This is a genomic window from Cupriavidus oxalaticus, from assembly GCF_016894385.1.
GTDB classification, from domain to species: domain Bacteria; phylum Pseudomonadota; class Gammaproteobacteria; order Burkholderiales; family Burkholderiaceae; genus Cupriavidus; species Cupriavidus oxalaticus.
The window spans coordinates 3,277,143-3,389,526 of the sequence record NZ_CP069812.1; the positions used below are offsets into that span (position 1 = coordinate 3,277,143).

At 64.8% G+C, this 112,384-nt stretch carries 100 protein-coding genes, 3 tRNA genes and 3 rRNA genes (2 of these 106 only partly in view); 38 read left to right on the plus strand and 68 right to left on the minus strand.

Annotated features, from left to right (window positions below):
- Positions 1 to 13: the 3' end of a Bug family tripartite tricarboxylate transporter substrate binding protein gene (locus JTE92_RS27525; protein WP_063241729.1), read on the plus strand. 989 nt of this gene lie to the left of the window's left edge; 13 of the gene's 1,002 nt are visible here — the last part of the coding sequence; its start codon lies beyond the left edge, outside the window; the stop codon is at positions 11 to 13.
- A 62-nt stretch (positions 14 to 75) separates the two neighbouring features.
- A complete protein-coding gene (locus JTE92_RS27530) occupies positions 76 to 1,248 on the plus strand; it encodes an acyl-CoA dehydrogenase family protein (protein ID WP_063241730.1) in 1,173 nt (390 codons plus the stop codon).
- A 61-nt stretch (positions 1,249 to 1,309) separates the two neighbouring features.
- Here JTE92_RS27530 and JTE92_RS27535 read toward each other — a convergent pair whose 3' ends face one another.
- Positions 1,310 to 1,804, minus strand: a complete 495-nt coding sequence (locus JTE92_RS27535) for a GNAT family N-acetyltransferase (protein WP_063241731.1) — start codon at positions 1,802 to 1,804, stop codon at positions 1,310 to 1,312.
- A gap of 215 nt (positions 1,805 to 2,019) precedes the next feature.
- On the opposite strand from JTE92_RS27535, the gene JTE92_RS27540 reads away from it, so the two are divergent.
- Positions 2,020 to 2,523, plus strand: coding sequence for a GNAT family N-acetyltransferase (locus JTE92_RS27540; RefSeq protein WP_063241732.1), 504 nt, complete (start codon positions 2,020 to 2,022; stop codon positions 2,521 to 2,523).
- Between the two features lie 104 nt (positions 2,524 to 2,627).
- Here the strand turns inward: JTE92_RS27540 and JTE92_RS27545 are convergent, their stop codons facing one another.
- The 4 genes from JTE92_RS27545 to JTE92_RS27560 form a co-directional block, all read right to left on the minus strand.
- Positions 2,628 to 3,473 carry an enoyl-CoA hydratase/isomerase family protein gene (locus JTE92_RS27545; protein ID WP_063241733.1) on the minus strand — a complete coding sequence of 282 codons (846 nt, stop codon included), beginning with the start codon at positions 3,471 to 3,473 and terminating at the stop codon, positions 2,628 to 2,630.
- A complete protein-coding gene (locus JTE92_RS27550) occupies positions 3,470 to 4,705 on the minus strand; it encodes a CaiB/BaiF CoA transferase family protein (protein WP_063241734.1) in 1,236 nt (411 codons plus the stop codon). The genes JTE92_RS27545 and JTE92_RS27550 overlap by 4 nt, the downstream gene beginning before the upstream one ends.
- Before the next feature lie 71 nt (positions 4,706 to 4,776).
- A complete protein-coding gene (locus JTE92_RS27555) occupies positions 4,777 to 5,745 on the minus strand; it encodes a Bug family tripartite tricarboxylate transporter substrate binding protein (protein WP_063241735.1) in 969 nt (322 codons plus the stop codon).
- 66 nt (positions 5,746 to 5,811) lie between these two features.
- Positions 5,812 to 6,747 carry a LysR family transcriptional regulator gene (locus JTE92_RS27560; RefSeq protein WP_063241736.1) on the minus strand — a complete coding sequence of 312 codons (936 nt, stop codon included), beginning with the start codon at positions 6,745 to 6,747 and terminating at the stop codon, positions 5,812 to 5,814.
- Between the two features lie 206 nt (positions 6,748 to 6,953).
- Between JTE92_RS27560 and JTE92_RS27565 the strand changes: the two genes are divergently transcribed.
- The 3 genes from JTE92_RS27565 (at position 6,954) to JTE92_RS27575 (ending at position 11,508) form a co-directional block, all read left to right on the plus strand.
- Complete coding sequence (locus tag JTE92_RS27565; protein ID WP_063241737.1) at positions 6,954 to 7,718, plus strand: NYN domain-containing protein; 765 nt, start codon at positions 6,954 to 6,956, stop codon at positions 7,716 to 7,718.
- Positions 7,719 to 8,810: 1,092 nt separating this feature from the next.
- Positions 8,811 to 10,142 (plus strand): IS4 family transposase, encoded by a 1,332-nt coding sequence (locus JTE92_RS27570; RefSeq protein ID WP_063242164.1) that lies wholly within the window; start codon positions 8,811 to 8,813, stop codon positions 10,140 to 10,142.
- A gap of 250 nt (positions 10,143 to 10,392) precedes the next feature.
- Positions 10,393 to 11,508: an MlrC C-terminal domain-containing protein gene (locus JTE92_RS27575; RefSeq protein WP_232353325.1), complete on the plus strand. Its 1,116-nt coding sequence runs from the start codon at positions 10,393 to 10,395 to the stop codon at positions 11,506 to 11,508.
- Positions 11,509 to 11,542: 34 nt separating this feature from the next.
- Here the strand turns inward: JTE92_RS27575 and JTE92_RS27580 are convergent, their stop codons facing one another.
- Positions 11,543 to 12,166, minus strand: a complete 624-nt coding sequence (locus tag JTE92_RS27580) for a hypothetical protein (RefSeq protein ID WP_063241588.1) — start codon at positions 12,164 to 12,166, stop codon at positions 11,543 to 11,545.
- Between the two features lie 263 nt (positions 12,167 to 12,429).
- On the opposite strand from JTE92_RS27580, the gene JTE92_RS27585 reads away from it, so the two are divergent.
- The 5 genes from JTE92_RS27585 (at position 12,430) to JTE92_RS27600 (ending at position 15,098) form a co-directional block, all read left to right on the plus strand.
- Positions 12,430 to 13,275, plus strand: a complete 846-nt coding sequence (locus tag JTE92_RS27585; RefSeq protein ID WP_232353326.1) for a hypothetical protein — start codon at positions 12,430 to 12,432, stop codon at positions 13,273 to 13,275.
- Positions 13,276 to 13,530: 255 nt separating this feature from the next.
- On the plus strand, positions 13,531 to 14,085 hold the full coding sequence (locus JTE92_RS27590) for a PAAR domain-containing protein (protein WP_063241587.1): 555 nt from the start codon (positions 13,531 to 13,533) through the stop codon (positions 14,083 to 14,085).
- A gap of 2 nt (positions 14,086 to 14,087) precedes the next feature.
- Positions 14,088 to 14,492, plus strand: a complete 405-nt coding sequence (locus tag JTE92_RS30580; protein WP_232353327.1) for a hypothetical protein — start codon at positions 14,088 to 14,090, stop codon at positions 14,490 to 14,492.
- A gap of 7 nt (positions 14,493 to 14,499) precedes the next feature.
- On the plus strand, positions 14,500 to 14,775 hold the full coding sequence (locus tag JTE92_RS30585; protein WP_232353328.1) for a hypothetical protein: 276 nt from the start codon (positions 14,500 to 14,502) through the stop codon (positions 14,773 to 14,775).
- Positions 14,775 to 15,098 carry a hypothetical protein gene (locus JTE92_RS27600; protein WP_063241586.1) on the plus strand — a complete coding sequence of 108 codons (324 nt, stop codon included), beginning with the start codon at positions 14,775 to 14,777 and terminating at the stop codon, positions 15,096 to 15,098. Before JTE92_RS30585 ends, JTE92_RS27600 begins: the two co-directional genes overlap by 1 nt.
- A 180-nt stretch (positions 15,099 to 15,278) precedes the next feature.
- Here the strand turns inward: JTE92_RS27600 and JTE92_RS27605 are convergent, their stop codons facing one another.
- Entirely contained in the window at positions 15,279 to 16,496 is a 1,218-nt protein-coding gene (locus JTE92_RS27605; RefSeq protein WP_063241585.1) for an oxygenase MpaB family protein, read from the minus strand.
- A gap of 336 nt (positions 16,497 to 16,832) precedes the next feature.
- Between JTE92_RS27605 and JTE92_RS27610 the strand changes: the two genes are divergently transcribed.
- The gene (locus JTE92_RS27610) at positions 16,833 to 17,408 is read left to right on the plus strand and encodes a TetR/AcrR family transcriptional regulator (RefSeq protein WP_063241584.1); all 576 of its coding nucleotides are present in this window, start codon (positions 16,833 to 16,835) and stop codon (positions 17,406 to 17,408) included.
- Between the two features lie 3 nt (positions 17,409 to 17,411).
- Here JTE92_RS27610 and JTE92_RS27615 read toward each other — a convergent pair whose 3' ends face one another.
- Both JTE92_RS27615 and JTE92_RS27620 read right to left on the minus strand, forming a co-directional pair.
- Positions 17,412 to 18,065 carry an NrsF family protein gene (locus JTE92_RS27615; RefSeq protein ID WP_063241583.1) on the minus strand — a complete coding sequence of 218 codons (654 nt, stop codon included), beginning with the start codon at positions 18,063 to 18,065 and terminating at the stop codon, positions 17,412 to 17,414.
- On the minus strand, positions 18,062 to 18,736 hold the full coding sequence (locus JTE92_RS27620) for a sigma-70 family RNA polymerase sigma factor (protein ID WP_084254793.1): 675 nt from the start codon (positions 18,734 to 18,736) through the stop codon (positions 18,062 to 18,064). Before JTE92_RS27620 ends, JTE92_RS27615 begins: the two co-directional genes overlap by 4 nt.
- A 117-nt stretch (positions 18,737 to 18,853) precedes the next feature.
- Here JTE92_RS27620 and JTE92_RS27625 point away from each other — a divergent pair, with 117 nt between their 5' ends.
- The 5 genes from JTE92_RS27625 to JTE92_RS30830 all read left to right on the plus strand — a co-directional run bounded on the left by JTE92_RS27625 (position 18,854) and on the right by JTE92_RS30830 (position 22,086).
- Complete coding sequence (locus JTE92_RS27625; protein ID WP_063241582.1) at positions 18,854 to 19,174, plus strand: BufA1 family periplasmic bufferin-type metallophore; 321 nt, start codon at positions 18,854 to 18,856, stop codon at positions 19,172 to 19,174.
- 20 nt (positions 19,175 to 19,194) lie between these two features.
- Positions 19,195 to 20,085 carry an MNIO family bufferin maturase gene (gene bufB, locus JTE92_RS27630; protein WP_063241581.1) on the plus strand — a complete coding sequence of 297 codons (891 nt, stop codon included), beginning with the start codon at positions 19,195 to 19,197 and terminating at the stop codon, positions 20,083 to 20,085.
- Positions 20,057 to 20,878: an HvfC/BufC N-terminal domain-containing protein gene (locus JTE92_RS27635; protein ID WP_063241580.1), complete on the plus strand. Its 822-nt coding sequence runs from the start codon at positions 20,057 to 20,059 to the stop codon at positions 20,876 to 20,878. The genes bufB and JTE92_RS27635 overlap by 29 nt, the downstream gene beginning before the upstream one ends.
- Entirely contained in the window at positions 20,875 to 21,351 is a 477-nt protein-coding gene (locus JTE92_RS27640; RefSeq protein ID WP_063241579.1) for a DoxX family protein, read from the plus strand. Before JTE92_RS27635 ends, JTE92_RS27640 begins: the two co-directional genes overlap by 4 nt.
- Before the next feature lie 615 nt (positions 21,352 to 21,966).
- Complete coding sequence (locus JTE92_RS30830) at positions 21,967 to 22,086, plus strand: SymE family type I addiction module toxin (RefSeq protein ID WP_106062105.1); 120 nt, start codon at positions 21,967 to 21,969, stop codon at positions 22,084 to 22,086.
- 238 nt (positions 22,087 to 22,324) lie between these two features.
- Here the strand turns inward: JTE92_RS30830 and JTE92_RS27650 are convergent, their stop codons facing one another.
- From JTE92_RS27650 to JTE92_RS27690, 9 genes are all read right to left on the minus strand, one after another.
- Positions 22,325 to 24,988, minus strand: coding sequence for a tyrosine-protein kinase family protein (locus tag JTE92_RS27650; RefSeq protein ID WP_084254791.1), 2,664 nt, complete (start codon positions 24,986 to 24,988; stop codon positions 22,325 to 22,327).
- Positions 24,988 to 25,440 carry a hypothetical protein gene (locus JTE92_RS27655; protein WP_147318586.1) on the minus strand — a complete coding sequence of 151 codons (453 nt, stop codon included), beginning with the start codon at positions 25,438 to 25,440 and terminating at the stop codon, positions 24,988 to 24,990. Before JTE92_RS27655 ends, JTE92_RS27650 begins: the two co-directional genes overlap by 1 nt.
- Positions 25,441 to 25,705: 265 nt before the next feature.
- The gene (locus JTE92_RS27660) at positions 25,706 to 26,893 is read right to left on the minus strand and encodes a ribonucleotide-diphosphate reductase subunit beta (protein WP_063241577.1); all 1,188 of its coding nucleotides are present in this window, start codon (positions 26,891 to 26,893) and stop codon (positions 25,706 to 25,708) included.
- A 143-nt stretch (positions 26,894 to 27,036) separates the two neighbouring features.
- Positions 27,037 to 29,973 (minus strand): ribonucleoside-diphosphate reductase subunit alpha, encoded by a 2,937-nt coding sequence (locus JTE92_RS27665; protein WP_063241576.1) that lies wholly within the window; start codon positions 29,971 to 29,973, stop codon positions 27,037 to 27,039.
- A gap of 509 nt (positions 29,974 to 30,482) precedes the next feature.
- Positions 30,483 to 31,088 carry a 1,6-anhydro-N-acetylmuramyl-L-alanine amidase AmpD gene (gene ampD, locus JTE92_RS27670; RefSeq protein WP_063241575.1) on the minus strand — a complete coding sequence of 202 codons (606 nt, stop codon included), beginning with the start codon at positions 31,086 to 31,088 and terminating at the stop codon, positions 30,483 to 30,485.
- On the minus strand, positions 31,085 to 32,776 hold the full coding sequence (locus JTE92_RS27675; protein WP_063241574.1) for a sigma-54-dependent transcriptional regulator: 1,692 nt from the start codon (positions 32,774 to 32,776) through the stop codon (positions 31,085 to 31,087). Before JTE92_RS27675 ends, ampD begins: the two co-directional genes overlap by 4 nt.
- A gap of 31 nt (positions 32,777 to 32,807) precedes the next feature.
- The gene (locus JTE92_RS27680; protein ID WP_063241573.1) at positions 32,808 to 34,940 is read right to left on the minus strand and encodes a sensor histidine kinase; all 2,133 of its coding nucleotides are present in this window, start codon (positions 34,938 to 34,940) and stop codon (positions 32,808 to 32,810) included.
- A complete protein-coding gene (locus JTE92_RS27685; protein WP_063241572.1) occupies positions 34,937 to 35,239 on the minus strand; it encodes a PP0621 family protein in 303 nt (100 codons plus the stop codon). The genes JTE92_RS27680 and JTE92_RS27685 overlap by 4 nt, the downstream gene beginning before the upstream one ends.
- Before the next feature lie 6 nt (positions 35,240 to 35,245).
- Positions 35,246 to 36,208: a cytochrome C assembly family protein gene (locus JTE92_RS27690; RefSeq protein ID WP_063241571.1), complete on the minus strand. Its 963-nt coding sequence runs from the start codon at positions 36,206 to 36,208 to the stop codon at positions 35,246 to 35,248.
- A 129-nt stretch (positions 36,209 to 36,337) separates the two neighbouring features.
- Between JTE92_RS27690 and ffh the strand changes: the two genes are divergently transcribed.
- Positions 36,338 to 37,732, plus strand: a complete 1,395-nt coding sequence (ffh, locus tag JTE92_RS27695) for a signal recognition particle protein (RefSeq protein ID WP_063241570.1) — start codon at positions 36,338 to 36,340, stop codon at positions 37,730 to 37,732.
- Between the two features lie 28 nt (positions 37,733 to 37,760).
- Positions 37,761 to 38,303: a hypoxanthine-guanine phosphoribosyltransferase gene (locus JTE92_RS27700; protein WP_063241569.1), complete on the plus strand. Its 543-nt coding sequence runs from the start codon at positions 37,761 to 37,763 to the stop codon at positions 38,301 to 38,303.
- Positions 38,304 to 38,387: 84 nt separating this feature from the next.
- Here JTE92_RS27700 and JTE92_RS27705 read toward each other — a convergent pair whose 3' ends face one another.
- The 4 genes from JTE92_RS27705 to JTE92_RS27720 all read right to left on the minus strand — a co-directional run bounded on the left by JTE92_RS27705 (position 38,388) and on the right by JTE92_RS27720 (position 42,504).
- A complete protein-coding gene (locus JTE92_RS27705) occupies positions 38,388 to 39,011 on the minus strand; it encodes a LysE family translocator (RefSeq protein WP_063241568.1) in 624 nt (207 codons plus the stop codon).
- A 99-nt stretch (positions 39,012 to 39,110) separates the two neighbouring features.
- Positions 39,111 to 40,040 carry a 2OG-Fe(II) oxygenase gene (locus JTE92_RS27710; RefSeq protein WP_063241567.1) on the minus strand — a complete coding sequence of 310 codons (930 nt, stop codon included), beginning with the start codon at positions 40,038 to 40,040 and terminating at the stop codon, positions 39,111 to 39,113.
- Positions 40,037 to 40,777, minus strand: a complete 741-nt coding sequence (locus JTE92_RS27715; RefSeq protein ID WP_063241566.1) for a lytic transglycosylase domain-containing protein — start codon at positions 40,775 to 40,777, stop codon at positions 40,037 to 40,039. Before JTE92_RS27715 ends, JTE92_RS27710 begins: the two co-directional genes overlap by 4 nt.
- A 5-nt stretch (positions 40,778 to 40,782) precedes the next feature.
- Positions 40,783 to 42,504 (minus strand): proline--tRNA ligase, encoded by a 1,722-nt coding sequence (locus tag JTE92_RS27720; protein WP_063241565.1) that lies wholly within the window; start codon positions 42,502 to 42,504, stop codon positions 40,783 to 40,785.
- A gap of 181 nt (positions 42,505 to 42,685) precedes the next feature.
- Between JTE92_RS27720 and JTE92_RS27725 the strand changes: the two genes are divergently transcribed.
- Positions 42,686 to 43,360 (plus strand): RNA pyrophosphohydrolase, encoded by a 675-nt coding sequence (locus JTE92_RS27725; protein WP_063241564.1) that lies wholly within the window; start codon positions 42,686 to 42,688, stop codon positions 43,358 to 43,360.
- Complete coding sequence (locus tag JTE92_RS27730; RefSeq protein ID WP_063241563.1) at positions 43,353 to 43,934, plus strand: CNP1-like family protein; 582 nt, start codon at positions 43,353 to 43,355, stop codon at positions 43,932 to 43,934. Before JTE92_RS27725 ends, JTE92_RS27730 begins: the two co-directional genes overlap by 8 nt.
- An 80-nt stretch (positions 43,935 to 44,014) precedes the next feature.
- Here the strand turns inward: JTE92_RS27730 and proB are convergent, their stop codons facing one another.
- The 5 genes from proB to JTE92_RS27755 all read right to left on the minus strand — a co-directional run bounded on the left by proB (position 44,015) and on the right by JTE92_RS27755 (position 47,504).
- Complete coding sequence (gene proB / locus JTE92_RS27735) at positions 44,015 to 45,133, minus strand: glutamate 5-kinase (protein WP_063241562.1); 1,119 nt, start codon at positions 45,131 to 45,133, stop codon at positions 44,015 to 44,017.
- Positions 45,134 to 45,182: 49 nt separating this feature from the next.
- Positions 45,183 to 46,280, minus strand: a complete 1,098-nt coding sequence (gene obgE, locus JTE92_RS27740; protein ID WP_063241561.1) for a GTPase ObgE — start codon at positions 46,278 to 46,280, stop codon at positions 45,183 to 45,185.
- Between the two features lie 123 nt (positions 46,281 to 46,403).
- Positions 46,404 to 46,664, minus strand: a complete 261-nt coding sequence (rpmA, locus tag JTE92_RS27745) for a 50S ribosomal protein L27 (RefSeq protein ID WP_010814747.1) — start codon at positions 46,662 to 46,664, stop codon at positions 46,404 to 46,406.
- A 39-nt stretch (positions 46,665 to 46,703) separates the two neighbouring features.
- Positions 46,704 to 47,015, minus strand: coding sequence for a 50S ribosomal protein L21 (gene rplU / locus JTE92_RS27750; protein WP_006576525.1), 312 nt, complete (start codon positions 47,013 to 47,015; stop codon positions 46,704 to 46,706).
- A 195-nt stretch (positions 47,016 to 47,210) separates the two neighbouring features.
- Positions 47,211 to 47,504 (minus strand): hypothetical protein, encoded by a 294-nt coding sequence (locus tag JTE92_RS27755; RefSeq protein WP_063241560.1) that lies wholly within the window; start codon positions 47,502 to 47,504, stop codon positions 47,211 to 47,213.
- Here JTE92_RS27755 and ispB point away from each other — a divergent pair.
- The 8 genes from ispB (at position 47,503) to JTE92_RS27795 (ending at position 54,759) form a co-directional block, all read left to right on the plus strand.
- Positions 47,503 to 48,432 carry an octaprenyl diphosphate synthase gene (gene ispB, locus JTE92_RS27760; RefSeq protein ID WP_063241559.1) on the plus strand — a complete coding sequence of 310 codons (930 nt, stop codon included), beginning with the start codon at positions 47,503 to 47,505 and terminating at the stop codon, positions 48,430 to 48,432. The genes JTE92_RS27755 and ispB overlap by 2 nt on opposite strands.
- A gap of 91 nt (positions 48,433 to 48,523) precedes the next feature.
- A tRNA-Pro gene (locus JTE92_RS27765) sits at positions 48,524 to 48,600 on the plus strand.
- A 241-nt stretch (positions 48,601 to 48,841) separates the two neighbouring features.
- Entirely contained in the window at positions 48,842 to 50,620 is a 1,779-nt protein-coding gene (locus tag JTE92_RS27770; RefSeq protein WP_063241558.1) for an ATPase, T2SS/T4P/T4SS family, read from the plus strand.
- A gap of 79 nt (positions 50,621 to 50,699) precedes the next feature.
- Positions 50,700 to 51,971, plus strand: coding sequence for a type II secretion system F family protein (locus JTE92_RS27775; RefSeq protein ID WP_063241557.1), 1,272 nt, complete (start codon positions 50,700 to 50,702; stop codon positions 51,969 to 51,971).
- A 3-nt stretch (positions 51,972 to 51,974) separates the two neighbouring features.
- Positions 51,975 to 52,877 (plus strand): prepilin peptidase, encoded by a 903-nt coding sequence (locus JTE92_RS27780; RefSeq protein WP_063241556.1) that lies wholly within the window; start codon positions 51,975 to 51,977, stop codon positions 52,875 to 52,877.
- Between the two features lie 51 nt (positions 52,878 to 52,928).
- Positions 52,929 to 53,567 (plus strand): dephospho-CoA kinase, encoded by a 639-nt coding sequence (gene coaE / locus JTE92_RS27785; protein WP_063241555.1) that lies wholly within the window; start codon positions 52,929 to 52,931, stop codon positions 53,565 to 53,567.
- 237 nt (positions 53,568 to 53,804) lie between these two features.
- Positions 53,805 to 54,563 (plus strand): cell division protein ZapD, encoded by a 759-nt coding sequence (gene zapD / locus JTE92_RS27790; RefSeq protein ID WP_063241554.1) that lies wholly within the window; start codon positions 53,805 to 53,807, stop codon positions 54,561 to 54,563.
- 4 nt (positions 54,564 to 54,567) lie between these two features.
- On the plus strand, positions 54,568 to 54,759 hold the full coding sequence (locus tag JTE92_RS27795; RefSeq protein WP_029048086.1) for a DNA gyrase inhibitor YacG: 192 nt from the start codon (positions 54,568 to 54,570) through the stop codon (positions 54,757 to 54,759).
- Positions 54,760 to 54,812: 53 nt separating this feature from the next.
- On the opposite strand, the gene JTE92_RS27800 is transcribed toward JTE92_RS27795, so the two are convergent.
- The 4 genes from JTE92_RS27800 to secA form a co-directional block, all read right to left on the minus strand.
- Positions 54,813 to 55,250: an NUDIX domain-containing protein gene (locus JTE92_RS27800; protein ID WP_063241553.1), complete on the minus strand. Its 438-nt coding sequence runs from the start codon at positions 55,248 to 55,250 to the stop codon at positions 54,813 to 54,815.
- On the minus strand, positions 55,247 to 56,164 hold the full coding sequence (locus JTE92_RS27805; RefSeq protein ID WP_063241552.1) for an ATP-binding protein: 918 nt from the start codon (positions 56,162 to 56,164) through the stop codon (positions 55,247 to 55,249). Before JTE92_RS27805 ends, JTE92_RS27800 begins: the two co-directional genes overlap by 4 nt.
- Positions 56,165 to 56,224: 60 nt before the next feature.
- A complete protein-coding gene (gene argJ / locus JTE92_RS27810; protein WP_063241551.1) occupies positions 56,225 to 57,463 on the minus strand; it encodes a bifunctional glutamate N-acetyltransferase/amino-acid acetyltransferase ArgJ in 1,239 nt (412 codons plus the stop codon).
- A 141-nt stretch (positions 57,464 to 57,604) separates the two neighbouring features.
- Positions 57,605 to 60,382 carry a preprotein translocase subunit SecA gene (gene secA / locus JTE92_RS27815; RefSeq protein WP_063241550.1) on the minus strand — a complete coding sequence of 926 codons (2,778 nt, stop codon included), beginning with the start codon at positions 60,380 to 60,382 and terminating at the stop codon, positions 57,605 to 57,607.
- A gap of 281 nt (positions 60,383 to 60,663) precedes the next feature.
- On the opposite strand from secA, the gene JTE92_RS27820 reads away from it, so the two are divergent.
- Positions 60,664 to 61,167 (plus strand): DciA family protein, encoded by a 504-nt coding sequence (locus JTE92_RS27820; protein ID WP_063241549.1) that lies wholly within the window; start codon positions 60,664 to 60,666, stop codon positions 61,165 to 61,167.
- Positions 61,168 to 61,249: 82 nt separating this feature from the next.
- Here the strand turns inward: JTE92_RS27820 and lpxC are convergent, their stop codons facing one another.
- From lpxC to coq7, 18 genes are all read right to left on the minus strand, one after another.
- Entirely contained in the window at positions 61,250 to 62,167 is a 918-nt protein-coding gene (gene lpxC / locus JTE92_RS27825; protein WP_029048080.1) for a UDP-3-O-acyl-N-acetylglucosamine deacetylase, read from the minus strand.
- A 154-nt stretch (positions 62,168 to 62,321) separates the two neighbouring features.
- Positions 62,322 to 62,828 (minus strand): peroxiredoxin, encoded by a 507-nt coding sequence (locus JTE92_RS27830; RefSeq protein ID WP_063241548.1) that lies wholly within the window; start codon positions 62,826 to 62,828, stop codon positions 62,322 to 62,324.
- A 461-nt stretch (positions 62,829 to 63,289) separates the two neighbouring features.
- Entirely contained in the window at positions 63,290 to 64,483 is a 1,194-nt protein-coding gene (gene ftsZ / locus JTE92_RS27835) for a cell division protein FtsZ (protein WP_063241547.1), read from the minus strand.
- A gap of 180 nt (positions 64,484 to 64,663) precedes the next feature.
- Positions 64,664 to 65,896 (minus strand): cell division protein FtsA, encoded by a 1,233-nt coding sequence (ftsA, locus tag JTE92_RS27840; protein ID WP_012353950.1) that lies wholly within the window; start codon positions 65,894 to 65,896, stop codon positions 64,664 to 64,666.
- Positions 65,893 to 66,807, minus strand: coding sequence for a cell division protein FtsQ/DivIB (locus JTE92_RS27845; protein WP_063241546.1), 915 nt, complete (start codon positions 66,805 to 66,807; stop codon positions 65,893 to 65,895). Before JTE92_RS27845 ends, ftsA begins: the two co-directional genes overlap by 4 nt.
- 19 nt (positions 66,808 to 66,826) lie before the next feature.
- Complete coding sequence (locus tag JTE92_RS27850) at positions 66,827 to 67,810, minus strand: D-alanine--D-alanine ligase (protein ID WP_063241545.1); 984 nt, start codon at positions 67,808 to 67,810, stop codon at positions 66,827 to 66,829.
- On the minus strand, positions 67,807 to 69,234 hold the full coding sequence (murC, locus tag JTE92_RS27855; protein ID WP_063241544.1) for a UDP-N-acetylmuramate--L-alanine ligase: 1,428 nt from the start codon (positions 69,232 to 69,234) through the stop codon (positions 67,807 to 67,809). Before murC ends, JTE92_RS27850 begins: the two co-directional genes overlap by 4 nt.
- Positions 69,235 to 69,255: 21 nt before the next feature.
- Positions 69,256 to 70,326, minus strand: coding sequence for an undecaprenyldiphospho-muramoylpentapeptide beta-N-acetylglucosaminyltransferase (gene murG, locus JTE92_RS27860; RefSeq protein ID WP_063241543.1), 1,071 nt, complete (start codon positions 70,324 to 70,326; stop codon positions 69,256 to 69,258).
- Complete coding sequence (gene ftsW / locus JTE92_RS27865; protein WP_063241542.1) at positions 70,323 to 71,576, minus strand: putative lipid II flippase FtsW; 1,254 nt, start codon at positions 71,574 to 71,576, stop codon at positions 70,323 to 70,325. Before ftsW ends, murG begins: the two co-directional genes overlap by 4 nt.
- Positions 71,573 to 73,084: a UDP-N-acetylmuramoyl-L-alanine--D-glutamate ligase gene (murD, locus tag JTE92_RS27870; protein ID WP_063241541.1), complete on the minus strand. Its 1,512-nt coding sequence runs from the start codon at positions 73,082 to 73,084 to the stop codon at positions 71,573 to 71,575. The genes ftsW and murD overlap by 4 nt, the downstream gene beginning before the upstream one ends.
- Positions 73,085 to 73,163: 79 nt before the next feature.
- On the minus strand, positions 73,164 to 74,333 hold the full coding sequence (gene mraY, locus JTE92_RS27875; protein ID WP_063241540.1) for a phospho-N-acetylmuramoyl-pentapeptide-transferase: 1,170 nt from the start codon (positions 74,331 to 74,333) through the stop codon (positions 73,164 to 73,166).
- A gap of 13 nt (positions 74,334 to 74,346) precedes the next feature.
- Positions 74,347 to 75,759 carry a UDP-N-acetylmuramoyl-tripeptide--D-alanyl-D-alanine ligase gene (locus tag JTE92_RS27880; protein ID WP_063241539.1) on the minus strand — a complete coding sequence of 471 codons (1,413 nt, stop codon included), beginning with the start codon at positions 75,757 to 75,759 and terminating at the stop codon, positions 74,347 to 74,349.
- Entirely contained in the window at positions 75,756 to 77,324 is a 1,569-nt protein-coding gene (locus JTE92_RS27885; RefSeq protein WP_063241538.1) for a UDP-N-acetylmuramoyl-L-alanyl-D-glutamate--2,6-diaminopimelate ligase, read from the minus strand. Before JTE92_RS27885 ends, JTE92_RS27880 begins: the two co-directional genes overlap by 4 nt.
- Positions 77,321 to 79,126, minus strand: a complete 1,806-nt coding sequence (locus JTE92_RS27890; RefSeq protein WP_063241537.1) for a peptidoglycan D,D-transpeptidase FtsI family protein — start codon at positions 79,124 to 79,126, stop codon at positions 77,321 to 77,323. Before JTE92_RS27890 ends, JTE92_RS27885 begins: the two co-directional genes overlap by 4 nt.
- Positions 79,123 to 79,437: a cell division protein FtsL gene (ftsL, locus tag JTE92_RS27895; protein ID WP_063241536.1), complete on the minus strand. Its 315-nt coding sequence runs from the start codon at positions 79,435 to 79,437 to the stop codon at positions 79,123 to 79,125. Before ftsL ends, JTE92_RS27890 begins: the two co-directional genes overlap by 4 nt.
- Positions 79,434 to 80,426 carry a 16S rRNA (cytosine(1402)-N(4))-methyltransferase RsmH gene (rsmH, locus tag JTE92_RS27900; RefSeq protein ID WP_063241535.1) on the minus strand — a complete coding sequence of 331 codons (993 nt, stop codon included), beginning with the start codon at positions 80,424 to 80,426 and terminating at the stop codon, positions 79,434 to 79,436. Before rsmH ends, ftsL begins: the two co-directional genes overlap by 4 nt.
- A gap of 7 nt (positions 80,427 to 80,433) precedes the next feature.
- Positions 80,434 to 80,862 (minus strand): division/cell wall cluster transcriptional repressor MraZ, encoded by a 429-nt coding sequence (gene mraZ, locus JTE92_RS27905; protein ID WP_010814778.1) that lies wholly within the window; start codon positions 80,860 to 80,862, stop codon positions 80,434 to 80,436.
- A gap of 456 nt (positions 80,863 to 81,318) precedes the next feature.
- Positions 81,319 to 81,942 carry a 2-polyprenyl-3-methyl-6-methoxy-1,4-benzoquinone monooxygenase gene (gene coq7, locus JTE92_RS27910; RefSeq protein WP_063241590.1) on the minus strand — a complete coding sequence of 208 codons (624 nt, stop codon included), beginning with the start codon at positions 81,940 to 81,942 and terminating at the stop codon, positions 81,319 to 81,321.
- A gap of 337 nt (positions 81,943 to 82,279) precedes the next feature.
- Between coq7 and JTE92_RS27915 the strand changes: the two genes are divergently transcribed.
- The 4 genes from JTE92_RS27915 (at position 82,280) to JTE92_RS27930 (ending at position 85,651) form a co-directional block, all read left to right on the plus strand.
- Positions 82,280 to 83,398 carry a porin gene (locus JTE92_RS27915; RefSeq protein ID WP_063241534.1) on the plus strand — a complete coding sequence of 373 codons (1,119 nt, stop codon included), beginning with the start codon at positions 82,280 to 82,282 and terminating at the stop codon, positions 83,396 to 83,398.
- Between the two features lie 177 nt (positions 83,399 to 83,575).
- Positions 83,576 to 84,577 carry a tripartite tricarboxylate transporter substrate binding protein gene (locus JTE92_RS27920; protein WP_063241533.1) on the plus strand — a complete coding sequence of 334 codons (1,002 nt, stop codon included), beginning with the start codon at positions 83,576 to 83,578 and terminating at the stop codon, positions 84,575 to 84,577.
- A gap of 130 nt (positions 84,578 to 84,707) precedes the next feature.
- Entirely contained in the window at positions 84,708 to 85,211 is a 504-nt protein-coding gene (locus tag JTE92_RS27925) for a MarR family winged helix-turn-helix transcriptional regulator (RefSeq protein ID WP_063241589.1), read from the plus strand.
- Positions 85,208 to 85,651 carry a hypothetical protein gene (locus JTE92_RS27930; RefSeq protein ID WP_063241532.1) on the plus strand — a complete coding sequence of 148 codons (444 nt, stop codon included), beginning with the start codon at positions 85,208 to 85,210 and terminating at the stop codon, positions 85,649 to 85,651. The genes JTE92_RS27925 and JTE92_RS27930 overlap by 4 nt, the downstream gene beginning before the upstream one ends.
- 63 nt (positions 85,652 to 85,714) lie before the next feature.
- Here JTE92_RS27930 and JTE92_RS27935 read toward each other — a convergent pair whose 3' ends face one another.
- The 4 genes from JTE92_RS27935 to JTE92_RS27950 form a co-directional block, all read right to left on the minus strand.
- Positions 85,715 to 87,397: a long-chain fatty acid--CoA ligase gene (locus JTE92_RS27935; RefSeq protein WP_063241531.1), complete on the minus strand. Its 1,683-nt coding sequence runs from the start codon at positions 87,395 to 87,397 to the stop codon at positions 85,715 to 85,717.
- 192 nt (positions 87,398 to 87,589) lie between these two features.
- Entirely contained in the window at positions 87,590 to 88,240 is a 651-nt protein-coding gene (locus JTE92_RS27940) for a TetR/AcrR family transcriptional regulator (protein WP_063241530.1), read from the minus strand.
- Between the two features lie 100 nt (positions 88,241 to 88,340).
- Positions 88,341 to 89,423, minus strand: coding sequence for an aminopeptidase (locus JTE92_RS27945; protein WP_232353329.1), 1,083 nt, complete (start codon positions 89,421 to 89,423; stop codon positions 88,341 to 88,343).
- 62 nt (positions 89,424 to 89,485) lie between these two features.
- Positions 89,486 to 91,594: a molybdopterin-containing oxidoreductase family protein gene (locus JTE92_RS27950; RefSeq protein ID WP_063241528.1), complete on the minus strand. Its 2,109-nt coding sequence runs from the start codon at positions 91,592 to 91,594 to the stop codon at positions 89,486 to 89,488.
- Between the two features lie 283 nt (positions 91,595 to 91,877).
- Between JTE92_RS27950 and JTE92_RS27955 the strand changes: the two genes are divergently transcribed.
- Entirely contained in the window at positions 91,878 to 93,074 is a 1,197-nt protein-coding gene (locus JTE92_RS27955; protein WP_063241527.1) for an ABC transporter substrate-binding protein, read from the plus strand.
- Positions 93,075 to 93,153: 79 nt separating this feature from the next.
- On the opposite strand, the gene JTE92_RS27960 is transcribed toward JTE92_RS27955, so the two are convergent.
- The 5 genes from JTE92_RS27960 to JTE92_RS27980 all read right to left on the minus strand — a co-directional run bounded on the left by JTE92_RS27960 (position 93,154) and on the right by JTE92_RS27980 (position 98,876).
- Complete coding sequence (locus tag JTE92_RS27960) at positions 93,154 to 94,215, minus strand: ABC transporter ATP-binding protein (protein WP_063241526.1); 1,062 nt, start codon at positions 94,213 to 94,215, stop codon at positions 93,154 to 93,156.
- Positions 94,212 to 95,210 (minus strand): ABC transporter ATP-binding protein, encoded by a 999-nt coding sequence (locus tag JTE92_RS27965; protein WP_063241525.1) that lies wholly within the window; start codon positions 95,208 to 95,210, stop codon positions 94,212 to 94,214. The genes JTE92_RS27960 and JTE92_RS27965 overlap by 4 nt, the downstream gene beginning before the upstream one ends.
- A gap of 16 nt (positions 95,211 to 95,226) precedes the next feature.
- Positions 95,227 to 96,177, minus strand: coding sequence for an ABC transporter permease (locus JTE92_RS27970; RefSeq protein WP_063241524.1), 951 nt, complete (start codon positions 96,175 to 96,177; stop codon positions 95,227 to 95,229).
- Between the two features lie 3 nt (positions 96,178 to 96,180).
- A complete protein-coding gene (locus JTE92_RS27975) occupies positions 96,181 to 97,158 on the minus strand; it encodes an ABC transporter permease (RefSeq protein ID WP_063241523.1) in 978 nt (325 codons plus the stop codon).
- Positions 97,159 to 97,289: 131 nt separating this feature from the next.
- Complete coding sequence (locus JTE92_RS27980; protein ID WP_063241522.1) at positions 97,290 to 98,876, minus strand: ABC transporter substrate-binding protein; 1,587 nt, start codon at positions 98,874 to 98,876, stop codon at positions 97,290 to 97,292.
- Between the two features lie 347 nt (positions 98,877 to 99,223).
- Here JTE92_RS27980 and JTE92_RS27985 point away from each other — a divergent pair, with 347 nt between their 5' ends.
- Together JTE92_RS27985 and JTE92_RS27990 are read left to right on the plus strand one after the other, a co-directional pair.
- Entirely contained in the window at positions 99,224 to 100,417 is a 1,194-nt protein-coding gene (locus JTE92_RS27985) for a M20 aminoacylase family protein (protein WP_063241521.1), read from the plus strand.
- Between the two features lie 75 nt (positions 100,418 to 100,492).
- Positions 100,493 to 101,518: a DUF2891 domain-containing protein gene (locus tag JTE92_RS27990; protein WP_063241520.1), complete on the plus strand. Its 1,026-nt coding sequence runs from the start codon at positions 100,493 to 100,495 to the stop codon at positions 101,516 to 101,518.
- Between the two features lie 16 nt (positions 101,519 to 101,534).
- On the opposite strand, the gene JTE92_RS27995 is transcribed toward JTE92_RS27990, so the two are convergent.
- The 10 genes from JTE92_RS27995 to JTE92_RS28040 all read right to left on the minus strand — a co-directional run bounded on the left by JTE92_RS27995 (position 101,535) and on the right by JTE92_RS28040 (position 111,843).
- Entirely contained in the window at positions 101,535 to 102,506 is a 972-nt protein-coding gene (locus tag JTE92_RS27995) for a DUF3047 domain-containing protein (RefSeq protein WP_063241519.1), read from the minus strand.
- Between the two features lie 273 nt (positions 102,507 to 102,779).
- Positions 102,780 to 102,892, minus strand: a 5S ribosomal RNA gene (gene rrf, locus JTE92_RS28000).
- Positions 102,893 to 103,005: 113 nt separating this feature from the next.
- A 23S ribosomal RNA gene (locus JTE92_RS28005) occupies positions 103,006 to 105,980 on the minus strand.
- Positions 105,981 to 106,280: 300 nt separating this feature from the next.
- Positions 106,281 to 106,356, minus strand: a tRNA-Ala gene (locus JTE92_RS28010).
- Between the two features lie 10 nt (positions 106,357 to 106,366).
- Positions 106,367 to 106,443 (minus strand) — tRNA-Ile (locus JTE92_RS28015).
- A gap of 62 nt (positions 106,444 to 106,505) precedes the next feature.
- Positions 106,506 to 108,039 (minus strand): 16S ribosomal RNA (locus JTE92_RS28020).
- The 16S, 23S and 5S rRNA genes sit together here with 2 tRNA genes alongside, the layout of an rRNA operon.
- A gap of 575 nt (positions 108,040 to 108,614) precedes the next feature.
- A complete protein-coding gene (locus tag JTE92_RS28025) occupies positions 108,615 to 109,391 on the minus strand; it encodes an enoyl-CoA hydratase (protein WP_063241660.1) in 777 nt (258 codons plus the stop codon).
- 93 nt (positions 109,392 to 109,484) lie between these two features.
- Positions 109,485 to 110,237 carry an amino acid ABC transporter ATP-binding protein gene (locus JTE92_RS28030; protein ID WP_063241659.1) on the minus strand — a complete coding sequence of 251 codons (753 nt, stop codon included), beginning with the start codon at positions 110,235 to 110,237 and terminating at the stop codon, positions 109,485 to 109,487.
- A 37-nt stretch (positions 110,238 to 110,274) separates the two neighbouring features.
- Entirely contained in the window at positions 110,275 to 110,928 is a 654-nt protein-coding gene (locus tag JTE92_RS28035; RefSeq protein ID WP_063241658.1) for an amino acid ABC transporter permease, read from the minus strand.
- A gap of 120 nt (positions 110,929 to 111,048) precedes the next feature.
- On the minus strand, positions 111,049 to 111,843 hold the full coding sequence (locus JTE92_RS28040) for an amino acid ABC transporter substrate-binding protein (RefSeq protein WP_063241657.1): 795 nt from the start codon (positions 111,841 to 111,843) through the stop codon (positions 111,049 to 111,051).
- Positions 111,844 to 112,182: 339 nt separating this feature from the next.
- Here JTE92_RS28040 and paaG point away from each other — a divergent pair, with 339 nt between their 5' ends.
- Positions 112,183 to 112,384: the 5' portion of a 2-(1,2-epoxy-1,2-dihydrophenyl)acetyl-CoA isomerase PaaG gene (paaG, locus tag JTE92_RS28045; protein ID WP_063241656.1), read on the plus strand. 623 nt of this gene lie beyond the right edge of the window; the window shows 202 of its 825 coding nt (coding positions 1-202); the start codon lies at positions 112,183 to 112,185; its stop codon lies off the right edge, out of view.

The window sequence follows — 112,384 nt, forward strand, 5'->3', positions numbered from 1 at the left end:
CACCGCCCAGTAGCACGTGCCGTCCACAAGGCCAGACACATCCCGCTCCTTCCCAGACATCTACCAGACCCTCCCATGATCCGCGACGCCGCCCGCATGCAAGCCCTGCTTGCCGACCTCCGCCAGTTCGTCCTCAACACCTGCATTCCGCTCGAAGCCGACATCGACCGCAACGACGTCATCCCCGAACCGGTGGTCGACGCCATGCGACAACTCGGATTGTTCGGACACAGCATCCCCGAAGCCTACGGCGGCGCGGGGCTGACGTCCGAAGAACTGACGCTCGTCAACATCGAAGTCTCGCAGGCCGCCACCGTCTTCCGCGCGCGCTTCGGCGGCAACACCGGCATCGCCTCCGAGTCGCTGGTCGTCGACGGCACCGAAGCGCAGAAGACGCGCTACCTGCCGCGGCTTGCCTCGGGCGAGCTGACCGGCTGCTTCGCGCTGACCGAGCCCGAAGCCGGATCCGACGCCACTTCTCTGCTGACATCGGCCCGGCGCGACGGTGACCATTACGTGCTGAACGGCAGCAAATGCTTCATCACCAACGCGCCGGTCGCCGACCTGTTCACCGTGTTCGCCCGTACCGACTCCGATACCCCCGGCGCGCACGGCATCAGCGCCTTCCTGGTCGAACGCGGCACGCCCGGCATCAGCACCGGCGAACCGGAACGCAAGATGGGCCAGCACGGCTCCCCGGTGGGCGATGTCTACCTGCAGGACTGTCGCGTGTCCGCGACTGCCATCGTCGGCGGCCAGCCCGGCGTGGGCTTCAAGACGGCGATGAAGGCGCTCAACAAGCAACGCATCAACCTGGCCGGCCTGTGCATCGGCCCCGCCATCCGCCTGGTGGACGAGATGGTGCGCTACGCCAGCCAGCGGCGCCAGTTCGGCAAGCCCATCGCCGATTACCAGCTGGTTCAGCAAATGATTGCCGACAGCAACACCGACATCCACGCCGCGCGCGCGCTGGTACTGGAAACCGCCCGCCGCCGCGACAACGGCGAGGACGTGACCATGGAGGCATCGATGTGCAAGCTGTTCGCCTCTGAAATGTGCGGACGCGTGGCGGATCGCGCGGTGCAGATCTTTGGCGGCAGCGGCTATATGGCGCGTACGGTGGCGGAGCGGTTTTATCGCGATGTGCGGCTGTTCCGCTTGTATGAGGGGACCACGCAGATCCACCAGCTGAACATTGCAAAAAGGACGATGCAGGCGCGGGAGGGGGTGCTGGGACAGGTGGGGTAACGTTTGGCGCCTGGGGCGGCGGAGGGGGCCGCCTCCCGTAGGCTACCGATGCATCCAATACCTATTCACGGCTGAAGTCCGGCGACAGCGCAATCATGATTGCCTCGTCTGCCGAATACAGATCGGGAATCACCGCCTTCGTTACCGCGCCCAGCGTCGACGTATAGATCCGCTGCGCCACATTGTCCGTCCGCGTCGTGATCATCACGCCTTTGATCCTTGCCCCGCGCTTCTCAAGCTCACAAGCGACCTGTGGCAATGACTGCCCGATAAGCGCGCGCGCAATGCCCCTGCCCCGGTTCTCGGGAAGCACCGCCATCTGCTCCAACTCGAGGACGACTTCCTCACGGAAGCCGCTTTTCTCGGTCCACTGGATGTAGCCGACGAGCCTCCCGTCCTCAACTGCGACAAAGTAACGGATACGTGGATAGGCGGCAGCGTTGCAGGATATCCAGAGCAGTGATTCCAGCTGACGCGGAAATGCGACTTGATGAATCGCTGCGACATGCTCTATGTCGTTGGCGACCAAAGGACGGACGGAAGTGACTTGACTCATAAGGTTTGCAGGTTACGCGCAGAATCAAGCTGCCTGCAGGCCATAGCGAGACCGAAAACGTCTGTCAGATTCAGCACGATTTGCGCGCACCGCACCATCTATGCGTGCGGTCAACGAACCGACAGCCGCTTGATTCCTGCAAAGCGAAGCGTACACCGACGGAACGGATCCTAGTGCGCAATAATGATCGTGCCTGACTCCCCACCGAAGCCGCCATGTCCACACCATTGATCCACTCGGCACGCCTCGCCCTGATCCCCTTCTCCGGCGCCGATGCCGACGAGGTTTGGCCTTGCATCACGCCAACCCTAGCCCGCTACATGGAATGGGAACCCGCCCCATCCCCTGCGGCATTCCGCGACGTCTCGCAAGACTGGCTGCCGGCCATGGACGACGGATCGGATTTCGTCTTTACTATCCGCCGGGCCAGCGATGGCCATTTCCTGGGACTGGCCGGGCTGCATCGTGCCGATACGCCGGCACCGGAATTCGGCATCTGGATCCGGGAAGACGCCCACGGCCACGGCTATGGAATGGAGGCCGTGCTGGCGGTGAAGGACTGGGCGATGGCGGCCCTGCAGCCGTTGCGGTTTATCTACCCGGTGGCGGAAGAGAACTGGGCCAGCCGGCGGATTCCGGAGGCGATGGGCGGCGTGCTGGTGGACAGCCAGCCTGCGCCGAAGTATGTGCGGCTGATTTATGAAGTGCCAGCGCGGTGATGCCGGGCACACGGCCGGATGCCGCTAAGGCGACGGAAGCCGAGCCACGGTAAACGATAATGGCCCGGCGCGGACCATCATTCGCGCCGGGCCATTCAGAACATCTAACGCCCCTTCCACTCGGGCGGCCGCCGCCCCACAAACGCTTCCACCCCTTCCCGGAAGTCTTCGCTCCCGTAGCACAAGCGCACCAGATCATCGGTATCGGCCACCGCCTCCACCGTCTGCCGCCGCAATGCCTCCTTGACGACCGTCTGCGTAACCGGCGCCAGCGCGGCGAGCCGGCTGCATAGCGCAGCGACCTCGCTCTCCAGCGACTCGGCAGCATGGATGCCTTCCAGGAATCCGCACGCCAACGCCGCATCGGCATCCAGGATCTGCGCCAGCAGCAGCATGCGCCGCACCGGCTGCAAGCCCCACGCCGCGCGCAGCTTGGCGAGGTTCTGCGCCGACAGCGTGTTGCCGAGTGTCTTGGCGATCGGCACGCCGAAGCGGGCCTTGGGCGTCGCCACGCGGAAGTCGCAGGCAGTCGCGATGGCCAGCCCGCCGCCCACCGCCCAGCCCTCGATGACGGCCACGGTCGGCATCGGCAGTTGTTCGACCAGGCGGATGCCCTCGTCAATGCGCGCTTCGTACGCGACCCCGTCATCGCCGTTCGAGAATTGCCGGAACTGCGCGATGTCAGTGCCCGCGACAAAGGCCTCCCCGCCCTCCCCGCGCAGCACCACCACGCGCACGCCCGCGCTGCCATCCGCCGCGAGCGCGCGGCAGTGCGTGGCGAGTTGCTCGTACATCGCCCACGTCATCGCGTTGCGCGCGGCCGGGCGGTCGAAGGTCAGCGTCGCGACCTGCCCCTGCACCGTCAGCCGGACTTGCCCGTCGTTGCCAGCACCGCCTTCGCGCTGGCTCGACCCGGATTGACCGCCTCCCGGCGGCACCGCGGCGTTCATGCGCCGAAGGCGCCGGCCGCGGCCAGCGACTGCTGTTCGTCCTTCGACAGTCCCAGCTCGGCCAGGATCTCTTCCGTATGCTGGCCCAGCAGCGGCGGCGGACGGCGGACCTGCTGCGGCGTGCCGCCCATCTTCACCGCGAAGCCGATATTGGGCACCTTGCCCTCGATCGGGTGATCGATCTCGATGCGCATCTGGCGGTGGCGGCCGTGCTCGCTGTCGAAGGCCTGCGGGTAGGTCAGGATCGGGCCGGCCGGGATGCCGACTTCGAGCAGCTGTTCGATCCAGTAATCGCTGGTCTGCGTGGCGAAGCTCTCCTCCAGCGCGGCGATCAGTGCCTGCCGGTTGGCGAGCCGCAGCGACACGGTGGCAAAGCGCTCGTCCTTGAGCAGGTCTTGCCGGTCCAGCGTGTTGCACAGCAGCTGCCACAGCTTCTGGTTGGTGGCGCCCATCACAAAGTAGCCGTCGGCCGCCTTCATCGCCTGGTACGGCGCGCTCATGCGGTTGGCCGTGCCCAGCGGCTCGGGCTCGCGGCCCGTGCCCCAGTACTCGCAGGTGTCCCACACCGAGAACGCCAGCGCGGAGTCGAACAGCGACGCGTCGACATACTGTCCCTTCCCCGTCTCCCTGGCGCCGATATAGGCCGACAGCATGCCGTAGGTCGCGAACAGCGCGCAGCCGATATCGGCCACCGGCACGCCCGCCTTCACCGGCGCGCCGCCCGGGTAGCCGGTCACGCTCATCACGCCCGACATGGCCTGCGCCATCAAGTCGAAGCCGGGCCGCGTGGCCCACGGCCCGCTCTGGCCGAAGCCCGAGATGCTGCAGTAGACCAGCTTCGGATTGATCTTGCTGAGCGTCTCGTAGTCGATCCCCAGGCGCTTCATCACGCCGGGGCGGTAGTTCTCCACCAGGATATCGGCCGATTCCGCCAGGCGATAGAGCACCTGCCGGCCGGACTCGGTCTTCAGGTCCAACGTGACGCTGCGCTTGTTGCGGTTCATATTGAGGAAGCCCATGCTGTCCGGGCCCTTCATCTTGAACCCCATCGACCCGCGCGTCTGGTCGCCGCCGTCGGGCGGTTCGATCTTGATCACGTCGGCGCCGAGGTCAGCCAGCAGCATGCAGGCGTAGGGGCCGGCCATGACCTGGCTGACGTCGAGCACGCGCACGCCGGACAGCGGCAGTTTGGCCTCAGGCGCTTGCGCGCGGGAATCGGTGAAATCGGTCATCGGGTGCTTCCTGGGGAATTCGATAAGTCGGTCGATAAGTCGGCGTGCGTGGGTGCGACGGTTCCTCGCCATCAGCTCTCGGCCTTCACGCCGGCGTCCTTCACGACCTTGGCCCACTTGTTGGACTCGGACGCGATAAAGGCGCCGAACTGCTGGTTCGTGCCGCCGGAATCCTCGGCGCCAAAGCTCTTGAGCCGCTCGGCCACGTCGGGCATCGCCAGCACGCGGTTGACGTCCGCATTCATGCGCTGCACCAGCGCCGGCGACATGCCCTTCGGCCCCACCAGGCCGTACCACGACGCCGCATCCAGGCCGGGGAAGCCCGACTCCGCCAGCGTCGGCACATTGGGATGGCTGGCCGCGCGCTTGAGCCGCGTCTGCGCGATCGCGATCACCTTGCCCTGCTGGATAAAGGGCGTGGCGGCAGTCATGGTGTCGAACGCATAGTCGATCTGGCCGCCCATCAGGTCCGCCACCAGCGGGCCCGAGCCCTTGTACGGGACGTGCACCACGTCGATCCTGGCCTGCATCCGGAACATCTCCAGCGCCAGGTGCTGCGCCGAGCCGATGCCGGACGAACCGAAGGAGATCTTGCCCGGGTTCTTGCGGCACAACGCCACGATGTCCGAAACGGTCCGCACCTTCTGTTCCGGACGGCAGGTCAGCATATTGGGCGTAACGCCCACCATCGAAATCGGCGTGAAGTCGGCGCGGGGGTCGTACTTGACGTCCAGCAGCGCCGGGGCAATCGCATGGCTGTTGACATGCGCCATCAGCAGCGTGGTGCCGTCAGGAGGCTGCTTGGCCACATAGGCGGCGGCGATCGCGCCGGTCGCGCCGGGCTTGTTTTCCACAAGCACGCTGGTATTCCACATGACCCCGAGCTTCTGCCCGATCACGCGCGCCAGCACGTCAGTGCCGCCACCGGGGGCAAAACCCACCACGATGCGCACCGGCCCTTGCACGTCAGCGGCGGCGCGCGCCAGGCCGGGCATCGCCAGTCCGGCCGCCGCGGCCAGGATGAATTGTCTGCGCTGCATTGTGTGTCTCCGTAGTACTAATCGTTATGGAGCCATCTTGCGCAATGCGGGCGCCGCGGGCTATCGCTATTTTGGGGATTCTGGTTTCGCGTTTTGCGCAAGCACTTCCAGGACGCTGAGCGCGGCGGAGGAAAGTGCGCCATGGGGCCGGTGGCACAGCACGAATTGCCGCTGCGCCCAGGTTTCGGCGATCGGTAGCCGCACGAAGCGGCTGCCACCGGCCACCTCGCGCGCAATGGCCTCCGGCATCACGCCGCCGCCCAGGTTCTGGGCCACCAGCGCGGCAATGCTGTCGAAGCCGCCGACGCGCATGCGCATATGCAGCACGCGGCCCGCCTCCTCCGCCAGCCGCTCCAGGCCGATCGAGATCGCCGAGCTCTCGCCGAGCACGATCAGGTCGCAGTCCAGCACGTCTTCCGTCGTGACCTGCTTGCGCTTCGCCAGCGCATGGCCGCGCGCCACCACCAGCACCAGCCGGTCGCTGCGATAGGGCGCGGTCGGCAGGTCGATCATGCCCAGGCTGCCCTCGTAGATGCCGATGTCCACGGTACCGCGGCGCAGCGACTGCTGGACTTCCTCGCTGTTCATTTCCTGCAGGTCGATGCGGACGCCGGGGCAGGCGGTGGCGCAGCGCTGGATGTCGAAGGGAAGGAACTGGATGACCGCGGACTTTGGCGCCGCCACCCGCACCACGCCCAGGTCGCCGCCGACGAAGGAGGCGGCGTCGTCCTGCATGCGCTGGACGGTGTGGGTGATGCCGCGGGCATGGGCCAGCAGGGCGCGGCCGGCCTCGGTCAGGGCCATGCCGTGGGGGAGGCGTTCGAACAGGGAGACGCCTAGTTGGGATTCGAGTTCGAGGATGCGGCGGGAGGCGGCTGCCGCGGCCAGATGCAGGCGTTCGGCGCCGCGGGTGATGCTGCCCTGGTCGGAGACGGCGATGAAGAGTTGGATGGTGGTGAGGTCGAAGTGGAGGCGGGAGGTGCGTGGGGCCGAGGATGTCACGATGGACCGTGCTTAGGTAGGCGGGCTACCGATGAGGGAAGTGGAAACCGTTTCGAGCGCCTTGGAATGCGGTGCACCGGGCCGTTTGATTTTCGCCTCATCGAGCGGGGTAGGCAACTGCGGATTTCCCGCGCTCCCTGCGTTCCAGCCGGACTCGCCTTTGCCATTATCATCACGACACCCTTGGTCACTTGATGAGCAAATCGATGAGCGTACCAGTCCCTGCTGCCGAATCCCGTATTGCCGTACTTGTCGACTGCGATAACACGACACCGGAAATTCTGGAGTACGCCCTCCGAGTCGTTGCCCAGTTTGGACGCGTTGTTCTCCGCCGTGGCTATGGCAATCAGAACGCGCTTGGCAAAACGTGGCAGGAGGCGCTGGTTCGCCAGGCTTTTACGCCGTGCCTACAGTATCAATACGCGGCCGGCAAGAACACCGCCGACATTGCATTGGCGCTGGACGCACTGGAAGCCATGTTTGACCACCGGGCCGACAAGTTTGGCCTCGTCACCAGCGATTCAGACTTTGCCTATCTCTGCCGAAAGCTCCGAGAGCGTGGAGCGACGGTTTGCATCGTTGGCGAGTCCAAGACGCCGGAAGCGCTTCGCAATGCCAGCGACCAGTTTTTCGAATGGAAGCCGGCCCCAGCGGCGGAAGCTGAGACGCCTGCCGGTGCGCCGATCCAGCTGAAGCCTGAGCAGCCAAAACAGCCAGTAGTCAAACGGCGACCAAGGTTTGTGGTGGAAGCCATCGCCTTGCTTGCGAGCAACACGTCTGAGGGCCGCGTGCATCTGAGCGCGTTGGGACAGTATCTCAAGCGGACCGACCCCAGCTTTTCGCCCGCCACCTACGGACATTCAGGACTGGTCGATATGCTTCAGACGTACGACCTCCTGGCGCTGAGAAGAGAGACCGGTGGTCACTACACGGTTGGACTGGCTGAAATGGCATTGAGCGATGCAAGCTGATCGGTCGCGGCAGCGTTACGGCGGCGGCGGATTGGTTCGCTAATGATACTGAGTCCAGAGCCCAAAGTTAACAGCAACGCTACTCCGCCCGTGGGGGTGTACTTCACAGCGTCACCCTGATTTGTGTACCAACGCCGTTACAGTTACATAATGAATATAGAGCGTCAATCACCCAACCTCACCAAGCATTCACATGCAACTTGAAAAACTAAGAAGAAATGATGTAGGCGATTTTTTGGCATGGATTCCGTCACTAGGCGAGGATGCCACATCTCATCTCACATATATTCAATTTTCGCAACTCGCCTTTTACTATAGCGCCGAACAAATCGAACAACTAGAATTCTCAACCAATCACATTAGGCAAGGTAACGCCCCTCAATCGGCGATTGGAATGTGGTTCATATCGATCGAAGCTTATATAAACTCCATTATTAGAATTTGCTGTCTAACCAAAAGATTGTCCTTCGATGAAATAAAAACAAAAGATTTCGGACATAGAATTAAATCACTTCTAGAAATTCTGGAAATAGATCGCAGAAAATTTTACAGAAACACCTTCCAAAAGCTAGAAGAGTTCAAGCAATATAGAAATGAACTATTTCACGACCGAACAAATGACAAATCTTTAACATTTCAAAAAACTGCTTTTAGCGGGAACCCGATGCGCGCAAATCAAGTGGACGTCATGCAGGCAGCAAATATTGCGATCGACGTATTCCATTCACTCAGGCACGTTATACCGAGACTAGACCTGATGCCGCAGATTATGGCGACCAAGGAGGATTCCTTTTTTTATGCAAAACTTGACCTTCTTTATCACGAGGTACTTAGACCACATTTCTTATTCGCCCTCAAAAAACACTCATTGACTTCAGGAATTGAGCTAGACACTAACGCTTCCATTCTTCAAGAGAGCTCAATATTCTCCGCCACCCCCGTCGAAATTATTGTGAAGGCAATCCCCATCTCGTTATACATAAGTCGAGGCGCGCGATCGCCGCCCTGGCCGCCAGAAGTTGACGGAACTGGACGATATGACTGTTGTAAACCTGCTCGGAATGGCGTTTACTCTTGGATTTTCCAGAGCAAATGGGCAACGAGTCGGGGGCATGGGTGGACGAGGAATTTGAAACGCTGGATCTGGGCGATCCGAGACGGGATCGGCGAGCGAAGGCGCTGCTCAAGCGGTTTGCAGCCATGCCAACGGCAAGCATTCCGAGCGCCTGCGACGGCTGGGGCGAGACCATGGCGGCTTACCGCTTTCTCGGCAACGAAGAGATCGAATGGCGAGACCTGATGCAGCCGCATTGGGAGCGTACGGCTGAGCGCATGGGGCAATTTCCGGTGGTGCTGTGTATTGCCGATACGACCGAACTGGACTTCAACGGTCAGGAGATGGAAGGCGCGGGACCGTTGAGCTACGAAGCGCAGCGAGGGATCTATCTGCATCCGACCTACGCGGTGACGCCGGATCGGGAGCCATTGGGGGTTGTGGACGCCTGGATGTGGGCACGCGAGCTGCGGGATGCGAACGGAGAGCGCGGCGGCATCAAGGAGAGCGTGCGGTGGATTGAAAGCTATGAACGCGTGGCTGAGCAGGCGGGCACGCTGCCAGAGACCCGCCTGGTCTACGTAACGGATCGTGAAGGCGACATCGCTGCGCTGATGCAGCGAGCCGAGGAGTTGGGTCATCCTGCAGACTGGTTGATTCGTTCGCAACACAACCGCAGCCTTGGGGCCGAGGGCAAGCTGTGGGAGGCGGTGGAAGCAAGTGAAGCGCTCGGGGAGATTACCTTCATCCTGCCCGGACGTGCCGGCCAGAAGGCACGTGAAGTCAAACAGGAGTTGCGCGCCCAGCGCGTGAGGTTGCCGGGCAAGAACGGTCTGGCGCTCACTTGCCTGGTGGCCCAGGAATGCGGCGCCCCGGCCGGCGTGAAGCCGGTGGTGTGGCGCTTGCTGACTAACCGAGAAGCGCAAGACTTGGATGCGGTGATTGAGCTCATCGACTGGTATCGGGCCAGATGGGAGATCGAGCTGTTCTTCCATGTGTTGAAGAACGCCTGCAAGGTGGAGGCCTTGCAGCTATCGCAGATGGATCGCGTCGAACGGGCGCTGGTGCTGTACATGGTGATCTCATGGCGCATTGCGCGGCTGATGCGCCTGGGCAGGACGTGTCCTGATCTTGATGCGTCGCTGTTCTTCGACGCCGATGAGATACGAGGGACCTATCTGCTGTCGAAGAAGCCGCGGCCCCAGACGCCACCTACGCTCAATCAAATGATTCGCCTGATTGCATCGCTCGGTGGTTTCCTGGGCCGCAGGGGCGATGGTGAACCAGGCGTCAAAACCATCTGGCTTGGCTTGCAGCAGGTCATGGTCGCCGCTCAAACTTTGCAGGCTTTACGCGCCGAACAGCTGTGAGATCTGTATAACGAGATGGGCAATCCCAGATCAAGAATATGGTACATCCACATCGGCGGACAAAACCTTCGCCGGAAGGGAGCTTCTTAATCGGTTTCGTCAAAAGGTCGACTTTGACACCAAGAAGTTGTTCAAGCTTGGCGACTACTATCGTCAAGTGCCAACCAAGTGAAAGTGAACAGACCTATTTCTGGACGACACTGAAGACGCCGAAGACGATCTGGCGCTTGCCGTTCGTGCGTTGGTCGGGTTGGGTGTCCCGTTTGCCGTGGTCTACGATTTGCACGGCAACATGACGGACGCGATGCGCGACGCTTGCGACCTGACGTTGCCGTGCAAGCTGTATCCGCATACCGACTTCCATGACCGGGGCGTCGAAGCCGTCGAGCTGCTGCTTGAGATGATCCGGGGCGGGCTCACACCGGTCACCGCAACGCGACGCCTGCCAATGCTGCCGTACATCGTGACGACACAAGACGGGTTCATCCCGGCGGAAGTCAACGACGTTTGCCGGAAGCTGGCCGCACAGCCCGGCGTCATCGACTGCTCGTGGTTCCACGGTTTCCCCTACGCGGATATCGCGGCCCCCTGCCCGGCGGTCGTGTGCACCACAACCGGAGACGCCGCGCTTGCGCAGCGTTGCGTCGACGAAGTCGCGCAATGGATCTGGTCGCATCGCGAGGCGTTCCGTCCGACGTTTCCGACCCCCGCACAGGGCGTCGCCCTTGCCCTGTCCGCGGCAGAGGGGCCTGTCGTGGTCAACGAGTACGCAGACAACCCGGGCGGCGGCACACCCGGAGACGGCACGCATCTGCTTCGCGCGTTACTGGACGCCAATCCGCCCGCCGGCACGTGCTGTTTCGCGTCGATCAACGATGCTGCCGTTGTTGCACAAGCACAGCGCGCGGGTGTTGGCGCGACGATGAGGGTCTCGCTGGGCGGCAAGCAAGGCCGCTTCCAGGGCGCGCCGATCGAGGCCGATGCCTATGTGAAATGCATCACGGATGGTCGGTTCGTGAATCGCCCTGGTTCGATGTTTGAAGGGGTTCACTTCGACTTGGGGGCGATGTGTCGCCTCATCATCAACGGTGTCGATATCATCGTGGCTTCGCGTGCCGAGCAGATCTATGATGTCGAGCCGTTTGCGATGCACGGGCTGGATGTTACTGGGTACAAGGTCGTTGCGATCAAGGGGGCCAACCATTTCCGTGCCGGTTATCGGACGGTGGCTAAGCACATCATTTCCGTCGACAGTGAAGGTTTGAGTACGGCTGCGATTGCGTCGTTTCCGCGTGAAAGGCTCGTCGGAGAGTTTTGGCCCTTGTGGGATGAGGTGCGGTTCGACGGCGGTGCCGATGTCGCATGACGACGGGAGCCAACGGCTGGGGCGACGTGGGGCGCTAGGCTCCCGATCTCGGACAGTAGTAAGGATGAGTCGTCGATTGGGCACGGCGGCCATTGCCCAGTGTGGCGCCGAATATCTCCGGGCTGCGCTTATGAAAGGCGAATATTGCGCGGTCCAATTCGCGGAGAGTCCACCTGTTCAGCACCACTTGCGTCGAGATGAGGTACTCGCGAAATCGATAGTAGTTGTTCACACTGAAGGATTTCCCGAGGTCGGCGCCAAGATAGCGGAGCGCTTCCAGGGTTCGAATGTCGAAAATCGGGTAGGTGTCCGGATAGATGAAATGCAGAATTGTTGATCCAACGCGCTCTCGAACCCCCGGCAATTTGCAGATGGCGTCCAGTCGATCATCCCCGTGCATTGAGAGACAGTCCCTCACGGTCTCGATGTAGAGACCGTAGTTCCACCAGTGCACATAACCTTTGGTGCGGGCGGATTTCCAATTAAGTATCCGCTTGAGGGTCCCTTCCCTTATGGCATCAATGGAATCGACGTCCTTGCGTACTGCTTGGATGAGGGACTGGTATTCCGCTTCATCGTGCGCGATCGCGTCATACTGAGGCTCCCACAACTGGACAAAAACGTCATCGAAAAGCAGCGCATCAATCAGGTCGAACATGGAAGCTCGCAGGTGGTTCGGCTGCACAATCCTTTCCTGGACTCAGGCATATGTCTGTGCGTTGGCGAACGCCTGCTGAGCCTTGATGACCTTACGACCACGGCATGGATTGAGCGGGGGTCAGCTAGGTCATCAGGCCTGGCTCAATCCCCGTTCCGTCATATGGAGGATTCCCTCCCCTGCCCAAGCAATCGTCAACCGTAACCACGACCCCTCGCAAGACCACCGGTCGGCTGGGGGAACGCGCTCGACGGAGGCCATTCATGTCTGTAGCAGCCATTTGCAGAGAACAACAGGAGTGGGCAGCGAACCGGGGCATCGCCTTTGATGCACGCGGTTATGTCCCCAATCTGGACCTCAATCTGATGCGGCCACTCTCGCCAGCAACACTTGCGGCGTTTGCAAACGGCGACGGTGGCGAACTGATGGAGCGTGGTGACAAGCCAGCAAAGATGCGAGCCCTGCATTCGTCCTCTGCGCTGGCCGCGAACATTTTCGATTTCTGGACCGATTGCGCCGATGCCACGCCATTGATGAATGCGCTGGCGCTGCCCTCCTGCCCCACCGCAGCGCTATTCGAATCCAAACTGTCCACGGGAGTCGACAGTCACGCCAATCTGAATGTGTGCCTACCACTTGCGAACGGCATCATGGCCGGCTTGGAGAGCAAGTTCACGGAGTGGCTGCGCGGCAAGGCAACGCTGGCGGGCGAGGCGTTCAGGCCGCCATACCTTGCGCAGGGGCGCAGCCGCTGGGAAGAGGTCGGGTTGCCGAGGGCACAGGCGCTAGCGGAAGCCCTGCAAGCGGGCCGGGAGGCCTTCCGGCACATTGGCGCGCCGCAGCTACTCAAGCATGCCCTTGCGCTGGCCCGTCAGTACGAAAGCCGTTGGCTACTCCGGTATGTGTATTTCGATTGGCCAGGACCACACGGGGAACGTCATCGGGATGAGATCCGGAGGTTCCATGAGCTGGTTGGCGATGAACTGAAGTTCAAAGCCATCAGTTACCAAGCGATCTTCGGGGAGCTTTGTTCGGCTAGGCGGCCACGATGGCCTGGCACACGAGCGCGACGTCGTTGGAGGAAGGAGTTTCGCTGTCCGATGTCATAGCTTATGCGGTCAGTCTCATGAATCGTTCAATGGAGCCGGATGAGTATATGGACGCAATTTCAACGGCCACTTTAGGATTTGACTGATTGTTTCCATACCGCACGGCTAGTTCCATGTCTTGGTGGCGACCTGCCATACTCATGGAACACGGAAAATGGCCTCAATCAGAAACGATAACCTTCATCTTGAGAGGTCGAAGGACCTCTACCCTGCGCCGATCTTGGCATACGTTCGTTCCGACGCTGAGGGCGCGCCATGGTGACCCGAACCTATCTGGTTAGGGGCGACAAAGCCGACAACGGTGCTGTCATCGTTGGCGGCAGCAGTTCCTACTCCTGGCACAGCAAGCCAGTTGCCCGTGAAGGCGACGCCGTCTACTGCCCTGTATGCAAGCGCCCGGGCGTGATTGTCTGTGTCGGTCCGCGCATCCCCTCTACAGATAGGCGCAAGGAAGTGGCCCTCAGCGGAGACATCTGTGCATGCGGTTGCCGACCAGCGCCTGTCTTTCATGCCTCGCGTCCGTTCACGATGACTATCACCGCGGACCACATTGCGAAGCTGCGCGTCGCTGCGCCCAGCGGCTTTGCTGCGACCACGCAGGCGTTGCACTCAGGCGAGACCCCCAGCTACGACCAGCGCATCCAGTTGCTGGATGAAGCCAGCGGGCAGCCCTTGGTGAATTGGCGGTATCGCCTGACCGGCGAGACCGGCACCCATGAAGGCCGCACCGACAGCGACGGCTTCACTACTCCTGTAGTCGCGGATCGCGCAGCGACGGTGAGGCTTGAGGTCTTTGGGGAGGATGCGTAACCATGCAACCGATCAAGACTGTCAACGTCCGGCTGACGCCGGTTTCGGATAGGGAACCAGTCAAGGTGTACCTGTTGCGGCCGCGGGGTACCTTGTATTGGGGTGGCGCTGGGCTGGATGGCAGCTATATCCCGCCGACGGCCAAGGCGTTTCAGGGTGCCGGCATAAAGTCGTTTAGTCTCGGCCTGACCAACTCGGCAACACGGACAGTTCTCGGCGAGCGTGGAATGTTGGTCGATGCTATTCGTGCCGGACTCACTATCCGCTATGAGGACGATGCGGAATGGGTTATTGCCTCTGGCATGTCAGCGGAGGCGCCGCAGTTCAACCTGATCGGATTATTCCTACGGTTCATTGCTTGCAGCACAGACCGCCAACTACTACGCCAACCAAGGGCATACTGTTGACCATCTGGTGCTGATCGGCTCGCCGATCGATGCGACATTCCTGGACAAACTGCGAAAGCATCGCCACATCGGCAAAGTTGTCGTTATTGACCTGACGGTACATGGGGACCCGATCTACGCGGGTATATCGCAATTGGCTCTTGCGGCAGCAACGCCACAGCTCGCGCATCAGATGTCGGCTGGGAATGGTGAGGGCCATTTCTATTATGCACACATGGTTCCGGACTTGCCGCGCAGGCTGCAGGCGCTGGCCGCTCGGGTCGTGGCTGAGGGGGTGAGGTAATGGTTCTGCGCTGGTTATTCCTGCTGCCTTCCGTCTTGCTGCCTGCTTCGCTTATCGGGCTAAGCCTCTTTCACATAGTTGCTGCGCCAACACGGGACGATATGTTCGTTGGCTATGCGGGGGTTGTGTCAGCTGCGGTGCTTCTGGCTGACCTGATCCTTGTGCTGGTATGGCTTGGGGCGTTGGGATACTTGCTGTGGATCAGTCCCGACCAGCGTCGCTCATTACTGATGATGGCCGGGATGACCGTTTTGGCCTCCATTGCATGTTATGCCCTGGACACCAGGGTGATTCGAGCCATGTTCTCAGCGGCCGCGGCGTGACGCACGCATTGCGGTAGCACCATGACGGAGGGATGTTCCTCCAATGCGGCGAACTCTCAGGATTCTGGAGCCGGCGATATCAGCCACCTTGGCGGAGCAGTCCGCGATCTCCTGGGACGGGATGAAAGGGTCCCCTTTCTCCCGTCGGCCTGCCGTGCCAGTCAGTATCGCCCGCCCCTATCACGCACCCGCAAGCGTCCTGGGCATCCCCGCTCCCGAGTACGCACTCAGGTTGTGCTGATAAGTCGTCTCCCCCTTGAGCGCCGCGATCTGCTGATCGAACGCCGCCAGCGTGGCGGCGATCTTGCCCTGCCGGACCTCGGGGTCGCTCCGCTCAAGCAGGCGCTGGTAGCGGTTCGAATTGGCGAAGACCGGCATCAGCCCGCTCCACCAGTTGCGTTGCACTCCCAGCTTGTCGGCAAAGTCATCGCCATGGAACAGCCGGCAGAAAGCGTGCATCAGACCCACCGCCGCGTCTGCGGGCATGCCCAGGGCAGGCCCCAGGCGTTGGGCGGCCGCATCCAGCATCTTGGCCGTCAGCGTGGCGGCGGCCTGATCGGGCTCGCCGGCGGCGGCATCGATCAGCGCCAGCATTTCCGCGCCGGACGCCTGGTCGGTCACCCGGCGGTAGTAGCGGTCTTCAATCCCCAGCAAGTGGGCCACCAGTTGCCACACGTGGTAGAGGTCGCGAAACTCGTCGGCATCAAATTCAATGCCAATCTTCTCCAACGCGTTGAAGGGCACGTAGGTGAAATCCAGCCATGTGCGCAACATATCGAGCTGGCTGATGGGCATGCCGCGTTGCGTGGTGTCCCATCCGCGCGCCAGCAAGCCGGCCCGGACGCGGGCGTGCAGAATGCGAACCTGCAAGGTATGGATATAGCCCTGCGCGCCGGCTGCCAGGCCGCCCGGGCGCAGCGTCTGCTGCTGCCAGACGGCCGTTTCCAGCAGGCGCCGCGGAGATTGCGCATCCAGGTTGCCGGTGGCCATCAATACGCTGGCAATGGCCGGAGAACTATAGGTATGCGCCAGCGACCCCGGGCCAAGCGAGATACTCGTCCACAGCGCGCCAATGCTCAGATAGGCTTCGCCCCCGCGCCGTATGCGTTCGGGATCCACCCACGGCGGCATCGACTCGGCCTGCCAGAGAAAGGTGTCGATGGCCTCGGGCGGGCTCGACAGGCTTGCGCGCCCTTCCCGCAGGCCCGCTTGCAAGATCGCCGGATGGCCGGCCTGTCCGCTGTTCAGTGCGGCGATGGCCGCATCGGCCAGCGGATCGGCGCTGGCGGCCATTTCCATCACCAGCGCCGTGGCTTCGGCGCCGAAACGCGCCGCAAGCGCGGCCTGGTCAATTGCACGGCCCGGCAACGCGGGGGACAGCCTGCCATCATGCGACATTCGGGTCTCCTGGATCGGCGGGAGAGCTGCATGCAGCCCTCTTATAATTCTTGGCCAAATGGACGGGTCGTTCTATAACGAGAGCGATAAAGGAAACGACATCGTTTCCTTTATAGGGCGCCCGATGCCGATGCGCAAGTCCATGCTTTCCCTATGCGCAGATGCGGGCCCGCATCTGCCGTGGCACTCACCCAACCAGGCCCGACAGCGGAGAACAGTATTGCAATGCGCAAGGGCAGAGACACCGCAATGACGGCGGCACCATCCAGACAACCATCCGTGCGGCCATCCGGACGCCCCTCGCTGGAACGAGCCGGGCAGCTTGCCGACACCATCGTGGATCACGCCACCCGGCTCTTCCTCGAGCACGGCTATGGCGCCACCAGCGTGGAGGCCATTGCCGCCGCCGCCGGCATTTCCAAGAAGACCTACTACACCCGCTTTGCCGGCAAGGCAGAAGTCTTCGAGGCGGCCGTGCTGCGCTACGTGGCGCAGAACCTGCGAACCGGACAGCCGGTGCAAGCCGACAGCGAGCCGCTGGAGGAACGCCTGGTCCGCATGGCCTGCGAGCTGCTCGAATGGATCCTGCGACCCGAGGTCCTGGGCCTGTATCGCGTGACGATTGCCGAAGCACCACGGTTTCCACAACTGGCCCGAACCGTGGTCGACTTCGCCATCCTCGGCGCGGCACGCTCATTCGAGCCGGTATTCCGCACATGGGCTGCCGGCAATCCGAGCGATGACGAGATCGCCTTCGTGGCCTCGCAGTTCCTGCAGAGCGTGGCGGCCGAGCCGTTCCATCGGGCGGTTCAGGGATTGGATGCGGCGGGGTTGGATGCGCCGCGGCGTGAGAAGGTGCGGCGTGCTGTTCGGTTGTTTTTGCTGGGGTTTTCGCAGCGGGGTGAGGGCTGACCGTCAGTATCGCGCCACCCAGCCGAACATTTGACGTCCAAACAACCTGCCGGCGCCGACGAACAGCAGCGCGACACCAAGGTTCCACAACAAGATCATGGCGCTGGCATCCAGCGGATGAAAGAGGGACAAGCCCGTCGCCGTCATGGCGGCAACGGCGAGGCTCGCACACATCGCCACCGGTGCCGGCGAGAGGCGGGCCACGTAGCGCAGCATGATCAGCAAGGCAACCGACAGCGGTGTGCTGACAACCACCAGCGTCGCAAAGCAGCGGGCCGTCTCGCCAGGCGAAATCCCCTCCGGCCCGATCTCGACCCAGTTCGTCAGGCAGCCATACCCGATCGTCGTCATCCAGACGGCCAGGGCCGGCAATGGCAACCACAGCCACCGGCGCGAGCGGCCCGGCACACTGGCGATGAACGCAGCCACCACAGCCATAGCGCCGGTCACGATGGCTGCCGCAACGCTGGCAATGAAGACAGGCTGCTGCAACTTCAGCATCAGGTCTGGCCGCACGCCATGCACAATCGCGACCAGCGCCAGCAACAGGGCCGCTGCCAGCAGCCAGCACGCGGCCCGCACCACCGGCCGGCGCAAGCGCTGCACCGGTGGTGCATCGGCCACCAGCGAGTCGATCAGGTCAGGGGTGTTTCTCACTTGCCACCTTGCGATTCGAACATTTTGCGCAGCGTTTTCAGGGCACGATGCGTGGCCACCTTCAGCGCGCTGACAGACATCCCGCTGACAGCAGCGGCCTCCTTTAACGACATCTCCTCCAGTTTCAGCATGCGCAGCGCCTCGCGCTGCCCGAGCGGGAGGCGCTCGACGGCGTCGCGCACCGCGCGCGCGTCCATTGCGCTTTCCTGGAAGTTCGCCCCGGGAGCCGAAATGGTTTCCTGTTCCGTCCCGAGTGGTGCTTCGTGCGAACTGGTACGCCCTCGTCGGCGCAGACCGTCGATGATGCGCCGGTGGGCAATGGCAACCAGCCAGGGCCCGAACGGGCGCGCCGGGTCGTAGGTGTGGCGCACCGCGTGTACCGTGAGCAGTACATCCTGCACGGTGTCTTCGATGTCGCCACGGTTCTGGACCTGGCGTGCCGCAAGCGCCCGAATATACGGGGTGATGCCTTCAAGCAAACGCCGGTACACCTCGCGGTCGCCGCCCTGTGCGCGGGCCATCATGGCCGACCAGTCCGGCGAACCGTCTGCCCGGCGCGCTGGCCCGGAGACATGGCCAGCGTCGGCCGCGTCCTGTGTGGCGCTCACAAGGTTCAGGTTACCGCCGGCACGACGGTCTGTTCGGGGAGACATGCCTGAATTCTGCTTCATGAGGAGCCGCCTGTCGCGCGTAATTAATTTTTCGGAGATGCGTAACCTTTGGTCGCGTTGGGCCGAATTTCCTGACACGGCTCCGGATCCGGGCCGCAATCGTCAGGAGACAGCAAGATGAACAAACACGTATTGGCCGCCTCGACCTTGTCGTCCGCCCTCGGGCTCGCGCTGGCCATGGTCGCCGTGCCGGCACAGGCGCAAGCCATGAAGGACATGAGCGGCATGCCGCAGATCGTCAAGGACAACATGGCGCGGATGGAGAAGAACAAGCTTGAGAAGTGCTACGGCATTAATGCGGCGGCAAAGAACGACTGCGCGGAAGGCACGCACTCCTGCGCCGGACAAGCCACGCAGGCCCGCGACACCAAATCGTTCGTGCTGCTGCCCGCCGGCGACTGCAGCAAGATTCAGGGCGGCAAGCTGAAGGCCACCTGAAACAGGCAAGGGAGCGAACCATGCCTGCTGCGGCGCTTGCCAATCCACACGGGCCGGGCCCGATCCCGCCGCGAGCCGGGGTCGGGCTGCGCTTTCGGCACCATCAGGCGGTGCTCGAAGAACGCCCGGCTGTCGCATGGTTTGAAGTGCATACCGAGAACTACATGGGCGGTGGCCGCACGCCAGGCTATCTGGACGCCATTCGCCGCGACTACGCCATCTCGCTGCACGGGGTGGGCCTGTCCCTTGGCAGTGCCGAGGGACTTGACCAGAGCCATCTGGCGCGCGTGCGCGAGGTTGTCGACTGGGTGGAACCCGGGCTGGTCTCGGAACATCTCTCGTGGAGCATCACCGGCGGCACCTATTTTGCCGATCTGCTGCCGCTGCCGATGACCGAGGAAGCGCTGGCCGTCGTGTGCCGGCATGTGGACCAGGTACAGGGCGCATTGCGGCGCCGCATGCTGATTGAGAACCCTTCCACTTACCTGCAGTTTCGCCACTCGACCATCCCGGAGTGGGAGTTCATCGCCGAAGTCGCGCGGCGCACCGGTTGCGGCATCCTGTGTGACGTCAACAATATCTACGTCAGCGCCAGCAACCACGGATGGGATGCCATGACGTACCTGCGCGCGCTGGAGCCGGCGGCAATCGGCGAGATCCATCTGGCCGGTCACAGCGTCCGGCAACTGGAGCACGGGCAGGTATTGCGTATCGACGATCACGGCTCGCGTGTTGCGCCAGCGGTGTGGGCGCTCTATGACGCGGCGCTTCGGTTGTTCGGGCCGGTGCCGACGCTGATCGAATGGGATACAGACGTGCCCCCGCTCGATGTGCTGATGGACGAAGCGGGTATTGCAGAGGCCGCACTGGAAAGAGAGCAGCATGCCATCCGATCTCCCCTCGTTGCTTGACTTGCAGCACGCGATCGCCCGGGAGCTGTGGGGCGGCACCGGCAGTGGTGACGGCGGCGGCTCTGCACACGTGAGCGCAGACGGGCTGGCGCCGCAGGCGCGGCTCGGCATCTACCGGAACACGGCCGCCACGACGCTGGTGGCTGCGCTACGCCTGTCCTACCCGGCCATCCAGGCCCTGACTGGCGTTGAGTTTTTCGAAGGCGCTGCCCGGCTGTTCATCGAGAAGTCCCCCCCGCAGCGCGCATGGCTGGATGGGTACGGCGAAGCGTTTCCGGACTTCCTGGCACGCCTGCCGGAAGCTGCCGCGCTCGATTACCTGCCGGACGTCGCCCGGCTCGAATGGGCCGTGAACTCGGTGTTGCATGCGCCGGACGCAGAGCCGCTGGATCTGCGCCGCCTTGCGGAGCTGGACGCATCCACGCTCGGCGACATGCATTTTGTGCCGAACCCTGCCGTGCGTCTGGTGCGTTCCGAATTCCCCGTTGATGCTATCTGGCGCGCGGTGCTGAACCACGACGAAGATGCCCTGCGGCATATCGACCTGACTGCGGGCCCGGTCTGGCTGCTCGTGCAACGCGCGCCAGATGGGATCGACGTCGACCGGCTGGGCGAGTGGCAATGGCAATTCACCGCCGCGTTACTGGCCGGGCTTCCCTTGCACACCGCGCTTGGCGCAACGCCGCCGTCCGACGCGCACGCGTGGCTCGCCACGCTGTTGTCGGCCGGTTGCTTTACCGGCTTCGGCCAGGCCCAGGCTTCCGACTTACCGTTCCCGGATCTATCGCCATGACACACGCCACGCACTCCCCCCATGCCTCCATCACGCTTGTCGAGCGCGCACAGCGCGTCGTGGCATGGCTCGATCGGATTCCCTACTCCGCCCTCGCGATTCCATTGCGACTTGCGGTCGCCACCATCTTCTGGAATTCAGCCATGACCAAGCTGGCAAACTGGGAGACGGCCGTCGAACTCTTCCGGGAGGAATACCGGGTTCCGCTGCTGCCGCCCGAACTGGCCGCCTACCTGTCAGTGTCCATCGAGCTGGCGGCGCCCGTCCTGCTGGTGCTGGGCCTGGCAACCCGGCCCGTGGCGCTGATACTGCTCGGCATGACCGCGGTCATCGAGGTATTCGTCTATCCGCAGGCATGGCCTACGCATATCCAGTGGGCGGCAATGCTGCTGGTGCTGCTGGCGCGCGGCGCGGGCATGTTCTCGATTGACTGGCTGATTCGCCGACGTGTCATGAGCGCATCGGATCGTTGATCAGCGCGGGCCACACTCTCGGGTGTCCATGCCGAGAAACCGGGGGTGAGCTGCATCCGGCCTATCAACGGTCTGGCGACACGCTCCGCGTCCATTGATTTCCTTCCCGCTTGCCCTAATCCATGTTGCAGCTTGCAGACCCGCAAGGAGAAGGACCGGGGAGTGCCAATGCCGGGGCGATAAGGCGGCCCTTCGGTGTTCGTATCCCACTAGCCTGCCGGCAGAGAATCAAGTCTCAGGACGGCCATGACTGCATCGCTGCAGCAGAACTTAGAGTCGTCTCATTCTCCGACCTGGAAGTAACGCGTAGGCTTGCCCATGGTGCTGAACACACCCCCCGCAGCGTTGCCACGTCCGACAGCCGTGGCGCGTCTTCCATAGCTTTCTGCTAAGGCCGGGCAGCGCGCATCGATACAAGACCCGAAAGGGGAAATATGCGGGCCGATCTGCGGGCGGTGTTCAAGTGCCCGGCCGCCCAGCTTGCACGGGCGAATCCAAGTTTCGAATCAGGAGTTCGCTATGCGGAAGACATCTTCCACTGCGCACGTGCGCACATTCACGACCAGTTACAGGCATTTCCGCGTCAAGGCAACTGAAGGTAACCGCTATAGTGGGATGCGATGCGTTCCATGGATTCGGTTAGGTGGGGTATGGTTGGAACGAGCAGGCTTCAAGGTCGGGCAAGCGCTCAAAGTGGAGGTACGGAATAAGGTTGTCGTAATTTCCTCGGAGTAGCCACAGTGGGAAGGGGTTCGTAGATGCTTTGCTGCGGATCCTCGAAACTACCAGCCACAACGAAGGGGCGTCAGAGGATCAACGAAGTGCTGATCTTCCAACGCTGTGCATACGCAGAGGTGCCTTCCATCGAGTTGTTTTCAGCCTCCTGAGATGGCGGCGCCAGCGCTTCTCCCCCAAAAAAAGCAGATCTATTTCTGAATCTTGAAACAAATCTGTCCTTTTTTTGGTCGATGCGTTACTTCTTCTCGCCCTGCACGCGGGTCACGCCCAATCCATCAATATATAGACTCGCGATGCCGAAATGGTAAGCCCCTCCGGCTTTCTTCTTGACAAGCATTCCTGAGGAATCAAGCTGCGTAGCAAAAGACTCAAATGAGCTAAAGGTTTGACCACATCGCTCCCAGGCACTTCTCAATTCATCAGAAGTGAATTGAGAGCGAAGGGTCTTGTTATTCTCAATGTCCTCCAGGAATGGACGGAGCGATGGATATTCGTTCTTTAGAGCATTAACGCGCTCGGACGAGGCGGCCTTAAGACCAACCTGCATCGACCGCTGACTCAGTAACCGGTCGCTTGGCGCCAGCTTATCATTCCGAACGCGCAATTCCTCTTCCTTGGCGGCATGAAGCAGTACCGTTAGCGAGCGAGGGTAGGTGTTGTCCTGCGCATCAGTCATCCGGTTGTATACCCATTTGGCCACCGTCGCGCTTCTCCCCTTATCTTGTCTCAACCCCCAAAGTGGTGCGAGTGCCTGACGAAGCTCTTCTTCTCCAGCAGTATCAACTTCAGCATCGGTTAGCGGAAACTCGCGATGTGCTAGCGCTCGAAACTCCGGCGATCCACCAGTAACCAAGCGATAGGCAAGGCGCAAGAAGTCGTCAATCTTCCATTGCAGCAATAACGTTCGAGGTTCACTGAAGTGGCTTTTGTTGGTAAACACCAACTTGCTCCAAATATCTTCGCGGAGGAAAATTTTAAAGCGTATGTGATGCAAATCTTGATTATTTGAATCGTAAGCAAGCCTGAGTAGTCCGCTTAGAGCGTCCTCTTGCCATACACTTTCTTCTTTGATGTCCTGATCTAGGTCATCGTAGAGAAGCCACAGCTTTCTGTTTTCCTTGGCCAGCGAGCTGTTCAAGTCGATCATGAGGTCTCTACAAAGCCCCTTGTATGGATCAGTGACAAGCGACAGAAGGGCCGTTGTGTGGGTTGAGCGCCACTGAGCGCGAGTAGTCGCCGTAGAAAAAGCAGAAGCGAGCTTTTCCTTCAGCAATTTCATCCCGGGGGATTTAAGTGCCACCTCGATTAACGGGTATTCCGAGACAAAGACTCGCACGATTGCATACGCTCTCCACAAGGAGAGCCAATCCTGTCTTGCGGCTTCTAGCCCCTTTTGGACATCACCAAATACGTCTGTGGTTGGTCTAAAAATTGCGCCGACTGCTGGGCCGTGACCTGGCAAAATATCAATGCCTTCCAGTCTTCCACGTGCGCGCTTTGCCGCGTTCTCGCGGTGCTCAGTAAAAAGGTGAAAAAGCGTAGATTTACCAGTTCCCTTGCGTCCCCGGACAACCCATCGCGCATCATCCAAAAACTTGTCAAAATCTGCAGTTTTTTGAAAAAAAAGCTCGAAATCGTTCGCAGCAATGGTTTTGGCTTCGCGTTCCGGAAAATTGAGCGACTCAATAACCTTCCACCTATCAGAACGCATTATAGAATCTTGAGCCTTCCCTTCCGCCTCAGAGTCAAGCAATATATTCGCGAGGCTCGCGTATCCTGACATTGCAGTCTCCACGGGATAGACGGAGGCAGCCGCAATTCCGGGGTTATAGGAGATCTCAGTCGGGGTTTCGTCCTCGTCCAGAGCAAGCTTTGGCAAAAACTGAGCCACAATCTCCTTGCCGACAGGGCCTTCCGGAACTGGCGACAGGACAAGATGCGTATTGACTTCGCTAATTTGTTTTAGAGTTTGCCGTACGAAGCTAATTCCTTCTTCGTTTTGGTCGCTCGGAAACATTACAAGAAAGACTTCGTGAGCGAGTCTAAGAAGCGACAGGCCGCCCCAGTCTCCAAGTCCAGTCCGAGCGTCAATCAGCAGTATGTCTGGATCGATTTGCTCAACCAGTTCCTTCTCAAATAGAGTCCAAGCATCATCAGCTCGCGTAAGCACGTCATGAGAGGACAAAGTGCTGAGGCGGCGCACATACTCGCCTCCAATGGCTCCGGCGGGAATTACGTGAACTTGAGCGCGTGTTGCAGGGTCCTCCACCACATAGGAGATTCCCTCTCGCTGCCCACTCCCCATCCCTACAAGGCAAGTTGTAAGGCCTTCCCCGGTATCAACATCGAAGGGGCGCACTTGGCGCTCCCAAAGAAAGTCGATGATGCCTGCAGAGACAGGACGTCCATCCGGCCGCGGCAGAACTTTGTGGAGACCTGGCGCTTCTACGTCAAGATCCACGATCGCTACACGCTCCCCACCTCGCGCCAAGTGGAAAGCCATATGCACCATTGCCGTGGTTCGACCGACTCCACCCTTATATGAGTAGAACACAACTCGGCGCGGCTTTCTGATTGTCGGGTCAGGTTCGGCACGCTGGCCAGACGCAATCATTGAGACAGCTACGTCCCAACTACTGGGCGCGAGGCGGACCGGCGGCGCCAACAGAATCCCGCGCTCCAGTGCCTCCGACGGTGTATACAGTTCTGCGATGCTGAGCCTAAGGCCGGAGGCTTCGACCAACGGACGGATTCGATTGAGCCGGGTTTCACGGCTCTCTCCCGCAAAAGAATCATCAACAACGGTAAGAATGGCGGAGTTGTTCGATCCGACGTCGAGTTCGTACTTCTGCGGAAACAGAGTATCTAGTTGTTCGCGCAACGCGATTACGGTATCCATCAACTCCCCTTGTTCTTAATCAACCAGTTCACCACATAGCGAAAACTTTGCTGCCAACTACTTAACGCATTTCGATCCAATTCGCTAGCGACATACCGTAGCTCAATAAAATCCAGTGATGTGGCGCCGGCAGGATGCATAACTCGATCCAGATGGCTTAGAAACATTGGATCTGCCTTCGCTTTTCGATAGACGGTATCCATCAATTTGATTGCAGCAAAGAGGCCGTGCCCTGGGCGTGGAATCGGCTGCCCCAATCTGGGATCTTTTTTTCGACGGCTGCATTCCTCCCACGCGTCAATCTCATGATACTCGGCGATGAGGGCCTTAAGTTTGCACTCTACGGCAACGCCACCTAAGTGGACGGCCGCTGTAGTTCGCGGATTCCCCCCTGAAAGTAGCATCTCGACATCGGCGCGCCTGGAGGCGGAGGCTAACTCATATTCTTCCATTTGCATTGCTTATTGTGATGTTCTTGATTTGATACCGCTCATTCCATCATCGCTGCGTATCGCAGCGACCGCACGAACAGTGCATCGGTTGCAAGCCCCAGGTTATGAAATCGATGAGAAAGCACTCATTCTAGCTGCGCTTCCTGATCGAACGCTGCCCATCAATTCGAGCCAGGAAGGTAAGGCATCACCAGGGGGTAGAAAAAATGGGAGCCAGTTGGCTCCCATTTTTCTATCACAATGCGGATGTAGAGAAAGAGATCTCTCAATCCCAGCTCAACGCCCCACCCGTCTGATACTCAATGACGCGCGTCTCGAAGAAGTTGCGTTCCTTCTTCAGATCGATCATCTCGCTCATCCACGGGAACGGATTCTCTTCATTCGCAAACAGCTGCTCCAACCCAATCTGCTGGCAACGACGATTGCAAATGAACCGCAGGTACCCCTTAAACATCGGCGCATTCAACCCCAGCACCCCACGCGGCATCGTGTCCTCCGCATAGCGATACTCCAGGTCAACCGCCTTCTTGAACAGCTCAGTAATCTCAGCCTTGAACTCCGCCGTCCACAGATGCGGGTTCTCCAGCTTGATCTGGTTGATCAGATCGATACCAAAATTGCAGTGCAGCGACTCATCCCGCAGGATGTACTGATACTGCTCCGCAGCCCCAGTCATCTTGTTCTGCCGCCCCATCGCCAGGATCTGCGTAAAGCCCACATAGAAGAACAGCCCTTCCATGATGCAGGCGAACACGATCAGGCTCTTCAGCAGCTTCTGGTCGTTTTCCGGCGTGCCGGTCTTGAACGACGGGTCGGTCAGCGTGTCGATGAACGGAATCAGGAACTCGTCCTTGTCGCGGATCGACTGCACTTCGTGGTACGCGTTGAAGATCTCGGCTTCGTTCAGGCCCAGCGATTCAACGATGTACTGGTAGGCGTGCGTGTGGATGGCCTCTTCAAAGGCCTGGCGCAGCAGGTACTGGCGGCATTCCGGCGCGGTGATCTGGCGGTAGGTGCCCAGCACGATGTTGTTGGCGGCCAGCGAGTCGGCCGTGACGAAGAAGCCGAGGTTGCGCTTGATGATGCGGCGCTCGTCTTCGGTCAGGCCGTTGGGGTCTTTCCACAGGGCGATGTCGCGGGACATATTGATTTCCTGCGGCATCCAGTGGTTGGCGCAGCCGGCCAGGTATTTTTCCCACGCCCACTTGTACTTGAACGGGACGAGCTGGTTGACGTCGGTCGAGCCGTTGATCACGCGCTTGTCGGCGGCGTTGACGCGGCGGTTGCTCTGCGCGGCGGCGGCGTTGGGGTTGTCGCCCAGGATGCCGGCTTGCGTGGCGCTCGGCGGCAGGACGCCTTGCTGGTCAGCGGTGGCAGCCGATGCAGCGGGTTGCAGGGCAGGCTGCGGTGCGGCCTGCGGGGTGGCTTGAACGTCGTCGTCCCAGCTCAGCATGATGTGGTTCTCCGTGATTCGGTTTGGGGGCGGCGGTGGTCAGTGTTTTTTGACTTGTGCAACTTCGTGGTTGCGCCGGCCCTCTCCCCCGGCCCCTCTCCCGCGGGCGGGAGAGGGGAGCAAACCGGGGGGTTAGGTAAGACTTATTGGCAGGCTTCGCACTCTTCGAAGCCGGGGTCGCCCGGGCGCATCGTGCAGACCGCGCCTTCGGCTTCCGGCATGGCCGGGGCCGATGCGGCGGCTGCGTCCAGGGCGGAGCCGCTGTCGCTGCCCGACGACACCGCGTTCAGCGACCCGCGCGACACGGTGGACTTCTCCACGTGCGTCGCAGCCATCGTGCGCAGGTAGTAGGTGGTCTTCAGGCCGCGCAGCCAGGCCAGCTTGTAGGTGTCGTCCAGCTTCTTGCCCGAGGCGCCGGCCATGTAGATGTTCAGGGACTGGGCCTGGTCGATCCACTTCTGGCGGCGGCTGGCGGCTTCCACCAGCCAGGTCGGCTCGACTTCGAACGCGGTGGCGTAGATGTCGCGCAGGTCTTGCGGAATGCGGTCGATGCGCGACAGCGAGCCGTCGAAGTACTTCAGGTCAGCAACCATCACTTCGTCCCACAGGCCGCGTTCCTTCAGGTCGCGCACCAGGTAGTCATTGACCACGGTGAACTCGCCCGACAGGTTGGACTTGACGTACAGGTTCTGGAAGGTCGGCTCGATGCAGGCGGACACGCCGATGATGTTCGAAATGGTCGCGGTCGGGGCGATCGCGATGCAGTTCGAGTTGCGCATGCCGTGCTGCTTGATGCGGGCGCGCAGGCTGTCCCAGTCCATGGTGCTGGACAGGTCCACTTCCAGGTAGCCGCCGCGCTCTTCGGCCAGCAGCTTGAGCGAGTCTTGCGGCAGGATGCCACGGTCCCACAGCGAGCCTTCGTAGGTGCTGTAGCGGCCGCGCTCTTCAGCCAGCTCGGTCGAAGCCTGGTAGGCGTAGTAGCACACGGCTTCCATCGAGGTGTCGGCGAACTGCACCGCGGCCTTGCTGGCGTACGGCGTGCGCAGCACGTGCAGGCAGTCCTGGAAGCCCATGATGCCCATGCCGACCGGACGGTGGCGCAGGTTGGAATTGCGCGCCTTGTCGACAGCGTAGTAGTTGATGTCGATCACGTTGTCGAGCATGCGCATCGCGGTGCGCACGGTCTTCTGCAGCTTGGCGTGATCCAGCGCGTAGGTGCCGTCAGCCTGCTTGGCCAGGTGGGCGACCAGGTTGACCGAGCCCAGGTTGCAGACGGCAATCTCGCTCTCGTTGGTGTTGAGCGTGATTTCCGTGCACAGGTTGGAGCTGTGGACGACGCCGACGTGCTGCTGCGGGCTGCGGATGTTGCACGGATCCTTGAAGGTGATCCACGGGTGGCCGGTCTCGAACAGCATGCCCAGCATCTTGCGCCACAGTTGCAGCGCCGGCAGCTTCTTGAACAGCTTCAGTTCGCCGCTGGCGGCCTTGGCTTCATAGCCCAGGTAGGCGCGCTCGAATTCCTTGCCGACCTTGTCGTGCAGGTCCGGGCAGGTGGCGGGCGAGAACAGCGTCCACTCGCCGCCTTCCATCACGCGCTTCATGAACAGGTCCGGGATCCAGTTGGCCGTGTTCATGTCGTGGGTGCGGCGGCGGTCGTCGCCGGTGTTCTTGCGCAGTTCCAGGAATTCTTCGATGTCCAGGTGCCACGTTTCCAGGTAGGCGCAGACGGCGCCCTTGCGCTTGCCGCCCTGGTTGACGGCGACGGCGGTGTCGTTCACCACCTTCAGGAACGGGACCACGCCCTGCGACTTGCCGTTGGTGCCCTTGATGTGCGAACCCAGCGCGCGCACGTTGGTCCAGTCATTGCCCAGGCCGCCGGCGAACTTGGACAGCAGCGCGTTTTCCTTCAGCGCTTCATAGATGCCTTCCAGGTCGTCGGAGACGGTGGTCAGGTAGCACGACGACAGCTGCGAGCGGCGGGTGCCGGAGTTGAACAGGGTCGGCGTGGACGACATGAAGTCGAACGACGACAGCAGCTGGTAGAACTCGATGGCGCGCGCTTCGCGGTCGGCCTCGTTCAGCGCCAGGCCCATGGCCACGCGCATGAAGAAGGCCTGCGGCATTTCGATGCGGGTTTCATCGATATGCAGGAAGTAGCGGTCGTACAGGGTCTGCAGGCCCAGGTAGTTGAACTGGAAGTCGCGGCCGGCGTCGAGCGCGGCGCCCAGGCGGGCCAGGTCGTAGGTGGCCAGCTTTTCGTCCAGCAGCTCGGCTTCGATGCCGCGCGCGATGAACTTCGGGAAGTATTCGGCGTAGCGGGCCGACATCTCCGTCTGGGTCACTTCGGCGCCCAGGATTTCCTTGCGGATAGTGTGCAGCAGGATACGGGCGGTGACCTGGCTGTAGGCCGGGTCCTTTTCGATCAGGGTACGCGCGGCCAGGATGGCCGAGTCGTAGACCTGCGTCATCGGCACGCCTTCATACAGGTTCTTCAGCGTTTCCTTCAGGATCGGCTCGGCGCTGACGGCATCGCCGAGGCCCGAGCAGGCGTTGTCGATCAGGGCGTGCAGCGCGACGATGTCCAGCGGCTTGGTCACGCCGGCGTCGGTCACGTTGATCTGGATGCCGGACTGCTGCACGCGGGCCACGGCCTGGGCGCTGGCGCTGGCGCGCTCCTGGGCGCGCTTCTCGCGGTACAGCACGTAGGCGCGGGCCACTTCATGCTCGCCCGAGCGCATCAGGGCCAGCTCGACGTGGTCCTGCACGTCTTCGATATGGATGGCACCACCGCTCGGGCGGCTGCGCACCAGCGCGCGCACCACGTTGTCGGTCAGCTGCTCGACGATCTCGCGCACGCGCGCGGAAGCTGCGCCCTGCCCGCCGTTGACGGCGAGGAAGGCCTTGGTCATGGCGACGTTGATCTTGGACGGCTCGAACGCCACCACGGCGCCATTACGACGGATGATCTTGTGATCCGGGTAGCTGGTGGAAGCGGCGCTGGAGGTCTGTGCGTTCGGTGCCTGGCTGGCAACGCCGGCGGCGGCGCCACCCGTGGTGAGTTCGTTCTGGGCCGTTTGCATGTGGTTTTTACCCTGGATAAAAGAGACAAAAGAGTCCCTGGCGAAATGCGGCGGAAAAGAAGGATCCGTTTCGGTGTGACCGCGCACGGACAAACTGCCTTTGCGTGAACATTTCGCCAGGGACTCTTTGTGATTCGCCAGCCTTGCGGAGGTTTCCGGATGGGTTGCACACACTGTGCAACCGCCACCTCACACTTGGGCCAGCCCCCGGTTTGACTACTAGATATAGTGGGTGCTGCTGAAAACTTGGCTAAGTATAGTGAAACGAATCCGAATGACCAGTCTTGACAACCGCTATTTGAGGGTCGTTTCACGGTCGGGCTGGCGGGTGCGGCAGCGCCACATGCCCGGGAGCCTAGTACTCACAAGGGTTTCGGCGAAACCGTTCGCAACTGCACATTTCACAAAAATTTTTTTGATTGTTGCGAGCATGCGATAGCCCCTCACCTGCATGGGGCATGTGTGCCTGAAAGGGGCGCACGACCATTGGGAATGACGTTACGAATTCATCACCCCGTGGTATGGCGATAGGGCAACATGCCCGGCGGCACGGCTGCATCGGCGGCAAGGCGGTCCCAGTCGAAATGCGGGCCGGGATCGGTCTTGCGTCCCGGCGCGATGTCGCTGTGGCCGGCAATCGCGCGCACCGGGTAGACCGCCATCAGGGCCGGCACCAGCGCGGCCACGGTGTCGTACTGGGCGGAGGTGAACGGCAGATCATCGCAGCCCTCGATCTCGATGCCGATCGAGAAGTCGTTGCAGCGCGTGCGGCCGAAGAAGTCGGACTGGCCGGCATGCCAGGCGCGCTGCGTGCACGGCACGAACTGCACCAGCTCGCCCTGCCGCGTCACCAGGAAGTGCGCGGACACCTGGACCTGGTGGATGGTGGCGAAGAACGAGTGCTTGTCCGGGTCGAGCCGGTTCTGGAAGAACGCCTCGATGTCGCCGCTGCCGAACTGGCCGGGCGGCAGGCTGATGTTGTGCAGCACCACCAGGTCCACCGGCATGCCGGGCGGGCGCTGGTCGAAATTGGGCGACGGCACGCGGCGGGCGGCGGGCACCCAGCCGTCGGCGTCGGGCAGGAAAGCCTGCGCGGGCTGGCTGGGCCCCGTCATGGCGTGCCCTCGCCCGCGCCGTCGCCGGCGTTCTCGGCCACGCCGCGGTCGGCGGCGTCCATGGCTTCGCGAATGCCCAGCTGCTGGATGCGGTAGCGCAGCTGGCGCAGGTTCAGGCCCAGCAGCGGCGCAGCGGCGGTACGGTTGAAATTGGTCTGCGCCAGCGCCTGCAGGATCAGCTCGCGCTCCACGACTTCGAGCCGGGCCGGCAGGTCGATCGGGAAGACGATGCCGCGGCAGGCGCGCTCGGTGGCATCGTCAGCGGGTTCGGGCTGGGCGGTGGACGGTGCGGCGGGCTGCGAGGCGGGCTGTGAGGCGGCCTGTGAGAGGCGCTGTGACGCGGCAGCGGGTTCGGCCACTATCACTGGCGCGGGCCTCGCCGCGGGCGGCATCGGCGCCCACATGCCCGGCGCGCCCCAGGGGGCGTACTGCGTCGCAGGCAACGGTGACGCCATCGTGGGCGCGGGCGCCATCAGCCCGGCGCCGGGCGCGCCGGCATCCAAGGGGCCGAGGTCGGCCACCTCGATCTGATCGCTCTCGGCAAAGGCGTAGGCGCGCTCGAGCAGGTTCTCCAGTTCGCGAACGTTGCCCGGGAAGCGGTAGGCGGCCAGCTGTTCCAGCGCGGCCGGCGCCAGGCGCTTGGGATGCGGGTCGCCGTAGCGCACCGCCAGGTGGTCCAGGATGGCGCGCGCCAGCACCGGGATGTCTTCGCCGCGCTCGCGCAGCGTGGGCATGCGCAGCGCCAGCACGTTCAGGCGGTAATACAAGTCCTGGCGGAACTGGCCGGCGGCGACCATCGCGGCCAGGTCCTTGTGGCTGGCGCACATCACGCGCACGTCGACGGCGTCTTCGCGGCTGGCGCCGATCTTGCGCACGCGCCGCTCCTGCAGCGCGCGCAGCAGCTTGACCTGCATCGCCAGCGGCAGGTCGGCCACCTCATCGAGCAGCAGCGTGCCGCCGTTGGCGGCGTGGAAGAAGCCGCCGCGCTCGCCGTCGGCCCCCGTGAAGGCGCCTTTGACGTGGCCGAAGAATTCCGACTCCATCAGCGTCTCGGGGATGGCGCCGCAGTTGACCGCGATAAACGGATGCGAGGCGCGCGCGCTGATCGCATGGATGGCGCGCGCGGCGCGCTCCTTGCCGCTGCCGGATTCGCCGCTGATGACCACCGGGGCCATGCTGCGCGCCAGCCGCGACAGCGAGCGGCGCACCTCCTGCATGGCAACGGAATGGCCCGGCAGCAACGCCGCGGCGCGGTCGGCGGCGGCGTCCGCGCCGGCGCTGCCGCCGGCATCGGCCTCGGTGCTGTCGCGCTGCTGGCGGCCGAGCGCGTTGAGCACCAGGCTGCGCAGCTGCTCCAGCGAGACCGGCTTGGCGATGTAGTCGAAGGCGCCGGCCTTGAGCGCCTCGACGGCGTTGTCGGCGCTGCCGTAGGCGGTGATGACCGCCACCGGGATGCGCTCGGGCGCGGCCGACAGCTGCCGCACGATTTCGATGCCCAGGCCATCGCCCAGCCGCATGTCGGTCAGCACCAGGCTGTAGCGGCCCTGCGCCAGCTTCTGCCGCGCCTCGGCCAGCGAGCCGGCCAGCACCACGTCATGGCCCATGCGCCGGATGGAGATGTCGAGCAGCTCGCGCAGGTCGGCCTCGTCGTCGATGACGAGGATGGGATCGGGCGTACGGGGTGGCATGGCGGTGGGTGTGGGGGTGGGCGGACGCCGTTCATGCGACGGCCGCGTCGGCGGTCTCGATGCGCAGCGTCAGCACGAAGGCCTTGGCCGGCAGTGTATCGCGCGCGGCCGCGGCCAGCACGCCGGTGCGCTCGACCAGCGCCGGCACCGAGACCGCACCGTAGCGCACCTGCGCATCATTGGCGCCGCACAGCTCGCGCGCCATGAACAGGCCGAGGCCGGTGCCCTGGGCGTTGCTGGTGAAGAAAGGCTCGAACAGGCTGCGCTGGTGCTCGCGCGAGACCTCGGCGCCGTCGTTCCAGACGATCAGCTCGGCGTGATGCTGGTCCAGCGCGTGCGCCAGCAGCCGGATCGAGCCGGGCAGCCGGCTGCAGTAGCGCCAGGCGTTGTCGAGCAGGTTGCCCAGCACCTGTTGCAGCTGCGCGGCGTCGAACACCACCGGCTGGGCCACGTCGACGGTCAGGCGGATGGCGTTGGCGTTGACGTCCGCGCGGCCGGCCGGGCGGGTCTCGCCGGCGCGCGGGCGGCGCGAGCGCATTTCCAGGCGCCAGCGCTCGACGATCTCGGGCAGCGCCTGCGCCAGGTGCACGGTGCTGCGGCCGGTGCGCGGGCGGCGCGACATCTGCAGCACGTCGGACACCACCTGGTCGAGGCGGCGCACGTTGTCGTGGATGATGCGCAGCAGGCGTGCGTCGATGTCGACGTCGGCGCCGCCGGTGTTATCTGGCCGATCCGTCGCAACAGGCTCCTGCCGCGCGGAGTCGGCCAGCAGCTCGCTGGCCTGGCTGATGGCCGCCAGCGGGTTGCGGATCTGGTGTGCGATGCTGGCCACCAGCCGGCCCATCGCGGCCAGCTTTTCCTGCTGCACCTGTTCGGCGATGCGCTCCCAGCTTTCGATATGGACCAGCACGGTGTCGCGCATCTCGCTGCGCAGCAGCGCTTCGTCTTCCTGCGACCAGGCCATGGCCTCGTTCTGCGCGATGGCCAGGCGCAGGCGGGCGGCGGCCTCGGGCGAGAGCTCGTTCCAGGCGGCGGTATCCAGTTGCGACGGCACCGTGCGCCCGTGCGCCAGCGTCGAGCGCAAACCCGCCAGCCCCGGCAGCACAAAGCGCAGCCGCAGCCGGGTGTGCTGCATGGTGCCGTCGGCCAGCGCGGTGCCGGATGCCATCGGCAGCAGCTGCAGGATACGCGGCACGTCGTCCTTGCTGCGCAGCCAGTCGCGCAGCATTTCCATCAGCGGCTGCAGGCGCGGGATGCGGCGCAGGTCGAACAGCACGGTGTCGCCATCGCTACCCTGCCCCGCCGGCGCGCCCAGCCGGCGCGAATAGATGCGCTCGTGCGCCTGCACGCCCAGCAGCACCACCGCCGCCGGGTTGGCCGCCACCACGGCGCCGTTGGCGCGCACCAGCATCACGCCGTCCTGCATGTCGTTGACCATCAGCCGGTTGACCAGCTGCTGCATGCGCAATTCCTGCTCGCGCGCCAGCGCCAGCCGCTCCTGCGCGATCTGGCGATTGGCCAGCATGTACATCAGCAGCGCCGCGATCATGAACACCAGGCCGAACAGGCCCGAGCCGAGCAGCCCGGCATCGGCCTGGCGCAGCAGGATGGTATGCATGAACGGTCCGCCCATCACCACCAGCGCGGAGATCGACGCGGCAAACAGCGCGAACGGCAGGCTGGTGAGCGCGCCGGCTTCGAGCGCGGGCAGCAGGAAGATCATGGCGAGGCCGTCGGCCTGGCCCTGGCTGGCGGGGTGGCCGATGGCGTGGAAGACCAGCGCCAGCAGCGCCAGGTCGGCCAGCACCTGCACGCGCACGCGCAGGTGGAAATGGCGGCGCCACAGCGTGCCGGCGAGCATCGCCAGCGCAATGCCGAGGTAAGGCACGGCGACCGTCATGGCCGCCGCATGCTCGGCGCCGGCCAGGCCGAAAGGCAAGCCCGGCAGCAGCGAATGCGGCAATGACGGCAACGGCGCCGGGACCACCTCGCCGCGCCGCATCAGCGCGTAGCCGAGCAGCAGCAGGCCCACGGCCACACGGGTCCAGCAGAAATAGCGCAGCAGGCGCCAGTGGAATTCGGGCGGCTCAGGCTGACGCCACAGCTGCGCCAGGCCGCGCCAGGCGTTCAGCCGCTGCCAGCCTGACAGCGCCGGTTCGATCATGGGCGGGCACCGCCGCCGTCAGCGTTGCTGCTTTCGTCAGGGAGATGGCTGCGCCGGCAGTAGTGCAGCCCGCGCCAGGCAATGGCCTCGCCTTGCGGCAGGTGTACGCCGCACTGGGCGCACTGGACCATCGGTTCGGCGATCGGTTCGGCGGACTGGGACTGGCCGGCGTTGGCGCGCGCCGCGGCTTCGCTGGCTTGCTGGCGGGCGCGTTGCTGCGCCAGCCGCGCTTCGGCGCGGGCGCGCAGCCACCAGAAGATGCCCAGCACCACGGCCAGCAGGATCAGGATACGTGCCATGGTGCTTCAGAGACGGTGCAGGACCACTTCAATCACAAAGCGGCTGCCGACATAGGCCAGCAGCAGGATGCCGAACGAGGCGATGACCCAGCGCAGCGCCACCTTGCCGCGCCAGCCGCGGAAGATGCGCCCGGCCAGGATGCCGCCGAACATGGCCCACGAGATCAGCGCGAACACCGTCTTGTGGTCCATGCGGAAGGCGCGGCCGAACAGTTCTTCGGAGAACAGCAGGCCCGAGCCGATCGTCAGCGTCAGCAGCACGAAGCCGGCGCCGATCAGGCGGAACAGCAGCTTCTCCAGTGTCAGCAGCGGCGGCAGCAGGTCCAGCCAGCGGCCCAGCCACTGGCTGGGTTGCGTGGCCCTGGCCTCGGCCGGCCGTGCCGGTGCGTGGCGGAAACCGTGCAGCCGGCGCTCGGCCAGCAGCATCAGGAAGGCATGGAACGCCGCCAGCGTGAACAGCCCGTACGCCACGTTGGCGATGATGAAATGCAGCTTGAACAGCGGCTGCGCCGCATAGCCCAGGATCTGCGAGCCGGGAAAGGCCAGGGGCATCAGGCTGGCAACCAGCGCCACCGGGATCACAATCAGCCCGAGCCCGGCCAGCGAGAAGAAGAAGCTTTCGATCCAGTAGATGCCCACGCCCAGCCACAGCATGGCCGACAGCGCGAAGGCAAAGCCGAACACCATGCGCTCGGCCGGGAAGATGGTTTCGTGCAGCAGCATGCCGTGGCTGGCCAGCGCCGCCAGCATCAGCACGTGCCACCAGGCCGGCCGGCCCTCGCCGTGCGCGCCGCCCGCCGGTGGCAATGCGCTGCCGGGGCCGCCGGCGACCAGCACGGCCGAGGCCGCGCCGCCGGCTGGTCCCGCCTTGGCGGCGGTGGAGGCAACGCCGGCATGGCGCGTGGCCCAGCCGTGCCAGGCCAGGCCGCAATAGAGAAGTGCCGTCAGGGCATACAGTACAATGACCATTTGCGCAGTTTACCTTAGTGCCCACGGACGGTGGCGGCCGGTTGAACCGGTGCTCCAGCGCCGCAACAGGCACGGGCCTGCCCCGATTCCAGACCGAGCTCCTGCTCCGATATCCCCCCGATTCCTGCCATGCTGGACAATCTCACTCAACGCCTGGCGCGTGTGGTCAAGACCATGCGCGGCGAGGCGCGCCTGACCGAGGCCAACACCGCCGAGATGCTGCGCGAAGTGCGCCTTGCCATGCTCGAAGCCGACGTGGCCCTGCCGGTCGTGCGCGAATTCATCGCCCGCGTCAAGGAAAAGGCGCTGGGCGAGGATGTGATCACCAGCCTCACGCCGGGCCAGGCGCTGGTCGGCGTGGTCCAGCGCGAGCTGACCTCGGTCATCGGCGGCGCCGAGGCCGCCGGCGGCAACAATAAGGAAGCCGAGCTGAACCTGAACGTGCAGCCGCCCGCCATCATCCTGATGGCCGGCCTGCAAGGTGCCGGCAAGACCACAACGGTCGGCAAGCTGGCCAAGTGGCTCAAGGAAAACAAGAAGAAGAAGGTGCTGACGGTCTCCTGCGACGTCTACCGCCCCGCCGCCATCGCCCAGCTGAAGACCGTTTCCGAGCAGGTCGGTGCTGACTTCTTCCCGTCGCAGCCGGACCAGAAGCCGGTCGAGATCGCCCGCGCCGCGGTGGACTGGGCGCGCAAGCATTACCACGACGTTCTGATCGTCGATACGGCCGGCCGCCTGGGTATCGACGAGGCGATGATGCAGGAAATCGCCGCGCTGCACGCCGAGCTGAAGCCGGCTGAGACGCTGTTCGTGGTCGACGCCATGCTCGGCCAGGACGCGGTCAACACCGCCAAGGCCTTCAACGACACCCTGCCGCTGACCGGCGTGGTGCTGACCAAGCTGGATGGCGACGCGCGCGGCGGTGCCGCGCTGTCGGTGCGCCATATCACCGGCCGCCCGATCAAGTTCGTCGGCGTCGGCGAAAAGCTGGACGGGCTCGAGCCGTTCTTCCCCGACCGCATGGCCCAGCGCATCCTGGGCATGGGCGACATCATGGCGCTGGTCGAGGAAGCCCAGCGCGGTGTCGACATGGAAGCGGCCGAGAAGCTGGCCAAGAAGATCAAGAAGACCGGCGATTTCGACCTGGAAGACTTCAAGGCGCAGATCGGCCAGATGAAGAAGATGGGCGGCATGGCCAGCCTGGTCGACAAGCTGCCGGCGCAGTTCGCCCAGCAGGCGCAGGGCGCCAACATGGACCAGGCCGAGAAGCAGGTGGCCCGCATGGAAGGCATCATCAACAGCATGACGCCGGCCGAGCGCGCCAAGCCCGACCTGATCAAGGCCAGCCGCAAGCGCCGCATTGCCGCCGGTGCCGGCGTGCCGGTTCAGGAAGTCAACCGCCTGCTGAACCAGTTCGACCAGATGCAATCCATGATGAAAAAGCTCAAGGGTGGCGGCATGATGAAGATGATGCGCCAGATGGGCGCGATGAAGGGCGGCATGAAGGGCCTCTTCAATCGTTGAGCCCGGGCAAGAGAACAGGAACGACATCATGATGAGCGCCGTACAGGCCCGCGAACTGTGGGCCAACTCCGAAGAAATCGTCTCGGCCGAGGAAGTCCAGGCCTCGCTGGACCGCATGGCCGCCGAGATCACCGCCAAGATGGGCGATGCCTTCCCGCTGGTGCTGTCCGTGATGGGCGGCGCGGTGGTGTTCACCGGCATGCTGCTGCCCAAGCTGGCGTTCCCGCTGGAGTTCGACTACATCCACCTCTCGCGCTACAACAACAAGACCGTTGGCGGCGAGATGCAGTGGCGCGTGGCCCCGCGCGAATCGGTCAAGGACCGCGTGGTGCTGGTGCTGGACGACATCCTGGATGAAGGCGAGACCATGGCCGCGATCCGCGAGCGCATCATGGACATGGGCGCCAGGGAATTCCACGCCGCGGTGCTCTGCGAGAAGACGCTGAGCAAACCCAAGCCCATGCATCCGGACTTCTGCGGCTTTGCGGTGCCGGATCGCTATGTGTTCGGGTGCGGGATGGATGCCAAGGGGTATTGGCGGAATCTGGGCGCGATCCGGGCGCTGGTTTGATTTTGCTGTCCTGATGGTTTTCTCCCCTCTCCCGCAAGCGGGAGAGGGAGCACGCAATCCGTTCGTGACGCGAGGTCACATCGTTTACGCCTGGTGCGACCCCAAAATCGGCCACAGCGACGCCAGCAGCAACACCGCCATCCCGATATTGAACGCGCGCAGCACCCGCGGCCTTGCCAGCCAGCGCCGCAGCGCCGAGCCGCATAACGCCCACATCGCCACGCTGGGCAGGTTCACCACCCCGAAGATCCCGGCCAGCAGCAGCACGTTGAGCCACAGGTTGCCGTGCAGCACATAGGTGCTGCACGCGCCCACGGCCATCACCCACGCCTTGGGATTGACCCACTGGAACGCCGCCGCGGCCCAGAAGCCCATCGGCCGCGCCACCTGCCGGTCCTGCACGCCGCCGGCCGTGGCGAGCTTCCACGCCAGCCAGACCAGGTAGACCGTCGCCACCACGCGCAGCACCTGCCAGGTCCACGGGAAGGCGTGGAACAGGGACCCCAGCCCCAGCCCGACCAGCCCCACCATCAGCGCAAAGCCGATGCTGACGCCGAGCAGGTGCGGCACCGTGCGCAAGAACCCGAAGTTCACGCCGGAAGCCAGCAGCATCGTGTTATTCGGACCGGGCGTGATCGACGACACCAGCGCAAAACCGGCAAAAGCGGCAAAGACACCGGTGCCGGCGGCGAGTTGGGATACTTCCATGACTGACTCCAGGGGCGTTCAGGGAATCAGTCTACGGTCAGTCAGCGGTACAGTACCGGTACACTTTTTCAGCAAATTGCCGATACAGGACCGGCGCGGTCAGCCTTCGCTGCGATATGGCCGCTCGCGCAGCCACTTGGTCGCAATCCACTTCTCGCCCGCCGCCACCGGCAGACCGGCATGCAGCGTGCGCTCGTCCAGGGCGCCGTCCGGCAGCAGGTAGCTGAAGTAGACCGCGTTGCCCTTTACCGGCGCCACTTCCAGCCCCACGCGCGGGAACGCGGTGGCGCCGCCGGCCTCGGGTGTGTTCAGGTAGATCACCAGCGTGGCGATGCGCTGGCCGCCAACGGTCAGCTGGCGTGCCTCGCCCGGCCGTTGCGGATTGAAGAAATCGAAATGCGGCTGGTATTCGCCACCGGGCTTGTAGTTGAGGATCTGCAAGCCTTCGCCGTGCTCGGCCGGCACGCCGGTGACCGCGGCGATGCGCGCCTCGATGCGTTCGATCAGCGCATGCTCGCCCACCTGGAACATGGCGCCCATGCTGGTGCGGGCGTCGATCAGGTTCTCGTCGCCGGTGTCGGGATTGACCACCGGCGAGCGTGCCAGCCGGCCGCGCGACAGCGCCACCAGCGCGTCGCATTCTTCGGCGCTCAGCAGCTGCTGGTACAGCCGGATCTGCGGCGAGGCGAGCCGGAACAGGATCGGCACCTGGCGGTCGCCGCCGTCGGCCACATAAGCCGCCGGGCGTGCCGAGGGACCGGACGCGGCCCCTGCCACGGCCTTGGCCTGCGGGGCTGCTGCGCGTGCCGGCGCCTGCTTGTCCCGGCTGGCCGGCGCGATGCCGCCACCGAACGCCGCCGCCACGGCCCGGCGCGCAAAGGCGTCGTCATAGCCCGAACGCAGCATCGACAGCACCAGCGCATCGGCACCAAAGCCCTGCGCGACATGCCGCGCCAGCCATTGCTCCAGCTCGGGCGAGGATTCGGTATAGCCGGCCTTGCCGCCGGCAACGGATGCTTCGCGGATCATGACGGGTTGGCGACGCGGCGCGGCGAGAAAGGGTTGCGTTCGGGCGGGTCGGACGGCAGCGCACGCGGGGCGCGTGCGGGTGCATTGTCCGGATCGCCGGCGACGGTGACCGAGGCTTCGGAGTACTGCCAGCGCTTCCACGCCGCCAGCACGGCATTGGGATACTCGGGGCGGCCGCGGCTGCCGTTGTAGCGGCCCAGCGCCAGGTACAGGTCGCCCTGCTCGCGGTCGAGGTAGTAGCGCAGGATGGTGCAGCCGTAGCGCAGATTGCTCTGCAGGTGGAACAGCTTGCGCGGGTCGTTGTCGCCGATGGCGCGGACCCAGAACGGCATCACCTGCATCAGCCCGCGCGCGCCGGCCGAGCTGATCGCGTACTTGCGGAAATTGCTCTCGACCTGGACCAGGCCCAGCACCAGCGCGGGCTCCAGCCCGGCACGCTTGGCCTCGTAGTAGGCGACTTCGATCAGTTCCACGCGCACCTGCGGCTCGGGGATGCGCGTGGCCAGGCGCGAAGACATTTCGCCCAGCCACTTCAGGTAAGCCAGGCGCTCGCCGCCGGATGCAAAGACCGGCCGCGTGGGCCGGTCGTCTGCAATCGCCGCGGCCAGCGCGCCGCGCACGGAATCTGCCAGGTCTTCTTCCTTCTGCGCGCCGGCATGCACTGCCGCCGCGGCCAGCGCCAGCAGCAGCCCGCCGGCAAGGCGGCGGGCGGCGGGCATTGCGCGGGCGGCGCGCATCGGGCTCAGTTCGCCAGCTGGTTGCGCACGTGGCTGACCACGTCGGCCACGCTGACCGCGGTGGCCTGTGCGTCACGCCGGCCCTGGTACTCGACCTTGCCTTCCTTCAGGCCGCGGTCGCCCACCACCACGCGGTGCGGCACGCCGATCAGTTCCCAGTCGGCGAACATCACGCCCGGACGCTCGCCGCGGTCGTCGATGATGACGTCGACGCCGGCAGCCAGCAGCTCGGCGTGGATACGGTCGGCCTCGGCCTTGACGGCCTCGGAGCGGTCGTAGCCCACCGGGCAGATCACCACCTCGAACGGCGCGATCGCCGCCGGCCAGATGATGCCGCGCTCATCGAAGTTCTGCTCGATCGCCGCGCCCAGGATACGGGTGACGCCGATGCCGTAGCAGCCCATCTGCATCGGCTGGGTCTTGCCGTTCTCGTCGAGGAAGGTGGCGTTCATCGATTCCGAGTAACGCGTGCCCAGCATGAACACGTGGCCCACCTCGATGCCGCGGCAGATCTCCAGCGTGCCCTGGCCGTCCGGCGAGGCATCGCCCGCCACCACGTTGCGCAGGTCGGCCACGATCGGCTCGGGCAGGTCGCGGCCCCAGTTGACGCCGGTGAAGTGATAGTCGCGGTAGTTGGCGCCGCAGACAAAGTCGCTCATGTTGGCGACGGTGCGGTCGGCGACCACCTTGACCGGCTTCTTCATGTCGATCGGGCCGAGATAGCCCGGGGGCGAGCCGAAGGCGTCGACGATCTCGTTCTCGGTGGCAAAGCGGAAGTCGGCCAGCCCCGGCACCTTGGAGGCCTTGACCTCGTTCAGCTCATGGTCGGCGCGGATCAGCAGCAGCCAGATCTGGGCGCCGGCCTCGCTGTCCGTGGCCAGCACGATCGACTTGACGTTGGTCTCCAGCGGGATGTTCAGGAATTCGGCCACCTGCTCGCACTTGACCTTCTCCGGGGTGAAGGTCTTGACCAGGTCTTGCTTTGGGGCGGCGCGCTCCGCCAGCAGCGGCAGCGCCTCGGCGGCCTCCATGTTGGCGGCGTAGGCCGAGGTCGGGCAGTAGACGATGGCGTCTTCGCCGGTATCGGCGATCACGTGGAACTCATGCGAACCCGAACCGCCGATGGCACCGTTGTCGGCCGCCACCGCGCGGAACTCCAGCCCGAAGCGGCTGAAGATGCGCACGTAGGCGTCGTACATGTTCTCGTACGACTTGCGCAGGCCGTCGGTGTCGCGGTCGAAGGAATAGGCGTCCTTCATGGTGAACTCGCGGCCGCGCATGATGCCGAAGCGCGGCCGGCGCTCGTCGCGGAACTTGGTCTGGATCTGGTAGAAATTGAGCGGCAGCTGCTTGTAGCTGCGGATCTCGCTGCGGGCGATGTCGGTCACCACCTCTTCCGAGGTCGGCTGCACGGCGAAGTCGCGCTCATGGCGGTCCTTCAGGCGCAGCAGCTCGGGGCCCATCTTGTCCCAGCGGCCGGTCTCCTGCCACAGCTCGGCCGGCTGGATCACCGGCATGGACATTTCCACCGCGCCGGCGCGGTTCATTTCCTCGCGCACGATGTTCTCCACCTTGCGGATCACGCGCAGGCCGATCGGCATGTAGGTGTAGATGCCGGCGCCCAGCTTCTTGATCATGCCGGCGCGCATCATCAGTTTGTGCGACACGATTTCCGCGTCGGCGGGCGCTTCCTTGAGGGTGGAAATGAAGAATTGCGAGGCTTTCATCCGTAGCTTTCTCTCGAGGCCGCAACGCCTGCCCGGCCAATTCCGGGAGCGGCGGCACTGATTTGTCGCGCACGCGCCTGAAACTGCCCTTCTGCTCGGGAAAACCAGCATCCCCCCGCCAGAGCCCGGCTGCGCGCTTCCTTTATAATCAGCGTAATTCTAAAGGATTCGAGGTGCAGTCATGCTCGATCGTGAAGGCTTTCGCCCGAACGTCGGCATCATCCTCCTCAACGCACGCAACGAGGTTTTCTGGGGCAAGCGCATCGGCGAACACTCCTGGCAGTTTCCGCAAGGCGGCATCAAGTACGGCGAAACGCCGGAACAGGCCATGTACCGCGAACTGCATGAGGAAACCGGCCTGCTTCCGGAGCACGTCAGGATCGTAGGTCGCACGCGCGACTGGCTGCGTTACGAGGTGCCGGACAAGTTCATCCGCCGCGAGATCCGCGGCCACTACAGGGGCCAGAAACAAATCTGGTTCCTGCTCCGCATGGCGGGCAGGGACTGCGATATTCACCTGCGGGCAACCGACCATCCGGAGTTCGACGCCTGGCGCTGGAGCCACTACTGGGTGCCGCTGGATGCGGTGATCGAATTCAAGCGCGATGTCTACCAGATGGCGCTGACGGAGCTGTCGCGCTTCCTGAACCGGCATCCGCGCGCGCCGCTGAGCCCCTATGGCACGCATGCGCACGGCCGCCATGGCGGCGGGCATCGCGGCGTTCCGCCCGCGGTCGCCGGCCAGCCGGCAAAGCCCGCCGGTGCCGATGGTGGCAGCGCGACGGCGCAAGTCGCCGCGCAAGGGACTGTTTCGCCGGCCGCGCCGGTTACCAACTCACGGAGTACTGATGACTAGTTGCACCGGCCCGGGCCGCCGCGGCGGCCTGACCGCTGCCGGCCTGCTGCTTGCCGCCGCCACCCTGGCGCTGGCGGGCTGCAAGACCACCGGCAAGGAGATGGCGGAAGAAGAAAGCACCTGGCTCAGCCCCTTCGCGCCCAAGACCTTCGAGGAAGCCAAGGCGATGCTGCCGGCGCCGCCGCAGGATGCCAACCTGGTGCCGTTCTCGGTGTCCGGCACCGGCACGCTGTCGTTTGCGGTGGACAGCAAGTCGGTCTCGGTGGGCAAGGACAATGTGGTGCGCTACACCGTGGTCACCACCAGCCAGAGCGGCGCCCGCAACGTGACCTTCGAAGGCATGCGCTGCGATGCGTTCGAGCGCAAGCTCTACGCCACGCTGCCCAAGGGCGCCACCGAATGGGTGCCTAACACCAGCGGCTACGGCGAGACCTGGCATCGCATGGAAACCGGCGTGCGCAACGCCTACGCTGCCACGCTGGCCATCGAATTCTTCTGCGAAGGCCGCACGGTGGCCGGCAAGCCGGAGGACATGGTGCGCGAACTGCAATCGCGTGCGCCCAGCGGACGCTGAGCCGGGCGGCATCGGGATAAAAAAACGGCGGGACTGCCTGGCAGTTCCGCCGTTTTTGTTTAGCTGTTTTCGGTCGCCGCTCAGACCAGCACGAGGTTGTCGCGGTGGATCAGCTCAGGCTCGTTCAGGTGGCCCAGCACCGACTCGATCTCCGACGAAGGCTTGCGCGCGATCAGCCGCGCCTCGGCGCTCGAATAGTTGGTGATGCCGCGCGCCACTTCCCTGCCCTGCGGGTCGACGCAGGCGATCACCTCGCCGCGGGCGAATTCGCCCTGCACCTCGACCACGCCGATCGGCAGCAGCGACTTGCCGCCGCCGGTCAGCTTCTCGACCGCGCCGTTGTCGATCACCACGCGCCCGCGCAGCTGCAGGTGGTCGGCCATCCACTGCTTGCGCGCGGTAAGCCGGCCGGTCGGCGCCAGCAACTGGGTGCCGATGGCCTCGCCCGCGGCCAGCCGCTCGAGCACGTTGGCCTCGCGCCCGGAGGCGATGATGGTGTGTGCGCCGGACTTGGCGGCGCGCTTGGCCGCCAGGATCTTGGTCAGCATGCCGCCGCGCCCGATCGAGGTGCCGGCGCCACCGGCCATGGCTTCCAGTTCGGGCGTGCCGGCCATGGCTTCATCCACGAACTGCGCCGCCGGATCCTTGCGCGGATCGGCGGTGTACAGGCCGCGCTGGTCGGTGAGGATCACCAGCGCGTCGCCCTCGATCAGGTTGGTGACCAGCGCGCCGAGCGTGTCGTTGTCGCCGAACTTGATTTCGTCGGTGACCACGGTGTCGTTCTCGTTGATGATCGGCACCACGCCCAGCGACAGCAGCGTCAGCAGCGTGGAACGCGCATTCAGGTAGCGCTCGCGGTCGGCCAGGTCGGCGTGGGTCAGCAGCACCTGTGCGGTGCGGATGCCGTAGCGCGTGAACTGGCTTTCATAGACCTGCGCCAGGCCCATCTGGCCGACGGCGGCGGCGGCCTGCAGCTCGTGGATTTCCTTTGGCCGGCGCACCCAGCCCAGGCGCTGCATGCCTTCGGCGATGGCGCCGGAGCTGACCAGCACCACTTCCTTGCCCGCCACGCGCAGCCTGGCGATCTGCGATGCCCAGCGGGCGATGGCGTCGTGGTCCAGCCCCTTGCCATCGTTGGTGACCAGGCTGGAGCCGACTTTGACGACGAGGCGCTTTGCCTGCGCGATGACCGATTGCATGGCGGGAATCCTGTCTCCGGAATTCGTTTTTTCAGACCGTTGGTGTTGCTTATGCCTCGCGCTCGTCCTGGTCGACATTGTGCAACCGATCGTCGAGACGGATGTCCGGTTCGGCCAGCGCTGCGGCCTCTTCGGCCTTGATCGCCGCCAGGTGGTCCTTGATCGCGTAGATCAGCTCACGGCAGCCCTCGCCGGTCAGCGCAGAGATCTGGAACACCGGGCCCTTCCACTTGTAGCGCTTGAGGAAGTCCTTGACCCGCGCGGCACGCTCGTCCTCGGGCACCATGTCGAGCTTGTTCAGCACCAGCCAGCGCGGCTTGTCGTGCAAGTCCTCGTCGTACTTCTTCAGCTCGTTGACGATGGCCTTGGCCTCGGCGACCGGGTCGACCGCCTCGTCAAACGGCGCCAGGTCGACGATATGCAGCAGCAGGCCGGTGCGCTGCAGGTGGCGCAGGAACTGGTGGCCCAGGCCCGCGCCCTCGGCCGCGCCTTCGATCAGGCCCGGAATGTCGGCGACCACGAACGACTGCTCATGGTCCACGCGCACCACGCCCAGGTTGGGATGCAGCGTGGTGAACGGATAGTCCGCCACCTTGGGGCGCGCGTTGGAAATATGCGAAATGAAGGTCGACTTGCCGGCATTGGGCATGCCCAGCAGGCCGACGTCGGCCAGCACCTTCAGCTCGAGCTTGAGCATGCGGCGCTCGCCCGGCTTGCCGTCCACCTGCTGGCGCGGCGCGCGGTTGGTACTGGACTTGAAATGCAGGTTGCCCCAGCCGCCCATGCCGCCTTCGGCCAGGCACACGCGCTGGCCGTGCTCGGTCAGGTCGGCGATGACCTCGCCGGTGTCCATGTCCGTGATCAGCGTGCCGACCGGCATGCGCAGCGTGATGTCTTCGCCAGCCGCGCCATAGCAGTCGGAGCCACGGCCGTTCTCGCCGTTCCTGGCCACGTGCTTCTTGGCGTAGCGGAAGTCGATCAGGGTATTGATATTGCGGTCCGCCTGCGCGAACACGCTGCCGCCGCGGCCGCCGTCGCCACCATCCGGGCCGCCGAAGGGCACAAACTTCTCGCGCCGGAACGAGGCGCTGCCATTGCCGCCGTTGCCGGCGATGGCTTCGATTCGGGCTTCGTCGATGAACTTCATGATGGGTTTTCCGTGATGGATCGGCAGGGATCGGCTGATCGGGGAGGCCGGCGTAGTTTACTTCGCCAGAAAAGAAAAAGCCCCGCAAGCGTTGCGGGGCCTTTCATCCTGCAAAGGCTGTTATCAGGCCGCCGGGACGACGCTGACTTGCTGCTTCTTGGCAGGGCCCTTGACGGCGAACTGCACGTGGCCGTCAACCAGGGCGAACAGCGTGTGGTCCTTGCCCACGCCGACGTTGTCGCCGGCATGCACGCGGGTACCGCGCTGGCGGATGATGATGCCGCCGGCGTTGATGGCCTGGCCACCAAACACCTTCACGCCCAGACGCTTCGATTCGGAATCACGGCCGTTCCGCGTGGAACCGCCGCCTTTTTTCTGTGCCATGTCTTACTCCTGTCGCTTTACCGGATTACGCTCGATCGATCAGGCAACGATCGCTTCGATGCGCAGTTCGGTGTAATTCTGACGATGGCCCTGACGCTTCTGGTAGTGCTTGCGACGGCGCATCTTGAAGATCTTCACCTTGTCGTGACGACCCTGGGAGATAACGGTAGCCTTGACGGAAGCCCCGCTAACCAGCGGCGTACCAAACTTGATTTGGTCGCCGGCGCCCACTGCGAGCACCTGGTCGAGCGTGATTTCTGCGCCAATGTCTGCCGGTATCTGTTCTACTTTCAGTTTTTCGCCAGCAGCAACCTTGTATTGCTTGCCGCCGGTTTTTACGACCGCGTACATTGTCGAACCTCTCGGATGTGAATAAAACGCCGAAACCGCGCGATGCGGCCCGGTTATCTCCCGCCGGCAAGGACCCGCAAGGCGAGCGACTACCGGAGGAAACCGGGAATTCTAAACGAGATCGGGGAAAACTGCAAAGAAAACAGGCACATAGCCTGTGAGCGGCGCGGCCGGCACAATCGGCGGCAGCCCCGCTCAGGTCAGATCGGCGAGAAGGAATCCCGCCAGTGCGGCAAACGCCACCCACCACGCGGTGCGGCGCAGCTGGCGGCGGGGTACGGGCTTGTCCATGTCCGCATTATAGTGGTGCCGGTCACCGACGCCGCTGCGCGCATACCCTGAGCCGCCTGCCTGCCCAGCCGCGGCAAGAATGCGGGGCATGCGTAGAACGCCGCGTGCATCGCATATAATCGTCCGGTTTTGCGTAACGGTGATCATCTTGTCCCAGCCTTCCGCCACTGCCTTGCTTGCCCCGGTCGCTGCAGACATGCGCGCGGTTGATGCTGTCATCCGCCAGCGGCTGTCTTCCGAAGTCCCCCTGATCGAACAGATCGGCGAATACATCATCGGTGCCGGCGGCAAGCGCCTGCGCCCGGTGATCCTGCTGCTGACGGCGCGCGCGCTGGGCTATGACGGCAACCGCCACCACGAGCTGGCCGCCGTCGTCGAATTCATCCACACCGCCACGCTGCTGCACGACGACGTCGTCGACGAATCCGAGCTGCGCCGCGGCCGCGACACCGCCAACGCGGTGTTCGGCAATGCCGCCAGCGTGCTGGTCGGCGACTTCCTCTACTCGCGCGCGTTCCAGATGATGGTCGATGCCGGCAGCATGCGCATCATGGAGATCCTGTCCAACGCGACCAACGTGATCGCCGAGGGCGAGGTGCTGCAGCTGCTGAACATGCACGACCCCGACGTCACCGTCGAGCGCTACCTGCAGGTAATCCGCTACAAGACCGCCAAGCTGTTCGAGGCCGCCGCCCAGCTGGGCGCGGTGCTGGCCGGCGCCGACGCGCAGATGGAAGAAGCCGCCGCCGAATACGGCCGCCGCATCGGCACCGCCTTCCAGCTGATCGACGACATGCTGGACTACACGGCCAGCGCCGAGCAGATGGGCAAGAACGCCGGCGACGACCTGCGCGAAGGCAAACCCACGCTGCCGCTGCTGCACCTGCTGGAGCACGGCACCGCGGAGCAGCGCCAGCTGGCGCGCGACGCCATCGTGCAGGGCGGCACCGAGCACTTCGACGCGGTCTTCGCGGCCATCCACGCCAGCGGCGCGCTCGAGGTCACCTTCGAGGCCGCGCGCCAGGAAGCGGAAGCCGCCGAGCGGGCTGCGCAGCAGTTCCCGGATTCCGCGCTGAAGGAAACGCTGATCCAGCTCTGCGCGTTCTCGCTGCAGCGGCAGTCGTAAGGGATTCCCCACCCTCTTCCATTTCAGCAAAAACGCTGTTATAGTTACCTTCTTTGCTGCTGACGCCCAGCGACGGCAAGCAAAAACAAATCGGGGTGTAGCTTAGCCTGGTAGAGCGCTACGTTCGGGACGTAGAGGCCGGAGGTTCGAATCCTCTCACCCCGACCAGATTAAAAAAGCCGAATCAACGAAAGTTGATTCGGCTTTTTGTCTTTCTGCCCTCCCGATCCTCATGGCCACCCCTGCCCCCGCGCAAGTAGGGTTGCGCCCGTGTCGCGCAAACGCCAACACGTCCCGCAGTCGCCTTTACAAAAAGTGACCCCAGCGGCAAACTGCCCCGATCCTAGGACGTGGAACCGTCTCGTCCGTCCGTGGCCGGCGGCCACTGTCCAACCACTGCGCACCTGTCATGACACTCGGTCTTGCCCTGGCCCAGAGCCGGCGTATCGCGCCCGCCCTGCTTGCTCAGCTGGAGCAGGCCGCCCGTGAAAAGCAGTCGCAGCTGATCGATGAGATCGTCGGCAGCGGCACCATGAGCGCGCACGACCTGGCTCTGTTCGCGGCGGACAAGTACCAGCTGCCGTTGCTGGACCTCAACCAGTACAACCTGACCAAGGTGCCGCCGGGGCTGGCGGGCAACCGCGAATTCCATGCGCACCGCCTGCTGCCGCTGGGCCGGCGCGAAAACCGGTTGGTGCTGGGGCTGTCCGATCCGTCCAACCAGGCCGGGCTGGACGCGATCAAGGAAAAGTACAAGCTGCCGGTCGAAGCGGTGGTGGTCGAGCACGACAAGCTGATGAAGTACGTGCGCTCCGCCGGCGAGGCGCTGGGCACGCTCAAGAACATCTCGCCGGTGCAGGCCGAGCGCAAGATGATCGAATACGACCCGGTGGCGGCCGCCGGCGCGCAGCGCAACCGCACTGCCGCCGATGCCATCGACGACGCCCCCGTGGTGCGCTTCCTGCAGAAGCTGCTGACCGAAGCCTTCCACCGCGGCGCATCCGACCTGCATTTCGAGCCGTTCGAGACCTTCTACCGGGTCCGCTTCCGCGTGGACGGCGTGCTGCAGGAGGTGGCAAGGCCGCCGCTGGATATTCGCGACAAGATCGCCACCCGCATCAAGGTGCTGTCCCGGCTGGATATTTCTGAAAAGCGCGTGCCGCAGGACGGCCGCATGAAGCTGCTGATCGCGCTGCCCAAGGATACGAAGGACAACAAGGACGGCAAGGACGGCAAGGACGCGAAGGATCCCAAGGACAAGGACGCCAGGGAAACCGTCGAGAAGGCCGTCGATTTCCGCGTCTCGACGCTGCCCACGCTGTTCGGCGAGAAGATCGTGATGCGGATCCTGGAATCGTCGTCCGACAAGCTCGATATCGACCAGCTCGGCTACGAGCCGCAGCAGAAGGCGCTGCTGCTGGACGTGATCAAGCGCCCGTACGGCATGGTGCTGGTGACCGGCCCCACCGGCAGCGGCAAGACGGTGTCGCTGTACACCTTCCTGAACCTGCTGAACCAGGGCGACATCAATATCTCGACCGCCGAGGACCCGGCCGAAATCCAGCTGCCCGGCATCAACCAGGTCAATGTCAACGACAAGGCCGGCCTGACCTTTGCCGCGGCGCTGCGCTCGTTCCTGCGGCAGGATCCGGACGTCATCATGGTCGGCGAAATCCGCGACCTGGAGACCGCCGATATCTCGATCAAGGCCGCGCAGACCGGCCACCTGGTGCTGTCGACGCTGCACACCAACGACGCGCCCACCACGCTGACGCGGCTGATGAACATGGGCGTGGCGCCGTTCAACATCGCCTCCAGCGTGCTGCTGATCACCGCGCAGCGGCTGGCGCGGCGGCTGTGCACCTGCAAGCGCCCCGGCGAGCTGCCGCGCGAGACGCTGCTGGATGCGGGCTTCCGCGAACCTGATCTGGACGGCAGCTGGCAGCCCTACCACCCGGTCGGGTGCGAGCGCTGCAACGGCAGCGGCTACAAGGGCCGCTGCGGCATCTACCAGGTCATGCCGATCACCGAGGCGATGCAGCAGATCATCCTGTCGCACGGCACCGCGCTGCAGATCGCCGAGCAGGCGCGCAAGGACGGCGTGCTATCGTTGCGCGAGGCTGGGCTGCTCAAGGTCAGAGCGGGCGTCACGTCACTCGAAGAGGTGCTGGCGACCACGAATACGTAGCAAGGCAGTCAGGTCACGACGCAAAACAACGTAAATACAAGACGTACCAGAAACGTCATTGACACCGGGGGTCAACAACATGGCGACGCGCGCACCAGCGGCGGGCGCCCGGACGGCAGCACCGTCACGGGCAAAATCAGGCAAGGGGCGCAAGGCCCCCACCCAGTACATCTTCGAATGGGAAGGCAAGGACCGCAAGGGCAAGACCTTCACCGGCGAGCTGCGTGCGGAGAGCCAGGCCGAGGTCACCGCCACGCTGCGCAAGCAAGGCCTGACCATCGTCAAGCTCAAGAAGCGCAAGGCCGCACGCGGGCGCAAGATCACCGAGAAGGACATCGCCTACTTCACCCGCCAGCTGTCGACCATGCTAAAGGCCGGGATTCCGCTGCTGCAGTCGATCGACATCATCGCGCGCGGGCACGCCAATCCCAACTTTACCCAGCTGCTGTCCGAGATCCGCTTCGATATCGAATCGGGCAGCAGCATGGCGGCGGCATTCCGGCGACAGCCGAAGTACTTCGACACGCTCTACTGCAACCTGATCGATGCGGGCGAACAGGGCGGTATCCTGGACGCGCTGCTGGAGCGCCTGTCGCTCTACATGGAAAAGACCATCGCGCTGAAGGGCCAGATCAAGTCGGCGATGATCTACCCGATCGCGGTGCTGACGGTGGCCTTTGCCGTCACCGTGATCCTGATGCTGTTCGTGATCCCGGCGTTCAAGGGCGTGTTCTCCAGCTTCGGCGCCAACCTGCCCGCGCCAACGCTGCTGGTGATCGCGATCTCGGACTTTTTCGTGCAGTACTGGTACCTGGTCATCGGTACGCCGGTGGCCGGCATCACGCTCTACCTGCGGGCACGCAAGAAGTCAGAGAAGGTGCAGCGCTGGTCCGACCGCGCGCTGCTGAAGCTGCCGATCTTCGGCAGCCTGTTCCGCAAGGCGGTGATCGCACGCTGGACGCGTACGCTGGCGACCATGTTCGCCGCCGGCACGCCGCTGGTGGAGTCGATGGAGTCGGTGGCGGGCGCCGCCGGCAACTGGGTCTACTACGACGCCACGCGCGAGATCGAACAGTCGGTGCGCATCGGTACCAGCCTGACCAACGCCATGCAGGCCACGCACGTGTTCGACAACATGGTGCTGCAGATGACGCAGATCGGTGAAGAATCCGGCGCGCTCGACAACATGCTGCTGAAGGTGGCCGAGTTCTACGAGCGCGAGGTCGACGACGCGGTGGCCGCCATCTCCAGCCTGATCGAGCCGATCATCATCGTGGTGCTGGGCGTGCTGATCGGCGGCATGGTGGTGGCGATGTACCTGCCGATCTTCAAGCTGGGACAGGTGGTGTAGGCAATGGCGCTGGCGTATTCCGTTTCGCCGTTTCCCGCAGGCAGCGATCAATTGCTGCAGGCGCTGGCGGTGCTGCCGCCTGCCTTCATGGTGGCGGTGACGGCCGTGCTCGGCCTGGTGGTGGGCAGTTTCCTCAACGTGGTGATCCACCGGCTGCCGCGCATGATGGAGCGCGAGGAAGCCAACTATATCGCCGAGCTGCGCGGCGATCCGCTGCCCTACCCCGCCCGCTACAACCTGATGGTGCCGCGCTCGGCCTGTCCGCACTGCGGCCACGCGATCGCGCCCTGGGAAAACGTGCCGGTGCTGAGCTGGCTGGCGCTGCGCGGGCGCTGCTCGGCCTGCAAGGCCCGGATCAGCGCACGCTATCCGCTGGTGGAGCTGGCCTGCGGCGTGCTGAGCGCGCTGGTGGCGTGGCGCTTCGGCCCTGGCGTGCAGGCCTTGGCGGCACTGGTGCTGGTCTGGGCGCTGCTGGCGCTGACCCTGATCGATGCCGATACCCAGTTGCTGCCGGACCAGATCACGCTGCCGCTGCTGTGGCTGGGACTGGTGCTGAACCTGGGCGGGTTGTTCGTGCCGCTGGCCGACGCCGTGATCGGCGCCGCCGCCGGCTACCTGGTGCTGTGGACGGCGTACTGGCTGTTCCGGCTGGTGCGTGGCAAGGAGGGCATGGGTTTCGGCGACTTCAAGCTGATGGCGGCACTCGGGGCGTGGTTTGGCTGGCAGGCGCTGCCGGCGCTGGTGCTGCTGTCATCGGTGGCCGGTGTGGCGTTCGGGCTGGCCAGCATCGCACTGCGCCGGCAGGATCGCGACACGCCCTTCCCTTTCGGCCCCTTTATCGCGCTGGCGGGCCTGGTGGTGCTGGTGTTCGGCTCCGGCGTGCTGCCGCTGACCTTGCTGCCTTGAAGCTGGTATCGTGACGGCAACATCGACAACTGGCCTTCACGGCATCCCCACATGCTGGAAATCGGACTGACCGGCGGCATCGGCAGCGGCAAGACCCGCGTGGCCGACATGTTCGCCGCGCGCGGCGCCGCGATCATCGATACCGACCTGCTCGCCCACCAGATCACCGCCCCGGGCGGGCGTGCCATCCCGGCGCTGGTCGAAGCCTTCGGGACTGAATGCCTGCGCCCCGACGGCGCCATGGACCGCGACGCGATGCGCGCGCTGGTGTTCGCCGACCCGGCCGCCAAGGCGCGCCTCGAAGGCATCACCCATCCGCTGATCCGCGCGCTGACCAACGAGCATGCCCAGGCGGTCCGCGACGCCGGCGAGCATCCTTACCTGATCTACGTGGTGCCGCTGCTGGTCGAGTCCGGCTCATGGCGCGAGCGCGTGGGCCGCGTGCTGGTGGTCGACTGCACCGAAGCCACCCAGGTGGCGCGCGTGATGGCGCGCAACGGCTTCAGCCGTGAACAGGTGCAGGCGATCATGGCCAGGCAGGCCACGCGGCGCGCGCGGCTGGCATGTGCCGACGACGTCATCGACAACGACGGCCCGGTGGATGCGCTGGTGGCGCAGGTGGACCGCCTCGACCGCTATTACCGCGAACTGTCGGCGTCCGGAAAGGTCCATCCCGAAGCCGGCGCATGATGTGCGGGCCCGGCCCGGCGGCACGCGGCGAACGCGCGTCCGACATTGTCCTCGGCCCGGGTCTCGCATAGAATGCGCTGGAACATGCCGGGAAATCGCCGCATACTGCGGGCATTGGACACCGCGGATCACTCCGACACAGTCCACCCAGCCCCTTCCGGCGTTCCCCGGGCCACATTCCGCACCGGGCCTGCTCCTCACACGGGGCCCGCCCGGCGCCCTGCACGGACATAGCACTTGATTCTGTACGAATATCCTTTCAACGAACGCATCAGGACACTCCTGCGCCTGGAGGACCTGTTCGATCGGCTGGAATACTTCCTCGGCCAGGATCATCCGCAGCAGCACCATGTCGCGCTGACCACGCTGTTCGAGATCATCGACGTCGCCGGCCGCGCCGACCTCAAGACCGACCTGATCAAGGAACTGGAACGCCAGCGCCAGGCGCTGGCGCCGCTGCGCGCCAACCCGCAGATCGACCAGGAAGCGCTGGACAGCGTGATCGGCGAAATCGAGCAGGGCATCGCCATGCTCAACCAGACCGTGGGCAAGGCCGGGCAACTGCTGACCGACAACGAGTGGCTGACCAGCATCCGCAGCCGCGCCATCATTCCCGGTGGCACCTGCGAGTTCGACCTGCCGGCCTATTACGCGTGGCAGCACCGCCCCGCGGAGGACCGTCGCGCCGATATCCTGAAGTGGGCGCGCCCGCTGGTGTCGCTGCGCATGGGCACCACCATCGTGCTGCGCCTGCTGCGCGAAGCCGGCCAGAGCGGCAAGGTGATCGCCACCGGCGGCAGCTACCAGCAGATGCTGTCCGGGCGCAGCTACCAGCTGATGCAGGTGTGGCTGGATGACTCGCTGCTGGCCTTCATCCCGGAAATGAGCGCGAACAAGTACATGCTGTGGGTGCGCTTCACGCAGCAGGATGGCGACCTGCGGCCACGCTCGGTCGATGCCGATATCCCGTTCCTGCTGAAACTCTGCAATTTCTGAAGCCATGCCCGCTGTCGTCAAATGCCCCACCTGCGGCACCGAGGTGGCCTGGGTGCCCGACAACAAGTTCCGCCCGTTCTGTTCCGAGCGCTGCAAGCAGATCGACCTCGGCGCCTGGGCGTCCGAAAAGTACGTGATTGGCGGCAAGCCGGGCGAGACGCCTTCGCCTGACCTGCCTGGCGACGAGGACGACTGACGTAGTCGTCTCGGCCGCACAGACCGCTCAGTGCGCCGCCAGCGCTCTGTGCCCTACGCTTCTTCGCCCAGCCACTCCACCACCGGAATGGTGGCCGGCAGCAGCGGCGCGACCGTCACGGGCACCGTCTGCCAGGAAAAGGCCTGGCCTTCGCGGCCGACCGGGTCACCGCGCCAGGCAGTGACCTTGCAGAAATGCAGCCGCACATAGGCGTGCGGGTAGTCGTGCTCGAGCACATGCCAGCGCTCGCACGCGGTAATGTCGAGTCCCAGCTCCTCATGCAGCTCGCGGGCGAGCGCGGCTTCCACGCTCTCGCCTGGCTCGAGCTTGCCGCCGGGGAACTCCCAGTAGCCCTCGTACGGCTTGCCTGCGGGGCGCTGCGCCAGCAGGAAGCGGCCGTCCGGCTGCACCATCACGCCGACGGCGACTTCGGTGACCTTGCGCGGCGGGTTGCCGGCGGTCTCTGCGGGCTTGTCCATGGCCGCGCTCATGCCTTGTCGTTCCCCGGCACGTCGGCGAGCACGTCGGCAATATACGGCTGGCCATGCTTGCCGCCCCAGTCGCGCGCAAACTGCCACGCCACGCGGCCCGAGCGCGAGCCGCGCTCCAGCGCCCACACCAGCGCGTCGCCGCGCGCGGCGGCGATGTCTTCGTCGGTGCAGCCGAAGTGCCTGAGCCAGTGGCCGACGATGGCCAGGTACTCGTCCTGCTTGGGCGGGTAGAACGACAGCCACAGCCCGAAGCGCTCGGACAGCGAGATCTTCTCTTCGACCACTTCGCCGGGATGGATCTCGCCGTCGTCGGTGTGGCGGTAGGTTTCGTTGTCCTTCATGTACTCCGGCAGCAGGTGCCGGCGGTTGGACGTGGCGTAGATCAGCACGTTGTCCGACTGCGCCGCGACCGAGCCGTCCAGCGCCGACTTCAGCGACTTGTAGCCCGACTCGCCCTCCTCGAACGACAGGTCGTCGCAGAAGATGACGAAGCGCTCGGGCCGGGCCGAGACCAGCTCGACGATATCGCCGAGGTCGCCCAGGTCATCCTTGTCGACCTCCACCAGCCGCAGCCCGTCCTTGACGAAGGCATTCAGGCAGGCCTTGATCAGCGACGACTTGCCGGTGCCGCGCGCGCCGGTCAGCAGCACGTTGTTGGCCGGCAGCTTGTTCACGAACTGGCGCGTGTTGGCGACGATGGCGTCCTTCTGGCGCTCGATGTTCTTCAGGTCGTCCAGGTGGATCGGCGGCAGCTGGCGCACCGGCTGCAGGTAGCCGATATTGCCGAACAGGCTCTGCCGCTTGCGCCAGCGGAACGCTACCGCCTCCTGCCAGTCCGCGTCGTTCAGTTGCGGCGGCAGCCATTGTTCGAGGCGGGAGAGGAAGTTGTCGAGGCGGGCGGCGAGGTCGGACATGGTGGGGCGGAAGATGGGTTCGTGCGCCCTGCCCGCGTGCGCGGGCAGGATGGAGCGGGCTCAGGAACGGTAGTCGGCGTTGATCGACACGTAGTCATGCGACAGGTCGCAGGTCCAGACCGTGGCTTCGGCATTGCCGCGGCCCAGCGCGATGCGCACCGTGATCTCGGCCTGCTTCATCACGCGCTGGCCGTCTTCCTCGCGGTAGTCGGGATTGCGGCCGCCGTCGCGTGCGACCCAGACATCGTCCAGCCACAGGTTGACGCGGCCGACATCGAGGTCGTCCACGCCGGCGTAGCCAACCGCGGCCAGGATGCGGCCGAGGTTGGGGTCCGACGCATAGAACGCGGTCTTGACCAGCGGCGAATGCGCGACCGCGTAGGCGATCTGGCGGCACTCGCCCACGTCCTTGCCGCCTTCGACGCGGATGGTCATCAGCTTGGTCGCGCCTTCGCCGTCGCGCACGATCATCTGCGCCAGCTCTTGCGCCAGGCCGGTCACGGCATCGCGCAGCGCTGCAAAGGCCGCGCCTTCGGCACGGTCGACCACGGCACCGGACTTGCCCGAGGCAATCAGCACGAACGAATCGTTGGTCGAGGTATCGCCATCGATGGTGATGCTGTTGAACGAGTGATCGGCGGCGTGCGTCACCAGCGCCTGCAGCACCGGCTGCGCGACCGCGGCGTCCATGGCGATAAAGCCCAGCATGGTTGCCATGTTCGGCCGGATCATGCCGGCGCCCTTGCTGATGCCTGACAGCGTCACGGTCTTGCCGTCGACCTGCACCGTGCGCGACGCGACCTTGGGCTGCGTGTCGGTGGTCATGATCGCCTCCGCCGCGGCCAGCCAGTTGTCGGCCCTGGCGTTGGCGATGGCGGCGGGCAGCCCGGCCAGCAGGCGGTCCATCGGCAACTGCTCGAGGATCACGCCGGTCGAGAACGGCAGCACCTGGCCGGCATCGATGCACAGCTGCGCAGCCAGCGCGTCGCAGGTGGCGCGGGCGTTGGCCAGGCCCTGCTCGCCGGTGCCGGCGTTGGCATTGCCGGTATTGACCACCAGCGCGCGAATGCCCTTGCCCGACTTGTCCGCGGCAGCAAGGTGCTCCCGGCACACCTGCACCGGCGCGGCGCAAAAGCGGTTGCTGGTGAAAACGCCGGCCACGGTGCTGCCTTCGGCCACGCGCACCACCAGCACGTCCTTGCGGTTGGCCTTGCGGATGCCCGCCTCGGCCCAGCCGAGCTCCACGCCGGCGACGGATTTCAGGTTCTCTGCCTGGGGCAGCGGAAGATTGACGGGCATGTAGGACTCCTCGATGTTCCTGCCAGCGACTTGCTTGTCTCAGACGAACATGCCCGCGAAGGGCGGGCATGTTCGTTTCCTGTTGCGTCACGCCCCGCGCTGCGGGACCGACGTCATACCGGGCACCCGGCGCGGCTCAGCTCAGCTGAGCTTGCCGTGGCACTGCTTGAACTTCTTGCCCGAGCCGCACGGGCACGGATCGTTGCGGCCGACCTTGGGCATGCCCGCCAGCGCCAGCTCGGCGGCGGCCATGGCCGTGCCGGTGCGCGGCGACGGCGCTTCCTCGACCGGCTCGCGGCCTTCGGCGAACTCGTCGTGCTTGTACTGCACGTTCTCCAGGTGCGACAGGCCTTCCTCGATCTGCTCGGAAGCCTGTTCCAGTTCCTCCGGCGACTGGATCTGCACGTTGAAGGTCACGCGGGTGACTTCGTTCTTGATCACGTCCAGCAGGCGCGCGAACAGTTCGAACGACTCGCGCTTGTACTCCTGCTTGGGATCCTTCTGGGCATAGCCGCGCAGGTGGATGCCCTGGCGCAGGTGGTCCAGCGCGGCCAGGTGTTCGCGCCAGTGCGTGTCGATGCTCTGCAGCATGACCGAGCGCTCGAAGCCGGCGAACGACTCGCGGCCGACCATCGCGACCTTGCCGTCGTAGCGTTCGGTCGCCGCCTTCATGATCAGGTCGAGCAGCTCTTCGTCCTCGATGCTCTGCGCGCCCTCGATGGTCTGCGCCAGCGGCACTTCCAGGCCCCAGTCCTCGCGCAGGCGCGCTTCCAGGCCGGCGATATTCCACTGCTCTTCCATGGTGTCGGCCGGCACGTGGTCGCGGAACAGCTCGATCAGCACGCTCTCGCGCAGGTTGGCGACCATCTCGCCGACGTCATTGGCCTCGAGCACGTCGTTGCGCAGCTTGTAGATTTCCTTGCGCTGGTCGTTGGCGACGTCGTCGTACTGCAGCAGCTGCTTGCGGATATCGAAGTTGCGGCCTTCCACCTTGCGCTGCGCCGATTCGATCGAGCGCGTGACGATGCCGGCCTCGATCGGCTCGCCTTCGGGCATCTTCAGGCGCTCCATGATGGCGCGCACGCGGTCGCCGGCAAAGATGCGCAGCAGCTGGTCGTCCAGCGACAGGTAGAAGCGCGACGAACCCGGATCGCCCTGGCGGCCGGCGCGGCCGCGCAGCTGGTTGTCGATACGGCGCGACTCATGGCGCTCGGTGCCGACGATATGCAGGCCGCCGGCAGCCTTGACCTGCTCGTGCAGCGACTGCCATTCATCCTTGAGCTGCTGGATGCGCGCGGCCTTGTCGGTGTCGGACAGGTTCGGGTCCGCTTCGATAAAGCCCGACTGCTTCTCCACGTTGCCGCCCAGCACGATGTCGGTACCGCGACCGGCCATGTTGGTGGCAATGGTGATCATCTTGGGACGGCCGGCCTGCGCCACGATCTCGGCTTCGCGGGCATGCTGCTTGGCATTGAGCACCTGGTGCGGCAGCTGTTCGCGGTCGAGCAGGCCCGACAGGTATTCCGAGGTCTCGATCGAGGTGGTGCCCACCAGCACCGGCTGGCCACGCTCGTAGCATTCTCGGATATCGCGCACCACGGCGTCGTAGCGCTCCTTGCCGGTCTTGTAGATCTGGTCCTGCTGGTCCTTGCGCTGGGCCGGGCGATTGGTCGGGATCACCACCACTTCCAGGCCGTAGATCTCCTGGAACTCATACGCTTCGGTATCGGCCGTGCCGGTCATGCCGGCCAGCTTGTTGTACATGCGGAAGTAGTTCTGGAAGGTGATGGTCGCCAGCGTCTGGTTTTCCTGCTGGACGGTCACGCCTTCCTTGGCTTCGACGGCCTGGTGCAGGCCATCGGACCAGCGGCGGCCCGTCATCAGGCGGCCGGTGAATTCATCGACGATCACCACTTCGTCGTTCTGCACCACGTAGTGCTGGTCGCGGTGGAACAGGCTGTGCGCGCGCAGGGCGGCGTACAGGTGGTGCATCAGCGTGATGTTCTGCGGCGCGTACAGCGACTCGCCTTCGCCGATCAGGCCCTGTTGCGACAGGATCTCCTCGGCCTTCTCGTGGCCGGCTTCGGTCAGGTAGACCTGGTGGCCCTTCTCGTCGACATAGTAGTCGCCCGGCTTCTCCACGCCGGTGCCGTCGGCCTTTTCCTCGCCGATCTGGCGCTCGAGCAGCTTGGGGATGCCGTTCATGCGCTGGTACAGGTCGGTCTGGTTCTCGGCCTGGCCGGAGATGATCAGCGGAGTGCGCGCCTCGTCGATCAGGATCGAGTCCACTTCATCGACGATGGCGTAGTTCAGCGGCCGCTGCACCCGCTGCGACGGGTCGTAGACCATGTTGTCGCGCAGGTAGTCGAAGCCGAACTCGTTGTTGGTGCCGTAGGTGATGTCGGCGTTGTACGCAGCCTGCTTCTCGTCATGCGCCATCTGCGACAGGTTCACGCCCACCGACAGGCCCAGGAAGTTGTACAGCCGGCCCATCCACTCGGCATCGCGCTGCGCCAGGTAGTCGTTGACCGTCACCACGTGCACGCCCTTGCCGGTGATGGCATTCAGGTACACGGCCAGCGTCGCGGTCAGCGTCTTGCCCTCGCCGGTGCGCATTTCGGCGATCTTGTTGTCGTTCAGCACCATGCCGCCGATCAGCTGCACGTCGAAGTGGCGCATCTTCATGACGCGCTTGCTGGCCTCGCGGCACACGGCAAAAGCCTCGGGCAGCAGCGCTTCGAGCGACTCGCCGCCGGCGTGGCGCTGCCGGAAGGTCTCGGTCATGCCACGCAGGTCGTCGTCCGAGAGCTGCTCGAACTTCGGCTCCAGCGCATTGATCTGCGCCACCGTGCGGCGATATTGTTTGATCAGCCGCTCATTGCGGCTGCCGAAGACTTTCTTGAGAAGGCCCGTGATCATCGATTGCTTTCACCTGCGCGGGACCGGATTGACGCCCCTGGTAAGCGGGCTCCCCGGCGGCCGGGCGAGGAATGGATAGATTGGCGCGAAACGCCGAGTTTATCATGTGCCGGGGTCACGGCCGGAACGCGCCGGGCCTTGCCATGCAAGGCTGCCAATTGCCACGCACCGGCCAACGCGGGCCGACCCCGGCCCCCTGCTTGCAGCAGTTTGGGACGGCTGCGGCAGCTTCAATCCTTTCCGACCCGGGCAGCCCCGCCACCCCTTGCTAGAATGCAGCCATGCGCCGCTTCACCCACCACGCCCTGCAGACCGCTGCCGCCAAGCCGCTCAATGACTGGCTGGCCAGGTCCGGCCCGGTTTCCGGGCTGATGCAGACCGCGCGCCAGCTGTCCGTGCTGGAGGCCGAAGTGCTGTCGCTGCTGCCCCCCGGCATGCGCGCCGGCATTGCCGTGGCCGGGGTCAAGCGCGACGCGGTCGATGCGAACGGCCAGGTGCTGCTGTTGCTGGCGGCACACGGCGCGGCCGCGGCGCGGGTACGGCAGGTGGTGCCGACGCTGCTGGGTCGGCTGCAGCAGCGCGGCTCGCAGATCACCTCCATCCGGGTGCGGGTGCAGCCCGAGGTGCAGCGCCACGCGGACTGGGACACCGGTCCGGTCGAGCGCAAGCGCACCAGCGGGCAAATGACGCCGACCGGCCTTGCCAGCCTGGACCAGCTCGCGCGCACCTTGCCCGATTCGCCGCTGCGCGACGCGCTCAAGACGCTGCTCTCGCACCACCGCTGAGCGGCCGGCGGCAATTTCCGAACAAACAAGAAAGCCGACCCGCGGGTCGGCTTTTCGTTGCACGGCGTGCAGGGGATGCGGCTCAGGCAAAGGCCGGCTGCGCCTGCGGCAGGAAGGCGGCGGGCGCTTCCTCGACGCGGTCGAAGGTGACCAGTTCATAGGCCTCCTGGTCCGCCAGCAGCGCGCGCAGCAGCTGGTTGTTCAGGCCGTGGCCCGACTTGTGCGCGACATAGGACCCGATCAGCGGATGGCCGACCACATACAGGTCGCCGATGGCGTCGAGGATCTTGTGGCGCACGAATTCGTCGCCATAGCGCAGTTCCTCGTTGTTCAGCATGCGGTGCTCGTCCAGCACGATGGCGTTGTCCAGGCTGCCGCCGCGCGCCAGGCCCATCTCGCGCAGCGCCTCCACCTCATGGGCAAAGCCGAAGGTGCGGGCCCGGGCGATTTCGCGCACGTAGCTGGTGTCGCCGAAGTCGATCGAGAAGGTCTGGCCGGTCTTGTCGACCGCCGGATGACGGAAGTCGATGGTGAACGCCAGCTTGAAGCCGAAGAACGGCTCCAGCCGCGCGAACTTGTCGCCCTCGCGCACTTCCACCGGCTTCTTGACGCGGATAAAGGTCTTCAGCGCGTTCTGTTCTTCAATGCCGGCCGACTGCAGCAGGAACACGAAGGACGCGGCGCTGCCGTCCATGATCGGGATTTCCTCGGCGTCGACATCGACATAGAGGTTGTCGATGCCCAGGCCGGCGCACGCCGACATCAGGTGCTCGACGGTAGAAACGCGCGCGCCATCCTTCTGCAGCACCGATGCCAGGCGCGTGTCGCCGATGGCCGAAGCGGCCACGGGAATCTCGACGGCCTCGGGCAGGTCGACGCGGGTAAAGACGATGCCGGTGTCGGCGGCCGCGGGACGCAGGGTCAGCGTGACCTTGCGGCCGGAGTGCAGGCCGATGCCAACTGTCTTCACCAGGGATTTGATCGTGCGCTGTTTGAGCATGACAGCCTCAACTATTATAAAAATCTATCGTGGTGCTTTTTCTGATTAAGCGATTTTACCACCACCCGGAAGGTGGTGCAGCCGGGTTTTGTTTCCGGCTGTTAACACCGCATTAAGATGTTGCGAATAATCCACGTTTACCCGGATGACTGTGTCAGCCGCGCAACGCAGCCAGCACGGCGTCGGCGCTGCTGACGCGGAATTCGCCGGGCGCCTCCACGTCGAGCCGGGTCACGACACCATCGTCGATCACCATGGCATAGCGCTTGGAGCGCACGCCCATGCCGCGCGCGCCCAGGTCCTGGTCCAGGCCCAGCGCCCGCGTCCATTCGGCGCTGCCGTCGGCCATCATGCGCACCGTGCCGGCGACCTGCTGTTCGCGGCCCCACGCGCCCATGACGAAGGCGTCATTGACCGACACGCACCACACTTCATCGACGCCGGCAGCGCGCAGGTCCGCGGCATGCGTGACGAAGCCCGGCACATGCTTGGCCGAGCAGGTCGGCGTGAACGCGCCGGGCAGCCCGAACACCACGATCTTGCGCCCGCGCACCAGGTCGGCGACGCGGAAGGCGTTGGGTCCGAGCGAGCAGCCCTCGCTTTCGGTTTCGATGAATTCCTGCAGGGTGGCGTCCGGGACGCGGGAACCGACGGTAATCATGGGGCGTGGTCTTCCTGGGTTTTCTGAAGGATAGGTCGGATGCGAATTGGCTGCCCTGACGATTGCTGCATTGCACAGGCAGCGGGCAACCTCACGATCATAGGCGCAGCGCCGGCGATGCCAAAGCCGGGTCACATCCGGTCGCATTCGATACACCTTGCTACAAAGACGTCCGCGCGACGCACCTTGTGGGTGCGCCGCGCGGACGGCGAGACATCCCGACCGGGAAGGCGGGAAACCAGTCCGGGGAGGCGGCCAGCGGCACGCCCTGCCCGGCGACGGGATGCAGGTTGTGGCGGACGATGCGCCGTTGCGGCAGGCGGCGCGGCGCCGCCGGCTGCCTGCCGGGTCACGTCAGTCCATGCAAGGCACGCGCGGATGGGGAGCGCGCATGCATCGCGACAAGGCGACGCGATCCGTCAGGCGGCCGGTGGAGGCACCGATGCCGCGCCGTCCGGCGCTCAGTCTGCCTGCTTGCGCAGGAAGGCCGGAATATCGTACGTGTCCACACCCTTCTCCTGCAGCGCCGCCACGTGGGCCGACGCCGATTCGCGCGAGCTGCGCCACACCGCCGGCGTGTCCAGGTTGCTGTAGTCCGGCGAGCTGTGCTGCGCGGCGGTGGCGGCCATGTTGGCCATCATCTGCACCGGCATGTTGTCCGTGCCGGTCTTCAGCAGCGTCATCGGCTGCTGCTTCTTGGCCGAGCGGCCCAGGCCGGTCGCGACCACGGTCACGCGCAGCGCATCGCTCATCGAATCGTCGTACACCGTACCGAAGATCACGGTCGCATCTTCCGCGGCGTAGCTGCGGATAGTGTTCATGACTTCCTTGGTTTCCGACAGCTTCAGCGAACGGCTGGCGGTGATGTTGACCAGCACGCCGCGCGCGCCGGACAGGTCCACGCCTTCCAGCAGCGGGCTGGCAACGGCCTGCTCGGCCGCCAGGCGGGCGCGGTCCACGCCCGACACGGTGGCCGTCCCCATCATGGCCTTGCCCTGCTCGCCCATCACCGTCTTCACGTCTTCGAAGTCGACGTTCACCAGGCCGTCAACGTTGATGATCTCGGCAATGCCGGCCACCGCGTTGTGCAGCACGTCGTCGGCGCACTGGAAGCATGCGTCCATCTCGGCGTCGTCGCCCATCACTTCGAACAGCTTTTCGTTCAGCACCACGATCAGCGAGTCGACGCTCGACTCCAGCTCGCTGGAGCCATGCTCGGCCACCTTGGCGCGGCGCGCGCCTTCGAAGTCGAACGGCTTGCTGACCACGCCCACGGTCAGGATGCCCATTTCCTTGGCCACCTGCGCCACGATCGGCGCGGCACCGGTACCGGTACCGCCGCCCATGCCGGCAGTGATGAAGACCATGTGCGCGCCGCGCAGCGCGTCGGCGATCTGCTCGCGGGCCTGATCGGCGCAACCGCGGCCGACTTCCGGCTTGGCGCCGGCACCCAGTCCCGTACTGCCCAATTGCAGCACGCGCGAAGCGCTGGAACGCTTGAGCGCCTGGGCGTCGGTGTTCATGCAGATGAATTCAACGCCCTGCACGCCGCGGCTGATCATGTGCTGCACGGCATTGCCGCCCGCGCCGCCCACGCCGACCACTTTGATGATGGTGCCGTCCATCACTTCCGTTTCGATCATGTCAAAGTCCATCACTGCCTCCGAGAAGAATCAGTCCCCAGACGCTGCAGCCTCCCCGCCGCAACCCCTGGTTCCTGAACAAAAAACCATTAAGAAAAGAACCAAGAAACTTCACTCAACGCGCCATCGCATGTCCGGTAGACAAAGCCACCAGCGCGTCGTTGCATCTTCAGCCGACAATTTCCGCATTCATCAGAAATTGCCGACGAACCATTCCTTCATGCGGGTCCACACCTGCTTGACCGACCCGCTCTGCACCGCCACCTTGCGCCCGCGCATCCGTTGCACGCGGCCTTCCAGCAGCAGGCCCATCACCGTCGCATAGCGCGGGCTCTTCACCACCTCGTGCAGGTTGCCGCGGTACTCCGGCACGCCTACGCGCACGGGCTTGAGGAAGATGTCCTCGCCCAGCTCGACCATGCCCGGCATCATCGCGGTACCACCCGTGATGACCACGCCGGACGACAGCAGTTCTTCATAGCCCGACTCGCGCACCACCTGGTGCACCAGCGAGTACAGCTCTTCGATGCGCGGCTCGATCACCGCGGCCAGTGCCTGACGGCTGAGCGTGCGCGTGCCGCGGTCGCCCACGCCCGGCACCTCGATCATGTCTTCCGGGTCGGCGATCGCCTGCTTGGCAATGCCGTACTGGATCTTGATGTCCTCGGCATCGGGCGTCGGCGTGCGCAGCGCCATGGCGATGTCGTTGGTGATCTGGTCGCCGGCGATGGGGATCACGGCCGTATGGCGGATCGCGCCTTCGCTGAAGATGGCGATGTCGGTGGTGCCGCCGCCGATGTCGACCAGCACCACGCCCAGTTCCTTCTCGTCCTCGGTCAGCACCGCCAGGCTCGACGCCAGCGGCTGCAGGATCAGGTCGTGCACTTCCAGGCCGCAGCGGCGCACGCACTTGACGATGTTCTGCGCGGCGCTGACGGCGCCGGTGACGATATGCACCTTCACTTCCAGGCGGATGCCGCTCATGCCGATGGGCTCGCGCACGTCTTCCTGGCCGTCGATGATGAATTCCTGCGTCAGGATGTGCAGGATCTGCTGGTCGGTCGGGATATTGACCGCCTTGGCGGTCTCGATCACGCGCGCCACATCGGTCTGCGTGACCTCCTTGTCCTTGATCGCCACCATGCCGCTGGAATTGAAGCTGCGGATATGGCTGCCGGCAATGCCGGTAAAGACCTCCGAGATCTTGCAGTCGGCCATCAGCTCGGCCTCTTCCAGCGCCTTCTGGATCGACTGCACGGTGGCCTCGATATTGACTACGACCCCTTTCTTCAGACCCTTGGACTCCGACTGGCCCATCCCGATCACCTCGTAGCTGCCGTCGGGGCGCAGTTCTGCGACCACCGCCGCCACCTTCGAGGTGCCGATATCGAGACCGACCAACAGGTCCTTGTATTCCTTGCTCATCGGGTTTTCTCCGCGTTCTTGCTCTTCAGTCGCGTCGGATTGTTGTTGGAAGTACCGGAAACCGCTGCCGCTGCCTGCGTTGCCCGGGCCGCCTTCGCTGCCCGCTCCGCCTTCTCGGCCCGCACGGCCGCGGCGATCTGCGCCTCGGTCAGGAAGCGGGCGTTGGCGGCGCGGATGGCAAAGCCGTTGGGATAACGCAGGTCGGCGTAGTCGATCTGCTTGCCCCACTGCTCGGTGACCTGCGGCCACGCAGCGACAAAACGCCTGACCCGCTGGTCCATCGCCGTGCGGTCTTCATCGTTCTGCTCGCGGCCCAGCTCGACCACCATGCCGTTGGACAGCTTTGCCCGCCAGGCATAGCGGCCCGACAGCGTCACCGCCAGCGGCTCGGTCTGCAGCGGCTTGAACCACTGGCGCATGACCTCGAGCTTCTCGATCACGTCGCCCTCGCTGTCCGGCGGCCCGTCCAGCGCCAATAGCTGTGCGTCTTCTTCCGCCTCGGCGGTGTTGGCCACGAAAATCTCGCCGTAGGTATTGATCAGGCGCCCGTTTTCCGCCGAGCCCCACGTACCCAGCGCCTCGTGCTCCTCGACCTCCACGGCCAGGCCGTTGGGCCACTCGCGCCGCACGCTGGCGCGCCGCACCCACGGCACCGACTCGAACGCCTGCCGTGCCGCGTTCAGGTCGAGCGTGAAGAAGTTGCCCGACAGCTTGCCCAGCGCGCTGGCACGCACGGCGGGGGCGTTCACGTGGCGCAGCGCGCCGCCGTCCATCGGCGCGATCTCCACGTGGGTGATGGCAAACACCGGCCGCTGCGCCAGCCACAGCAGGCCGGCCGCGAGCGCCATCAGCGCCACCACGGCGTACAGCGTGGTGGCGATCAGGTTGAGCAGGCGTGCGTTATGCCACATGGTTCAGGCGGGTTCTCTGTTATTCGGGCTTCCAGTGCTCGTTCGGGTGCAGGTCCAGCGTCGCGGCGGCCACCACCTGCAGCACGAAGTCCTCGTAGCTGATGCCGACCGCGCGCGCCGCCATCGGCACCAGCGAATGGCCGGTCATGCCGGGCGAGGTATTCATCTCGAGCAGGAAAGGCTTGCCGTCGGCGCGCAGCATCACGTCGGCGCGCGCCCAGCCACGGCAACCCAGCACGCGGTAGGACTGCACCGCCAGCGCCTGGACTTCCTTCTCGATTTCGGGGTCCAGCCCTGACGGACACAAGTATTGGGTATCGTCAGTAAAGTATTTATTTTGATAGTCGTAGTTGGCCTCGGGGGCGACGATGCGGATCACCGGCAACGCCTCGGCGCTGTCGCCCTCGCCCACGATCGGGCAGGTCAGCTCGGCGCCGTCGATAAAAGTCTCGGCGATGACGTCGTTGTCCAGCGCCTCGGCCTTCTCGAACGCCGCGCGCATCTGGTCGGCCGCGGTGACCTTGGTCAGGCCGATCGACGAGCCTTCGCGCGCCGGCTTGACGATCAGCGGCAGGCCCAGGTCGGCGACCACCGCGTCGAAATCCGTGTCGGCATGCAGCATGGCGAAGCGCGGCGTGGGCAGGTCATGCGTGGTCCACAGGCGCTTGGTGGCCTGCTTGTCCATCGCCAGCGCCGAGGCCAGCACGCCGCTGCCGGTGTAGGGCACGCCCAGCTGTTCCAGCAGGCCCTGGATGGTGCCGTCTTCGCCGTAGCGGCCGTGCAGCGCGATAAAGACGCGGTCGAATTTGGCCGCGGCCAGTTCGGCCACGCCTTGCAGGCCCGGATCGAAGCCATGCGCGTCGACGCCGCGCGACTGCAGCGCGGCCAGCACGCCGTTGCCCGACATCAGCGAAATCTCGCGCTCGGCGGAGCGGCCGCCGAGCAGCACGCCGACCTTGCCCAGCGACCTGGGATCGATATTGGGATGGGCGACGAAGCTCATTGCTGGCCTCCCGACTGTTGCGTCTGCTGGTGCGACACCAGTTGCCCCGGCACGCCGCCGATCGAACCGGCGCCCATCGTCACGACCACATCGCCGGGCCGGACAGCATTCAGGATGGCCTGCGGCATCTCTTCCATCTGCTCCACGAAAACAGGTTCTACCTTGCCGGCCACGCGCAACGCGCGGGTCAGCGCACGGCCGTCGGCTGCCACGATCGGGGTCTCGCCGGCGGCATAGACCTCGGACAGCAGCAGGGCATCGACGGTGCCCAGCACTTTGACGAAGTCTTCAAAGCAATCCCGCGTACGGGTGAAACGGTGCGGCTGGAACGCCAGCACCAGGCGGCGGCCCGGGAAAGCGCCGCGCGCGGCGGCCAGCGTGGCGGCCATTTCCACCGGGTGGTGGCCGTAGTCGTCCACCAGCGTGAAGGTGCCGGCACCGTCGGTGGTGGCCACTTCGCCGTAGCGCTGGAAGCGGCGGCCCACGCCGTGGAATTCGCGCAGCGCCTTGACGATGGCGGCATCGGGCACTTCCAGCTCGGTGGCGATGGCGATCGCCGCCAGCGCGTTCTGCACGTTGTGCATGCCGGGCAGGTTCAGCACGATTTCCAGCGGCGGCTCGACATGGCCGTTGAGCTGGCGCAGCACGGTGAAGTGCATCTGGCCGTCGACCGCGCGCGCGTCCACCGCGCGGATCTGCGCGTCTTCGGCAAACCCGTAGCGCACCACCGGCTTGGATACCAGCGGCAGGATCTCGCGCACGTTGGGGTCGTCCACGCACAGCACGGCGATGCCGTAGAACGGCAGGCGCTGCGTGAATTCGATGAACGCCTGCTTGAGCCGGGCAAAGTCGTGCCCGTAGGTATCCATGTGGTCAGCATCGATATTGGTGATGACCTCGATGACCGGGAACAGGTTCAGGAACGACGCGTCGGACTCATCCGCCTCGGCCACGATGAAGTCGCCGGTGCCCAGGCGCGCGTTGGCGCCGGCGGAATTGAGCCGGCCGCCGATGACGAAGGTCGGGTCCAGCCCGCCCTCGGCCAGCACCGACGCCACCAGGCTGGTGGTGGTGGTCTTGCCATGCGTGCCGGCGATGGCCACGCCCTGCTTCAGGCGCATCAGCTCGGCCAGCATCACCGCGCGCGGCACCACCGGGATGCGCTTGCTGCGGGCGGCCAGCACCTCGGGGTTGTCGCCGCTGACCGCGGTCGACACCACCACGGCATTGGCGCCGGTCACGTTGGCCGCGTCATGCCCGTGCATGACCGTGGCGCCGAGCGAGGCCAGGCGCCGCGTGGCGGCATTGCTGCCCACGTCGGAACCCGAGACCTTGTAGCCCAGGTTCAGCAGGACCTCGGCGATGCCGCTCATGCCGGCCCCGCCGATCCCCACGAAGTGGATGTTCTTGACGATATGCTTCATTGGATTGCTGCTTCGCTCACTTCAGTCCCTGGCCAGCTGGCTGCACACCTCGGCGACGCGCCGGGTTGCCTCAGGCTTGGCCAGTCCGCGCGCCATGCGCGCCATGTCTTTCAGCTGCGGCCGGGTCAGGCTGGCGATGGTCTGCGCCAGGCCCTCGGCCGTCAGGTCTTGTTGCTGCACCAGCAGGGCCGCGCCCTGGCTGGACAAAAACTTTGCGTTGGTGGTCTGGTGGTCGTCCACCGCGTGCGGGAACGGCACGAACAGCGCCGCCACGCCCGCCGCGGCCACTTCCGACACCGTCATCGCGCCGGCGCGGCAGATCACCAGGTCCGCATCGGCATAGGCCCGCGCCATGTCGTCGATGAACGGCAGGGTCTGCGCCGGCACCTGCGCCGCCGCGTAGTTGGCGCGCAGCGTGTCGATCTGCCTGGCGCCCGCCTGGTGCGTCACCACCGGACGCTCGCTTTGCGGCAACAGCGCGATGGCCTTCGGCACCACCTCGTTCAGCGCCGCGGCGCCCAGGCTGCCGCCCACCACCAGGATGCGCAGCGGACCGGTGCGCTGGCCGTAGCGCGCCTCGGGCGCATCCAGGTGCGCCAGTTCCTCGCGCACCGGGTTGCCGGTCCATTCGCCGCCGGGCAGCGTGTCCGGGAACGCGCACAGCACGCGGTCGGCCACCTTGGCCAGCACCTTGTTGGCCAGCCCGGCGATCGAGTTCTGCTCGTGCAGCACCAGCGGGCGGCCCAGCAGCGAAGCCATCATGCCCGCCGGGAACGTGATATACCCGCCCATGCCCAGCACCACGTTCGGCCGCACCCGGCGCAGCGCGCCGATGCTCTGCCAGAACGCGCGCAGCAGATTCAGCGGCAGCAGCAACTTGGTCAGCAGCCCCTTGCCACGCAGGCCGCCGAACTGGATGTATTCCATCGGGATGCCGTGCTTGGGCACCAGCGTGGCTTCCATGCCCGTGCGGTTGCCCAGCCAGACGATGTTCCAGCCCTGCTCGCGCAACGCCTGCGCGACCGCCAGCCCCGGGAACACGTGTCCCCCGGTGCCGCCGGCCATCACGAGCAGGGTGCGTGGCGCGGTCATACTTTCCCTCCGCGCATCAATACCCGATTCTCGTAATCGATACGCAGCAGGATCGCCAACGCCACGCAATTCATCAGAATCCCCGAACCGCCATAGCTCACCAGCGGCAGCGTCAGCCCCTTGGTCGGCAGCAGGCCCAGGTTCACGCCCATGTTGATAAAGGTCTGCCAGCCGATCCACACGCCGATGCCCTTGGCCACCAGGCCGGCAAAGGTGCGGTCGAGCTGCAGCGCGGTGCGGCCGATATTGAAGGCGCGCCGCACCAGCCAGTAGAACAGCGCGATCACCGCCAGCACGCCGACAAAGCCGAATTCCTCGCCGATCACCGCGAGGATGAAGTCGGTATGCGCCTCGGGCAGGTAATGCAGCTTCTCGATGCTGCCGCCCAGCCCGACCCCGGTCCACTCGCCGCGGCCGAAGGCGATCAGCGAGTGCGTCAGCTGGTAGGCCTTGCCCAGCGCGTTGCTCTCTTCCCACGGGCTCAGGTAGGCAAAGATCCGCTCGCGCCGCCACGGCGACGCCGTGATCAGCAGCGCGAACGCGCCCACCGCCACGCCGACCAGCCCGGCGAACAGCTTGCCGTTGATGCCGCCCAGGAACAGGATGCCCATCGCCACCGCCGCGATCACCAGGAACGCGCCCATGTCGGGCTCGAGCAGCAGCAGCATGCCGACCACCACCACCGCCACGCCCATCGGCAGGAAGCCCTTGGCCAGGGTCTGCATCCACTCCTGCTTGCGCACGGTGTAGTTGGCGGCATACAGCACCACCGCCAGCTTCATCAGCTCGGACGGCTGGAAATTCATCACGCCCAGCGGGATCCAGCGGCGCGCGCCGTTCACGCCCTTGCCGACGAACGGCACCAGCACGATCACCAGCAGGATCAGCGCGACGATAAAGAGCTTGGGCGCATAGCGGTCCCATACCTTCACCGGCACCTGGAACGCCACCAGCCCGACCGACAGCCCGATAAACAGCGCAAACGCATGCCGCACCAGGAAATGGCTTTCGCGGTAATTGGCGTAGCGCGGCGAATCCGGCAGCGCGATCGAGGCCGAGAAGACCATCACCAGGCCGAGCGCGAGCAGCACGATCGCGACCCACAGCAGGGGCTGGTCGTACTCCATCATGCGCGAGCGCGTGGGCTTGACGCCCGATACCGCGTCACGCAGGCCACCCCAGGCATTGCCGATGGTGGCGCCGATGAAACCGCTGCGCTTGACCTGTGGGTTGGTCTCAAGCTGGCTCATGGCAGGATCCCCCGGGACAGCGCCAGTTCTTCCACCGCAGCGCGGAATACCTCGGCGCGGTGCACGTAGTTGCGGAACATGTCGAGGCTGGCGCAGGCCGGCGACAGCAGCACGACGTCGCCGCGCTCGGCCAGTTCGGTTGCTTTGGTCACGGCTTCTTCCAGCGTCGCGGCATCGGCCAGGGTGGCGCCGCTGCCCTGCAGGGCAGCGCGCAATTCGCCCGCGGCCCGGCCGATCAGCACCACGGCGCGCGCGTATTGCGCCACCGGCGCGGCCAGCGGCGAGAAATCCTGGCCCTTGCCTTCGCCGCCGGCGATCAGCACCACACGCTTGTCCAGCCCCGACAGCGCGGCCACGGTGGCGCCGACATTGGTGCCCTTGCTGTCGTCGAAATACTCGACGTCATCGATGGTGGCGACCCACTCCACGCGGTGCGGCTCGCCGCGGTACTCGCGCAGGCCGTGCAGCAAGGCGTTCATCGGCAGGTCGATGGCACGGCACAGCGCCAGCGCCGCCATGGCGTTGGTGGCGTTGTGCATGCCACGGATATGCAGCGCGTCGGCCGGCATCAGGCGTTTGTGGCGCACCGGCACCGCCTCGTCCGCGACTTCGGCGGCCTTGCGGCGGCGCGGCTTGCCCTCCCCTTCCGCTTCGGTGTCGGGTTCGGCCAGCACCAGCCAGGGCATGCCGCCCTCGCGCAGGATGCCGAAGCTGCCCGGCACTTCCGGCAGGTCGACGCCAAAGGTCACCGGCTTGCGGCCCGCCCGCGCCATGTCCAGCGTCAGCCGGTCATTGCGGTTCAGCACCTGCACGCACTCGCTGCCGGCGGGCCCGAAGATGCGCGCCTTGGACGCGGCGTAGGCGTCCATCGAGCCGTGCCAGTCAAGATGGTCCTGGCTCACGTTGAGCACGGTGGCCGCATCCGGCGCCAGCGTATGCGTGGTCTCCAGCTGGAAGCTGGAGAGTTCCAGCACCCAGACATCCGGCAGCGTGGCCGAGGCGATGCATGCCGACAGCTTGTCCAGCGCCGACGGGCTGATATTGCCCGCCACCGCCACGGTCTTGCCGGCGCGCTCGACCAGCCGGCCCGTCAGCGCCGTGGTGGTGGTCTTGCCATTGGTGCCGGTGATCGCGAGCAGCTTCGGCGCGTAGCCGGATTCGGCTTGCAGGTGCCTGAGCGCGCGCGCGAACAGCTCGATCTCGCCCCACACCGGAATGCCGCGCGCCTGCGCGGCGGCCAGCAAGGCGCCGGTGCCGGCCTCAAGCGGCGACAGGCCGGGGCTGATCGCCACCAGGCCGATATCGTCGAGCAGGCTTGCCGCGAGCGGACCGCCCACGAACTCGGCCGAAGTCAGTTCGGCCTGCAGGAAGACAAGGTTGGCGGGCGCCTCGCGCGTGTCGGCCACGCGCACCGCGCAGCCGTTCAGGCCACACCAGCGCGCCATCGCCAGCCCCGATTCGCCGAGGCCAAGTACCAGCACATGAGGTTTCTGCAGCTCGCCAAACACTTCGATTTCCTGCCTTTGGTTTCCTGTATCTATATAGAGAGCGCCGCGGCCATCGCCGTCGGCGCAACCACCAACACCATTAACGCAACTTCAGCGTCGACAACCCGATCAGCACCAGCAGCATGGTGATGATCCAGAAGCGCACCGTGACCTGCGTTTCCTTCCAGCCGCTCAACTCGAAATGGTGGTGCAGCGGCGCCATCCGAAAGAGCCGCCTGCCCTCGCCATAACGGCGCTTGGTGATCTTGAACCACGTGACCTGCGCCATCACCGACAGCGTTTCCACCACGAAGATGCCGCCCATCACGAACAGCACGATCTCCTGGCGCACGATCACCGCGATCGTGCCCAGCGCGCCGCCCAGCGCCAGCGCGCCCACGTCGCCCATGAACACCTGCGCCGGGTGCGCGTTGAACCAGAGGAAGGCCAGCCCTGCCCCGCCCAGCGCGGAACAGAAGATCAGCAGTTCCCCCGCGCCCGGGATATGCGGGAACAGCAGGTACTTGCTGTAGACCGCGTTGCCCATCACGTAGGCAAACACGCCCAGCCCGCCGCCGACCAGCACCACCGGCATGATCACCAGGCCGTCCAGGCCGTCGGTCAGGTTCACGGCATTGCTCGAGCCCACGATCACCAGGTAGGTCAGCACGATGAAGCCGGCCACGCCCAGCGGGTAGCTGATCTCCTTGAAGAAAGGCACGATCAGGTTGGACTTGTACGGCATGTCGAGCGAGAGCCCGCCCTCGACCCAGTTCAGGAACAGTTCCCAGACCCGCACGTTGCTGCTCTCGGACACCGAGAACGCCAGGTAGACCGCGGCCACCAGGCCGATCAGCGTCTGCCAGAAAAATTTCTCGCGGCTCGACATGCCGCGCGGGTCGCGATAGACCACCTTGCGGTAGTCGTCGACCCAGCCGATGGCGCCGTAGCCGAAGGTGACCAGCATCACCACCCAGATAAAGCGGTTGCCCCAGTCGCACCACAGCAGCGTCGAGACGGCGATCGACACCAGCACCAGCACGCCGCCCATGGTCGGCGTGCCGGACTTGACCAGGTGCGTCTGCGGGCCGATGGTGCGCACCGCCTGGCCGACCTTCAGTTCGGTCAGCTTGCGGATCACCCACGGACCGAACGTCAGGCCGATCAGCAGCGCGGTGAGGTTGGCCATCACCGCGCGGAAAGTCAGGTAGTTGACGACCCGGAGGAAGCTGTAGTCGTTTTGCAGCCACTGGGCCAGAGCCAATAACATCGTGTTGTCTTCGTTAATGTGCGGAAGTGTCTGCGACCAGCGCAGCAACGATCCGTTCCATGCGCATGAAGCGCGATCCCTTCACCAGCACGGCGCCGGCTTGCGCCACCATGCCCCCGCTGTCTTCCTCCAGGGCCTTTGCCAGGTCTTCCGCACTGCCGAAATGGCGGCCGTTGGCGCCGAACGCCCGCACTGCATGCACGGCCAGTTCGCCGGCGGCCCACAGCGTGTCGACGCCGCGCGCCTGCGCGTAGGCGCCGATCTCTTCGTGGAAGGCCGGCCCCTGGTCGCCGACCTCGCCCATGTCGCCCAGCACCAGTACGCGCGGCGCGGCAAAGCCGGCCAGCACGTCGATGGCGGCGCGCACGGAATCGGGGTTGGCGTTGTAGGTGTCATCGATGACCACCGTGCCGCCCGGTGTGTACTTCACCTGCAGCCGGCCCTTGACCGCCTGGAAGCCGGCCAGCCCCGCCTGGATCGCCGGCACGTGCACGCCCGCGGCCAGCGCGCAGGCGATCGCCGCGAGCGCGTTGCGCACGTTGTGCTCGCCCAGCAGCGCCAGCCTGACTTCAAACGCATGGCCCGGCGCGCGCACCTGCATCACCTGCGCGCCATCGACCAGCGCCATGGTGGCGTGCACATCCGCGCGCTGCGAGGTGCCGAACGACAGCGCCCGGCGCGCACCGGCGGCCTCGCGCCAGACCGGCGCATAGGCGCCGCCGCTTTCCTCGTCGAGCGGGAATACCGCCACGCCGTCCGCGGGCAAAGCCGCGATCGCGGCCGCGTGCTCGTGCGCCACGGCTTCCACGCTGACCATGAATTCCTGGTGCTCGCGCTGCGCGTTGGTGATGACCGCCACGGTGGGCTGGGCGATGCCGGCCAGGTAGACGGTCTCGCCCGGATGGTTCATGCCGAGCTCCAGCACCGCCAGCTTGTGCGTGGCGCGCAGGCGCAGCACCGTCAGCGGCAGGCCGATGTCGTTGTTCAGGTTGCCGCCGGTGGCCAGGCGCTGGTCCTCGCCCACCGCCGCGGCGAAGATCGCCGCGATCATTTCCTTGACGGTGGTCTTGCCGTTGCTGCCGGTTACCGCCACCGCGGGCAGCGTGAACCGGCGGCGCCAGCCCGCGCCCAGCTCGCCCAGCGCGATACGGGTGTCGGGCGCGACGATGGCCGGCACGCCGGCGTAGTTGCTGGCATCCGCTTCACGGCTCACCAGCACGGCCGCGGCGCCCTTGGCCATCACGTCGGCAATGAAGTCATGCGCGTCGAAGCGCTCGCCCTTCAGCGCGACGAACAGGTCGCCGGGCTCGACGGTGCGGCTGTCGGTCTGCACGCGCGAGAACGCCACGGCGCCGTCGCCGCAAACGCGCGCGCCGGCGATCCAGCCGGCGGCGTCCTGCAAGGTGGTCATGGTGGTCTGGCTCATGCCGATACTCCACGGGTGGCAAGCGCCAGGCGGACATGCTCGCGGTCGGAGAACGGGCGCTTGCGCCCCTGGATCTCCTGGGTGGCCTCGTGGCCCTTGCCCGCCACCAGCACCACGTCGGCCGGGGCCGCGTGCCGGATGGCGTAAAGGATGGCGGCGGCGCGGTCCTCGATCTGGCGGCCGCGCGCGCGCTCGGCCATGCCGTCGGCGATCGCGTCCAGGATCTCCTGCGGATCCTCGCTGCGCGGGTTGTCGCTGGTCAGGATGACGTCGTCGGCCAGGCGTTCGGCCACCGCGCCCATCAGCGGGCGCTTGATCGGGTCGCGGTCGCCGCCGCAGCCGAACACGCACCACAGGCGGCCATTACGCGCCTGCGCCACCGGGCGCAGCGCGGCCAGCGTCTGTTCCAGCGCGTCGGGGGTGTGGGCGTAGTCGACCACGGCAAGCGGACCGAGCGCGGCATCGCCGCCGTTGGCGCCGAACAGTTCCATGCGGCCCTCGACCGGCGTCAGCGCGCGCAGCGCGGCCAGCGCCGCATCCCACGCCACGCCGTTGGCCAGCGCCGCGCCCAGCACCGCCAGCAGGTTGCTGACGTTGAAGGCGCCGATCATGGGCGTGGCCATCTCGGCGCTGCCGAAGCTGCCGTCGATATGGAAAGCGGTGCCGTTGGGCGTGGCGCGCACGCTGGTGGCGCGCAGCCATTCGCCGCGCGGGCGGCGCACCGTGGCAGCGCCGGGGCCGTCGATGCCGTATTCGATCACGTGCGGCGCGGCGATCGCGGCGGCGTCCGCCGCCAGCAGCCGCTGGCCCATGGCGTCATCGCGGTTGATCACCGCCGTGCGCAGGCCGTCCCACTGGAACAGGCGCTCCTTGGCGGCCTCGTACTCGTTCATCGAGCCGTGGTAGTCGAGGTGGTCCTGCGTCAGGTTGGTCAGCACCGCCACCGAGAAATGCGTGCCGGCGACGCGCTCCTGCTCCAGGCCGTGCGACGAGACTTCCATCGTGACAGCACGGGCGCCGGCATCATGCAGCGCGGCCAGGCTGGCCTGCAGCTGCACCGCATCGGGCGTGGTGAAGCCGGTCGCCTGCAGCGCGCCGGGGAAGCCGGTGCCGAGGGTGCCGACGGTCGCGCACGGCGTACCCGCGGCCTGCAGCACGCGCGCCAGCCACTGGCTGCACGAGGTCTTGCCGTTGGTGCCGGTGATGCCGGTCACGGCCAGGCCGCGCACCGGGTTGCCGTGCCAGCCGGCGGCGATCGGGCCGGCGAGCTGATGCAGGTTGCCGCACGCCAGATGCGGCACGGCATCGCCAAACGGCCAGTCGAAGCCTTCGGCCTCATAGACGATGGCGCCGGCGCCGGCCGCGATCGCCTGCTGGATATAGGGCCGCCCGTCGCTAGCCAGGCGCTCGTTGCCAAGCACGTAGGCAAGGAACACGTCGCCGCGCGCCAGCCGGCGGCTGTCGCCGGTCAGCTGCGCCGAAGCGGCCACGTTGGTACGCAGCCAGGCCAGCGCATTGCTGGCCTGGGTAGTCACCTCGAGCGGGAGCAAAGGCTTGGCCGTCATTGGGTCGCGCTCCAGGGTTCGCTTTCCGGCACCTTGTCGCTGACCACCAGCTGGCGGATCGGCGAATCGGGCTGGACATTCAGTGCGCGCAGCGTGCCGCCGGTGATGGCGGCGAACGCCGGGCCGGCCACCAGGCCGCCGTAGTGGCTGCCGGCGGTGGGCTCGTCGACGCTGATGGCGACGATGATGCGCGGGTTGGACATCGGCGCCAGGCCGATGAACGAGGCGCGGTACTTGCTGCGGTTATAGCCGCGGCCTTCATGCTTGTAGGCCGTGCCGGTCTTGCCGCCGACGCGGTAGCCCATCACCTGCGCCTCGGGCGCGGTGCCGCCGGGCGCGGTCACGGTTTCCATCATGGCGCGCACGTCGCGTGCCACCTGCGGCGACAGGATGCGCTCGCCGGTGGCCGGGCCATTGGTGCGGAACATGGTGACCGGGATCAGCTCCCCGTCGTGCGCGAAGATGGTGTAGGCATGCGCCATCTGGAACAGCGACACCGACAGGCCGTAGCCGTACGACATGGTGGCCTGCTCGATCGGACGCCAGCTCTTGAACGGGCGCACGCGCCCCGCCACCGCGCCGGGGAAGCCGATCTTGGGCGCCTGGCCCAGGCCGATGCTGGTGTACATGTCCCACATCTCCTGCGGCTTCATCATCATCGCGATCTTGGTCGTGCCGATGTTGGACGACTTCTGTATCACGCCGGTGACGGTGAGCGCGCCGTAGTTGTGGGTATCGGTGATGGTGGCGCCTTCGAACTGGTACTTGCCGGTAGTGGTGATCACCGTCGATGGCGTCACGCGCTTGAGCTGCAGCGCCAGCCCCACCGTGATCGGCTTCATCATCGAGCCGGGCTCGAAGGTGTCGGTCAGCACGCGGTTGCGCAGCTGCTCGCCGGACAGACGGGTGCGGTCGTTGGGGTTGTAGGTGGGCCAGTTGGCCAGCGCCAGCACCTCGCCGGTCTGGGCATCGAGCACCACCGCGCTGGCGGCCTTGGCCTTGTGCTTGTCGACCACGGCCTTGAGTTCGTTGTAGGCCAGGTACTGGATCTTGGCGTCGATCGACAGCTGGATGTCCTCGCCGTCACGCGGGGTCTTCAGGATGCCGATATCCTCGACCACGCGGCCGAGGCGGTCCTTGATCACCTGGCGCGCGCCGGGGCGGCCGGCCAGGCCGGTCTCGCGCGCCAGCTCCACGCCTTCCTGGCCGCGGTCTTCCACATTGGTGAAGCCCACGATATGCGCCATCGCCTCCCCTTCGGGGTAGAAGCGCTTGTACTCGCGGGTCTGGTGGATGCCCTCGATCTTGAGCGCGGCGATCTTGTCGGCGACGTCGGGCAGCACCTGGCGCTTCAGGTAGACAAAGCCCTTGTCCTCCGACAGCTTCTTGCCGAGGTCCTTCTCGGACATGCCGAGCAGCTTCGCCAGCTGGCGGATCTTGGCCAGCTCGACCTGGTTGGGCACATCCTCGGGCACCGCCCAGATCGCCTTGACCGGCAGGCTGGTGGCCAGCACCAGGCCGTTGCGGTCGAGGATCTTGCCGCGCGTGGCCGGCAGCTCCAGCGTGCGCTGGAAGCGCTTCTTGCCCTCGGCCTCGTAGAACTGGTTGCCCGGACCCTGGATCCAGGCGGCGCGCAGCGCCAGCGCGACAAAGGCCGCGAACATCAGGAACACCACCAGCTTGGAGCGCCACATCGGCAGGCGCAGCCCCAGCACCGGGCTGGCCGAGAACTGGCCGCTGCGCGGGCGCGACGGGGTGCCGCCGTGGTTGCGGCCGGGCGGGTTCGGGCGGGCCATGCTCATTGGCGCGCCTCCGCCTCGCTGGCCGGCGCGGGTTGCGCCGGCGGCAGCACGATGCCCGACAGGTACTGGGTCTTGCCGGGGTTGGCCGGCGCCATCTTCAGCTGCGCGCGCGCCGCATCGGCGATGCGCGCGCTCTTGCCGAGCGAGCTCTGCTGGTACTGCAGGCGCGCCCAGTCGATGTCGAGCTGGCGTTCTTCTGCCTGCGCCCGCTCCAGCGCCACGAACAGCGTGCGCGCCTGGTGCTGCGCGCTGACCAGCGAGAGCGCGCACAGAATCAGCGCGGCCAGCAGGAAGAAGGTCAGGCGGTTCATGCGGTCCCGCCCTTGCCGGCGACGGGCGCCAGCTTCTCCGCCACGCGCATCACGGCCGAGCGCGCGCGCGGGTTGGCGGCCACCTCTTCGGCGCCGGGCTTGGAGCGGCCCAGCAGGCGCAGCGTGGGTTGCGGCAGGTCGGCCGCGCGCAGCGGCGCGCGGCGCAGGGCGGGGTCGGCATCCTGCTGGGGACGGGCGTGCGCCGCCATGAACCGCTTGACGATGCGGTCCTCCAGCGAATGGAAGCTGATCACCACCAGGCGTCCCCCTACCTGCAACAGGTCATAAGCCGCCTTCAGCCCTCTTTCGAGGTCCTCAAGCTCTTGATTGACGTGAATCCGTAGAGCCTGAAAGGTGCGGGTCGCAGGGTCCTGGCCCTTCTCGCGTGTTTTGACGGCTTTCGCCACGAGCGCGGCAAGGTCGGCAGTAGTGGCGATGGGTCCGCCATCGCCGGGTTCGCGCCGGCGAGCAACAATCGCCTTTGCAATCTGTACAGCAAACCGTTCTTCCCCATAGTCTCGTATCACCCTGGCAATGTCCTGCTCATCCGCCTGCGCCAGCCACTGCGCGGCGGTGATGCCGCGCGTGGTGTCCATGCGCATGTCCAGCGGGCCCTCGAAACGAAAGGAAAACCCCCTCGCCGCCTCATCGATCTGGGGCGAGCTGATCCCCAGGTCGAGCAGCACGCCGGCCACGTGGCCGCGCCCGGCCAGGCGCTCAGCCATGTCCGCAAAGCTGGCGTGCTCAATGGAGAAGCGGGCATCCCCGATGGTGCCCGCTTCTGCGATTGCTGCTGGGTCCTTGTCGAACGCGACCAGGGCCCCGTCTGGCCCCAGCCGGGCCAGTACCGCCCGGCTGTGCCCTCCCCTGCCGAAGGTGCCGTCCACGTAGACGCCGCCCGGGCGCCAGACCAGGGCGTCGACGGCCTCGTCCAGCAGCACGGTGCGATGGCGCAGGGCGGGGGTTGCCGGCGTTCCGGTAGGACTCATGACCTCTTCAGAAAGAGAAATTTTTCAATGCCTCGGGCATGCCCTGCGCCATCGCCTGCTGTTCCTTGGCGGCGTAGGTCGCGGCATCCCACACTTCGAAATGGCTGCCCATGCCGAGCAGCATGACCTCTTTGTCGAGCATGGCGGCACTGCGCAGCTCCGGTGCGATCAGCACCCGGCCTGCGCCGTCCATTTCCACGTCGGCGGCGTTGCCCAGGAAGATGCGCTTCCACCAGTGCGCATCCATCGGCAGCGCTGCAATGCGCGTGCGGAAGGTTTCCCACTCGGGCCGCGGAAACAGCAGCAGGCAGCCATCCGGGTGCTTGGTCAGCGTCACCCGGCCCTCGGCCTGCTGTTGCAGCGCCTCGCGGTGCCGGGACGGAATGGACATCCGCCCCTTGGCATCCAGCGACAGCGCCGATGCTCCCTGAAACAAGCTCGCTCCCGGTCCCTGCCGGCTGCCGGAGACCCCAGGCGGCTGGCAAGCGCGTGAATCCCTCTGTTTCCGACTGTGGCGAAATGATCCCACGGTCGGTTCGCAATTTCACACAAAAATACACTTCCTCACACTATTTCCCACTTTAGAGGAAGCAATTTGGGCGGTCAAGGCTGGTTGCAGGGCAGCAAACGAGATTTCTCGAATCAGAACAATGACTTAGCGCGCACACCTCACGCACCGTGAAAGTGAATCCTTAATGAAATGAAGATCTTAGGGAGGAAAGCAGAGAAACCACCTGAGAACTGCGGGAGGAGGACTGCCGGCGGTTGCGGGAACGACTGTCCCGCAACCCGAGGGAAGGATACAACAATCGCCCGCCAGCCCCGGAAAATCAAGGGCGCGCAGGCAACCGCGAGCGCGCGGCCATGAGGCCGGGCGCACAGACGCCGCGCTTCAGATGCGGTAGGCCGCGGTGGTCATCACGCGCGAGGCGCCGCGCATCAGCGCACGCACCGGCGCGGGCAGCGGGATGCCGCCGGCATCGCGGGCGGCATCGCCATGGCGGATCTCGTCGTCGCGCATCTGCTCGAGGATGGCGCGCGAGCGGCCGTCCGCTTCAGGCAGGCGGTCCAGGTGCCCGCCGAGATGGTGCTCGACCTGGCGCTCGGTCTCGGCGACAAAGCCGAGGCTGACCTTGTCGCCGGCTCGGCCGGCGACAAAGCCGATCGCGAATGCGCCCGCATACCACAGCGGATTCAGCAGGCTCGGGCGCGAGCCCAGCTCGCGCAGCCGCTCGGCGCACCAGGCCAGGTGGTCTTCTTCTTCGCGCGCGGCGGCATCCATCTGCGCTCGCACTGCCGCATTGCGCGCGGTCAACTTCTGCGCCTGGTATAGGGCCTGGGCGCAAATTTCGCCGACATGGTTGATGCGCATCAACCCCGCTACATGGCGGCGCTCATCGGCGCTCATCGGTTCGGTGTCCGGCGCCAGCTGGTCGGCCGGGTTGGCGCGCGCGGAGCGGGTTGCCCCCGCGATGGCACGCAGTGCCACGTCGAATTCTTTGATCAGGGTGTCCATGTCGCGCAAGCGGATTGATCTTCTTGCTCCCGAGGCCCCGCCATGGTGGGGTACGCGCGGCAGCGCGGCCCGCGGCGGCCGCATCGGGATTACCCGTATTGTAGCTTGCCTCTAATTCGCAGCATCCCGCGCCACGCCTTGCATTGATGCGGCCCGCTACTCAGAAACCCTGAGTTGCTAAAACCAGACAAGGGGGGTTGTGCCCGACTGGTGAACGAAACGTTGTTTGTTACAGTACTTCGCAACTTCTAAGGAAGTTTGACGCATGGGGGATGGAGACCAACAGGAGGTTCCCCCGGCCCGTCACCAATAATTCTTACAGTGGAGAACAACGAGCATGAAGAAATCGCTTTTGGCGCTGGCAGCGCTTGGCGCATTTGCCGGGGCGGCGCAGGCCCAATCGAGCGTCACGCTCTACGGTGTGGTGGATGCCAACATCGAGTACGTGAGCAATATGTCGAGCGTCACGCCGTCAGCGGCCAACGGATTCGCAACAGGCCCGTCGGAGAACCTCTTCCGCATGTCGTCCGGCGGCCTGTCCGGTTCGCGCTGGGGTCTGCGCGGCGTGGAAGACCTGGGCAGCGGCCTGAAGGCGCTGTTCGTGCTGGAAAGCGGTTTCGGCCTCGACAATGGCGGTATGCAGCAAGGCGGCCGCCTGTTCGGTCGTCAGGCTTATGTCGGCCTGGAAAGCGCCCAGGCTGGCCGCTTCACCTTCGGTCGCCAGTACACCTCGCTGTTCGACATGATGGCCAATTTCTCGCCGGCCGGCTATGCCACCCAGTATGAACCGGTGGTGGCGCAACTGGGTCTGAACTTCCGCTCGGACAACACGGCCAAGTACACGGGCAAGTTCGGTCCGGTGACCGCGGTCGCCCACTGGTCGTTCGGCAACGGCGTCGCCGGCGGCGGCGAAGTCCCGGGCCAGTTCCGCCGCGATACCGGCTACGGTGCCGGCCTGTCCTATGCCACCGGCCCGTTCGGCATCAGCGCCGCCTACGACCAGTACAACCCGACGCTGAACGCCGCCACCGGCGCCGTCGGCGCCTTCAAGAAGGCTGCCGTGGCGGCCAGCTACGCCTTCGGCCCGGCCAAGATCATGGGCGGCTATCGCTGGGGCCAGTCGAAGTCCGCCACGGACGCGACCATCCTGCGCGACGACTACTACTGGATCGGCGGCAACTACCAGGTCACGCCGGCACTGGGCCTGACGCTGTCGTACTACTACGACGACGTCAAGAACCTGGCAGGCACCAATATCAAGAACCCGTGGCAGGTCTCGTTCATTGCGGACTACAACCTGTCCAAGCGTACCGACGTGTACCTGACCACGGCCTTCTCGAAGAACGCCGGCCTGAACTTCGACACCTCGGCGATCAGCTTCGCCAATGGCTACTTCCTGGGTACCGGCGAAGACAAGATGGTCGGCGTCGCCGTGGGCATCCGCCACAAGTTCTGATCGCCAGCTTCACCGGCCGATCGTTCAAAGGCACCTGCGGGTGCCTTTTTTCATGGGCGGCGAACGGCGCTTGTTGCATAGGGCATCACCCCATCGGCGTGCCGATTCCCGCCAACTAGAATGCACTGACCATGCCACCGCCCGGCAACACAAGGCGGCTACACCAGGAGACCAAGCATGCAACCCACTCGCCGGCGCGCCGTCGCGCTGTTGCTGTCCGGCAGCCTTGCCGCACTCGCCAGCCCCGCGGCACTGGCCGCCGATCCGTATCCGTCCAAGCCGATCCGGCTGGTGGTGCCGTTCGCCGCCGGCGGCACCACCGACATCCTGGCGCGGGCCGTGGCCGCGGAACTGGCCAGGCAGCCCGGCTGGAACATGGTGGTCGACAACAAACCCGGCGCGGGCGGCAATATCGGTGCCGACATCGTGGCCAAGGCCGCGCCGGATGGATACACGCTGCTGATGGGCACCGTCGGCACGCATGGCATCAACCAGTCGCTGTACGGCAAGCTGCCGTTCGACCCGATCAAGGATTTCGCGCCGATCACCGAGGTGGCGGCCGTGCCCAACGTGCTGGTGGTCAACCCGGCGTTCGCGCAGCAGAACAAGATCGACAGCGTCAAGGACCTGATCGCCTACGCGCGTGCCAACCCCGGCAAGCTGAACATGGCATCCAGCGGCAATGGCACGTCGATCCACCTGGCCGGCGAGCTGTTCAAGACGCAGACCAAAACCTTCATGGTCCACTTTCCGTACAAGGGCAGCGGGCCGGCGCTGACGGACCTGACCGGCGGCACCATGCAGGTGATGTTCGACAACCTGCCCTCGTCGATGGCGCTGATCAAGGGCGGCAAGCTCAAGGCGCTGGCCGTCACCAGCGCGAAACCGTCGCCGGCGCTGCCCGGCGTGCCGACCATCGCCCAGGCCGCCAACCTGCCGCAGTACGAGGCCAGCTCATGGTTCGGCATGCTGGCGCCGGCCGGCACGCCGCCGGAGACCATCCAGCGCATCCGCCAGGAAGTGGCCAGGGCGCTGAACGCGCCAGCCGTGCGCGAGCGCCTGCTGGCACAGGGCGCCGAGCCGGTCGGCAACACGCCCGAGCAGTTCGCGGCGCTGATCCGTGCCGAAACCGCCAAGTGGGCCAAGGTGGTCAAGGACTCCGGCGCCAAGGTGGATTGAGCTTGCCTTGATCGCCGGCAGGGCGACGGCGCGCATCAGGCATATACTTGAGGCATCAAATGTCGGCCGCCCCTTGCCGGGCAGCCGCCGGCGGCTGCGGCCGCACACCTTGCACACCGCTGTACTGAAGATGCCAAACCTGTCTACCGCCGCCGGCGCCGATGGCGCGCCGGTCGACCTTGAAACCCGCGCCGACCAGACCGAGCACGAAGACCTGCGGCTGTGGCTGCGGCTGCTGACCTGCACCAACCTGATCGAAGGCGACATCCGCTCGCGGCTGCGGCAGGATTTTGCCTGCACGCTGCCGCGCTTCGACCTGATGGCCCAGCTCGACCGCCACCCCGAAGGCCTGAAGATGGGCGAGCTGTCGCGTCGCATGATGGTCACGGGCGGCAATGTCACCGGCATCACCGACCAGCTGCAGCAGGAAGGGCTGGTCTCGCGCGAGGCGCTGCCCACCGACCGCCGCGCCTACCTGATCCGCCTGACGCCGGCCGGGCGCGCGGCATTCTCGCGCATGGCGCGTGCGCATGAGGATTGGATCGGGCAACTGTTTTCGGGGCTGGCCGAAACCGACCGGCGCGCGCTGTTCCGACTACTCGGCAGGCTCAAGAACGGCCTGATCTCGCCATGAAGACGCTACCCTACCTCACGCTGTGCGGCCTGCTGCCGCTCCTGGCCGCGTGCAGCAGCACGCCGCAACCGCCGCAGGTGACGCCGGTGAACGCCACCATCAAGCTCGGCCGCGTGACCGAGAAGACATTCCTGACGCGGATGGACGTCGCGCAGGCGCCCTACTACGGCAGCGGCACCAGCGTCGGCGTCGGCGCGGCGGGCGGTGGCGGTGGCGGCGGGGTAGGCGTCGGCTTTGCCTTCGACCTGAGCCGGCTGTTCAATCGCCCGGCGCCGGTGCAGCAGGTCGACCTGTTCCAGTACAAGGTGCGGACCACGGAAGGCGCGCTCGTATCGGCCAATGCGCCGGCGATACCGGGGCTGGAGCCGGGCGCGTGCGTGCGGGTGATCTACCTCGACGGCAGCACGGAGCCGAGGCTGGCGCCGTCGAACGAATGCTGAATCGCTGAGCGCTGCAAGACAAACGGCCTCCGTTGCGGAGGCCGTTTGCGCAAGCGCTGGCGCTCAGGCCGCCTTGCGGCTGTCGCGCAGTTCGCGGCGCAGGATCTTGCCGACGTTGGTCTTGGGCAGCTCGGTGCGGAACTCCACGTACTTCGGCCGCTTGTAGCCGGTCAGCCGCTCCTTGCAGAACTCGATCACGTCCGCCTCGGTCAGCGCCGGGTCCTTCTTGACCACGAACAGCTTGACCACCTCGCCCGAGTGCGTGTCGGGCACGCCCACCGCGGCCACTTCCAGCACGCCCGGGCACTCGGCCACCACGCCCTCGACTTCGTTCGGGTACACGTTGAAGCCCGACACCAGGATCATGTCCTTCTTGCGGTCGACGATCCTGGTGTAGCCGCGCTCGTCCATCACACCGATATCGCCGGTCTTGAAGAAACCGTCCGGGGTCATGACCTTGGCGGTCTCGTCCGGGCGGTTCCAGTAGCCCGCCATCACCTGCGGGCCGCGGATGCAGATCTCGCCCGGCTGGCCCAGCGGCACGTCCTTGCCGTCATCGTCACGGATCACCACTTCGGTCGACGGCAGCGGCATGCCGATGGTGCCGGAGAATGCATCGCTGTCGGTCGGGTTGCAGGTGGCCGACGGCGAGGTCTCGGACAGGCCGTAGCCCTCGATGATCGGGCAGCCGGTCTTGTCCAGCCACTTCCTGGCCACCGCTTCCTGCACCGCCATGCCGCCGCCGTTGGCCACGCGCAGGCCGGAGAAGTCGACCTTGCCGATTTCCGGGTTGTTGATCAGCGCGTTGTACAGCGTGTTGACCGCCGGGAACATGTGGAACTTGTACTTCTGCAATTCCTTGATAAAGCCCGGGATATCGCGCGGATTGGGGATCAGCACGCTCATGCCGCCGCTGCGCATGCCCAGCAGGCAGCAGACCGTCAGCGCGAAGATGTGGTACAGCGGCAGCGCGGTAATGGTGACGACCTGGTCGATATGGCCGCCCTTGGCCAGCGCCGGCTGCATCCAGGCCTCGGACTGCAGCACGTTGGCGACCACGTTACGGTGCAGCAGCACTGCGCCCTTGCTCACGCCGGTGGTGCCGCCGGTGTATTGCAGGAAGGCGATGTCGTCGGGTCCGGTGGTCGCCGGCTGCAGCGTGAGCTTGCTGCCTTCGGCCAGCACGCTGTTGAAGCGCACGCAGTTGGGCAGCTCCCACGCCGGCACCATCTTCTTGACGTTGCGCACGACAAAATTGACGATCGCGCCTTTCAGTCCGCCGAGCATGTCGCCCATGCTGGCGACCACCACGTGCTTGACCGGCGTGCGGGCCATCACCTGCTGCAGCGTGGCGGCAAAGTTCTCCAGGATGACAATGGCCTCGGCGCCGCTGTCCTTGAGCTGGTGCTCCAGCTCGCGCGGGGTGTAAAGCGGATTGACATTGACCACGACAAAGCCGGCGCGCAGCACCGCGGCCAGCACCACCGGATACTGCAGCACGTTCGGCATCATGATTGCCACGCGCGCACCGGGACGCAGCCCGCGCGACTGCAGCCACGCGGCGAAGCGCGAGGACATCTGGTCGAGTTCGCCGTAGGTGATGGCCTTGTCCATGCAGACGAAGGCCTTGCGGCCGGCATAGGTGCGGAAAGACGCTTCGAGCAGCTGGCTAAGCGTACGAAACTGGCTGGCATCGATCTCGGCGGGGACGCCGGCCGGGTAGTGTTTCAGCCAAATCCTGTCCATAGCACCGTCTCCTGAATTCTGAATGGTCGTTCGATTTTGCCGAGATGCTAAACGGGCGCCCCGGTTAGAACAACAACTTGGCAACAACTTAGACGAAGTCCTCAGGGACATTGCACCACGCAACGCCCCCCGACGGGCATTATGCGCCACCGGCGTCGCAGCGGCAGCAGGATAACCCCTAGGCTCGCGGATTCAATTTTGGCCGGGCAGCACCAGCTTCATCATGTTGGTGGCGAGTGCTTGCGCAAGCGCCTCGTCGTCCATGCGGCCCGGCTGGTGCCACGTATACATGAAGCCGACCACGCTGCCGATTGCATGCGCCGTCACGCGCGCATCGCCAAAGGCAAACACGCCCTCACGCTTGCCCTCTTCCAGCAACGCATACAGGTCGCGGTAGAAGCCGCGCGCCATGCTGTCGAGCCAGGCCACGGTATCGGGGCGCAGGTACTGGTTGTCGCGAAAGCTCAGCGTCGCGGGCACGTGGCAGGCAACGCAGCGGCGCGCCATTTCGAGCAGGCAGGCATGCAGGCGCTCGCGCACCGGCAGCGCCGGGTCGGCGGTCTCGCGGAGCACGGGCAGGCAGGTCTGCGCCGACTCGCGGCACAGGATGTCGAAGATCTCGTACTTGTCGGTGAAGTAGTAGTAGACCGCCGGCTTGGTCACGCCCAGCGCGCGGCACAGGTCGTTCATGGTCATGCCCGGATAGCCCTTGGTATAGAAGAGCTGCGCGGCAGTGTCGAGGATCTGGCGGCGGCGCGCTTCCTGGCGCTCGGCGATTTGCATGCGCGCCGGCACGGGCTCGGGCGCAAGGTCTGAGGAGGCGGGTCTCTGTACGGTCGACATGATCGCAATTCTCGCATGGCGGCATGGACTGCCAGCGTGGCCGCGCGCTCAACATGGCCAGCCCGAGGCGAAGCGGCGCTTTGTCGATACCTGCCAGCCGTCAGTGGGTCCCGGCGCCCGTGCCGCTCGCGGTCAGCGTATCGACACGGGTAGCGGGCGGCGCCAGCCGGCGCAGCGTGGCCTCGCGCTCGGTGGCCGGCAGCGCGCCGATGCGGCCGGCTTCGGCATAGAAGCGGCGCCAGTCGCCGTCGCACTGCACCAGCAGCGCGGTAAAGGCCGGCACCCACTGCTGGTAGGTCGCCACCGCCGCCAGGTGGGCATTGGTCAGCGGCTGGTCGAACCAGCGGTCATAGCCGCTGTAGTTGCCCCACTCCACCTTGAGCCGCCCATACTGCTCGCGCATGTCGGCGAAGATTTTCGCCTTGCCCTCGCGCTTGGCTTCGTCGTCCAGCGGCGTCTGGTACAGCGCCGCCAGCCGGTCGCGCGTGCCGAGCAGCAGCGCGCGGAACTGCTGGCGGCGCGCGTCGTACTGGCGATAGCTGGCGCGCGCATCTTCCGACGCATCCTCGGCCAGCCAGCGCTCCACGCCGGCGGCTTCCACGGCGGTGGCAAAGGACTCGTTGAAGGCGGTGTCGTTGCGCACGTAGACCACCTGGTGCGCCAGTTCGTGGAAGATCAGCCGCGCCAGCTCGCCCTCCGGCAGGTAGACGAAGGTATTGAGCAGCGGGTCGTCGAAATAGCCCAGCGTCGAATAGGCGGGGATGCCTGCCACGTACGCTTCCAGGCCGTCGCGGCGCAGGCCCTGCGCGTACTGCTCGGCATCGGCCTGCGCGTAATAGCCCCGGTAGCTGATGCAGCCGACGATCGGGAAGCACCACTTGCTCAGCTCCATCGACAACTCGGGCGTGGCGAACACGCTCCACACCACGTAGGGCCGGTGCAGGTTGGCGTAGCGGCGGTAGCTGCCGTTGTCGGGCAGCTTCAGCTCGCGCGAGGCATAGTCGCGGATGCGGCCGGCCAGCGCCAGCCGTTGCGCCAGGCGCGCGTCGTTGGCGTCGCGCGCGCCGGCGATGGCGTCGTTGAGCGGCTGCGCCTGCGCCATCACGCCGAGGTGGCCGCCGATCGACTGCGCGTAGTAGCTGACGGTTTCGCAACCGGCCGTGAGCAGGGCCAGGGCGGTCATGACCGCCGCCGCCAGGATTGCCGCCCCGCGCCGGCGGCCGGGCCGCGGGGCGTGCCGCGTGTTCATGCCGGCTGGACTGCCCCTTCCGTGCAGGCCTCGACCTGCACCAGGCAGTCATAGAATACCGGCGCCCGGCCCAGGTCGGTCAGGCGCTGGCTGGTCAGCTCGTTGGCGTTCTTGCCGTCGGAGGCCAGCTTCTTCCACCAGATCGACAGGCCCACCACCAGCCCGCGCCGGGCGCGGTCGGTCACGCGGGCGCGCGCCAGCATGCTGCCGCGGTCGTTGAAGGCGCGCACCATGGCGCCGTGCACGATGCCGCGCGCGGCGGCGTCGGCCGGGTGGATGTCCAGGTGCGGCTCGCCCTCGGTGGCGCGCAGGCTGTCGACATTGACGAAGGAACTGTTCAGGAAGTTGCGCGCCGGCGGCGAGATCATCGCCAGCGGGTAGCGCGCCGCGAGTTCCGGCGCGGTCGCCGGGGACTCGTACTGCGGCACGTAGCCAGGCAGCGGGTCGAAGCCGTCGCACGCCATCGGCTCGGAATAGAACTGGCACTTGCCCGAGGCGGTGGGAAAGCCGCCTTCGGCGAACGGTGCCGGCGCCAGCGCCAGCTTCTGCCAGCCCTGCTCCTTGAGCGATGCCCAGCTGATGCCGGCGGCACGCGCATCGCCCGGCAGGATCGCCTGCGCGGCGATGTCGTCGTCGCTGTCGGCAAAGCATGGCTCGGCAAAGCCCATGCGCTGTGCCAGGCGGCGGAAGATCTCGGTGTTCGGCAGCGCCTCGCCCATCGGCGCGATCGCCGCGTTGTTGGCCAGGAAGTAGGTGTGGCCGTAGGCCTTGTGCACGTCGGTGTGCTCCAGCTGCGTGGTGGCCGGCAGCAGGATATCGGCGTAGTCGGCGGTATCGGTGCGGAAGTGCTCCAGCACTACGGTGAACAGGTCTTCACGCGCAAAGCCTGCGGCCACCTTGCCGGATTCCGGCGCCACCGCGACCGGATTGCTGTTGTAGACCACCACCGCCTCGATCCGCGGCGCGCCGGCCACGGGCTCGGCCAGCAGCGCATCGCCGATGGTGCTCATGTTGACCAGCCGCGGCAGCTTGCCGGGCCAGCCCGGCAGCAGGTCGGGCCGCTGCAGCGCGGCCTCGTTGATCGGGAAGAAGCCCGAGGTCGACAGCTGCAGCCCGCCCGCGGCATGGCGCCACGCGCCCACCAGCGACGGCAGGCACGCCACCGCCCGCACCGCCTGGCCGCCACCGTGCACGCGCTGCATGCCGTAGTTCAGGCGGATTGCCACCGGCTGGCGCTCGCGTACCGCCAACTGGCCGTAGAGGCCTGCCAGCCACTCGATGTCTTCCACCGGGATGCCGCAGATCTCGGCCACGCGCGCCGGCGGATAGGACTGGGCGCGCTCGCGCAGTGCCTCGAAGCCCACCGTGTGCCGTTCGATGTAGTCGTGGTCGAGCAGCCCGTCGCGGATCAGCACATGGATCATGCTCAGCGCCAGCGCGCCGTCGGTACCAGGCATCGGCGCGATATGGCGATGGCATTTCTCGGCACTCAGCGAGCGGTAGGGATCGATCGCCACCAGCGTGGCGCCGCGCCGCTTGGCTTCCTGCGCACGCGTCCAGAAATGCAGGTTGGAAGCGATCGGGTTGCCGCCCCAGATGATCACCAGCCTGGCATCGGCCACGTGCTCCATGTCCATGCCGACGCTGGCGCCATAGGTGTAGCGCAACGCGGTGGCGCCGGCGCTTGCGCAGATGGTGCGATCCAGCCGCGATGCGCCCAGCTTGTGGAAGAAGCGTGCGGCCATGCTCTCGCCCTGCACCAGGCCCATGGTGCCCGCATAGCTGTACGGCACGATGGCCTGCGGATCGCGCGCGGCGATGGCCTGCAGGCGCGTGGCGATGGTGTCGAGCGCTTCGTCCCAGGAAATCGGCGCGAACTTGCCCTCGCCCTTCCTGCCGATGCGCTTCATCGGCGTCAACAGGCGGTCGGGATGGTAGGTGCGTTCGGTGTAGCGCGATACCTTGGTGCACAGCACGCCCTGCGTGCCGGGATGGTCCGGATCACCGGCCACCTTGACGGCGCGGCCGTCCTCGACGGTGACGAGCAAGGCACAGGTGTCGGGGCAGTCATGCGGGCAGGCGGCGCGGACAATGCGGGAAGCCATGGGATCTCCGGGGGCTGGCGGTCTGTCGTTATCTTTCGTTCGGTCGGAACGTGAGGTTTGTGGCGCGGTTTCCGCGGGTCGCGGGTCGCGCGCCGGCGCTGCGGCGCGTCCCCGTCCGCGGACGTGCGGAGCCAGGGCGGGGAGTATCTCGATCGGATTGTATTCGATTATGATGTCCCGGCGCGCGGCCGGCACCACGCTGGCGGCGCGCTTGCCGTCCAATGCCGGCGCAGACCGGCCCATGGCGGCGAACGGGTAACCGAACCACATTTTGCGGGGGTTTATGTTTTTCCGATCCGGGGTCAAGGGCCGGCTTGCCGGCCTGCTGGTGGCGTGCGCCATCGGCACGGGCGGCACGTACGGCGCATTCGGCGCTGCCATCGCCAGCACTGCCACATCCGAAACCGGCGTCACCGCCGATACCATCCTGCTGGGCCAATCGGCCGCGCTGACCGGGCCCGCAGCGTCGCTCGGCAAGCAGATGAACGCTGGCGCACGGCTCTATTTCGACCACATCAACCAGCAAGGCGGCATTTTTGGCCGCAAGATCCGGCTCGAGGCGCTGGACGACTACTACGAGCCCGAGCCTGCCGCCAGGAACACACGCAAGCTGATCGAGGAAGACCGCGTCTTTGCGCTGTTCGGCTATGTCGGCACACCGACCAGCCAGGCCGCGCTGCCGCTTGCGATCCAGGCCAGGGTGCCGTTCTTCGGTCCGTACACCGGCGCGCGCTCGGTGCGCGAGCCGCGCAGCCGCTACGTCTTCCATGTCCGCGCCGGCTATGGCGACGAAGCCACGGCGATCCTGCGCCAGATCCAGACCACCGGCCTGAAGCGCGTGGCCGTGGTCTACAACGACGATGACTACGGCAAGGCCGAGCTGGAGGAGCTGGAACGCGCCCTGAAGGGCGGCGCCGACAGCGGCGTGCAGCTGGTCGCGCGCGAAGCCGTGGTCCGCAATACGGTGGAAATCGGTGACGCCATGCAGGGCGTGACCAAGGCCAGGCCGGACACCGTGGTGATGATCAGCGCGTATCGCACCGCCGGCGCCTTCGTCAAGGAAGCGCTGCGCCGCGGCTACAACGGGCAGTTCTACAACGTCTCGTTCGTCGGCACGCAGGCGCTGGCCAACGAGGTCGGCGCGAAAGGCAGTGGCGTGATCATCTCGCAGGTGATGCCGCATCCGGGCAATGCCACGCTGCCGGTGGTGCGCGAATACCTGCGCCTGCTGCAGGCCGCGGGCAAGCCGAACGAGTTCGACTACGCCAGCATCGAGGGCTACATCGCAGCGAAGGCCTTTACCGAAGGACTGCGCCGCGCAGGCAAGGACCTGACGCGCGAGAAGCTGGTGACGGCGCTGGAATCGATGCGCAGCGTCGACCTGGGCGGCTTCATCGTCAACTTCACGCCCGAGAACCATGTGGGGTCGCGGTTCGTGGAGATGACGGTGATCAATTCGAAGGGGCAGGTGATCCGGTGAGTTTCCCAGCCGCGCCTGTTTTCTCCCCTCTCCCGCTGGGAGAGGGGAGCAAGGCAGCGGGATCGCGTAAGCCGTCGTCCTACTTCATGTCATTCAAATGACAAGCCGAAAACCGCATCGGCGCAATCTCCTTCAGCGCCGGCTGCTCCTCCTTGCAGCGTGGCATCGCATACGGGCAGCGCGGATGGAAATGGCATCCCGACGGCGGATTCAGCGGTGAAGGAATCTCGCCCCTGATTGCCACATAAGTCTTCTTGCCGACCTCCAGCTTCGGCGCTTCGGCCAGCAGCGCCTGCGTGTACGGATGGTTCGGCGCCGCGAACACGTCCTCGGTCGGCGCCGACTCGACCACCCGCCCCAGATACATGATCACCACGCGGTCGCTGATGTGCTTGACCACGCCAAGGTCATGGCTGATGAACAGGTAGGTCAGGTTCAGCTCTTCGCGCAGCCGCATGAACAGGTTCAGCACCTGCGCCTGGATCGATACATCGAGCGCCGCCACCGATTCATCGCAGACCAGGAACTCCGGCTTCACCGCCAGCGCCCGCGCAATGCCGATGCGTGCGCGCTGCCCGCCCGAGAACTGGTGCGGGAAGCGGCGCAGCACGGTCGGGTCCATGCCCACGCGCACCAGCATGTCCTCGACATAGCCCTTCTGCCCGCCGCGCTCGACCATGCCGTGCACCACCGGCGCCTCGCCGACGATATCCAGCACGCGCAGCCGCGGATTGAGCGAGGCGTACGGGTCCTGGAAGATCATCTGGATCGCCAGCTGCTTCTCGCGGCGCTTGTCGGGCGGCAGGTGGTCGAGGTTGGTGCCGCGCCACAGCCGGTCGCCTTCCGTCAGCGTATGCAGGCCGACGGCCATGCGGCCCAGCGTGGACTTGCCGCAGCCGGATTCGCCCACCAGGCCCACCACCTCGCCGGTGCGAATGCTCAGGTCGACGCGGTCGACCGCATGCACCACCTCTTCGCGCGCATGGGCGCCGAACAGGTTGGCGATGCGCGCGGCGGTGTCGAGCGACTTGACGAAGCGCTTGGACACGCCGCGCAGTTCCAGCAGCGGCACTGCCGGTGTCCCGGCCGGGGCGGCCGCAGTGTTTGCCATCGGTCGGGATTGCAGTTCGGTCGTGGTCATGCCGCCTCCTGGTTGGCCAGCACCGGATGGAAACAGCGCAGGCGGCGGCCGTCGGGGGCGGTCTCCAGCGGCGGCTCGGTCTTGCACGCGGCGGTCGCGTACGGGCAGCGCTCGCGGAACGCGCAGCCGCCCGGCAGGTTCAGCAGCGATGGCGTCATCCCCGGGATCTGCCGCAGCGGCGCGCCGCGCGGGTTGCGCGACGGCGCCGATCCGATCAGGCCGTGCGTGTACGGATGCTCGGGATGCTCCAGCACCTGGCGCACGTCGCCGGCTTCGACGATCTTGCCGGCATACATCACGCACACGGTGTCGGCCAGCCCGGCTACCACCGACAGGTCGTGCGTGATCCAGATCAGCGCCGTGCCGGATTCGCGGCACAGGGTCTGCATTTCGTACAGGATCTGGCCCTGGATGGTGACGTCGAGCGCCGTGGTCGGTTCGTCGGCGATGATCAGGTCGGGCTTGTTCAGCAGCGCGATCGCGATCGCCACGCGCTGGCGCATGCCGCCCGAGAACTGGTGCGGATAGGCCAGCAAGCGCTCGTCCGGCGACGGGATACCCACCCGCGCCAGCGCATTGCGCGCGCGCTCGCGCGCCACCGCCTTGCCGACGTTCTCGTGCGCCAGCACCGCCTCGATCATCTGCGTGTCGATGCGCAGGACCGGGTTCAGCGTCATCATCGGGTCCTGGAAGATCATCGCGATGCGGTTGCCGCGCACGTCGCGCTGCTGCGCCGGCGTGAGCGCGCGCAGGTCGCGCGTGATGCCGTCGCGGCTGGTCAGCGCGATGCGCCCGTCCACGACCTTCCCGGGCGGGTCGATCAGGCCCATGATCGAGTAGCCGGTCATCGACTTGCCGGAGCCGGACTCGCCCACCAGCCCCATGATCTCGCCGCGGCCGACGGTAAAGGACACGTCGTCGACAGCCTTGGCAATGCCGCCGCGCGTATAAAAATGCGTCTTCAGGTTCTCTACGACCAGAGTAGGTTGTGCCATGTCGGTCTCCCGCGGGTTATTGCGTCTGCAGGCGCGGGTTGAGCACGTCGCGCAGCTGGTCGGCGACCAGGTTCATCGCCACGATGGTGACCACCAGCGCGATGCCCGGGAAGAAGCTGATCCAGTACTTGCCCGACAGCATGTATTGCTGGCCGTTGGAGATCAGCGAGCCCAGCGACGGCTCCGTGATCGGCACGCCCAGCCCGAGGAACGACAGCGTCGCCTCCAGCGTGATCGCCGACGCCACCTGCAGCGCCGCGATCACGATCAGCGGCGGCAGGCAGTTGGGCAGCAGGTGGCGGAACATGATGCGGCGCGGCGGCAGGCCCAGGCAGGTGGCCGCCTCGATATATTCCTTGCGGCGCTCCACCAGCGCGGCGCTGCGCGTGGTGCGCGCGTAGTAGGCCCACTGCACCGCCACCAGCGCGATCACGATATTGCCCAGCCCAGGGCGCAGGAACGCCAGCAGGATCAGCGCCAGCAGGATCGGCGGGAACGACAGCTGCAGGTCGGCCACGCGCATGATGAAGGCCTCGGTGCGCCCGCCCAGGAAGCCGGCCAGCAGGCCCAGCGTGGCACCCAGCAGCAGCGCAATCACGGTGCTGACCACGCCCACGCCGATGCTGATGCGCAGCCCGTACATCACCGCCGACAGGATGTCGCGCCCCTGCTCGTCCGAGCCGAGCAGGAAGGTCATGCCGGTGCCGGCCTTCTCGCCCGGCGCCAGGCGCGCATCGAGCACGTCGAGCGTAGCCAGGTCGTACGGGTTCTGCGGCGCCAGCCACGGCGCCAGGATCGCGATCAGGATGATGGTGACCAGCGTGGCCAGCCCGGCCACGGCAACCTTGCTGGAAAAGAACTCCGTGGCAAAGCGGCGCCACGGCGACTGTTCACGCGCGGCCGAAGGTGTGGCCGGCGGTGCGCCCGGGGGCGTCTTGTCTTGCGGTTCGACGGTTGCTGCAGTCATGGCTCAGCCCTTGTTGTCGGCAATGCGCACGCGCGGATCGAGCATGCTGTAGATGATGTCCACCAACAGGTTGATCAGGATGAACAGCGTCACGATCACCATCAGGTAGGCCACGATCACCGGCCGGTCCAGCAGCTGGATCGAGTCGATGATCAGCTTGCCCATGCCAGGCCAGGCAAAGATCGTTTCGGTGACGATCGCGAATGCGATGATCGAGCCGAACTGCAGCGCGATCACCGTGACGATCGGGATCAGGATGTTCTTCAGCACGTGCACGCCAACGATGCGCGTGTTGGACAGGCCCTTGGCGCGCGCAAACTTGACGTAGTCCTGCAGCATCGCTTCCTGCGTGCCGGCGCGCGTGAGCCGGATCACCATGGCGATATTCAGCAGCGACAGCGTCACCGCCGGCAGCACGAGGTGGCGGATGCCGTCGACGGTCAGGAAGCTGAGCGGGATGCCAAGCACGCGCACGGTCTCGCCGCGTCCGTTGGACGGCAGCCAGCCGAGCTGCACCGCGAACACCATGATCAGCATCAGGCCGACCCAGAACGTGGGCAGCGAGAAGCCCAGGATCGACACCGTCATGATCGACTTGCCCGCCACGCCGTTGGGCCGCAACCCGGCCCACAGCCCCAGCGGGATGCCAAGCACGATCGCCAGCAGGATCGCGGACACGGCCAGTTCCATGGTGGCCGGCATGCGCTCGAAGATCAGCTTGAGCGCCGGCGTGCCGTGCGCGAACGAGGTGCCGAGGTTGCCTTGCAGCGCATTCTGCAGGAACACCCAGTATTGCTCCCACAGCGGCTTGTCCAGGCCCAGCGCCGCGATGGTGCGCTTGATGTCCTCCTGGTCGGCCTGCGGGTTGATCAGGATGTCGACGGGATTGCCGATGGCAAAGACGCCGAGGAAAACCAGCAGCGACATGACAAAGAGCACCACTACGCTCTGCATCAGGCGCCGGATGATGAAAACCAGCATATTCAGACCACTATCCTTTCGCGCGCGAATGCGCACGCCGCCCGGGAGCGCCATGCGCTTCCAGGCGGCGCGGCAGCCATGCGCGGCACCGCGAACTCAGCAGCAGGCAGCCCTGCTTACCGGGGCTTGACTTACTGGGGCTTGAAGTTATGCGCGTAGGTGCGCTCGTCGGTACGCGGCACGTAGACGATGCCCTTCTGCGTGGCCCAGGTGGTCACCTGCTGGTGGATCGGGATGATACCGCCATCGTTGATTGCGATCGCGGTGGCTTCCTGCAGCATCTTGGAGCGTTCGGCGTCATTCACGGTAGACAGCGCCTGTTCCAGCACCACATCCATCTTGGGGTTGCAGTATTCACCCCAGTTGGTGGTGCCAAAGCCCTTCTTGCTGTCCTCGCACGCCAGCAGCGCGCGCAGCGGCGAGCTGACCTCGCCGGTCTGCGCGCCCCACCCGAGCAGGCCGAACGACCACTCGTGCTTGATGCCCTTGGACGAGTACGTCGCCATCGGCATGCCTTCCACCTTGGTGGCGATGCCGATGCGGGTCAGGTTCTGCGCGATCGTCTGCGCGATCTTCTCGTCGTTGACGTAGCGGTTGTTGGGCGTGTGCAGCGTCACGCCGAAGCCGTTCGGGTAGCCTGCCTGGGCCAGCAGCTTCTTGGCGCCTTCGGGGTCGTACTTGACCGTCTTCAGGTTGGGGTTGTAGCCGAACAGCGTGGGTGGCACCAGGTTGTTGGTCGGCTCCGACAGGCCTTCCATCAGCCGGTCCTTGATGCCCTGCCGGTTGATCGCCATGCTGATGGCATTGCGCACGCGTGCATCCTTCAGCGGGTTCTTGTCCAGCGGCGCGCCTTCCTTGGTGGTGACGTAGGGCGACTTGTCGCGCTTGGCATCGAAATACAGGTAGATCACGCGGTGCGAGATCTTGGAGAAGAACGACAGCTTGGGATCCTGCCGCACCTTGGGCAGGTCGGGCGTCGGCACGTTCTCGATCGCCTGCACGTCGCCCGACAGCAGCGCCGCCAGTCGCGTGGCCGGATTCGGGATGAAGCGCAGCGTGGCCTTGTCCCACGCCGGCTTGGCGCCCCAGTAGTTGTCGTTGCGCACCAGTTCGACCCGGTCGTCGCGGGCGTAGCTGACGAACTTGAACGGCCCGGTGCCGATCATGCCCTTGCCCTGGGCGAAGTCGTCCGAGCTCAGGCCCTGCGTGGCCTTTTTCTGCACGATGAAGATCGACGTCAGGTCGTTCAGCATCAGCGGGTACGGCTTGTTGGTGGTCAGCTGGATGGTGTACTTGTCGATCACCTTCTTGTTGACGATCGCCTTGGTATAGACATCGAACTTGCCCGGGCTGTTCTGGATGGTGGCCGGGCGGTCCAGCGACCAGACGATGTCTTCGGTGGTCAGTTCGGAACCGTCATGGAACTTCACGCCCTGGCGGATCTTGAATTCCCAGGTCAGGTTGTTGACCAGCTTCCATGACTCGGCCAGGCCGGGGATGATGCGGCTGTCCGGGTCCATCTTCACCAGCGAGTCGAAGATGTGCTCCGACACGTTGATATTGGAGAACAGGTTGTAGAAGTGCGGATCCATCGAGGTCGGCGGCGAACTCATGGCCAGTTTGAGGTCCGCGGCCTGGGCGCTGCCGGACCAGGCCAGGCCAAGGGCCCCGGCCACGGCGACAACACCGATTGCCTTCTTGAAAGTGCGAAGGGACATCGCGCAATTCTCCCTGTAGGAAGTGAAGCAGACGTTTTAGGATCGGCAATGCGCGCGCGCCGCGGGTCACGCGGTCGGTCGCGCGCCGGCGCTGCTTTTTGGTGCGCTTGTTGTTCAGGTTACGCAGCGCAAAGCGGCAAATTGCCGGCCGGGCACTTCAAGCATGAACTGTTCCAGCAGTCGACATGTGCCGGCAATGCGGGGAAACCCACAGCGTTTGGCATATTGCACCGCGCCATTCGCGCGATGGGGCACGAACCGGCGCATTTTGGCGCTTTTTCGGTAGGCATCGTATGATCGGGGTTATCCGACGCCTACCCGGCTCGCCACGCCCAGACTCCGGCATCATGAAGCTCATCCCCGAAATCCTGCAGGCGCAAGCCGAAATCCGCGCGATCCGCCGCGATATCCACGCCCATCCGGAACTCTGCTTCGAAGAACAGCGCACCGCCGACGTGGTCGCGCGCAACCTCGAGTCGTGGGGCATCGAAGTACATCGCGGCCTCGGCACCACCGGCCTGGTCGGCGTGATCCGCAACGGCAGCAGCGCGCGCACCATCGGCCTGCGCGCCGACATGGACGCCCTGCCGCTGCAGGAGGCCAACACCTTCGGCCACCGTTCGCAGCATGCGGGCAAGATGCATGCGTGTGGCCACGATGGCCACACCGCGATGCTGCTTGGCGCGGCGCGCTACCTGGCGCAGCACAAGCCCTTCGATGGCACCGTGCACCTGATCTTCCAGCCGGCCGAGGAAGGCGGCGGCGGCGCGCGCGAGATGATCGAGGACGGGCTGTTCTCGCGCTTCCCCTGCGATGCGGTGTTCGGCGTGCACAACTGGCCAGGCATGCCGGTCGGCGCCTTCGGCACGCGCGTGGGCCCGCTGATGGCATCGAGCAATGAGTTCCGCATCGTCGTGCGCGGCAAGGGCGCGCATGCGGCCATGCCGAACAATGGCAACGACCCGGTCTTCACCGCCGCGCAGATCGTCTCGGCACTGCAAGGGATCATCACCCGCAACAAGCGCCCCATCGATACCGCGGTGATCTCGGTCACGCAGTTCCATGCCGGCGACGCAACCAATATCGTGCCGAACGAAGCCTGGATCGGCGGCACGGTGCGCACGTTCACGGTGCCGGTGCTCGACCTGATCGAGCGGCGCATGGAGGAAGTCTCGCGCGCCGTCGCGAGCGCGTTCGACTGCACCGTCGACTACGAATTCCACCGCAACTATCCGCCCACCATCAACACCGAAGCCGAGACCGGCTTCGCCGCCGCGGTGGCCGCCGAACTGGTGGGCGAAGCCAATGTCGACAGCGACGTCGAGCCGACCATGGGCGCCGAGGATTTCTCCTTCATGCTGCAGGAAAAGCCGGGCTGCTACCTGTTTCTCGGCAACGGCGACGGCGCACACCGCGACAGCGGGCATGGCATGGGGCCGTGCATGCTGCATAACCCCAGCTACGATTTCAATGACGAACTGCTGCCGGTCGGCTCGACCTTCTTTGTGCGGCTGGTGGAGAAGTGGCTGGCGCCTGCGTAAGAACAAAACCTCAGGGCGCAGCCTGCAGGCAGAATCGATAACAGCGCGTTCGCGCAAGACAGGGGGAGCATCTGCATGGGCCGCTCGGCGCTGGATCGGGAGACGGCGCGCAGCTTTGCGCGCGTGGCGCTGGACAATATCCTGCGCCGCTATCCGTACAAGGTGGATCACATGATGGCGAGTGCCGGCGACGTGGCCGAGCCCGCGACCTGGCATCCGGCCTTCTGCGGCAGTTACGACTGGCATTCGAGCGTGCACATGCACTGGCTGCTGGTTCGGCTGCTGGTGCTGTACCCGGACCTCGATGAAGCGGCCGAACTCCGCGATACGCTTGACGCGCAGTTGCGGCCGCAGCATATCGCGGTCGAACTGGACTATTTCCATCGACCCGGTTCCCGGACGTTCGAACGTCCGTATGGCTGGGGCTGGGTACTGAAGCTGCAGGCGGAATTGCTGGCGCTGGCGCAGCAGGATGCGCGCGCCGCGGCATGGGCCGAAGCCTGCGCGCCGCTCGCCTCGCACCTGTCGCGGGAATTAGCCGAGTTTCTGGACGCGGCGGATTTCCCGGTGCGCACCGGCACACACTTCAACAGCGCCTTTGCCTGCGTAATGGCGCTTGCCTACGCGCGTGCGGCCCAGGACACGGCCTTGCGGCGCGCCATCGTGCGGCGCGCGCATCGCTGGTTCGGGCACGACCGCAGCTATCCGGCGCGCTATGAGCCGGGCGGCGATGAATTCCTGTCGGGCGGCATGACCGAAGCCGTATTGATGCATGCCGTCATGGACGGCAGCGCGTTCGGGCAATGGTGGGAAATGTTCGTGCCGGGCGCGGCGGAACTGGCCAACTGGCTGACGCCGGTGGAGGTCGCCAACCGCAGCGATCCCAAGACTTCCCACCTCGACGGGCTGAACCTGTCGCGCGCATGGTGCTGGCGCCTGCTGGAACCGGCATTGCCGGAATCGCTGCGCCCGCTGGCCGTGCGCGCCTGGTCCGACCATATCGAGGCATCGCTGCCCTATGCCGTTGCCGGCGAGTATGTCTCGACACACTGGCTGGCCTCGTTCGCGGTGCTGGCGATGGCCGAGCCGGTCGGCGGCTGAAGCCGCCGCTTTGCTATCAGTCCAGCGCGATATCCCCGTACCAGGATTCCGCCTTGCTCCGGGTGTTGTCGGTATCGGTCATGATACCCACCGCAATCACTCGCCCCGGATCGGTGCCGAACGCCTTGCGGTAATCCGCGCGCAGGTCGCGTTCGTGGCATCGCCACTCATTGGCATGCTTCGTGCCGCTATCGACCACGATCATGCGCACACGGTCGGTATGCGGATTCGCCACCACCGAGCCTTCGGCACGCTTGCCGCCCCAGATGTACATCAGCGTGGCATAGGGCATTTCGCGGCCGGTGGTGAGCCGTGCCATCTCGTACATCAACTGGTCTTTCAGCGGCAGGCTGCCCTTGTCGCCATCGAAGGCGACAAACAGGCGCAGCGGAGAATCCTCGCGCGGACCGTGGCTGTTGTCGGCATTGCGGATGATGCCGCTGGTCTTCCAGCTCCAGCGCACCATGCCGGCATCGCGGTCGTGCAGTGGTACATAGAGGCCAGATGCAGAGCTCTCGGCCTGTGCATGGACAACCACGCGCTGGTCGACTTCGACCATCGCATAGCGGGTGGGAATCTTGTTGCGGTGGATGGTCCACGGCTGCCAGCCGATCGGCAGTTGTCCTGCGCGTTGCGCCACCGAGAACAGTGGAAGCGTGGCCAGCGTCGGTGGTGCGGCGTCTGTTTCTTCTCCATCTTCGCCTGCATCGGCTTCCACAGCGTGGGCGTTGGCCGCTGCAAGGGAATTGGCCGGCGTGGCCGAAGCCAGCGCGTGCTGCTCGGTAGGGCGCTGTGTCTGCGCGTAAGCCGCCATGCGCTTGGCAAAATCCTGGCAATCGACCGCCGAAATGCTGCCGGCTCGTGCCGAATCAGTTTCGGCAGTGGGTAAGCCTTCGGAACCGGGGGGATTGGATGCGCATCCTGCCAGCATCAGCATCAGCGCGCTGGCGGCGCCAGTAAGAACCAGCCGAAACGCCTTGGCCGTCATGTAACCCCTCGAATCCCGGAACCGGCCCTGCTTCCTTGGCAAGGGCCTGTCTATTGCTCACTGCTTGCTGCTTGCTGCAAACGGCTTCGTGCGGCTTGTGGGCACTTGGGAATCGAACATAGCAGAAGCTGTATGGAGCAGGAATGCTGGGGTACCCGGAATGCAGCGGGAAAACAACGGGGGATTTTGGGGCGGCTGCCGTTGGTGGCGACCAAAGAGCCAAAGCAAAAACCCCTCGCAGCACACGCTGACGAGGGGTTTTGCACAATAAGAGCCTGGCGATGACCTACTTTCACACGGGAATCCGCACTATCATCGGCGCGGAGTTGTTTCACGGACCTGTTCGGGATGGGAAGGGGTGGTTCCAACTCGCTATGGTCACCAGGCATGAGGGGTTGCGGCGTTGCGCTTGCGTCAACGTCGCGAATAGGGATGTAGTCTTGGTTGTGTGTATCGTGGCACAAGGCGATCGACTCACCAGGTGAAACACACTGGTTATAGGATCAAGCCTTACGGGCAATTAGTACTGGTTAGCTTAACGCATTACTGCGCTTCCACACCCAGCCTATCAACGTCCTGGTCTCGAACGACCCTTCAAGGAGGTCAAGCCTCCAGGGAATCCTCATCTTCAGGCGAGTTTCCCGCTTAGATGCTTTCAGCGGTTATCTCTTCCGTACATAGCTACCCTGCGATGCCTCTGGCGAGACAACAGGTACACCAGCGGTACGTCCACTCCGGTCCTCTCGTACTAGGAGCAGCCCCCGTCAAGATTCCAACGCCCACGGCAGATAGGGACCAAACTGTCTCACGACGTTTTAAACCCAGCTCACGTACCTCTTTAAATGGCGAACAGCCATACCCTTGGGACCGGCTACAGCCCCAGGATGAGATGAGCCGACATCGAGGTGCCAAACACCGCCGTCGATATGAACTCTTGGGCGGTATCAGCCTGTTATCCCCAGAGTACCTTTTATCCGTTGAGCGATGGCCCTTCCATTCAGAACCACCGGATCACTATGTCCTGCTTTCGCACCTGCTCGACTTGTCGGTCTCGCAGTTAAGCACGCTTTTGCCATTGCACTTTAGGTACGATGTCCGACCGTACCAAGCGTACCTTCGAACTCCTCCGTTACACTTTGGGAGGAGACCGCCCCAGTCAAACTGCCTACCATGCACTGTCCCCGACCCGGATTCACGGGCCAAGGTTAGAACCTCAAACAAACCAGGGTGGTATTTCAAGGACGGCTCCACGTGAACTAGCGTCCACGCTTCTAAGCCTCCCACCTATCCTACACAGATCGGTTCAAAGTCCAATGCAAAGCTACAGTAAAGGTTCATGGGGTCTTTCCGTCTAGCCGCGGGGAGATTGCATCATCACAAACACTTCAACTTCGCTGAGTCTCGGGAGGAGACAGTGTGGCCATCGTTACGCCATTCGTGCAGGTCGGAACTTACCCGACAAGGAATTTCGCTACCTTAGGACCGTTATAGTTACGGCCGCCGTTTACCGGGACTTCAATCAAGAGCTTGCACCCCATCATTTAATCTTCCGGCACCGGGCAGGCGTCACACCCTATACGTCCACTTTCGTGTTTGCAGAGTGCTGTGTTTTTATTAAACAGTCGCAGCCACCATTTTATTGCAACCCCTTCACCCTTCTGGCGCAGGCCAGTCAAGCTACCAGGGCGTACCTTATCCCGAAGTTACGGTACCAATTTGCCGAGTTCCTTCTCCCGAGTTCTCTCAAGCGCCTTAGAATACTCATCTCGCCCACCTGTGTCGGTTTGCGGTACGGTCTCGTATGACTGAAGCTTAGAGGCTTTTCTTGGAACCACTTCCAATTGCTTCGCAGCTCTAGGCCGCTCGCCCCACATCCTTGAATCCCGCGCCCGGATTTGCCTGAGCGCCTTCTCCAATGCAGGGACCGGGACTTCCAACACCCGGACAACCTTCCGCGATCCGTCCCCCCATCGCATCATACGACGGTGCAGGAATATTAACCTGCTTCCCATCAGCTACGCATCTCTGCCTCGCCTTAGGGGCCGACTCACCCTACGCCGATGAACGTTGCGTAGGAAACCTTGGGCTTACGGCGAGGGGGCCTTTCACCCCCTTTATCGCTACTCATGTCAGCATTCGCACTTCTGATACCTCCAGCATCCTTTACAAGACACCTTCACAGGCTTACAGAACGCTCTCCTACCACGCGTGCGCTCCTTTAAATCCACTAGCATGCACACCACAACGATCATTGTTGGTGTGCTTTGTCGATGCTGCGCATCGACAAGCTTGGTGCACTTAAAGGAACGCACGCGTCCGCAGCTTCGGTATATAGCTTAGCCCCGTTACATCTTCCGCGCAGGACGACTCGATCAGTGAGCTATTACGCTTTCTTTAAAGGGTGGCTGCTTCTAAGCCAACCTCCTGACTGTTTTAGCCTTCCCACTTCGTTTCCCACTTAGCTATATTTGGGGACCTTAGCTGGCGGTCTGGGTTGTTTCCCTCTTGACACCGGACGTTAGCACCCGATGTCTGTCTCCCGTGATTGCACTCTTCGGTATTCGGAGTTTGCTATGGCGGGGTAATCAGCAATAGACCCCCCAACCATGACAGTGCTCTACCCCCGAAGGTGAGACACGAGGCACTACCTAAATAGTTTTCGGAGAGAACCAGCTATTTCCAGATTTGTTTAGCCTTTCACCCCTATCCACAGCTCATCCCCTAACTTTTCAACGTTAGTGGGTTCGGTCCTCCAGTACGTGTTACCGCACCTTCAACCTGGCCATGGATAGATCATCTGGTTTCGGGTCTACACCCAGCGACTCAACGCCCTGTTCGGACTCGCTTTCGCTACGCCTGCCCTAATCGGTTAAGCTTGCCACTGAATGTAAGTCGCTGACCCATTATACAAAAGGTACGCCGTCACCCCCGAAGAGGCTCCGACTGTTTGTATGCATGCGGTTTCAGGATCTATTTCACTCCCCTCCCGGGGTTCTTTTCGCCTTTCCCTCACGGTACTGGTTCACTATCGGTCGATCACGAGTATTTAGCCTTGGAGGATGGTCCCCCCATCTTCAGACAGGATTTCACGTGTCCCGCCCTACTTGTCGTACACCTAGTTCCACAACGCTGTTTTCGCATACAGGGCTATCACCTGCTACGGCCGGGCTTTCCATCCCGTTCTGCTAACAACACTGCTAAAGAGTACAAGGCTGTTCCCATTTCGTTCGCCACTACTTTGGGAATCTCGGTTGATTTCTGTTCCTGCAGCTACTTAGATGTTTCAGTTCGCCGCGTTCGCTTCCCACACCTATGGATTCAGTGTGGGATGACCCATTCGGGCCGGGTTTCCCCATTCGGACATCTCCGGATCAAAGCTCGTTTGCCAGCTCCCCGAAGCTTTTCGCAGGCTACCGCGTCCTTCATCGCCTGTGATCGCCAAGGCATCCACCACATGCACTTGTTCGCTTGACCCTATAACGAGTGTGTCTCGATTGCTCGAAACGTCGCTACAGGTTGAGTTCTCGCATTTGTGCCGTATTCCAAGTCATCTTTCGATCACTTAAATACATTTTGGTTGATACAATCACAACCCGGTATCGCGTTGGTTACTGCAGCGTCTCATCAACGCTCGCGCGACACCTTTACTACATCCCATATTGTTAAAGAACAGCCGATCCGCAGGTGAAACCCGCGATCGCTTGGCAATGCCAAATGCAAACGCTCATTCCTTAAGCGCTTGCATTTGGCCAACCAATCCAAGGTACCAGGTGATGGTGGAGGATGACGGGATCGAACCGACGACCCCCTGCTTGCAAAGCAGGTGCTCTCCCAGCTGAGCTAATCCCCCTCGGATAACTTGGTGGGTCTGGTAGGACTTGAACCTACGACCCCCGCCTTATCAAGACGGTGCTCTAACCACCTGAGCTACAGACCCTTGGCTGTAACAGCAAACAAACCGATAAGTGTGAACGCTAGGCTTGAGACACAAGCCTCTGGAAAGGAGGTGATCCAGCCGCACCTTCCGATACGGCTACCTTGTTACGACTTCACCCCAGTCATGAACCCTGCCGTGGTAATCGCCCTCCTTGCGGTTAGGCTAACTACTTCTGGCAAAACCCACTCCCATGGTGTGACGGGCGGTGTGTACAAGACCCGGGAACGTATTCACCGCGGCATGCTGATCCGCGATTACTAGCGATTCCAGCTTCACGTAGTCGAGTTGCAGACTACGATCCGGACTACGATGCGTTTTCTGGGATTAGCTCCCCCTCGCGGGTTGGCAACCCTCTGTACGCACCATTGTATGACGTGTGAAGCCCTACCCATAAGGGCCATGAGGACTTGACGTCATCCCCACCTTCCTCCGGTTTGTCACCGGCAGTCTCTCTAGAGTGCTCTTGCGTAGCAACTAGAGACAAGGGTTGCGCTCGTTGCGGGACTTAACCCAACATCTCACGACACGAGCTGACGACAGCCATGCAGCACCTGTGTCCACTTTCCCTTTCGGGCACCTGATGCATCTCTGCTTCGTTAGTGGCATGTCAAGGGTAGGTAAGGTTTTTCGCGTTGCATCGAATTAATCCACATCATCCACCGCTTGTGCGGGTCCCCGTCAATTCCTTTGAGTTTTAATCTTGCGACCGTACTCCCCAGGCGGTCAACTTCACGCGTTAGCTACGTTACTGAAGAAATGAATCCCCAACAACTAGTTGACATCGTTTAGGGCGTGGACTACCAGGGTATCTAATCCTGTTTGCTCCCCACGCTTTCGTGCATGAGCGTCAGTCACGTCCCAGGGGGCTGCCTTCGCCATCGGTATTCCTCCACATCTCTACGCATTTCACTGCTACACGTGGAATTCTACCCCCCTCTGACATACTCTAGCCTGACAGTCACAAGCGCCATTCCCAAGTTGAGCTCGGGGATTTCACGCCTGTCTTATCAAACCGCCTGCGCACGCTTTACGCCCAGTAATTCCGATTAACGCTCGCACCCTACGTATTACCGCGGCTGCTGGCACGTAGTTAGCCGGTGCTTATTCTTCCGGTACCGTCATCCACGCCAGGTATTAACCAGCGCGTTTTCTTTCCGGACAAAAGTGCTTTACAACCCGAAGGCCTTCTTCACACACGCGGCATTGCTGGATCAGGGTTGCCCCCATTGTCCAAAATTCCCCACTGCTGCCTCCCGTAGGAGTCTGGGCCGTGTCTCAGTCCCAGTGTGGCTGATCGTCCTCTCAGACCAGCTACTGATCGTCGCCTTGGTAGGCTCTTACCCCACCAACTAGCTAATCAGACATCGGCCGCTCCTGTCGCGCGAGGCCGTTGCCGGTCCCCCGCTTTCACCCTCAGGTCGTATGCGGTATTAGCTAATCTTTCGACTAGTTATCCCCCACGACAGGGCACGTTCCGATGTATTACTCACCCGTTCGCCACTCGCCACCAGGCCGAAGCCCGTGCTGCCGTTCGACTTGCATGTGTAAGGCATGCCGCCAGCGTTCAATCTGAGCCAGGATCAAACTCTTCAGTTCAATCTCTGTGTGGACCCGAAGGTCCTCGCTCTTTCGAGCGGTCGCTCACTCTCAGAAAACTGACTGACCAGATCCGAAGACCCAGTCACGTTTTGCTGTGCGAGCACTGTATAACTTGTGAAGCCACACTGTCCGAAGACAGCGGCGTCCGCTACCCAGCGCCCACACTTATCGGTTGTTTGTTTGTTAAAGAACTTCGCTCACCGGCTTTGCCGTTCAGCGCGCTGCGTTGTCTGCAGCAGAGAAACGAGATTATGCAGAGCTTTCTTCGTTTCGTCAACCGTTTCAGCAATCTTTTTTTGCTGCAGCCAGCGCTGCTAACTTCGCTGCGCCAACCTCCCGGTCAACCCCGCAACCCTTGCTGCGTCTGCTTTGCAGCGCTGCGTTGTGTGTTGCGAGGGGGCGAATATTAGGCCGGTTCCGCCGACCTTGCAACACCTTTGTCACGGCGCTCAGCTAAGGGTTGGCGTGATTATGTCGTAACCCATTGAGTGATAAAGGAAAACCCAAAATTGGCCAGCGCGGTGGCCCTTGAATACCCCCGCACGGCCGTCGGGTATTCCCCTATCGAGTTCTCAGCGATGCTGGAAATTGGGGGCGCGCTTCTCTACGAAAGCGGCCATGCCTTCCTTCTGGTCTTCACTGGCAAAGGTGGAATGGAACAGCCTGCGCTCGAAATGCACGCCTTCATTGAGCGTGGTCTCGTACGCAGCGTTGACCGACTCCTTGATCATCATGACCACCGGCAGCGAGAACCCGGCGATGGTTTCGGCGGCAGCCAGCACTTCGTCCAGCAGCTTCTCGGCCGGCACCACGCGCGACACCAGGCCCGAGCGCTCGGCTTCGGCGGCGTCCATCATGCGCGAGGTCAGGCACAGGTCCATCGCCTTGGCCTTGGACACCGCGCGCGGCAGGCGCTGGGTGCCGCCGGCGCCGGGCATGGTGCCGAGCTTGACTTCCGGCTGGCCGAACTTTGCCGAGTCCGCCGCAATGATGATGTCGCACATCATCGCCAGCTCGCAGCCGCCGCCCAGCGCATAGCCGGCCACGCCGGCAATCACCGGCTTGCGGATCTTGCGGATGGTTTCCCAGTTGCGGGTGATGTAGTCGCCCTTGTAGACATCCATGAAGGAGTACTTGGCCATCATGCCGATATCGGCGCCGGCGGCGAAGGCGCGTTCGCTGCCGGTAATGACGATGGCGCCGATGCCCTCATCCTGGTCGAATGCCGTCAGCGCGGCACCCAGTTCATCCATCAGCGCGTCGTTGAGCGCGTTCAGCGCCTTGGGGCGGTTCAGCGTAACCAGACCAACGCGGCCGCGCGTCTCGACCAGGATGTTTTCGTACGGCATGTCTTCTCCTATGTATTGGCAAACAGATGGCACGTCGCCACCGGCTGCGGGCTATTCTGCCATCTGTCGTGGCGTGGCGGCGCTAGCCGCGGCTCAGAGCATGTGCGCCAGGAATTCCCGGGTGCGCGCATGGGCCGGCGCGCCGAACACCGCGGCGGGCGCGCCTTCCTCGAGGATCCTGCCCTCGTCCATGAACACGACGTGGTTGGCCACTTCGCGCGCAAACCCCATCTCGTGCGTGACGACGAGCATGGTCATATGCTCTTCCGCCAGCTGCCGCATGGTGCGCAGCACTTCCCCGGTCAGCTCCGGATCGAGCGCCGAGGTCGGTTCGTCGAACAGCATGATGTCGGGCTCCATCGCCAGCGCGCGCGCAATCGCCACGCGCTGCTTCTGGCCGCCGGAGAGGCGCGCCGGATAGTTGTCCCGCTTGGCCAGCAGGCCGACCTTGCGCAACAGTTCCTCGGCCTTGGGCACCGCCGCGTCACGCGCCAGCCCCTTGACGGTCACGGGCGCCTCGATGATGTTCTGCAGCACCGTCATGTGCGGGAACAGGTTGAACGACTGGAACACCATGCCCATCTTGCGGCAGATGCGGCGGATCTCCGCTTCCGGCACATATCGGGAGGCGCCGTCGGGGCCAGCGGCCGCGAGCGACTCGCCTTCGATGTCGATGGTACCGCGGTCGATCACCTCGAGATGGTTCAGGCAGCGCAGCAAGGTGCTCTTGCCCGATCCGGAGGGTCCGATCACCGCGGTGACATCGCCCTTGCGCAGCGTCAGCGAGACGCCGCGCAGGACCTGCAGCGGCCCGAACGACTTGAAGATGTCCCGCGCCGCGATCATGATGCCGGGCGCGTGATCAGGGGTGGCGCCGTTCGGGCTAGTCATCATGTTTGGCATAGCGTTTTTCGAGATTCTGGAAGAACCAGGTCAGAATCAGCGTCATCACCAGGTAGAAGAGCGCGGCGACCAGGAAAGGCGTGGTCGTGAAATCGCGCTGCACGATGCCGCGCGCGGTGCGCAGGATGTCGTTGAGGGCCAGCACGTAGATCAGCGACGTGTCCTTGATCAGCGTAATGGTTTCGTTGCTGACCGGCGGCAGCACGCGGCTGACCATCTGCGGCAGCACGACCCGCCGCATGGTCTGGAAGTAGGTCATGCCCAGCGCCTTGCTGGCTTCATACTGGCCGCGGTCGACGGACTTGATCCCCGCGCGGAAGATTTCCGCGAAGTAGGCGGCGTAGTTGAGCGCAAATGCCACCACGGCGGCGGGAAAATCGGGCAGCCGCACGCCGATGACCGGCACGAACGGCAGCGCGAAGTAGATAAACAGCATCTGCAGCATCAGCGGCGTGCCACGCATCAGCCAGATATAACCATTGACCGCACGGCTCAGCAGCGGCCATGACGAGATGCGCGCCAGCGCCAGCGCAAGCCCCAGCGGCACCGACAGGGCAAGCGTGATGACGAACAGGGTGAGCGTGACTTTCGCACCCTGCGCCAATGGCCCCAGTAGAGATAAGACGTAATCCATGTTCGCGCGAACGGAAAAGGGAAGGATTTCAGGCAGCGGACCGAGGTGCGGCCAGCGCCGGAGTCCGGAAGGGGCGCGGCGCCCTGCCTGAACCGCGCAGGGCGCCGCGTCGCGCCTGGATTACTTGGTGATATCGGTACCGAACCACTGGGTGGCGATGCGGGCGGCCGTACCGTCCTGCTTCATCGAGGCCAGGGTCTTGTCCAGCTTGCCGAGCAGTTCGGCGTCATCCTTGCGCACGCCGACGCCGTAATCCTCGGTACCGAAGTTTTCTTCCAGCACGCGGTATTCGCCGGGACGCTTGCTGATCAGGTAACGGCCCACCACTTCATCGACCACGATGGCGTCGAGGCGCCCGGCGGACAGGTCCATCAGCGCCGTCACGTTATCGCCGAAGGTCTTGAGCTCCTTCAGGCTGGCGGCGATCTGGCTTTCCTTCTTGATGGCATCCACCGCGCTGCTGCCGTCCTGCGCGCCGACGATGCGGCCGGCCAGGTCCGCCTTGGCCTTCACCGGCGAATTGGTGCCGACGATGACGATCTGGTGGTTGGTCATATAAGGCGCGGTAAAGCTGATGTTCTTCTTGCGCTCTTCCGTAATGGTCAGCCCGTTCCACAGCACGTCCACGCGCTTGCCGTTCAGTTCCGCTTCCTTGGCGCTCCAGTCGATCGGCTTGAACTCGACGGTCATGCCGAGACGGCGGCTGGCCTCTTTCGCCATATCGATATCGAAGCCGACGATCTCGTTATTGGTATCGCGGAAGCCCATGGGCGGGAAATTGTCATCCAGGCCGACGATGATCCTGGTGGCGGCGGCGCTGTCCGTGCTGCCGGCGGCCGGGGCCGGTTCGTTCTTGCCGCACGCGGCGAACAGCGCCACGGACGAAACCAAAAGGAATGCTGCGAACTTCTTCATAGGGAGATCCAGTGCGGAAAGGGCAAAAAGGGCAAAAAGGGGGAATCAGTGAAACAGTCTTGCGCGCCGGCGCGCACTCAGGCACCAGCAATGCTGCAATTGTTGTTGGCAGCGCGATTATAGAGCGACACCGGTTGCTGGCATTGCGTCCGTCGCCGCATTTGCCGAACGGGATCGCGGGTTAGTACTGATAAAGCACCTCGGCCGGACGCCCTTACGCTGAGCGGCATGGCTGCTCACGCATCCGGCATTTAGTGCTACCATTCACCGACCGACTGGTCGGTTTATTTTGATGGCGCCAGCCTCGCGCCCACCACGAAGAACCAGCAGGAGACAAACATGCCCCCGATGTCCACGCCCGCTGGCCAGCCGGTCAGTATCGATGCCGGCCCCATCCTGCTCCAATGGCAGGGGCCTGTTGCGGTGATCACGCTGAACCGCCCTGACAAGCTCAACAGCTTTACCCGCGAGATGCACAAGGCGCTGCAGCAGGCACTCGACCACGTCGAGGCCGGCGGCGCGCGGGCGCTGCTGCTGACCG

What these genes read in the sequence shown, in the direction of transcription:
- JTE92_RS27730 (WP_063241563.1), top strand. Translation starts at nt 43,353, where the DNA reads ATGACTAGTTGCACCGGCCCGGGCCGCCGCGGCGGCCTGACCGCTGCC.
- mraY (WP_063241540.1), bottom strand. Translation starts at nt 74,333, where the DNA reads ATGTTATTGGCTCTGGCCCAGTGGCTGCAAAACGACTACAGCTTCCTC.
- JTE92_RS27705 (WP_063241568.1), bottom strand. Translation starts at nt 39,011, where the DNA reads ATGGAAGTATCCCAACTCGCCGCCGGCACCGGTGTCTTTGCCGCTTTT.
- JTE92_RS28035 (WP_063241658.1), bottom strand. Translation starts at nt 110,928, where the DNA reads ATGGATTACGTCTTATCTCTACTGGGGCCATTGGCGCAGGGTGCGAAA.
- JTE92_RS27625 (WP_063241582.1), top strand. Translation starts at nt 18,854, where the DNA reads ATGAACAAACACGTATTGGCCGCCTCGACCTTGTCGTCCGCCCTCGGG.
- JTE92_RS27940 (WP_063241530.1), bottom strand. Translation starts at nt 88,240, where the DNA reads ATGTCGACCGTACAGAGACCCGCCTCCTCAGACCTTGCGCCCGAGCCC.
- JTE92_RS27755 (WP_063241560.1), bottom strand. Translation starts at nt 47,504, where the DNA reads ATGTCTGCAGCGACCGGGGCAAGCAAGGCAGTGGCGGAAGGCTGGGAC.
- JTE92_RS27710 (WP_063241567.1), bottom strand. Translation starts at nt 40,040, where the DNA reads ATGATCCGCGAAGCATCCGTTGCCGGCGGCAAGGCCGGCTATACCGAA.
- ftsZ (WP_063241547.1), bottom strand. Translation starts at nt 64,483, where the DNA reads ATGGACTTTGACATGATCGAAACGGAAGTGATGGACGGCACCATCATC.
- JTE92_RS27650 (WP_084254791.1), bottom strand. Translation starts at nt 24,988, where the DNA reads ATGGATACCGTAATCGCGTTGCGCGAACAACTAGATACTCTGTTTCCG.
- JTE92_RS27535 (WP_063241731.1), bottom strand. Translation starts at nt 1,804, where the DNA reads ATGAGTCAAGTCACTTCCGTCCGTCCTTTGGTCGCCAACGACATAGAG.
- JTE92_RS27915 (WP_063241534.1), top strand. Translation starts at nt 82,280, where the DNA reads ATGAAGAAATCGCTTTTGGCGCTGGCAGCGCTTGGCGCATTTGCCGGG.
- JTE92_RS27995 (WP_063241519.1), bottom strand. Translation starts at nt 102,506, where the DNA reads ATGACGGCCAAGGCGTTTCGGCTGGTTCTTACTGGCGCCGCCAGCGCG.
- JTE92_RS27950 (WP_063241528.1), bottom strand. Translation starts at nt 91,594, where the DNA reads ATGGCTTCCCGCATTGTCCGCGCCGCCTGCCCGCATGACTGCCCCGAC.
- JTE92_RS27655 (WP_147318586.1), bottom strand. Translation starts at nt 25,440, where the DNA reads ATGGAAGAATATGAGTTAGCCTCCGCCTCCAGGCGCGCCGATGTCGAG.
- JTE92_RS27770 (WP_063241558.1), top strand. Translation starts at nt 48,842, where the DNA reads ATGACACTCGGTCTTGCCCTGGCCCAGAGCCGGCGTATCGCGCCCGCC.
- proB (WP_063241562.1), bottom strand. Translation starts at nt 45,133, where the DNA reads ATGCAATCGGTCATCGCGCAGGCAAAGCGCCTCGTCGTCAAAGTCGGC.
- JTE92_RS27685 (WP_063241572.1), bottom strand. Translation starts at nt 35,239, where the DNA reads ATGGCACGTATCCTGATCCTGCTGGCCGTGGTGCTGGGCATCTTCTGG.
- ffh (WP_063241570.1), top strand. Translation starts at nt 36,338, where the DNA reads ATGCTGGACAATCTCACTCAACGCCTGGCGCGTGTGGTCAAGACCATG.
- secA (WP_063241550.1), bottom strand. Translation starts at nt 60,382, where the DNA reads ATGATCACGGGCCTTCTCAAGAAAGTCTTCGGCAGCCGCAATGAGCGG.
- JTE92_RS27775 (WP_063241557.1), top strand. Translation starts at nt 50,700, where the DNA reads ATGGCGACGCGCGCACCAGCGGCGGGCGCCCGGACGGCAGCACCGTCA.
- JTE92_RS27620 (WP_084254793.1), bottom strand. Translation starts at nt 18,736, where the DNA reads ATGAAGCAGAATTCAGGCATGTCTCCCCGAACAGACCGTCGTGCCGGC.
- rplU (WP_006576525.1), bottom strand. Translation starts at nt 47,015, where the DNA reads ATGTACGCGGTCGTAAAAACCGGCGGCAAGCAATACAAGGTTGCTGCT.
- JTE92_RS27725 (WP_063241564.1), top strand. Translation starts at nt 42,686, where the DNA reads ATGCTCGATCGTGAAGGCTTTCGCCCGAACGTCGGCATCATCCTCCTC.
- JTE92_RS27890 (WP_063241537.1), bottom strand. Translation starts at nt 79,126, where the DNA reads ATGAGCATGGCCCGCCCGAACCCGCCCGGCCGCAACCACGGCGGCACC.
- murC (WP_063241544.1), bottom strand. Translation starts at nt 69,234, where the DNA reads ATGAAGCATATCGTCAAGAACATCCACTTCGTGGGGATCGGCGGGGCC.
- JTE92_RS27680 (WP_063241573.1), bottom strand. Translation starts at nt 34,940, where the DNA reads ATGATCGAACCGGCGCTGTCAGGCTGGCAGCGGCTGAACGCCTGGCGC.
- coq7 (WP_063241590.1), bottom strand. Translation starts at nt 81,942, where the DNA reads ATGGACACCCTGATCAAAGAATTCGACGTGGCACTGCGTGCCATCGCG.
- JTE92_RS27970 (WP_063241524.1), bottom strand. Translation starts at nt 96,177, where the DNA reads ATGACTGCAGCAACCGTCGAACCGCAAGACAAGACGCCCCCGGGCGCA.
- JTE92_RS27565 (WP_063241737.1), top strand. Translation starts at nt 6,954, where the DNA reads ATGAGCGTACCAGTCCCTGCTGCCGAATCCCGTATTGCCGTACTTGTC.
- ftsA (WP_012353950.1), bottom strand. Translation starts at nt 65,896, where the DNA reads ATGAGCAAGGAATACAAGGACCTGTTGGTCGGTCTCGATATCGGCACC.
- JTE92_RS27530 (WP_063241730.1), top strand. Translation starts at nt 76, where the DNA reads ATGATCCGCGACGCCGCCCGCATGCAAGCCCTGCTTGCCGACCTCCGC.
- JTE92_RS27715 (WP_063241566.1), bottom strand. Translation starts at nt 40,777, where the DNA reads ATGCGCGCCGCCCGCGCAATGCCCGCCGCCCGCCGCCTTGCCGGCGGG.
- JTE92_RS27540 (WP_063241732.1), top strand. Translation starts at nt 2,020, where the DNA reads ATGTCCACACCATTGATCCACTCGGCACGCCTCGCCCTGATCCCCTTC.
- JTE92_RS27965 (WP_063241525.1), bottom strand. Translation starts at nt 95,210, where the DNA reads ATGGCACAACCTACTCTGGTCGTAGAGAACCTGAAGACGCATTTTTAT.
- murG (WP_063241543.1), bottom strand. Translation starts at nt 70,326, where the DNA reads ATGACCGCGCCACGCACCCTGCTCGTGATGGCCGGCGGCACCGGGGGA.
- JTE92_RS27975 (WP_063241523.1), bottom strand. Translation starts at nt 97,158, where the DNA reads ATGCTGGTTTTCATCATCCGGCGCCTGATGCAGAGCGTAGTGGTGCTC.
- JTE92_RS27780 (WP_063241556.1), top strand. Translation starts at nt 51,975, where the DNA reads ATGGCGCTGGCGTATTCCGTTTCGCCGTTTCCCGCAGGCAGCGATCAA.
- JTE92_RS28040 (WP_063241657.1), bottom strand. Translation starts at nt 111,843, where the DNA reads ATGAAGAAGTTCGCAGCATTCCTTTTGGTTTCGTCCGTGGCGCTGTTC.
- JTE92_RS27925 (WP_063241589.1), top strand. Translation starts at nt 84,708, where the DNA reads ATGCCAAACCTGTCTACCGCCGCCGGCGCCGATGGCGCGCCGGTCGAC.
- JTE92_RS27600 (WP_063241586.1), top strand. Translation starts at nt 14,775, where the DNA reads ATGGTTCTGCGCTGGTTATTCCTGCTGCCTTCCGTCTTGCTGCCTGCT.
- JTE92_RS27885 (WP_063241538.1), bottom strand. Translation starts at nt 77,324, where the DNA reads ATGACGGCCAAGCCTTTGCTCCCGCTCGAGGTGACTACCCAGGCCAGC.
- JTE92_RS27830 (WP_063241548.1), bottom strand. Translation starts at nt 62,828, where the DNA reads ATGATTACCGTCGGTTCCCGCGTCCCGGACGCCACCCTGCAGGAATTC.
- JTE92_RS27640 (WP_063241579.1), top strand. Translation starts at nt 20,875, where the DNA reads ATGACACACGCCACGCACTCCCCCCATGCCTCCATCACGCTTGTCGAG.
- JTE92_RS27880 (WP_063241539.1), bottom strand. Translation starts at nt 75,759, where the DNA reads ATGAGCCAGACCACCATGACCACCTTGCAGGACGCCGCCGGCTGGATC.
- JTE92_RS27935 (WP_063241531.1), bottom strand. Translation starts at nt 87,397, where the DNA reads ATGGACAGGATTTGGCTGAAACACTACCCGGCCGGCGTCCCCGCCGAG.
- ispB (WP_063241559.1), top strand. Translation starts at nt 47,503, where the DNA reads ATGCGCGCGGTTGATGCTGTCATCCGCCAGCGGCTGTCTTCCGAAGTC.
- JTE92_RS27700 (WP_063241569.1), top strand. Translation starts at nt 37,761, where the DNA reads ATGATGAGCGCCGTACAGGCCCGCGAACTGTGGGCCAACTCCGAAGAA.
- JTE92_RS27980 (WP_063241522.1), bottom strand. Translation starts at nt 98,876, where the DNA reads ATGTCCCTTCGCACTTTCAAGAAGGCAATCGGTGTTGTCGCCGTGGCC.
- JTE92_RS27550 (WP_063241734.1), bottom strand. Translation starts at nt 4,705, where the DNA reads ATGACCGATTTCACCGATTCCCGCGCGCAAGCGCCTGAGGCCAAACTG.
- rsmH (WP_063241535.1), bottom strand. Translation starts at nt 80,426, where the DNA reads ATGAGTCCTACCGGAACGCCGGCAACCCCCGCCCTGCGCCATCGCACC.
- JTE92_RS27555 (WP_063241735.1), bottom strand. Translation starts at nt 5,745, where the DNA reads ATGCAGCGCAGACAATTCATCCTGGCCGCGGCGGCCGGACTGGCGATG.
- JTE92_RS27605 (WP_063241585.1), bottom strand. Translation starts at nt 16,496, where the DNA reads ATGTCGCATGATGGCAGGCTGTCCCCCGCGTTGCCGGGCCGTGCAATT.
- JTE92_RS27845 (WP_063241546.1), bottom strand. Translation starts at nt 66,807, where the DNA reads ATGTGGCATAACGCACGCCTGCTCAACCTGATCGCCACCACGCTGTAC.
- JTE92_RS27930 (WP_063241532.1), top strand. Translation starts at nt 85,208, where the DNA reads ATGAAGACGCTACCCTACCTCACGCTGTGCGGCCTGCTGCCGCTCCTG.
- JTE92_RS27795 (WP_029048086.1), top strand. Translation starts at nt 54,568, where the DNA reads ATGCCCGCTGTCGTCAAATGCCCCACCTGCGGCACCGAGGTGGCCTGG.
- ftsW (WP_063241542.1), bottom strand. Translation starts at nt 71,576, where the DNA reads ATGAGCCAGCTTGAGACCAACCCACAGGTCAAGCGCAGCGGTTTCATC.
- JTE92_RS28030 (WP_063241659.1), bottom strand. Translation starts at nt 110,237, where the DNA reads ATGATCGCGGCGCGGGACATCTTCAAGTCGTTCGGGCCGCTGCAGGTC.
- bufB (WP_063241581.1), top strand. Translation starts at nt 19,195, where the DNA reads ATGCCTGCTGCGGCGCTTGCCAATCCACACGGGCCGGGCCCGATCCCG.
- JTE92_RS27660 (WP_063241577.1), bottom strand. Translation starts at nt 26,893, where the DNA reads ATGCTGAGCTGGGACGACGACGTTCAAGCCACCCCGCAGGCCGCACCG.
- JTE92_RS27960 (WP_063241526.1), bottom strand. Translation starts at nt 94,215, where the DNA reads ATGACCACGACCGAACTGCAATCCCGACCGATGGCAAACACTGCGGCC.
- obgE (WP_063241561.1), bottom strand. Translation starts at nt 46,280, where the DNA reads ATGAAGTTCATCGACGAAGCCCGAATCGAAGCCATCGCCGGCAACGGC.
- JTE92_RS27590 (WP_063241587.1), top strand. Translation starts at nt 13,531, where the DNA reads ATGGTGACCCGAACCTATCTGGTTAGGGGCGACAAAGCCGACAACGGT.
- JTE92_RS27665 (WP_063241576.1), bottom strand. Translation starts at nt 29,973, where the DNA reads ATGCAAACGGCCCAGAACGAACTCACCACGGGTGGCGCCGCCGCCGGC.
- JTE92_RS27850 (WP_063241545.1), bottom strand. Translation starts at nt 67,810, where the DNA reads ATGAGCTTCGTCGCCCATCCCAATATCGATCCCAGGTCGCTGGGCAAG.
- JTE92_RS27585 (WP_232353326.1), top strand. Translation starts at nt 12,430, where the DNA reads ATGTCTGTAGCAGCCATTTGCAGAGAACAACAGGAGTGGGCAGCGAAC.
- JTE92_RS27690 (WP_063241571.1), bottom strand. Translation starts at nt 36,208, where the DNA reads ATGGTCATTGTACTGTATGCCCTGACGGCACTTCTCTATTGCGGCCTG.
- rpmA (WP_010814747.1), bottom strand. Translation starts at nt 46,664, where the DNA reads ATGGCACAGAAAAAAGGCGGCGGTTCCACGCGGAACGGCCGTGATTCC.
- JTE92_RS27545 (WP_063241733.1), bottom strand. Translation starts at nt 3,473, where the DNA reads ATGAACGCCGCGGTGCCGCCGGGAGGCGGTCAATCCGGGTCGAGCCAG.
- JTE92_RS27800 (WP_063241553.1), bottom strand. Translation starts at nt 55,250, where the DNA reads ATGAGCGCGGCCATGGACAAGCCCGCAGAGACCGCCGGCAACCCGCCG.
- JTE92_RS27570 (WP_063242164.1), top strand. Translation starts at nt 8,811, where the DNA reads ATGGGCAACGAGTCGGGGGCATGGGTGGACGAGGAATTTGAAACGCTG.
- JTE92_RS27945 (WP_232353329.1), bottom strand. Translation starts at nt 89,423, where the DNA reads ATGACCGCCCTGGCCCTGCTCACGGCCGGTTGCGAAACCGTCAGCTAC.
- JTE92_RS27955 (WP_063241527.1), top strand. Translation starts at nt 91,878, where the DNA reads ATGTTTTTCCGATCCGGGGTCAAGGGCCGGCTTGCCGGCCTGCTGGTG.
- JTE92_RS27990 (WP_063241520.1), top strand. Translation starts at nt 100,493, where the DNA reads ATGGGCCGCTCGGCGCTGGATCGGGAGACGGCGCGCAGCTTTGCGCGC.
- JTE92_RS27675 (WP_063241574.1), bottom strand. Translation starts at nt 32,776, where the DNA reads ATGCCACCCCGTACGCCCGATCCCATCCTCGTCATCGACGACGAGGCC.
- JTE92_RS27920 (WP_063241533.1), top strand. Translation starts at nt 83,576, where the DNA reads ATGCAACCCACTCGCCGGCGCGCCGTCGCGCTGTTGCTGTCCGGCAGC.
- JTE92_RS27635 (WP_063241580.1), top strand. Translation starts at nt 20,057, where the DNA reads ATGCCATCCGATCTCCCCTCGTTGCTTGACTTGCAGCACGCGATCGCC.
- JTE92_RS27805 (WP_063241552.1), bottom strand. Translation starts at nt 56,164, where the DNA reads ATGTCCGACCTCGCCGCCCGCCTCGACAACTTCCTCTCCCGCCTCGAA.
- lpxC (WP_029048080.1), bottom strand. Translation starts at nt 62,167, where the DNA reads ATGCTCAAACAGCGCACGATCAAATCCCTGGTGAAGACAGTTGGCATC.
- JTE92_RS30580 (WP_232353327.1), top strand. Translation starts at nt 14,088, where the DNA reads ATGCAACCGATCAAGACTGTCAACGTCCGGCTGACGCCGGTTTCGGAT.
- ftsL (WP_063241536.1), bottom strand. Translation starts at nt 79,437, where the DNA reads ATGAACCGCCTGACCTTCTTCCTGCTGGCCGCGCTGATTCTGTGCGCG.
- argJ (WP_063241551.1), bottom strand. Translation starts at nt 57,463, where the DNA reads ATGCCCGTCAATCTTCCGCTGCCCCAGGCAGAGAACCTGAAATCCGTC.
- JTE92_RS27720 (WP_063241565.1), bottom strand. Translation starts at nt 42,504, where the DNA reads ATGAAAGCCTCGCAATTCTTCATTTCCACCCTCAAGGAAGCGCCCGCC.
- JTE92_RS27820 (WP_063241549.1), top strand. Translation starts at nt 60,664, where the DNA reads ATGCGCCGCTTCACCCACCACGCCCTGCAGACCGCTGCCGCCAAGCCG.
- JTE92_RS27580 (WP_063241588.1), bottom strand. Translation starts at nt 12,166, where the DNA reads ATGTTCGACCTGATTGATGCGCTGCTTTTCGATGACGTTTTTGTCCAG.
- JTE92_RS30830 (WP_106062105.1), top strand. Translation starts at nt 21,967, where the DNA reads ATGCGATGCGTTCCATGGATTCGGTTAGGTGGGGTATGGTTGGAACGA.
- JTE92_RS27985 (WP_063241521.1), top strand. Translation starts at nt 99,224, where the DNA reads ATGAAGCTCATCCCCGAAATCCTGCAGGCGCAAGCCGAAATCCGCGCG.
- JTE92_RS28025 (WP_063241660.1), bottom strand. Translation starts at nt 109,391, where the DNA reads ATGCCGTACGAAAACATCCTGGTCGAGACGCGCGGCCGCGTTGGTCTG.
- coaE (WP_063241555.1), top strand. Translation starts at nt 52,929, where the DNA reads ATGCTGGAAATCGGACTGACCGGCGGCATCGGCAGCGGCAAGACCCGC.
- ampD (WP_063241575.1), bottom strand. Translation starts at nt 31,088, where the DNA reads ATGACGGGGCCCAGCCAGCCCGCGCAGGCTTTCCTGCCCGACGCCGAC.